At 62.5% G+C, this 114,608-nt stretch carries 101 protein-coding genes, 2 tRNA genes and 3 pseudogenes (2 of these 106 only partly in view); 38 read left to right on the top strand and 68 right to left on the bottom strand.

Going from position 1 to position 114,608, the window contains the following annotated elements; genetic code table 11:
* Positions 1–1,527, bottom strand: partial view of a response regulator gene (locus BLU35_RS02110; RefSeq protein ID WP_093232030.1) — the 5' portion only. Its footprint begins 198 nt before the window's first position; only the first 1,527 of its 1,725 coding nucleotides appear in the window; its start codon is at positions 1,525–1,527; its stop codon lies off the left edge, out of view.
* 378 nt (positions 1,528–1,905) lie between these two features.
* On the opposite strand from BLU35_RS02110, the gene mutL reads away from it, so the two are divergent.
* Positions 1,906–3,717 (top strand): DNA mismatch repair endonuclease MutL, encoded by a 1,812-nt coding sequence (gene mutL / locus BLU35_RS02105; protein WP_093232029.1) that lies wholly within the window; start codon positions 1,906–1,908, stop codon positions 3,715–3,717.
* Positions 3,718–3,806: 89 nt separating this feature from the next.
* Positions 3,807–4,040, top strand: coding sequence for a DUF2093 domain-containing protein (locus BLU35_RS02100; protein WP_093232028.1), 234 nt, complete (start codon positions 3,807–3,809; stop codon positions 4,038–4,040).
* A 26-nt stretch (positions 4,041–4,066) separates the two neighbouring features.
* On the opposite strand, the gene lpxK is transcribed toward BLU35_RS02100, so the two are convergent.
* From lpxK to BLU35_RS02070, 6 genes are all read right to left on the bottom strand, one after another.
* Positions 4,067–5,107, bottom strand: a complete 1,041-nt coding sequence (gene lpxK / locus BLU35_RS02095; protein WP_093232027.1) for a tetraacyldisaccharide 4'-kinase — start codon at positions 5,105–5,107, stop codon at positions 4,067–4,069.
* Between the two features lie 311 nt (positions 5,108–5,418).
* On the bottom strand, positions 5,419–6,123 hold the full coding sequence (locus BLU35_RS02090) for an HAD family hydrolase (protein WP_057250856.1): 705 nt from the start codon (positions 6,121–6,123) through the stop codon (positions 5,419–5,421).
* 25 nt (positions 6,124–6,148) lie between these two features.
* Positions 6,149–7,462 carry a lipid IV(A) 3-deoxy-D-manno-octulosonic acid transferase gene (waaA, locus tag BLU35_RS02085; protein WP_058320436.1) on the bottom strand — a complete coding sequence of 438 codons (1,314 nt, stop codon included), beginning with the start codon at positions 7,460–7,462 and terminating at the stop codon, positions 6,149–6,151.
* 91 nt (positions 7,463–7,553) lie between these two features.
* Positions 7,554–7,790 carry a DUF4170 domain-containing protein gene (locus BLU35_RS02080; protein WP_057250859.1) on the bottom strand — a complete coding sequence of 79 codons (237 nt, stop codon included), beginning with the start codon at positions 7,788–7,790 and terminating at the stop codon, positions 7,554–7,556.
* Between the two features lie 59 nt (positions 7,791–7,849).
* Complete coding sequence (locus BLU35_RS02075) at positions 7,850–8,665, bottom strand: 3'(2'),5'-bisphosphate nucleotidase CysQ (protein ID WP_093232026.1); 816 nt, start codon at positions 8,663–8,665, stop codon at positions 7,850–7,852.
* Between the two features lie 82 nt (positions 8,666–8,747).
* A complete protein-coding gene (locus BLU35_RS02070) occupies positions 8,748–10,094 on the bottom strand; it encodes a TldD/PmbA family protein (RefSeq protein WP_093232315.1) in 1,347 nt (448 codons plus the stop codon).
* A gap of 146 nt (positions 10,095–10,240) precedes the next feature.
* Between BLU35_RS02070 and BLU35_RS02065 the strand changes: the two genes are divergently transcribed.
* Positions 10,241–12,076 (top strand): monovalent cation:proton antiporter-2 (CPA2) family protein, encoded by a 1,836-nt coding sequence (locus BLU35_RS02065; protein WP_093232025.1) that lies wholly within the window; start codon positions 10,241–10,243, stop codon positions 12,074–12,076.
* Between the two features lie 36 nt (positions 12,077–12,112).
* Here the strand turns inward: BLU35_RS02065 and BLU35_RS02060 are convergent, their stop codons facing one another.
* The 3 genes from BLU35_RS02060 to BLU35_RS02050 all read right to left on the bottom strand — a co-directional run bounded on the left by BLU35_RS02060 (position 12,113) and on the right by BLU35_RS02050 (position 15,820).
* Positions 12,113–12,994 (bottom strand): patatin-like phospholipase family protein, encoded by an 882-nt coding sequence (locus BLU35_RS02060; protein WP_093232024.1) that lies wholly within the window; start codon positions 12,992–12,994, stop codon positions 12,113–12,115.
* Positions 12,995–13,078: 84 nt separating this feature from the next.
* On the bottom strand, positions 13,079–13,639 hold the full coding sequence (rsmD, locus tag BLU35_RS02055; RefSeq protein ID WP_058320438.1) for a 16S rRNA (guanine(966)-N(2))-methyltransferase RsmD: 561 nt from the start codon (positions 13,637–13,639) through the stop codon (positions 13,079–13,081).
* A 6-nt stretch (positions 13,640–13,645) separates the two neighbouring features.
* Positions 13,646–15,820: a pseudouridine synthase gene (locus BLU35_RS02050; protein ID WP_176907109.1), complete on the bottom strand. Its 2,175-nt coding sequence runs from the start codon at positions 15,818–15,820 to the stop codon at positions 13,646–13,648.
* 73 nt (positions 15,821–15,893) lie between these two features.
* On the opposite strand from BLU35_RS02050, the gene BLU35_RS02045 reads away from it, so the two are divergent.
* Entirely contained in the window at positions 15,894–16,343 is a 450-nt protein-coding gene (locus BLU35_RS02045; protein WP_093232023.1) for a nucleoside deaminase, read from the top strand.
* A 53-nt stretch (positions 16,344–16,396) separates the two neighbouring features.
* Here BLU35_RS02045 and BLU35_RS02040 read toward each other — a convergent pair whose 3' ends face one another.
* From BLU35_RS02040 to BLU35_RS02020, 5 genes are all read right to left on the bottom strand, one after another.
* Entirely contained in the window at positions 16,397–16,876 is a 480-nt protein-coding gene (locus tag BLU35_RS02040) for a GNAT family N-acetyltransferase (protein ID WP_093232022.1), read from the bottom strand.
* Positions 16,877–16,890: 14 nt separating this feature from the next.
* Positions 16,891–17,511, bottom strand: a complete 621-nt coding sequence (locus BLU35_RS02035; protein ID WP_093232021.1) for a hypothetical protein — start codon at positions 17,509–17,511, stop codon at positions 16,891–16,893.
* Between the two features lie 127 nt (positions 17,512–17,638).
* Complete coding sequence (gene ileS / locus BLU35_RS02030; RefSeq protein WP_093232313.1) at positions 17,639–20,548, bottom strand: isoleucine--tRNA ligase; 2,910 nt, start codon at positions 20,546–20,548, stop codon at positions 17,639–17,641.
* A gap of 244 nt (positions 20,549–20,792) precedes the next feature.
* The gene (locus tag BLU35_RS02025; protein WP_093232020.1) at positions 20,793–21,779 is read right to left on the bottom strand and encodes a bifunctional riboflavin kinase/FAD synthetase; all 987 of its coding nucleotides are present in this window, start codon (positions 21,777–21,779) and stop codon (positions 20,793–20,795) included.
* A gap of 13 nt (positions 21,780–21,792) precedes the next feature.
* The gene (locus BLU35_RS02020) at positions 21,793–22,641 is read right to left on the bottom strand and encodes a TIGR01459 family HAD-type hydrolase (RefSeq protein ID WP_093232019.1); all 849 of its coding nucleotides are present in this window, start codon (positions 22,639–22,641) and stop codon (positions 21,793–21,795) included.
* A gap of 434 nt (positions 22,642–23,075) precedes the next feature.
* Here BLU35_RS02020 and groES point away from each other — a divergent pair, with 434 nt between their 5' ends.
* The 3 genes from groES to BLU35_RS02005 all read left to right on the top strand — a co-directional run bounded on the left by groES (position 23,076) and on the right by BLU35_RS02005 (position 26,052).
* Positions 23,076–23,372, top strand: a complete 297-nt coding sequence (gene groES, locus BLU35_RS02015) for a co-chaperone GroES (protein ID WP_004675403.1) — start codon at positions 23,076–23,078, stop codon at positions 23,370–23,372.
* 62 nt (positions 23,373–23,434) lie between these two features.
* Complete coding sequence (gene groL, locus BLU35_RS02010; protein ID WP_057250876.1) at positions 23,435–25,075, top strand: chaperonin GroEL; 1,641 nt, start codon at positions 23,435–23,437, stop codon at positions 25,073–25,075.
* A 530-nt stretch (positions 25,076–25,605) separates the two neighbouring features.
* Complete coding sequence (locus BLU35_RS02005; RefSeq protein ID WP_093232018.1) at positions 25,606–26,052, top strand: hypothetical protein; 447 nt, start codon at positions 25,606–25,608, stop codon at positions 26,050–26,052.
* Between the two features lie 102 nt (positions 26,053–26,154).
* On the opposite strand, the gene BLU35_RS02000 is transcribed toward BLU35_RS02005, so the two are convergent.
* The 6 genes from BLU35_RS02000 to hisS all read right to left on the bottom strand — a co-directional run bounded on the left by BLU35_RS02000 (position 26,155) and on the right by hisS (position 34,691).
* Positions 26,155–28,953 (bottom strand): bifunctional diguanylate cyclase/phosphodiesterase, encoded by a 2,799-nt coding sequence (locus BLU35_RS02000; RefSeq protein WP_093232017.1) that lies wholly within the window; start codon positions 28,951–28,953, stop codon positions 26,155–26,157.
* A gap of 215 nt (positions 28,954–29,168) precedes the next feature.
* Positions 29,169–30,392: an NAD(P)/FAD-dependent oxidoreductase gene (locus BLU35_RS01995; protein WP_093232016.1), complete on the bottom strand. Its 1,224-nt coding sequence runs from the start codon at positions 30,390–30,392 to the stop codon at positions 29,169–29,171.
* 89 nt (positions 30,393–30,481) lie between these two features.
* Positions 30,482–31,189: a glutathione binding-like protein gene (locus BLU35_RS01990; protein WP_093232015.1), complete on the bottom strand. Its 708-nt coding sequence runs from the start codon at positions 31,187–31,189 to the stop codon at positions 30,482–30,484.
* Between the two features lie 150 nt (positions 31,190–31,339).
* Positions 31,340–32,035 carry an ATP phosphoribosyltransferase gene (hisG, locus tag BLU35_RS01985; protein ID WP_057250885.1) on the bottom strand — a complete coding sequence of 232 codons (696 nt, stop codon included), beginning with the start codon at positions 32,033–32,035 and terminating at the stop codon, positions 31,340–31,342.
* The gene (locus BLU35_RS01980) at positions 32,032–33,174 is read right to left on the bottom strand and encodes an ATP phosphoribosyltransferase regulatory subunit (RefSeq protein ID WP_093232014.1); all 1,143 of its coding nucleotides are present in this window, start codon (positions 33,172–33,174) and stop codon (positions 32,032–32,034) included. Before BLU35_RS01980 ends, hisG begins: the two co-directional genes overlap by 4 nt.
* 5 nt (positions 33,175–33,179) lie before the next feature.
* A complete protein-coding gene (hisS, locus tag BLU35_RS01975; RefSeq protein ID WP_093232013.1) occupies positions 33,180–34,691 on the bottom strand; it encodes a histidine--tRNA ligase in 1,512 nt (503 codons plus the stop codon).
* A gap of 430 nt (positions 34,692–35,121) precedes the next feature.
* Here hisS and BLU35_RS01970 point away from each other — a divergent pair, with 430 nt between their 5' ends.
* On the top strand, positions 35,122–35,550 hold the full coding sequence (locus BLU35_RS01970) for a hypothetical protein (protein WP_093232312.1): 429 nt from the start codon (positions 35,122–35,124) through the stop codon (positions 35,548–35,550).
* Between the two features lie 130 nt (positions 35,551–35,680).
* Here BLU35_RS01970 and BLU35_RS01965 read toward each other — a convergent pair whose 3' ends face one another.
* A complete protein-coding gene (locus BLU35_RS01965; RefSeq protein WP_058325435.1) occupies positions 35,681–36,325 on the bottom strand; it encodes a DNA-3-methyladenine glycosylase I in 645 nt (214 codons plus the stop codon).
* A gap of 254 nt (positions 36,326–36,579) precedes the next feature.
* Between BLU35_RS01965 and BLU35_RS01960 the strand changes: the two genes are divergently transcribed.
* Positions 36,580–37,350: a L,D-transpeptidase gene (locus BLU35_RS01960; protein WP_093232012.1), complete on the top strand. Its 771-nt coding sequence runs from the start codon at positions 36,580–36,582 to the stop codon at positions 37,348–37,350.
* Between the two features lie 180 nt (positions 37,351–37,530).
* Positions 37,531–38,226 (top strand): L,D-transpeptidase, encoded by a 696-nt coding sequence (locus BLU35_RS01955; protein WP_093232011.1) that lies wholly within the window; start codon positions 37,531–37,533, stop codon positions 38,224–38,226.
* A 64-nt stretch (positions 38,227–38,290) separates the two neighbouring features.
* Here the strand turns inward: BLU35_RS01955 and glcF are convergent, their stop codons facing one another.
* From glcF to BLU35_RS01935, 4 genes are all read right to left on the bottom strand, one after another.
* Positions 38,291–39,586: a glycolate oxidase subunit GlcF gene (glcF, locus tag BLU35_RS01950; RefSeq protein ID WP_093232010.1), complete on the bottom strand. Its 1,296-nt coding sequence runs from the start codon at positions 39,584–39,586 to the stop codon at positions 38,291–38,293.
* Between the two features lie 118 nt (positions 39,587–39,704).
* Positions 39,705–40,085, bottom strand: coding sequence for a DUF4870 family protein (locus BLU35_RS01945; protein WP_057250898.1), 381 nt, complete (start codon positions 40,083–40,085; stop codon positions 39,705–39,707).
* A gap of 30 nt (positions 40,086–40,115) precedes the next feature.
* The gene (glcE, locus tag BLU35_RS01940; RefSeq protein WP_093232009.1) at positions 40,116–41,327 is read right to left on the bottom strand and encodes a glycolate oxidase subunit GlcE; all 1,212 of its coding nucleotides are present in this window, start codon (positions 41,325–41,327) and stop codon (positions 40,116–40,118) included.
* Positions 41,324–42,763, bottom strand: coding sequence for an FAD-linked oxidase C-terminal domain-containing protein (locus tag BLU35_RS01935; RefSeq protein WP_093232008.1), 1,440 nt, complete (start codon positions 42,761–42,763; stop codon positions 41,324–41,326). Before BLU35_RS01935 ends, glcE begins: the two co-directional genes overlap by 4 nt.
* Before the next feature lie 106 nt (positions 42,764–42,869).
* On the opposite strand from BLU35_RS01935, the gene BLU35_RS01930 reads away from it, so the two are divergent.
* Positions 42,870–43,766: a LysR family transcriptional regulator gene (locus BLU35_RS01930; protein WP_058320452.1), complete on the top strand. Its 897-nt coding sequence runs from the start codon at positions 42,870–42,872 to the stop codon at positions 43,764–43,766.
* Between the two features lie 69 nt (positions 43,767–43,835).
* On the opposite strand, the gene BLU35_RS01925 is transcribed toward BLU35_RS01930, so the two are convergent.
* On the bottom strand, positions 43,836–45,110 hold the full coding sequence (locus BLU35_RS01925; protein ID WP_093232007.1) for a DUF3422 family protein: 1,275 nt from the start codon (positions 45,108–45,110) through the stop codon (positions 43,836–43,838).
* 274 nt (positions 45,111–45,384) lie between these two features.
* Here BLU35_RS01925 and BLU35_RS01920 point away from each other — a divergent pair, with 274 nt between their 5' ends.
* The 6 genes from BLU35_RS01920 to BLU35_RS01895 all read left to right on the top strand — a co-directional run bounded on the left by BLU35_RS01920 (position 45,385) and on the right by BLU35_RS01895 (position 51,847).
* Positions 45,385–46,173: a FadR/GntR family transcriptional regulator gene (locus BLU35_RS01920; protein ID WP_093232006.1), complete on the top strand. Its 789-nt coding sequence runs from the start codon at positions 45,385–45,387 to the stop codon at positions 46,171–46,173.
* A gap of 202 nt (positions 46,174–46,375) precedes the next feature.
* Positions 46,376–46,882: an NUDIX hydrolase gene (locus tag BLU35_RS01915; protein ID WP_093232005.1), complete on the top strand. Its 507-nt coding sequence runs from the start codon at positions 46,376–46,378 to the stop codon at positions 46,880–46,882.
* Between the two features lie 138 nt (positions 46,883–47,020).
* Positions 47,021–48,526: an inorganic phosphate transporter gene (locus BLU35_RS01910; protein ID WP_093232311.1), complete on the top strand. Its 1,506-nt coding sequence runs from the start codon at positions 47,021–47,023 to the stop codon at positions 48,524–48,526.
* A 10-nt stretch (positions 48,527–48,536) separates the two neighbouring features.
* The gene (locus BLU35_RS01905) at positions 48,537–49,274 is read left to right on the top strand and encodes a 16S rRNA (uracil(1498)-N(3))-methyltransferase (protein ID WP_093232004.1); all 738 of its coding nucleotides are present in this window, start codon (positions 48,537–48,539) and stop codon (positions 49,272–49,274) included.
* Between the two features lie 258 nt (positions 49,275–49,532).
* Complete coding sequence (locus BLU35_RS01900) at positions 49,533–50,906, top strand: glutamate--cysteine ligase (RefSeq protein WP_093232003.1); 1,374 nt, start codon at positions 49,533–49,535, stop codon at positions 50,904–50,906.
* A 113-nt stretch (positions 50,907–51,019) separates the two neighbouring features.
* Positions 51,020–51,847 carry a DUF937 domain-containing protein gene (locus BLU35_RS01895; RefSeq protein WP_093232002.1) on the top strand — a complete coding sequence of 276 codons (828 nt, stop codon included), beginning with the start codon at positions 51,020–51,022 and terminating at the stop codon, positions 51,845–51,847.
* A 346-nt stretch (positions 51,848–52,193) separates the two neighbouring features.
* On the opposite strand, the gene BLU35_RS01890 is transcribed toward BLU35_RS01895, so the two are convergent.
* The gene (locus BLU35_RS01890) at positions 52,194–52,490 is read right to left on the bottom strand and encodes a YjiS-like domain-containing protein (RefSeq protein ID WP_093232001.1); all 297 of its coding nucleotides are present in this window, start codon (positions 52,488–52,490) and stop codon (positions 52,194–52,196) included.
* A 206-nt stretch (positions 52,491–52,696) separates the two neighbouring features.
* Between BLU35_RS01890 and BLU35_RS01885 the strand changes: the two genes are divergently transcribed.
* Positions 52,697–53,647 (top strand): LysR substrate-binding domain-containing protein, encoded by a 951-nt coding sequence (locus BLU35_RS01885; RefSeq protein ID WP_034800917.1) that lies wholly within the window; start codon positions 52,697–52,699, stop codon positions 53,645–53,647.
* A gap of 94 nt (positions 53,648–53,741) precedes the next feature.
* Here BLU35_RS01885 and katA read toward each other — a convergent pair whose 3' ends face one another.
* Positions 53,742–55,226 carry a catalase KatA gene (gene katA / locus BLU35_RS01880; protein WP_058325430.1) on the bottom strand — a complete coding sequence of 495 codons (1,485 nt, stop codon included), beginning with the start codon at positions 55,224–55,226 and terminating at the stop codon, positions 53,742–53,744.
* Positions 55,227–55,413: 187 nt separating this feature from the next.
* On the opposite strand from katA, the gene BLU35_RS01875 reads away from it, so the two are divergent.
* On the top strand, positions 55,414–56,325 hold the full coding sequence (locus tag BLU35_RS01875) for a hydrogen peroxide-inducible genes activator (protein ID WP_093232000.1): 912 nt from the start codon (positions 55,414–55,416) through the stop codon (positions 56,323–56,325).
* 12 nt (positions 56,326–56,337) lie between these two features.
* Here BLU35_RS01875 and BLU35_RS01870 read toward each other — a convergent pair whose 3' ends face one another.
* The 5 genes and pseudogenes from BLU35_RS01870 to BLU35_RS01850 form a co-directional block, all read right to left on the bottom strand.
* Positions 56,338–57,213, bottom strand: coding sequence for a dienelactone hydrolase family protein (locus BLU35_RS01870; RefSeq protein WP_093231999.1), 876 nt, complete (start codon positions 57,211–57,213; stop codon positions 56,338–56,340).
* A 122-nt stretch (positions 57,214–57,335) separates the two neighbouring features.
* Entirely contained in the window at positions 57,336–58,364 is a 1,029-nt protein-coding gene (gene adhP / locus BLU35_RS01865; protein ID WP_093231998.1) for an alcohol dehydrogenase AdhP, read from the bottom strand.
* Between the two features lie 144 nt (positions 58,365–58,508).
* Positions 58,509–58,925, bottom strand: coding sequence for an MAPEG family protein (locus tag BLU35_RS01860; RefSeq protein ID WP_093231997.1), 417 nt, complete (start codon positions 58,923–58,925; stop codon positions 58,509–58,511).
* A 99-nt stretch (positions 58,926–59,024) separates the two neighbouring features.
* Entirely contained in the window at positions 59,025–60,527 is a 1,503-nt protein-coding gene (guaB, locus tag BLU35_RS01855) for an IMP dehydrogenase (RefSeq protein WP_093231996.1), read from the bottom strand.
* Between the two features lie 215 nt (positions 60,528–60,742).
* Positions 60,743–61,731: pseudogene (locus BLU35_RS01850) on the bottom strand (MBL fold metallo-hydrolase).
* Between the two features lie 189 nt (positions 61,732–61,920).
* On the opposite strand from BLU35_RS01850, the gene BLU35_RS01845 reads away from it, so the two are divergent.
* A complete protein-coding gene (locus BLU35_RS01845) occupies positions 61,921–63,330 on the top strand; it encodes a DHA2 family efflux MFS transporter permease subunit (RefSeq protein WP_093231995.1) in 1,410 nt (469 codons plus the stop codon).
* 61 nt (positions 63,331–63,391) lie between these two features.
* On the opposite strand, the gene BLU35_RS01840 is transcribed toward BLU35_RS01845, so the two are convergent.
* From BLU35_RS01840 to BLU35_RS01830, 3 genes are read right to left on the bottom strand one after another with little or no spacing between them, the layout of a single operon-like run.
* Complete coding sequence (locus BLU35_RS01840) at positions 63,392–63,772, bottom strand: VOC family protein (RefSeq protein ID WP_093231994.1); 381 nt, start codon at positions 63,770–63,772, stop codon at positions 63,392–63,394.
* 1 nt (position 63,773) lies between these two features.
* Positions 63,774–64,511, bottom strand: coding sequence for an RlmE family RNA methyltransferase (locus BLU35_RS01835; protein WP_093231993.1), 738 nt, complete (start codon positions 64,509–64,511; stop codon positions 63,774–63,776).
* On the bottom strand, positions 64,508–66,091 hold the full coding sequence (locus tag BLU35_RS01830; protein WP_093231992.1) for a Ppx/GppA phosphatase family protein: 1,584 nt from the start codon (positions 66,089–66,091) through the stop codon (positions 64,508–64,510). Before BLU35_RS01830 ends, BLU35_RS01835 begins: the two co-directional genes overlap by 4 nt.
* A 373-nt stretch (positions 66,092–66,464) precedes the next feature.
* On the opposite strand from BLU35_RS01830, the gene BLU35_RS01825 reads away from it, so the two are divergent.
* Positions 66,465–66,538: transfer RNA gene (locus BLU35_RS01825), tRNA-Gln, on the top strand.
* Between the two features lie 104 nt (positions 66,539–66,642).
* Here the strand turns inward: BLU35_RS01825 and ggt are convergent.
* Positions 66,643–68,247: a gamma-glutamyltransferase gene (gene ggt / locus BLU35_RS01820; RefSeq protein WP_093231991.1), complete on the bottom strand. Its 1,605-nt coding sequence runs from the start codon at positions 68,245–68,247 to the stop codon at positions 66,643–66,645.
* A 203-nt stretch (positions 68,248–68,450) separates the two neighbouring features.
* Between ggt and BLU35_RS01815 the strand changes: the two genes are divergently transcribed.
* Complete coding sequence (locus BLU35_RS01815) at positions 68,451–68,699, top strand: hypothetical protein (RefSeq protein ID WP_057250937.1); 249 nt, start codon at positions 68,451–68,453, stop codon at positions 68,697–68,699.
* Between the two features lie 46 nt (positions 68,700–68,745).
* Here the strand turns inward: BLU35_RS01815 and BLU35_RS01810 are convergent, their stop codons facing one another.
* A complete protein-coding gene (locus tag BLU35_RS01810; RefSeq protein WP_093231990.1) occupies positions 68,746–69,885 on the bottom strand; it encodes a fumarylacetoacetate hydrolase family protein in 1,140 nt (379 codons plus the stop codon).
* Between the two features lie 254 nt (positions 69,886–70,139).
* Between BLU35_RS01810 and BLU35_RS01805 the strand changes: the two genes are divergently transcribed.
* On the top strand, positions 70,140–70,610 hold the full coding sequence (locus BLU35_RS01805; protein ID WP_057251687.1) for a hypothetical protein: 471 nt from the start codon (positions 70,140–70,142) through the stop codon (positions 70,608–70,610).
* A 77-nt stretch (positions 70,611–70,687) separates the two neighbouring features.
* Here BLU35_RS01805 and BLU35_RS01800 read toward each other — a convergent pair whose 3' ends face one another.
* Positions 70,688–71,308, bottom strand: a complete 621-nt coding sequence (locus BLU35_RS01800; protein WP_093231989.1) for a TetR/AcrR family transcriptional regulator — start codon at positions 71,306–71,308, stop codon at positions 70,688–70,690.
* 92 nt (positions 71,309–71,400) lie between these two features.
* Between BLU35_RS01800 and BLU35_RS01795 the strand changes: the two genes are divergently transcribed.
* Positions 71,401–72,153 carry an SDR family NAD(P)-dependent oxidoreductase gene (locus BLU35_RS01795; protein WP_058320465.1) on the top strand — a complete coding sequence of 251 codons (753 nt, stop codon included), beginning with the start codon at positions 71,401–71,403 and terminating at the stop codon, positions 72,151–72,153.
* 145 nt (positions 72,154–72,298) lie between these two features.
* Here the strand turns inward: BLU35_RS01795 and BLU35_RS01790 are convergent, their stop codons facing one another.
* Together BLU35_RS01790 and BLU35_RS01785 are read right to left on the bottom strand one after the other, a co-directional pair.
* On the bottom strand, positions 72,299–73,552 hold the full coding sequence (locus BLU35_RS01790; protein WP_093231988.1) for an NAD(P)/FAD-dependent oxidoreductase: 1,254 nt from the start codon (positions 73,550–73,552) through the stop codon (positions 72,299–72,301).
* 291 nt (positions 73,553–73,843) lie between these two features.
* Positions 73,844–74,008, bottom strand: a complete 165-nt coding sequence (locus BLU35_RS01785) for a DUF1328 domain-containing protein (protein ID WP_065372751.1) — start codon at positions 74,006–74,008, stop codon at positions 73,844–73,846.
* 226 nt (positions 74,009–74,234) lie between these two features.
* Here BLU35_RS01785 and BLU35_RS01780 point away from each other — a divergent pair, with 226 nt between their 5' ends.
* Complete coding sequence (locus BLU35_RS01780; RefSeq protein ID WP_093231987.1) at positions 74,235–74,432, top strand: hypothetical protein; 198 nt, start codon at positions 74,235–74,237, stop codon at positions 74,430–74,432.
* A gap of 130 nt (positions 74,433–74,562) precedes the next feature.
* Here BLU35_RS01780 and BLU35_RS01775 read toward each other — a convergent pair whose 3' ends face one another.
* Positions 74,563–74,760 (bottom strand): CsbD family protein, encoded by a 198-nt coding sequence (locus BLU35_RS01775; protein ID WP_057250941.1) that lies wholly within the window; start codon positions 74,758–74,760, stop codon positions 74,563–74,565.
* A 48-nt stretch (positions 74,761–74,808) separates the two neighbouring features.
* Positions 74,809–75,132, bottom strand: coding sequence for a hypothetical protein (locus tag BLU35_RS01770; RefSeq protein WP_093231986.1), 324 nt, complete (start codon positions 75,130–75,132; stop codon positions 74,809–74,811).
* Positions 75,133–75,593: 461 nt separating this feature from the next.
* On the opposite strand from BLU35_RS01770, the gene BLU35_RS01765 reads away from it, so the two are divergent.
* On the top strand, positions 75,594–75,842 hold the full coding sequence (locus BLU35_RS01765) for a YMGG-like glycine zipper-containing protein (RefSeq protein ID WP_034800856.1): 249 nt from the start codon (positions 75,594–75,596) through the stop codon (positions 75,840–75,842).
* A 60-nt stretch (positions 75,843–75,902) separates the two neighbouring features.
* On the opposite strand, the gene BLU35_RS01760 is transcribed toward BLU35_RS01765, so the two are convergent.
* The gene (locus BLU35_RS01760) at positions 75,903–76,058 is read right to left on the bottom strand and encodes a NepR family anti-sigma factor (protein ID WP_286161425.1); all 156 of its coding nucleotides are present in this window, start codon (positions 76,056–76,058) and stop codon (positions 75,903–75,905) included.
* Between the two features lie 234 nt (positions 76,059–76,292).
* Between BLU35_RS01760 and BLU35_RS01755 the strand changes: the two genes are divergently transcribed.
* Positions 76,293–77,090: a response regulator gene (locus tag BLU35_RS01755; RefSeq protein WP_058320468.1), complete on the top strand. Its 798-nt coding sequence runs from the start codon at positions 76,293–76,295 to the stop codon at positions 77,088–77,090.
* A 10-nt stretch (positions 77,091–77,100) separates the two neighbouring features.
* Here the strand turns inward: BLU35_RS01755 and BLU35_RS01750 are convergent, their stop codons facing one another.
* The 8 genes from BLU35_RS01750 to BLU35_RS01715 form a co-directional block, all read right to left on the bottom strand.
* Complete coding sequence (locus tag BLU35_RS01750) at positions 77,101–78,231, bottom strand: AI-2E family transporter (protein WP_373419808.1); 1,131 nt, start codon at positions 78,229–78,231, stop codon at positions 77,101–77,103.
* A 134-nt stretch (positions 78,232–78,365) separates the two neighbouring features.
* On the bottom strand, positions 78,366–78,536 hold the full coding sequence (locus BLU35_RS35520; RefSeq protein ID WP_093231984.1) for a hypothetical protein: 171 nt from the start codon (positions 78,534–78,536) through the stop codon (positions 78,366–78,368).
* Positions 78,537–78,712: 176 nt separating this feature from the next.
* On the bottom strand, positions 78,713–79,057 hold the full coding sequence (locus tag BLU35_RS01740; RefSeq protein WP_057250950.1) for a RidA family protein: 345 nt from the start codon (positions 79,055–79,057) through the stop codon (positions 78,713–78,715).
* Positions 79,058–79,236: 179 nt separating this feature from the next.
* Positions 79,237–80,067, bottom strand: a complete 831-nt coding sequence (locus BLU35_RS01735; RefSeq protein WP_057250951.1) for an ABC transporter ATP-binding protein — start codon at positions 80,065–80,067, stop codon at positions 79,237–79,239.
* A complete protein-coding gene (locus tag BLU35_RS01730; protein WP_093231983.1) occupies positions 80,064–80,906 on the bottom strand; it encodes an ABC transporter ATP-binding protein in 843 nt (280 codons plus the stop codon). Before BLU35_RS01730 ends, BLU35_RS01735 begins: the two co-directional genes overlap by 4 nt.
* 2 nt (positions 80,907–80,908) lie before the next feature.
* Positions 80,909–81,817 carry an ABC transporter permease subunit gene (locus BLU35_RS01725; RefSeq protein WP_057250954.1) on the bottom strand — a complete coding sequence of 303 codons (909 nt, stop codon included), beginning with the start codon at positions 81,815–81,817 and terminating at the stop codon, positions 80,909–80,911.
* A gap of 10 nt (positions 81,818–81,827) precedes the next feature.
* The gene (locus BLU35_RS01720; protein ID WP_057250955.1) at positions 81,828–82,832 is read right to left on the bottom strand and encodes an ABC transporter permease subunit; all 1,005 of its coding nucleotides are present in this window, start codon (positions 82,830–82,832) and stop codon (positions 81,828–81,830) included.
* Between the two features lie 203 nt (positions 82,833–83,035).
* The gene (locus tag BLU35_RS01715; RefSeq protein ID WP_057250957.1) at positions 83,036–84,631 is read right to left on the bottom strand and encodes an ABC transporter substrate-binding protein; all 1,596 of its coding nucleotides are present in this window, start codon (positions 84,629–84,631) and stop codon (positions 83,036–83,038) included.
* Positions 84,632–85,280: 649 nt separating this feature from the next.
* On the opposite strand from BLU35_RS01715, the gene BLU35_RS01710 reads away from it, so the two are divergent.
* Positions 85,281–85,994: a helix-turn-helix transcriptional regulator gene (locus BLU35_RS01710; protein ID WP_057250959.1), complete on the top strand. Its 714-nt coding sequence runs from the start codon at positions 85,281–85,283 to the stop codon at positions 85,992–85,994.
* A 73-nt stretch (positions 85,995–86,067) separates the two neighbouring features.
* Positions 86,068–86,457, top strand: coding sequence for a response regulator (locus tag BLU35_RS01705; RefSeq protein WP_176907107.1), 390 nt, complete (start codon positions 86,068–86,070; stop codon positions 86,455–86,457).
* A gap of 135 nt (positions 86,458–86,592) precedes the next feature.
* Here BLU35_RS01705 and rirA read toward each other — a convergent pair whose 3' ends face one another.
* Positions 86,593–87,057, bottom strand: a complete 465-nt coding sequence (rirA, locus tag BLU35_RS01695; protein WP_057251106.1) for an iron-responsive transcriptional regulator RirA — start codon at positions 87,055–87,057, stop codon at positions 86,593–86,595.
* A gap of 215 nt (positions 87,058–87,272) precedes the next feature.
* Between rirA and BLU35_RS01690 the strand changes: the two genes are divergently transcribed.
* Positions 87,273–88,292, top strand: a complete 1,020-nt coding sequence (locus tag BLU35_RS01690) for a Fe(3+) ABC transporter substrate-binding protein (protein WP_502688133.1) — start codon at positions 87,273–87,275, stop codon at positions 88,290–88,292.
* Between the two features lie 105 nt (positions 88,293–88,397).
* On the opposite strand, the gene BLU35_RS01685 is transcribed toward BLU35_RS01690, so the two are convergent.
* The 3 genes from BLU35_RS01685 to BLU35_RS01675 form a co-directional block, all read right to left on the bottom strand.
* Positions 88,398–89,453, bottom strand: a complete 1,056-nt coding sequence (locus BLU35_RS01685) for a M48 family metallopeptidase (RefSeq protein WP_176907105.1) — start codon at positions 89,451–89,453, stop codon at positions 88,398–88,400.
* Entirely contained in the window at positions 89,443–90,549 is a 1,107-nt protein-coding gene (locus tag BLU35_RS01680) for a YjgN family protein (protein ID WP_093231979.1), read from the bottom strand. Before BLU35_RS01680 ends, BLU35_RS01685 begins: the two co-directional genes overlap by 11 nt.
* Positions 90,550–90,871: 322 nt before the next feature.
* Positions 90,872–92,368: a CoA-acylating methylmalonate-semialdehyde dehydrogenase gene (locus BLU35_RS01675; RefSeq protein ID WP_093231978.1), complete on the bottom strand. Its 1,497-nt coding sequence runs from the start codon at positions 92,366–92,368 to the stop codon at positions 90,872–90,874.
* A gap of 127 nt (positions 92,369–92,495) precedes the next feature.
* Between BLU35_RS01675 and BLU35_RS01670 the strand changes: the two genes are divergently transcribed.
* Positions 92,496–93,377 carry a LysR family transcriptional regulator gene (locus BLU35_RS01670; RefSeq protein WP_058325415.1) on the top strand — a complete coding sequence of 294 codons (882 nt, stop codon included), beginning with the start codon at positions 92,496–92,498 and terminating at the stop codon, positions 93,375–93,377.
* A gap of 286 nt (positions 93,378–93,663) precedes the next feature.
* Here BLU35_RS01670 and BLU35_RS01665 read toward each other — a convergent pair.
* The 3 genes and pseudogenes from BLU35_RS01665 to BLU35_RS01655 form a co-directional block, all read right to left on the bottom strand.
* Positions 93,664–95,128: pseudogene (locus tag BLU35_RS01665) on the bottom strand (sulfatase-like hydrolase/transferase); the annotation flags it as partial.
* Positions 95,129–95,416: a hypothetical protein gene (locus tag BLU35_RS36820; RefSeq protein WP_502688125.1), complete on the bottom strand. Its 288-nt coding sequence runs from the start codon at positions 95,414–95,416 to the stop codon at positions 95,129–95,131. It lies immediately after the preceding pseudogene.
* A 643-nt stretch (positions 95,417–96,059) separates the two neighbouring features.
* On the bottom strand, positions 96,060–96,401 hold the full coding sequence (locus tag BLU35_RS01655; RefSeq protein WP_057251108.1) for a hypothetical protein: 342 nt from the start codon (positions 96,399–96,401) through the stop codon (positions 96,060–96,062).
* 477 nt (positions 96,402–96,878) lie between these two features.
* Between BLU35_RS01655 and BLU35_RS01650 the strand changes: the two genes are divergently transcribed.
* The 3 genes and pseudogenes from BLU35_RS01650 to BLU35_RS34825 form a co-directional block, all read left to right on the top strand.
* On the top strand, positions 96,879–97,187 hold the full coding sequence (locus BLU35_RS01650; RefSeq protein ID WP_093232309.1) for a hypothetical protein: 309 nt from the start codon (positions 96,879–96,881) through the stop codon (positions 97,185–97,187).
* A gap of 577 nt (positions 97,188–97,764) precedes the next feature.
* Entirely contained in the window at positions 97,765–98,007 is a 243-nt protein-coding gene (locus BLU35_RS01640; protein ID WP_093231976.1) for a hypothetical protein, read from the top strand.
* Between the two features lie 319 nt (positions 98,008–98,326).
* A pseudogene (locus tag BLU35_RS34825) lies at positions 98,327–98,442 on the top strand (LysR family transcriptional regulator); the annotation flags it as partial.
* 74 nt (positions 98,443–98,516) lie between these two features.
* Here the strand turns inward: BLU35_RS34825 and BLU35_RS01635 are convergent.
* Together BLU35_RS01635 and BLU35_RS01630 are read right to left on the bottom strand one after the other, a co-directional pair.
* Positions 98,517–99,197 (bottom strand): peroxiredoxin-like family protein, encoded by a 681-nt coding sequence (locus tag BLU35_RS01635; protein ID WP_093231975.1) that lies wholly within the window; start codon positions 99,195–99,197, stop codon positions 98,517–98,519.
* Positions 99,198–99,467: 270 nt separating this feature from the next.
* Positions 99,468–101,231, bottom strand: a complete 1,764-nt coding sequence (locus BLU35_RS01630; RefSeq protein ID WP_057250979.1) for an adenylate/guanylate cyclase domain-containing protein — start codon at positions 101,229–101,231, stop codon at positions 99,468–99,470.
* A 255-nt stretch (positions 101,232–101,486) separates the two neighbouring features.
* Between BLU35_RS01630 and BLU35_RS01625 the strand changes: the two genes are divergently transcribed.
* On the top strand, positions 101,487–101,768 hold the full coding sequence (locus tag BLU35_RS01625; protein WP_058325411.1) for a hypothetical protein: 282 nt from the start codon (positions 101,487–101,489) through the stop codon (positions 101,766–101,768).
* A gap of 65 nt (positions 101,769–101,833) precedes the next feature.
* Here BLU35_RS01625 and BLU35_RS01620 read toward each other — a convergent pair.
* A tRNA-His gene (locus BLU35_RS01620) sits at positions 101,834–101,910 on the bottom strand.
* A gap of 192 nt (positions 101,911–102,102) precedes the next feature.
* Positions 102,103–102,552 (bottom strand): phasin, encoded by a 450-nt coding sequence (locus BLU35_RS01615; protein ID WP_057250983.1) that lies wholly within the window; start codon positions 102,550–102,552, stop codon positions 102,103–102,105.
* Between the two features lie 229 nt (positions 102,553–102,781).
* Between BLU35_RS01615 and BLU35_RS01610 the strand changes: the two genes are divergently transcribed.
* Together BLU35_RS01610 and BLU35_RS01605 are read left to right on the top strand one after the other, a co-directional pair.
* Entirely contained in the window at positions 102,782–106,438 is a 3,657-nt protein-coding gene (locus BLU35_RS01610) for an ATP-binding protein (protein ID WP_093231974.1), read from the top strand.
* Positions 106,439–106,638: 200 nt separating this feature from the next.
* Positions 106,639–108,213: an ABC transporter permease gene (locus BLU35_RS01605; RefSeq protein ID WP_286161438.1), complete on the top strand. Its 1,575-nt coding sequence runs from the start codon at positions 106,639–106,641 to the stop codon at positions 108,211–108,213.
* A gap of 300 nt (positions 108,214–108,513) precedes the next feature.
* On the opposite strand, the gene BLU35_RS01600 is transcribed toward BLU35_RS01605, so the two are convergent.
* Positions 108,514–110,466 carry an acetoacetate--CoA ligase gene (locus tag BLU35_RS01600; RefSeq protein WP_093231972.1) on the bottom strand — a complete coding sequence of 651 codons (1,953 nt, stop codon included), beginning with the start codon at positions 110,464–110,466 and terminating at the stop codon, positions 108,514–108,516.
* Between the two features lie 185 nt (positions 110,467–110,651).
* On the opposite strand from BLU35_RS01600, the gene BLU35_RS01595 reads away from it, so the two are divergent.
* Entirely contained in the window at positions 110,652–112,475 is a 1,824-nt protein-coding gene (locus BLU35_RS01595; RefSeq protein ID WP_093232308.1) for an AsmA family protein, read from the top strand.
* A gap of 87 nt (positions 112,476–112,562) precedes the next feature.
* On the opposite strand, the gene BLU35_RS01590 is transcribed toward BLU35_RS01595, so the two are convergent.
* The 3 genes in view from BLU35_RS01590 to BLU35_RS01580 are tightly spaced (at most 4 nt apart) and all read right to left on the bottom strand, a layout consistent with a single transcriptional unit that may run on beyond the window.
* Positions 112,563–113,381 (bottom strand): ABC transporter permease subunit, encoded by an 819-nt coding sequence (locus BLU35_RS01590; protein ID WP_057250991.1) that lies wholly within the window; start codon positions 113,379–113,381, stop codon positions 112,563–112,565.
* A 3-nt stretch (positions 113,382–113,384) separates the two neighbouring features.
* Complete coding sequence (locus BLU35_RS01585) at positions 113,385–114,296, bottom strand: ABC transporter permease subunit (protein WP_057250993.1); 912 nt, start codon at positions 114,294–114,296, stop codon at positions 113,385–113,387.
* A gap of 4 nt (positions 114,297–114,300) precedes the next feature.
* On the bottom strand, positions 114,301–114,608 hold the 3' end of the coding sequence (locus BLU35_RS01580; RefSeq protein WP_057250995.1) for an ABC transporter ATP-binding protein. 835 nt of this gene lie beyond the right edge of the window; 308 of the gene's 1,143 nt are visible here — the last part of the coding sequence; its start codon lies off the right edge, out of view — the gene reads right to left on this strand; it ends in the stop codon at positions 114,301–114,303.

The raw sequence follows: 114,608 nt of genomic DNA, 5'->3' as shown, positions 1-114,608 counted from the left end.
GACCGTGGCATCGAAGCCGTTCATGATCGGCATCGAGACGTCCATCAGCACGAGGGCCGGTTGCAGTTCGTGCCAGAGCTCGACGGCCTCGCGGCCGTTGGCGGCGATGCGATGCGAGACGCCGAGCCCCTCCAGGATTTGCGTGAACACGAACTGGTTGATCTGATTGTCTTCGGCAACGAGCACGTCGACCTGCGGCGTCGGCGGCGGTGCAGCAATCCCCTCGCCTTCAAACGACAACGACCAATCGGGCTGCAGCGTCGGAGACGCCGTAGTCCGATCGGAGCAGACGCGGAACACTTCGGCCAGCACCGCAGCGCCGTCCTGCTGCGCGGAAAGCGGAAGGACCGGGCAATGACGCCAGGCCGAAACGATCTGCTGCCTCTCGGAAAACGCCAGGTCGAGAAGCAGGACATCGAGCTTGATGCCGGCGTCCTCGACCGCATGTCCGAAGGCACGAAGCTCACCCGCATCGCGAACAGCGCAGGCGTCGAGCCCGGAGCCACGCAGACGCGCGACCAGCCGGTCTTCCATCGCCCGGTCGGCCGTGGCAACCAGGACACGAAGTCCGCGGGCCGGCAAGGTCTCGATCATCGATCCCGCTTCCACGAGTTGCTGGACGTTCAGCGCCCGGAACGGGTCGTAGAAATTCTGCGCGGCAGCGAAGATGCTGTAATCGCGGATCTGCAGGCCGACCTCGGCCGGAGGTTCATCGCTACTCTGATGCAAGTCGGCAATATCGGTCACGTCGTTCATACAAGTCACGACGAAATGACGGCCGGGCATGCCGACGCGGTACTTGCGCGTGAGCACCCAGAGATCGCTGCCATCGGCGCGCACGATGTGCTCGGCCTGCGAGTATGGCTTGCCGGTCTCGAGCACCATCCGGTCGGACTGCTCGAAACGTTCGGCGAGCTCGCTTTCGACCAGATCCCAGGCGGAACGGCCGAGAATGGCATCCTGCTGCAGATCATGGATCAGGCAGAAGGCCTTGTTGACGGCGATATAGTTGAGGTTGCGATCCTTGACGCAGATCGGATTAGGCTGGGCATCGAGGATCTGTTCGGTCAGCTCGACGCGCTCCAGGTCCGTCTGAAGCTGCTCGTCGCGCTTCTTCTGATCGGAAACGTCACTGATCGACAGGATGCCGATGCCGCTCGATAGCCGACGCTTGCGCATCGAAACCCAGCGGGTACGGCCGGCGCGCTCGACGCTTTCGTAACGTTCGCGCCAGTGCAGCGCCATATGCTCGGCAATCCAGTCCTCGCGATTGGTGCGGCGGCGGCTGCTTTCCGGAACGGTGCCCGGGCGAACGCCGGTGTCATAGACGGCGCCGAGAAAATCTCGCAGACGCGTGCCCGGCATCAGGATTTCCGACGGCACAGGGAAGAACTGCAGCATCGTCCGGCTGGCAAAGAGAATGGTGTCGTCCCGACTGCAGACAAGCACAGCGATGCCGAGCCCGTCGCAGCTCGACTCCAGAATGATCCGGTTGATGTCCGCGCCGTTCGACGCCCCATCGCTCATTGCGCTGTCCTCACTCGCCTACCGCATGCTTCAATCGTCCCCGATCTGAGGAAACATGCGGCCATTCACAGTGCTACAGCGACCTCAGCGCGCCTAGTAGGACGCGCGGCGCTGCGGCGGCGGTTCATTTCGGGACATGCTGGGAAGGCCTTGGCAGGCGTCTCTTCGAGCGGTGGGAGTACGGCGTCCAGCTACGCCGCAATGCTCAAAAGACAAAACCCGTGATCATTCAGGTTGTTGTGGAAAATCGCAGCAGAGTGTTAAGGGGCGATTAAACCGCCCGCTCATTTTTCCGCATCGAAGACCGCGTTCATTTGAGGCCGGGGACGAGGCGCCATTTCCCCTTTCGTTTCCTAAGCGAATCCGGGAAAATGGGACATGGCCATCAAGCAACTTTCAGAAACCCTCATCAACCAGATCGCCGCCGGCGAAGTCATCGAACGCCCCGCCAGCGCCGCCAAGGAGCTGATCGAGAACGCGCTCGACGCCGGCGCCACGCGCATCGAAATCGCGACCGCAGGCGGCGGCAAGACGCTCCTGCGCGTGACCGACAATGGCTCAGGCATGACGCCCAACGATCTCGAACTGGCGGTGCGCCGGCACTGTACGTCGAAGCTCGACGACAGCCTATTCGACATCCGCACGCTCGGCTTTCGGGGCGAGGCGCTGCCTTCGATCGGCTCGGTCGCTCGCCTCTCGATCACCACGCGCACGGCCGGCGCCAGCGAAGGCGCGGTCATCGCCGTCACCGGCGGCAAGACCGATCCGGTCCGCCCGTCGCCCGCCAACACCGGCACGGTCGTCGAGGTCCGCGACCTCTTCTTCGCGACGCCGGCGCGGCTGAAATTCATGAAGTCCGAGAAGGCGGAAGCGGCGGCGATCTCCGAGATCGTACGCCGCATGGCGATCGCCTTCCCTGCGGTTCGCTTCGTGCTCTCAGGCAGCGACCGCTCGACGCTGGAATTCCCGGCGACCGGCGACGATCGTCTGGCGCGCATGGCCCAGGTGCTCGGCAAGGATTTCCGCGACAACGCGATCGAAATCGATGCGACACGCGAAGATGTCGGGCTCACCGGCTTTGCCGGCGTGCCGACCTACAATCGCGGCAACTCGCTGCAGCAATATGTCTTCGTCAATGGCCGCCCGGTGCAGGACAAGCTGTTGCTGTCGGCGATCCGGGCCGCCTATTCCGAAACGATCCCGAGCGGCCGCTATCCGGTCGCGGTGCTGTCGATCGCGCTCGACCCGGCGCTCGTCGACGTCAACGTGCATCCGGCGAAATCCGATGTGCGCTTCCGCGACCCGGGCCTCATCCGCGGGCTGATCATCGGTGCCATCCGCGAGGCGCTGACGCGCGAAGGCGACCGGGCGGCAACCACCGGCGCCAGTGGTCTGATGCGGGCCTTCCGACCGGAGTCCTATCGGCCGCAGGCGCCGTGGACGCCGGAAACTTCGCCATCACGACCCATGCAATTCGAGACGGTGAACGGCCGCTTCTCCGAACAGCCGCAGGCGAGCTTCGCTGCCTTTGCGGCACCATCGGCACGGACTGGCGCCCCGTCCGAGCGTGAGGCAGCGGTCGCGCAACAGGAAACGCCGTCACCGCCATCCTTCCCGCTCGGCGCGGTCAGGGCGCAGCTCCATGAGAACTACATCGTCGCCCAGACGAATGACGGCCTCGTCATCGTCGACCAGCATGCCGCCCACGAGCGTCTGGTGTTCGAGACGATGCGCACGGCACTGCATTCACGGCCCGTCGCGGCGCAAGCTTTGCTGATCCCGGAAATCGTCGATCTGGCCGAAGACGATTGCGACCGGCTGATGGCGCATGCGGCGGAGTTCGCCCGCCTTGGCCTTGCCATCGAACGCTTCGGCCCGGGCGCGATCGCCGTGCGCGAGACGCCTGCCATGCTCGGCGAAATGGATGCCGTCGGCCTGGTGCGCCAGCTTGCCGACGAACTTGCCGAATGGGACACCGCCAACGGCCTGACAGGCCGGCTCGAATATCTTGCCGCGACGATGGCCTGCCATGGATCGGTGCGCTCCGGCCGACGCATGCGCACCGAGGAAATGAACGCTTTGCTGCGGCAGATGGAGGCGACGCCCGGCTCCGGCCAATGCAACCACGGGCGGCCGACCTATATCGAGCTCAAGCTTTCCGATATTGAACGGCTGTTCGGCCGAAGCTGATCGCGCGCGGCGGCGAAATGCGGCTGGCATTTTGCCGGATGGCGAGCTAGACCAGAGAACAGACCACAGAGATGCAATAGGCAACGAACATGATGAACCGGTTTGAAGGAAGCGCGTCGCGCGAGGCGAAAATCCGTTATCTCGACGGCGACTTTCAGATCATTCTCGCCGGCTCGCATGTGATCTGCGCGATGACCGGCAAGACCATTCCCGTCGACGAGCTGCGCTACTGGAGCGTCACCCGGCAGGAAGCCTATGTCGATGCGGAAGCCTCGCTCGAGGCGGAAAAGCGCGCCGGCGCGCTGCCGAACCAGCGCCGCTGAGGCTCAGCCCAGCTTCTCCGAAGTGATTACTTGCCCGCGCCTTCGCGCAGCTTTCGCGCGCGAGCGGCAGCAAGTGCTGTCTCGATAATCTTCTTGGGCGCCATAGGGTCGTCGAAGCGCACGTCGATCTCGATCACCCGGCTTGCCGAGGCCAGCTCGGCTGCGCGGCCATGACCGGGCTCGAGCCGGACCATGTCCTTGGCGGTCGTGACAAGCGTGCAGCCCAAAGCCGCCGCTCGGTCGAGCAGGTCGGCGATCTCGTCGTCGGAGAAATGGTGATGATCCGGAAAGCTGCGGGTTTCCTCGACGACAGCACCGGTCTCGCGCACCGTGCGATAGAATTTCTCCGGATCGGCGATACCGGCCCAGGCAAGGACCTTGGCGCCTTTCAGCGACCCGTCGTCGAGCCTCACCACATCGGCCTCGTAGATCTGCTTTCCGGCACGGGCTGCGCGGCGGATCAGGGCATCGGCCTCCGTGCCGCCGCCGATCTTCAGCAATGCCGTGGCGTGCCGAAGTTGATTGGGCAGCGGCGCCCGCACCGGGCCCGCCGGCACCAGATAGCCGTTGCCGATGCCACGGCGCGAGTCGATGACCAAAAGCGCAAAGTCGAAGGCCAGACGCGCGCTTTGGAAGCCGTCGTCCATGATGATGATATCGACACCTTCCTTCACCAGCCGGCGGGCGCCATCGACACGGCGGCGGCAGACGACGGTCAACGCCTCACGCGCCAGAAGCAGCGGCTCGTCACCGACGTCGCGGGCACGGTGATGCTCCGGATCGACGACGGTCGTCACGTCGAGCGAGCCGCCATAGCCGCGGCTCAGGAACCCGGGTTTCAACCCTTTCTGACGGATGACGCGGGCAAGCGCGATCGCGGTCGGCGTCTTGCCGGCACCGCCGACGGTGAAATTACCGATGCAGATGACCGGAACCGGAACCGAGGCTCGATGGGCTCGGTCCATGCGCAGGCCGGCAATCCGGCCATATACCCATGAAAACGGCCACAACGCGCGCGCACGCCAATCCGCCTTTGTCCACCAGAATGGTGGCGCTTCCGATACCATCTTCGTTCCGTGCCCCAGCCGGTGTCGTCCATCCGCTCCGGGAGGACATATGTCGTTCTTGCCGCCGGAAACCGACGGATCGCCCAAAAAACGTCAGAATGTGAAAAAACGCAAGCTATGGATACGATTGCAGCAACCTGGGCCGGCGGCCGCGCGGCAGAATGGCCTGCCGACAGACACGTGCTTCACGCTTTTCCCGGATTGGCGACTAGAGCATCCCGCTTTCAAGTGGAATCACGTGACAGCGGAAAGACGCTCTAGAAACAAAGTACTAGAGCGTCCTTAGTGCGTTCATCTGAACACACGGCGCTCTAGAGGACAGCCTCAAGTTCGGTGATGTCGGCAAGGCAATGGTCCGAGGCCGCCGCGAGCGACTGGCGCGAACCGGTCCCGGTCAGCACCGCGACCGTCATGCCGACGCCGGCACTGCGGCCCATGTGCATGTCGTGATTGTTGTCGCCGACGACGACGACCTGATGCGGCTCCAAGCCTGTTGCGGCACAAAAGCCGAGCACCATGCCAGGCTCCGGCTTGACGCCGTAGCCGCTGTCATAACCCGCTACATAATGCAGGTAACCATCGAAACCGAAGCGTTTGGCGGTCTCGCGGATCGATTTTTCGTTGTCGCTGGAGGCGACCCCAAGCCGATAGCCCTTGGCATGCAGACCGGCGAAGAATGTGCCAAGATCGGTGACCGGGACGGCATATTCCGCCGAGCGCGCGAACAGGCTGTCGAACAGGGTGGTGAGATCCGCCACGGTAAAGGGCGCGCCCGCCCCCACGAAACCGGTCGCGATCTCAACCGTGTTGCCCGCCGCAAGCAGGCTGTCAGGCAGTACATGGCCGGTGTCGGCGTCCATGCCGCCCGCTTTCAGCAATACGCGGGCCAATGCCTCATCACCCTTGGCCGCAAGCCGTGCCAGCTCATAGTTCACCGGCACCCAGCTCTTTGCGTAGTCGAGCAGGGTTCCGTCCTTGTCGAACAGGATGCCGGCTATGGCCTTGGGTGCGGTCATGATGAGGGATCGTCTCCTGTTTGTGTCAGCTTTCGGTCGGGGGATTGAGACGCGCCTTGACGATGAGCGGATTGATATAGGGCTCGAGCCCCTTCATCGTCGCCGACAGAGCGCCGCGCATCTCTTGCACGGTTTCGAGGCCGGCATCGATCATCGAGCGACGCATGTCGTCGTTGGCGAGCAGATAGTTGACGCCCTTCGCCAGCATCTCGACGTCGCGCACGATCTTGGCGCTGCCGTTCTTTGCAAGCGTCTGATAAGTCTCGCGAAAATTTTGCACATTGCCGCCGGACAGGATAGCGCAGCCGAGCATCGCCGGCTCCAGCGGGTTCTGGCCGCCTTCGGCAAAGAGCGAGCGGCCGACAAAGGCGACTTCGGTCAGGCGCAGATAGAGGCCCATTTCACCGATGGTGTCGCCGAGGAAGACATCGACATCCGGCGTCAGCGGATCACGCCGCGTGCGGCGCGCGACCTTCAGGCCCTTGGCCGTCAGCGCCGCCTCGATCGCATCACTGCGCTCGGGATGGCGCGGCACGATGATCGTCAGGAGGCCGGTCCGTTCCTTCAGCGCGCGGTGCACGACGCCGGCCGCGTTTTCCTCGCCGTCGAAGGTCGAGATCGCCGCCCAGGTCTTCCGCGTGCCGATCTGCTGCTCATACTCCTTCAGCGCCAGCGGATCATGCGGCGGCGCATCAGTGTCGACCTTCAGATTGCCGGAGACCATGACCGGCAGCGCGCCGAGCGTGCGGAAGCGCTCCGCATCGACGTCGGACTGTGCGATGACCAGCGCCAGGTTTTCAAAAAGCGCGTCGGCAAGCGCCGGCCGCCGCTTCCACCGGGCGAAGGTGCGATCGGACAGACGGCCGTTCACCAGAACCTGCGGAATATGGCGCCGGCCGAGCTCCAGGATGGTCATCGGCCAGATTTCGGACTCGGCGATGATCGCGAGATCCGGCTCCCAATAGTTCAGAAACCGGCTGACCGCCGGCTTGAAATCGAGCGGGACATACTGGTGGATGACGCCTGTTCCCAGGCGCTGGGCAACGACACGTGCCGAGGTCATCGTACCCGTCGTCAGCACGACATTGATGCCGCGCCTGCGGATTTCCTTGATCAATGGGATGACCGCATTGGTCTCGCCGACACTGGCGGCGTGAAACCAGACGAGCGGGCCTTGCGGCCGTGGTGCGCTCGCATGGCCGTAGCGCTCGCGACGGCGAGCCGGATCCTCCTTGCCCTTCGCCGCGCGAATGGCAAGGTAGGACCAAACCAGGGGATAGATGGCCGAGCCGATCCAGCGATAGCTGGAGAGCGCCAGGCGCGCGCGAAAGCTGCTCATGACGAGACACCTTCCCCAGCCGTCTCAGCGGCGAGAAACTTAGGGGCGACTGGCATGCGGGTTTGCGCCGCGCATCCCGACCTCATCGGCATCAGCCGTTTTCCGGGTCGAGCAGACGATGCATGTGGACGATGAAATAGCGCATGTGAGCGTTGTCGACGGTCATCTGCGCCTTGGATTTCCAGGCAACGAGAGCGCTATCGTAGTCCGGGTAGATGCCGACGATATCGAGCTTGTCCAGATCGCGGAAGTGGACGTCCGTCAGCGTGGTGAGTTCACCGCCAAAGACGAGGTGCAGACGTTGTTTCTTCTCGGATTCGTGAGCCATCGGAATTCCATTTTTCTTTTTGGGTATGGGCGTTGATTTGAGGCATTCGGCCCCAAAGGTCAATGGGGCTCCATCGACCGCGATGCGGCGATCAAGCCTGGCAAGAGCGGCTTTGCCGCTGCGCAGAGAACGCCGTGAACGACGCTGGAGCGATTGTAGGACAAGGGCTGCTCGTCGAGATCGACGAGCGCGCCACCGGCCCGGGCGAGAATGAGATCGGCCGCAGCCAGATCCCAATCATGGGAATTCTTCTTCACCAGCGTACCGTCGATCCGCCCGTCGGCAACCATGGCCAGCCGATAGGCAAGCGACGGCACATGCGGCACGCGTGTGACGGTGTTGCGATAGACGGCCGGAAGCTTGCCGACCGTATCTTCGGCAGCCGCCAGATGCAGCGTTTCCCCGGCCTTCGCCTCTCGCACCGAGATCGCCGTGCCGTTCTTCAGCGCGCTACCGCCGGCGACCGCCTCGAAGAGTTCGTCAAGCGCCGGAGCATAGAGGACGCCGGCGACGGGCTGCCCCCGGTGGACGACGGCAACACTGACGCACCAGAGATCCTTGCCGGCGATGAAGGCACGCGTGCCATCGATCGGATCGACGACGAAGACCGTTTCGCGGGTCAGGCGGCTGGAATCATCGTCGGTCTCTTCCGACAGCCAGCCGTAGTGGGGCCGCGCCGCAAGCAGCCGCGTCTTCAGCACATCGTTTGCCGCCAGATCCGCTTCGCTGACCGGCGAGCGGCCCTCGTTCTTCCAGCGGACGTCGGGCGATTTGCGAAAATAACCGAGCGCCGTTTCCCCGGCGACGACCGCGGCGGCGCGGATCAACTCGAGATCCGGCTTCCAGTCCGCGCCCGATGGTGCTGTGTCAAACATTCAAAACCCCGTCAGCCCGCCTCTCCTATAGCACGAGAGCCGGATCGGCGCGGGTCCCCGCGCCGGTTTGTCTTCGGCCTGTTTAGAGACCAGCGAGCGTCATGCCCTCGATGGCAAGCGTCGGTGCGGCAACGCCGAACTTGCGATCGATGTCGTCTGCCGGCGTCAATGCCATGAACATGTCCTTGAGATTGGACGCGATCGTCACCTCGGAGACGGCAAAGGTGAGTTCGCCGTTCTCGATCCAGAAGCCGGAGGCGCCGCGGCTGTATTCGCCGGTCACCATGTTGACGCCCTGGCCGATCAGTTCGGTCACGTAGAAGCCGTTGCCGACACCGCGGATCAGATCCTCACGCGAGATCGAACCCGGCTCGAGCGCCAGATTGGTCGAGGCCGGGTTGACCGTCGGGCCGCCGCGCACACCGCGGCCGTTGGTCTCCAGACCGAGTTCGGCCGCTGCCGAGGTCGACAGGAACCAATGGTTCAGCACACCGTCCTCGACTATCACGAGCTTTTCGCCGCTGACACCTTCGCCGTCGAAGGGACGCGAAGAAGAGCCGCGCACGATCAGCGGGTCGTCGGTCACAGAAAGACCCGCCTTCATCACCTGCTTGCCCATCCGGTCACGCAGGAAGCTCGTCTTGCGGGCGACGGCCGCACCGTTGATCGCGCCCGCCAGATGGCCGACGAAGCCGCGCGCCATGCGCGGATCGAAGACGACGGTGACGTTCTTGGCCGTCGGCACCTGGCGCGGATTGAGGCGCGCGACCGCACGTTCGCCCGCAAGGCGGCCGATCTCCTCGGCCGGCCGGAGATCACCGACATAGAGGCGGCTGTCGAAATCGTAGTCGCGCTCCATCTTCGTGCCTTCGCCGGCAATCGCGCTGACGGAGCAACCGAAACGGGTCGCCATGTAGGAGCCGGAGAAACCGTGCGAGGTAACGAGAACCAGACCGCCCATGCCGGCCGAAGCGCCGGCACCGCTGGAGTTGGTGACGCCTGAGACCGCAAGTGCTGCCTCTTCGGCAGCCAATGCCGCTTCCGTCAACGAATCCGTGGAAACGGCGGTGGGGTCGAAGAGGTCGAGGTCGGGATAGGAGCTTGCCAGCCGGTCCGCATCGGCGAGCGAGGCAAAGGGATCCTCCGGCGAAGCCTTGGCCATGGCGACGGCGCGTTCGGCGAGCAGCTTCAGATCAAAGCCCGGATTGGCCGAAACGCTGGCGACGCGTCGCCCGACGAATACTCGCAGCGAGAAATCGTCGCTTTCGGAGGCTTCCGTCGCTTCGACCTTGCCGAGGCGCACGGAGACGGAACGGGAGCGCCCGCGTACCACCACCGCATCCGCCGCATCGGCGCCGGCCTTGCGGGCGAGGTCCACGAGTTCGGAGGCGCGTTTTTCGAGGTCGGCAGAATCGATCGTGTCTGACATGATGTAGCCTTTCATTCCTGCCCCATTTATTGTGCAGTGACGCAGGCATCAAGGGCATCGGCCTGATTCCCGCCCATACACCGCAAATGACCGCTCTCGAAAGCTCCCTCATCGGGGCCGGGTGCCCAATAGTGAAAGCCGCAGGCATGGCAACGACACCGATCATCTATTCTCAGGCGCTGATGCTGCTCGGCGGCGCAGTGGTCGCCGCACCAATCTTCAAGCGGCTCGGCCTCGGCACTATCCTCGGCTATCTCTGCGCCGGCGTACTCATCGGTCCGGTCGCCCAAAGCATCACCGATGGCGAGCAGATCCTGCATGTCTCGGAGCTCGGCGTCGTGTTCCTGCTGTTCATCATCGGCCTCGAATTGAAACCGTCACGTCTCTGGCAGATGCGGCGCGATATCTTCGGCCTCGGCACGGCGCAAGTCGTGCTGACCGGCATCGTGCTCTCTTCGATGATCTATGCCCTCGGGCTTCTCGGCCAGGGCGGCAGCATCATCGCCGGCTTCGGCCTGGCCCTGTCGTCGACCGCCTTTGCCATGCAGATCCTCGACGAGGGCAACGACCGCAACACCCGCTACGGGCAGCGATCCTTCTCCATTCTCCTGCTGCAGGATCTCGCGATCGTGCCTCTGCTGGCGCTGATCCCGCTTATGGCGGCGCAAGCGCCTGAGGATACGACACCGCCGCTCGAGGATTTTGCGATCGCCACCACAGCGATCGTCGTGCTCTTTGCTGCCGGGCGCTACCTCGTGAACCCCCTGTTCCAGATCATCGGCCGCACGGGCGCCCGCGACGTCATGATCGCAGCGGCCCTGCTCGTCGTCATGGGCGCGGCGACCATGATGCAGCTTGCCGGCCTTTCCATGGCGATGGGTGCCTTCCTCGCGGGCGTGCTCTTGGCGGAATCCTCCTATCGCCATGAACTCGAAGCGGATATCGAACCGTTCCGCGGTATCCTGCAGGCTCTGTTCTTCATGGCCGTCGGTCTGTCGCTGGAGCTTGGCGTCATCGTCGAGCGCTACCAGCTGATCATCATCGCCGTGCCGCTCTTGATGGCGCTGAAGAGCCTGGTGCTCTACTGGCTCTGCCGGCTCACCGGATCCCACCACAACGACGCGGTGCGCATCAGCCTGCTGCTGCCGCAGGGCGGAGAATTCGGCTTCGTGCTGTTCACCGCGGCGGCAACCGCTGGCGTCTTCTCGGATGGCGACTCCTCGTTACTGGTTGCGATCGTGACGCTGTCGATGGCGCTGACGCCGCTTGCCTCCATGCTGGCCGCAAAGCTGATGCGCGAACAGGATGAGATGGACGAGGAGATCGAGGAAGATTTCGACGGCGCCAATGCCGACGTGCTGATGATCGGCTTCTCCCGCTTCGGCCAGATCGCCGCGCAAATCCTGCTCGCCGGCGGTCGCGACGTGACGATCATCGACCATTCGGCCGCGCGCGTGCGCCAGGCCGCGACCTTCGGCTTCCGCATCTATTTCGGCGACGGCAATCGTCTCGACGTGCTGCGCGCCGCCGGCATCGAACGGGCCAAGATCGTCGCCGTCTGCACCCAGAAGAAGGAAACGACCGACCACATCATCGACCTCGTGCAGTCCGAATACCCAAATGCACGCATCTACGCCCGCTCCTACGACCGCCTGCATACGCTGGAACTGCGCGCCAAAGGCGTCGACTACGAATTGCGCGAGACTTTCGAGTCCGGCCTGCTCTTCGGCCGCAAGACACTGGAGGCTTTGGGGGTCGGCGACGACGAGGCAATCGCCATCATGGACGACATCCGCAAGCGCGACGAGGCCCGGCTCGTGCTGCAGGAGGCCGAAGGCATCACAGCCGGTCGCGACATGCTGCATTCGCGTCCCGTCCGACCGGAGCCGCTGGTCAAGCCGAAGCGCGAGGTCGATCACTCTCAAGAGACGGGCGAACGGATCCTGCCAGGGCTTCCTGCCGACGAGCGCGAAAGCGCGTAGTCCCGCTGGGGCGAACCGACCCTCAGTCGTCGGCGCTCACTTGAGCTTCGGCGCCCGCATGCGCTCGTCGAGTGCCCGTTTCAGCTGGTCCTTGATGGCGACGGTTCCGTTCAGCACATCCTGGGCCCGCAGAAAATCCATCACCCGGTAGCGGCCGACATCGGGGCGCAGCAGGATATCCGGTGCACCTTCCTTGAGCTTCATCGCGATGATCGACTGCATCATCAACTGGCTCGCACCGAACAGGCTGTCGATGCGGCTCGGGATCGTCTTGCCGTCGCCGTCAGGACCACCGACGACATCGACGGCGATGACGATGTCCGCCAGCCCGCGCAGATGATCGAAGGGGATAGGATTGTAGATACCGCCGTCGATCATCACGCGCCCGCCGATCTTCACCGGGATGAAGATCGCAGGCAGGGCAGCGGAGGCAGCCAGCGCCTGCCACAGGTCACCCTTTTCGCAGATATGTTCTGTCTGGCCGTAATAGTCGGTGGCGACCACCTTGAGCGGAATGCCGAGATCCGAGAACTTCGGCGGAATGGCCTCGGGCAGAAAAGCCCTGAGAACGCGCTCGACATTGAATTGCCCGAAGCGAAAACCGTTCGCCATGGCTTCGGAAAGGCTCGACGGCCGCAACTGCCAGAGCCGATTGAGGACCTCGCGGCGATGGCCGATGGTCGAGAGCGTGTGGCCCCTGATCTCTTCGCCGCGCATGCCGGCCGCCATGCCGGCACCCATGATTGCGCCGATCGAAGAGCCGGCGATCGCCACCGGGCGAATGCCGAGCTCGTCCAGGGCTTCGATGACGTGAATATGCGCAAGCCCGCGCGCGCCGCCGCCGCCAAGCGCCAGGGCCACCGTCGGTTGGCTCTTCACCTGGGTCGGCCCCTTCGTCATCGAAAGATCCTGCTTCATCGGCATGCCCTCCGCTTCTGCATGATACGGAAACTTGCATGGTCGCGTCAGCGTATCGTCGCAAGGAAATCGAAAATATGACGGTCAGGCACCGCGAAAGCGGTAGAAGTGCATGCGGGTATCGCCGAAGACCCTGACGTCGAGGTTCTCAAACACGGCCGTTGGCGCGGGCTGAACATCCGCCCGCTCTTCGAGGATCACCAGTGCATCGGGGACGAGCCAGTTGCCGGCGGCGGCAGATTCCAGCGCCTTCTCGCCGAGACCCTTCGCGTAGGGCGGATCGGCGAAAACCAGATGAAACGGCTCCATGGTTCCGACGCCGCCGAGGCTGGTCGCATCACGGCGGAAGACCTTGGCTCGGCCCTGGAGGCCGAGCGTTTCGATGTTCGTCTGCAGAAGTCCCCTGCCCTCGACGCCCTGCTCGACGAAGAGTGCCTGCCGGCACCCGCGTGAGAGAGCCTCGAAGCCAACGGCGCCGGTGCCCGCAAAAAGGTCGAGCACCCGGGTGCCGTCGAGCGCCTCCGGATAGGAATGGCTCAGGATGTTGAACAGGCTTTCGCGCGTCCGGTCCGTGGTCGGACGGATATCGTTGGACTTGGGGGTCGCCAGGCTGCGCCCCCGAAACTCTCCACCGACGATACGCACCGCCGCTTAGTTTCCTCTGCCGCGCGGCTTGCCGCCGCCGGCCGGGCGTCCGCCACCACCGGAGCGTCCAGCGCCACCGGGGCGCCCACCGCCGGGTTTGCCGCCGCCGGGCTTGCCACCGCGCGGACCGCCAGTGCGTTCGCCAAAGGACTTTCCACCGGACGGCTTGCCCCCGAAGGACTTGCCGCGAGGCTTGTCGCCGAACGGACGGTCCCCGCCTTCACGGCGCGGCGGACGATCGCCCTCGGCGCGTGGGGCTCTTGGCTTGTCGGAATAGCTGCGCGGTCCACCTTCGGCGCGGGCAGGCCGATCACCGAACGGTCGGTCGCCACCTTCGCGGCGTGGCGGACGATCGCCCTCGGCACGCGGGGTCCTCGGCTTGTCGGAATAGCTGCGTGGACCACCCTCGGAGCGGGCAGGTCGATCACCACGCGGGCGGTCGCCACCTTCGCGGCGGGCAGGCCGGTCGCCATCGGCGCGCGGGAACCGCGGCTTGTCGGAGAAGCTGCGCGGCCCGCCTTCAGAACGAGCAGGACGGTCGCCGCCTTCACGGCGCGCAGGACGGTCACCGTGATCGCGCGACCTGCGGTCTCCCGCGTCGCCCGCCTTGCGCCGACCGAAGCCGCCATCCCGGCCCTCGTCCTTGCCGCGACGGGCAGGCTCGCTGGCGCTGATCCATTCGCCCTCTTCGTCGCGACGCTTGACCGGCGCGGCCGCAGCCGGACGATCGAAGTCCCTGTGCGAGCCGCCCTTGCGGTCCGGGTCGAACTTGCCGGATGTCTTCGTCGCAAAGCCATCCTTGCTGCGACCGTAGCGCTTGGTCTTCGGCGCGCCTTCCGGACGCTCGCGACGGGCGGGCTTCTCCGTGGTGTCGCCTTCAGCGGATTTCGGCTTCTTTTCGGCCAGCGGACGGGCGCCCGGCGCCATCCAGACATTGGCGGTGCGGGCGCGCTGCGCCGGTGCGCGCTTCGGCCGGTCCTCAAACTTGGCGTCACGGTCGTCGCGGGAGCCGCCCTTGCCACGAGGACCGTCCTTGCGGCCACCGTCACGGCGATCGTCGCGACGCGTGTCGAGCCGGGCCAGAGCACGCTCGCGCTTGTCCTCCGGCTTTTCCCAGCGGTTGGCACGTTCAGGCCGGCGCGTATCGGCGGTATCATCCTCCGGCGCGTCGCCGGCTACGGTCGCTGCCTGATCGTTGTAAAGCGGTGCGTCGAAGTTTGCCTTGGCATCCTCGATCAGGCGCGGCCCGAGCTGATCGCGGAGCGTCCGGCCACGGATTTCCTGGACATGTCCCTCCGGCAGTTCGCCGAGCTGGAAGGGTCCATAGGAAATGCGGATGAGGCGGTTGACGTCGAGACCGAGCGCGCCGAGAACGTTCTTGATCTCGCGGTTCTTGCCTTCGCGCAGCCCCATGGTGATCCAGACGTTCGAGCCCTGCACCCGGTCCAGCGTCGCCTCGATCGCGCCATAGAGCACGCCGTCGACGGCGATGCCGTCCTTCAGCCGATCGAGCGCTTCCTGATCGATCTCGCCGTGGGCGCGAACGCGGTAGCGGCGCAGCCAGCCGGTCGACGGTAGTTCGAGCACACGGGCAAGGCCACCATCGTTGGTCAAAAGCAGCAGGCCCTCGGTGTTGATGTCGAGGCGGCCGATCGACAGCACGCGCGGCAGCTCGTCGGGCAGGTTGTCGAATACGGTCGGGCGGCCTTCCGGATCGGCATTGGTGGTCACCAGGCCAGCCGGCTTGTGATAGAGCCAGAGGCGCGTGCGCTCGATGCCGCGGATCGGCTGGCCATCGACCTCGATCGCATCGGCAAGCGTCGCGTTGACGACCGGCGTATCGAGGATGACGCCGTTGAGCTTGATGCGGCCTTCCATGATCATGCGCTCGACGTCGCGGCGCGAGGCGACGCCGGCACGTGCCAGGATCTTGGAGATGCGCTGCGGTTCGTCAACGCCCGGAGCAGCCGCGTTCGGGCGCTCCCTGGCCGGACGCGAAGCGCCGGTCTTTGGTCCGAAGGACTTGGGGCCGTCAGCCTTCGGTCCGGAGGTCTTGGCGCCAAAAGTCTTCGGGCCTGCAGCCTTTTTCGGTGCTCCAGCCTTCTTGTCGGCGAAATGCGGTTTCTTGTCCCGGCCGGCGGACTTGCCGCCAGGCCGTGTGGGCTTGTCTTTGGATGTCATTTGTGTTGCCTGCCTTTTGCGGCTGTCCTATCAGGTCGCGGCCCGTGGGTTAAGAGAAATTATTGTTTGAGCGATGGCTGAGACGACACACTTCATGGATGTGGCCCTTGAGGAGGCCAGGAAGGCGGCAGAACGCGGCGAAGTGCCGATCGGCGCCGTCGTCGTTTTCGATGGCCAGATCGTCTCCCGCGCCGGCAATCGCACCCGTGAACTCAATGATGTGACTGCACATGCGGAGATTGTCGCCATCCGCGAGGCCGCTGCCGTCCTCAAGGACGAAAGGCTGACGGGCGCCGATCTCTACGTCACCCTCGAACCCTGCACCATGTGCGCCGCGGCGATTTCGTTCGCCCGCATCCGCCGCCTCTACTACGGCGCGGACGATCCGAAGGGCGGCGCGGTCGACAGCGGCGTGCGCTTCTTCGGTTCTCCCACCTGCCATCACGTGCCGGACGTCTATTCGGGCCTCGCCGAGCGCGAGGCTGCCGACCTTCTTAGGGATTTCTTCGCCGGCAAGCGGTGAAACCAATCCCCGACTCTCAACACCACCCCGTTTCAGATTTTCTTGAGGTCGCCTCAGTCGGCCGCGAAGCTTTCGAGGGCCGCGCCGGAGAGACGGTAGCGCGTCCATTCGGACATGGGCTCGGCACCGACCGCCTCGTAGACCCGTATCGCCGGCTCGTTCCAGTCGAGCACGCTCCATTCGAAGCGGCCGCAGCCTTCCTCGACGGCAATTTTCGCCAGATGCTTCAGCAGCATCTTTCCAGCGCCGGAGCCACGGCAATCCGGCGTGACGTAAAGGTCCTCAAGGTAGAGACCCTTGCGTGCCTGCCAGGTCGAATAGTTGTAGAACCACATGGCGAAGCCTGCGGGCTTGCCGTCCTTCTCGCAGATCACGGCGCGGGTAATGGAACCCGGACCAAAGAGCGAGGCCTGCAACATCTCGACCGTCGCCTCGACTGCGTCGGGCTCCTTCTCGTAGATGGCAAGTTCGGTGATGAAGCGCAGAATGGTCTGCGCGTCTTCCGGGCGAGCGTCGCGAATGCTGATCGTCATGGCTTATGCGCTGCTTAGAAGGGCCAATACCACTTGGAGCCGGAATTCTTGATCTGCGCCTCCTTCTTGCGGCGGCGCTCCTTGTCCTTCTCCGGCTCGCCGAGATCGGTCTCGGTACCATCCGGCAGGCGGCGGTAGTCAAGTGGAGGATCGCTGAGGAAGCGGCGCTTGTCGGAATAGGCGCCCATCTCGATCTTACGGGCTGCGCGATAAGCTTCCTGCTGCTCCTTGGCCGAGAGCCGGCGGCCGTTGGCGCTAGCCTTGGCGAGCGGGGAAACGTAGTTCGGGTTGTTCTTGTTGGCGTCGGCCTCTTCGCGCAGACGGTTGCGAACCTCTTCCGGAGACTCGACCCATTCCGGGTTCGCCTCACGGCTGGCAAGCGACTTCTGCGGCTCGACGAGAGCAGTCTGCTGCGCCGACGGCGGCAGAACGAGGCCGGGGCGCGGCTGATACTTGACCGGATCACGCTTCGGCGGGCCGAAGCTGGCGACGCTGCCGAGGTCGTCCATGAGCTGTTCGCCGGCGGTCTTGTCCGTGCCATAGGTCGGGCCGCCGATGCAGCCCGAAAGCACCAGGCCGCTCGTCAAAATGGCGGCCACGCTGGCAAACACTCGCAACTCTCGCGTCATTTCCATGAGATTCCTTCCAGCCGGCCACCGGTCAGCGCGGCCACTCAAGCGCCCATGGCGGAGAAATCCGCCAAATTTCGGGCAGGTTTTACCGGATGAACGCAACGAGTGCAATTCATCCGGTAACAATGCGTTAAGCCTTGAAACCAAGTTCGCGCAAGGCAGCGGCATCACGGGCCGACACGTCGGGGTAGGTCGGGTCGGAACCGACATCGGTCGTGATCCGCCAGGAGCGGGCGCATTTCTGGCCCTCGGCAAGCTTCGGCTCCACGCTCACCTTGGCCACGTCGGCAAGGCGGAACGCCTCCGCAGGGCCTTCCGCAGCTTCGATCACGATGCCCGAAGTGATGCAGATCTCCGCGAAGTCCTGGCCTTCCAGCGCCTTCAAAAGTTCCGGATCGGCGACATGGACGACCGGAGCCGCTTCCAGCGACGAGCCGATGCGCTTGTCCTTGCGCTCGATCTCGAGCGCACCGGTGACAACGGTGCGGACCGTGCGGATCTTGTCCCACTTGGCTTCGAGCGCATCGTTCTTCCATTCCGCCGGGATCGCCGGGAACTGTTCGAGATGCACCGAAACCGCATCGGGCTTCCGCGACAGCCAGGCTTCTTCCGTGGTGAACGGCAGCATCGGCGCCAGCCACAGGACGAGGCAATCGAAGAGCTTGCGGATGACGGCAAGCGCCGAACGGCGGCGCAGGCTCGACGGGGCGTCGCAGTAGAGCGCGTCCTTGCGCACGTCGAAATAGAAAGCCGAGAGCTCGACGTTCGAGAAATCGATCAACGCACGGGCGATCTTCTTGAAGTCGAAGGCATCGTAGCCTTCGCGCACAAGCTGATCGAGTTCCGCCAGCCGATGCAGCATCAGCTTTTCGAGTTCCGGCATGTCGGCATAGGCGATCTCTTCACCCTTGTCGTGGGCGAGCGTGCCGAGCATCCAGCGGACCGTGTTGCGCAGCTTGCGATAGGCGTCGATGTTGGTCTGGATGATCGTCTTGCCGAGACGCTGATCCTCCCAATAGTCCGTCGTCATCACCCACAGGCGCAGGATGTCGGCGCCGGCGTCCTTCATCACCTCCTGCGGGGTGACGGTATTGCCCTTGGACTTCGACATCTTCTCGCCCTTCTCATCCATGGTGAAGCCATGGGTGACAACGGCGTTGTAGGGCGCGCGGCCGCGCGTCGCGCAGGCCTCGAGCAGCGAGGAATGGAACCAGCCGCGATGCTGGTCCGAACCTTCGAGATAGACGTCGGCCGGCCACTTCAGGTCCGGACGGTCTTCGAGCGTGAAGGTGTGGGTCGAACCGGAATCGAACCAGACGTCGAGGATGTCCATCACCTGGTGCCACTTTTCGTGGTCGTGGTCGTTTCCGAGGAAGCGATCCTTGGCACCTTCGGCAAACCAAGCGTCCGCACCTTCCTGCTCGAAAGCGTCGAGGATGCGGGCGTTGACGGCCTCGTCGATCAGGATCTCACCCTGGTCGTCGGCAAAGATCGCGATCGGCACGCCCCAGGCACGCTGACGCGAGAGCACCCAGTCCGGACGCCCCTCGATCATCGCGCGCAGGCGGTTCTGGCCGGCGCCGGGAACGAAGCGGGTGTCGTCGATCGCTGAAAGTGCGCGCGAGCGGAGCGTCGTGCCGTCGCCGAACGCCTTGTCCATATAGACGAACCATTGCGGCGTGTTGCGGAAGATCACCGGCTTCTTGGAACGCCAGGAATGCGGATAGGAATGCTTCAGGCGTCCGCGGGCAAAGAGCGCGTGGCGGGCGATCAGCGCCTTGATGACGCGCTCGTTGGCATCGCCCTTCTTGCCCTTGTCATCGATGACGCGGCCGGCGCCACCTTCGGCATCCGGACCGAAGCCGTGGGCGTCGGCGGTGAAGTAGCCGGCATCGTCGACCGTGAACGGGATCGCCGAGGAGATACCGCGGGCTTCGAGCGCGCGGGCGCTGTCCATCCAGGCATCAAAGTCCTCGCGGCCATGACCGGGGGCGGTATGCACGAAGCCGGTGCCGGCATCGTCGGTGACATGGTCGCCATCGAGCAGCGGCACCTTGAAGGCGTAGCCGCCGCCGAGACCATGCAGCGGATGGGCGCAGGTGACCGACGACAGCTCGTCGGCTTCGAGGTCGCGAACGAAGTTGAAGGTGAGCTTGGCCTTGGCAGCGGACTCGTCCGCCAGGCGCTTGGCGAAGATCAGCTTCTCGCCCGGCTGCGGACCGAAGTCGTTCTCGGCGGTCGCCACTTCGTAGAGACCATAGGCATAACGCGACGAGAAGGCGATGGCGCGGTTGCCCGGGATGGTCCAGGGCGTGGTCGTCCAGATTACGACAAAGCTGCCGGCAAGGCTGTCCGGACCTTCGGTGACCGGGAACTTCACCCAGATCATGTCGCTTTCGACATCGGCATATTCGACTTCGGCTTCGGCAAGCGCGGTGCGCTCTACAACCGACCACATGACCGGCTTGGAGCCGCGGTAGAGCTGGCCGAGCTTGGCGATCTTCATCAGTTCGCCGGCGATGCGCGCTTCCGCATGGAAGTTCATCGTCGTGTAGGGATTGTCGAAATCGCCCTCGATGCCGAGGCGCTTGAACTCCTCGGCCTGGACCTGGATCCAGCCGGAGGCGAAGTCACGGCACTCCTTGCGGAATTCGTTGACCGGGACCTCGTCCTTGTTCTGGCCCTTCTCGCGGTACTTCTCCTCGATCTTCCACTCGATCGGCAGACCGTGGCAGTCCCAGCCGGGCACATAGTTGGCGTCAAAGCCGCGCATCTGGAACGAGCGGTTGATGACGTCCTTGAGGATCTTGTTCAGCGCATGGCCGATATGGATGTTGCCGTTGGCATAGGGCGGGCCGTCATGCAGCACGAACTTGTCGCGGCCGGCGGCCGATGCACGCAGCTTCTTGTAGAGGTCCATCTGCTGCCAGCGGACCACCGTTTCCGGCTCCTTCTGCGGCAGGCCGGCGCGCATCGGGAATTCCGTCTGCGGCAGATAAAGGGTCGAGGAGTAGTCGATCTTTTCAGCGGTGTCGGTCATGGTCTTTGCAATCGCTTCTTCGCGCGAGGGGCCGCGCATACGAAATGGGCTCGGTATCGAGAGATGACTGGGGCGTCGGAAACGCCGAAATCCCGGACCTTCCGGCTGACTAAAGCGCGCGGAAGGCCGGGCCAATAATTCGCTGATCGATGATCAATCGACGGTGCCGGGTCATGGTGGCCGGTTGTTTAAGGCGTTTTCGGGCTTTTGAAAAGGTCCGCCGCCACAGCAACGCCGAAATCTTTTATCGGGCGAAGTTGAGCTTGCGGTCGATGTCGCCGAGCGGCTGCACGCCGGCGAGCAACGCCCGCGCCTCTGCCTCGTCCTGACGGATCTGCGCCACCAGCGGATCAAGCCCGTCGAACTTCAGTTCGTCGCGCAGGTAGCCGAAGAAGGTGACCGCACAGATCTCGCCGTAGAGATCGCCCGAAAAGTCGAAGACGAAGGTTTCGAGCAAGGGCTCACCGTCGCTATCGACAGTCGGGCGGCGCCCGAAGCTCGCGACACCGTCATAGAGCGAACCGTCGGCCCGGCGGAAGCGCACGGCGTAGATGCCCGGCCTGAGTTCCACCTCGGGTGCAAGCCGCATATTGGCGGTGGGAAAGCCAAGTTCGCGGCCGAGCTTCTTGCCTCCGATCACTTCCGCCTCGACCAGATAGCGATAGCCGAGCATGCCGGCAGCTTGCGAGACATCCCCTTCGCCAAGCAGCGAGCGCACGTAACTGGACGAGATGACCGATGCGTTTTCGTCGCGGAAGGCATCGACGAGCGTCACGCCAAATCCGTTATCGCCGCCGGCCGCCATCAGGAAGGCGGGGCCGCCCTCGCGCCCCTTGCCGAAGTGAAAATCGAAACCGGTGACGACATGCGAGGCGTGCAGCCATTCGAGCAGGATACGGTGGATAAAATCCGATGCGGAAAGCTGCGAGAAGGTGCGGTCGAACGGATACTCGATGACGGCGCCGAAACCCATGCCTTCGAGAATGCGCGCCTTCAGCGGTGCCGGCGTCAGTCGGAAGACCGGGGTTTCCGGACGGAACACGGTTCTCGGATGCGGCTCGAAGGTCAGCACGAGCGCCGGCACACCGCGCGCATTGGCCTCCTCCAGCGCCCGTTTGAGCACCGACTGGTGACCACGGTGCACGCCGTCGAAGTTACCGATCGCGACGACGCCGCCGCGCAGATGCTGCGGAAGCGGATCACGGGTCTCGTTGCGATGAAAAACCGTCATCTCCGTCTTCCCGTCAGGCGAGCCGCGGCATCCAATATTTCGGCGACGCGCCTTCCTTCTTCAGGAAGGCGGCGAGCTTCGCCTCGTCGGTGCGGCTTTCGTTCATGTATTCCTGGGCGTGGATACCGGCACTGATATAGAGCAGATCGAAGCCGGCATCCTGGGCACCCTTGACGTCCGTCGGCATGCCGTCGCCAACGGCGATGACACGCGACAGGTCAAGCGCGCCGCGAACGGCCTTCGCCTCGGTCAGCGCCGCACGGTAGATGGCGATATAGGGCTTGCCGGCAATGCGCGCCTCGCCACCGAGCTCTTCATAGAGCTTGGCGATTGCGCCGGCACAGGGGATCAGCCTGTGGCCGCGCTCGACCACCAGATCCGGATTGGCACAGATGAACGGGATCTTGCGCTTGGCAAGCCCCGTCAGTGTCGCGCGGTAATGCTCCGGCGTTTCGGTTTCGTCGTCATAGAAGCCGGCACAAACGACCGTCTCAGCATCTTCCGACGAAACGATCTGCGTTCCCAGGCCTTCGAGCAGCGGCAGGTCGCGCTCGGCACCGATGAAGAAGATCTTTTTGGCGGCGGCGGCGATCAGCGCGCGGGTCACATCGCCCGAGGTCACGATCCGGTCGTAGGTTTCGTCCGGCACGCCGAGACCGCGGATCTGGATCTTCACACCCGGATGCGGACGCGGCGAGTTGGTGATCAGCACCACAGTCAGGCCGGCGGCACGCGCCTCGGCCAACGCCTCGCAAGCGGAGGCAAAGGCCTGCACGCCGTTATGAAGAACGCCCCAGACATCGCACAGCACCACGTCGTAGCGCGCAGCGATTTCCCGAAAACTGTTGATCCTTGCGGCCATTCTGGCTTCCTGCAAACACGGTTTCCGGCTTGCATGGCAAGGAAGGCAGGAGATTACAAGTCTCGGCGCCCGAAAAAGGCGCCCCCTCCCAAGGATTCCGGCGGTGTCGGGCGTCAAAGAAAAGTGCATTGCCGATGCCGCCCGCTTCGCCAAAGCACTTTGTAGCGGTTATCAACCGTCAAAATCCCGCCAATGCCATTCGTCGACGCGATCGCCTACATTTCGCCAAGAATGGGGCTAGGCTGCCTACGCCCTCGCCTGCTGCGCTCGCCCAAGGCTACTGCCGCCGGCAAAAAATCTAGGCGCCGATCCTTGACTCACCCCATACCCAGGCTTATCTCGGCATCGCTAGCACTCGATAAATGAGAGTGCTAACACCCATCCATCGGGTCGATCAGCGATCCGTAATGTCATTTGATCGAGGGATTAGACTAATGGCAAGCACCAACTTCCGCCCGCTGCACGACCGCGTCGTCGTTCGCCGCGTCGAGTCTGAAGAGAAGACCAAGGGCGGTATCATCATTCCGGACACCGCCAAGGAAAAGCCGCAGGAAGGCGAAATCGTCGCCGTCGGTTCGGGCGCCCGTGACGAAAGCGGCAAGGTTGTTGCTCTCGACGTCAAGGCTGGCGACCGCGTTCTGTTCGGCAAGTGGTCGGGCACCGAAGTCAAGATCAACGGCGAAGACCTTCTGATCATGAAGGAAGCCGACATCATGGGCATCATCGGCTGATCAGCCGTCGTCCACCCCTTTTTATGACAACCAATGGGCAATGAGCCCGGGAGTTTTCTCTAATGGCTGCAAAAGAAATCAAGTTCGGCCGCACCGCGCGCGAAAAGATGCTGCGTGGCGTCGACATCCTCGCTGACGCGGTAAAGGTCACGCTCGGCCCGAAGGGTCGTAACGTCATCATCGACAAGTCCTTCGGCGCTCCGCGCATCACCAAGGACGGCGTATCGGTCGCCAAGGAAATCGAACTCGAAGACAAGTTCGAAAACATGGGCGCCCAGATGGTCCGCGAAGTTGCTTCGAAGACCAACGACATCGCCGGCGACGGCACCACGACTGCAACCGTTCTTGCCCAGGCGATCGTTCGCGAAGGCGCCAAGGCCGTTGCTGCCGGCATGAACCCGATGGACCTGAAGCGTGGTATCGACCTCGCTGTCACCGAAGTCGTCAAGGATCTCCAAGCCAAGGCCAAGAAGATCAACACCTCGGAAGAAGTCGCACAGGTCGGCACGATTTCGGCCAACGGCGAGCGTCAGATCGGCCTCGACATTGCTGAAGCGATGCAGAAGGTCGGCAACGAAGGCGTCATCACGGTTGAAGAAGCCAAGACCGCCGAAACCGAACTCGAAGTCGTCGAAGGCATGCAGTTCGACCGCGGCTACCTCAGCCCCTACTTCGTCACCAACCCGGAAAAGATGGTCGCTGACCTCGACGACGTCTTCGTTCTCCTCCACGAGAAGAAGCTCTCGAACCTCCAGGCCATGCTCCCGGTTCTCGAAGCCGTCGTTCAGACCGGCAAGCCGCTCCTGATCATCGCTGAAGACGTCGAAGGCGAAGCTCTTGCAACGCTCGTCGTCAACAAGCTGCGTGGCGGCCTGAAGATCGCTGCCGTCAAGGCTCCGGGCTTCGGCGATCGCCGCAAGGCCATGCTCGAAGACATCGCCATCCTGACGGGCGGCACCGTGATCTCCGAAGACCTCGGCATCAAGCTCGAAAACGTCACGCTCGACATGCTCGGCCGTGCGAAGAAGGTTTCGATCTCCAAAGAAAACACGACGATCGTCGACGGCGCCGGCCAGAAGGCCGACATCGAAGGCCGCGTTGCCCAGATCAAGGCCCAGATCGAAGAAACCACCTCCGACTACGACCGCGAAAAGCTGCAGGAACGTCTTGCCAAGCTTGCTGGCGGCGTTGCCGTGATCCGCGTTGGCGGCTCGACGGAAGTCGAAGTGAAGGAAAAGAAGGACCGCATCGACGACGCTCTCAACGCGACGCGCGCTGCTGTTCAGGAAGGCATCGTACCGGGCGGCGGCGTTGCCCTGCTGCGTTCTTCCGTCAAGATCACCGTCAAGGGTGCCAACGACGACCAGGAAGCCGGCATCAACATCGTTCGTCGCGCTCTGCAGGCTCCGGCCCGCCAGATCGCAGAGAACGCTGGTGACGAAGCTTCGATCGTTGTCGGCAAGATCCTCGACAAGGACCAGGACAACTTCGGCTACAACGCCCAGACCGGCGAATATGGCGACATGATCGCCATGGGCATCATCGACCCGGTCAAGGTCGTTCGCACCGCCCTTCAGGACGCAGCTTCGGTTGCCGGCCTCCTCGTCACGACGGAAGCCATGATCGCCGAACTGCCGAAGAAGGATGCACCGGCCGGCATGCCGGGCGGCATGGGCGGCATGGGCGGCATGGACATGATGTGATAAGGCGACAGCCTTTTCGCATTAGCGATCCATCCGGATCGGAAGGGCGGCCCTCGGGTCGCCCTTTCTCGTTTTTTATCAATGCCGTTCGCGGCTGGGCGAACCCCCCGCCAATCTCTCCGCAGAAAAAAGCCGCCGGTTGTAGTCCGGCTTCAAAAAATCGTTGAAGTCGAAAAAAAACGAACTATAACAGCGCCCCAAGTGGGCGGAGATTCATGGGAGATCGGGTAGCGAACTCAATCGGGCGAACAATCGCCAAAGCTTTTTCGCACCAACCGAACATCCGAGACCTCTTCGAGAATATCACGAAAAGCATATAAGTATTTAATCGCAAATTTAGCCGACCTCTCCGACGAAATTACTTCGTAGGCGAGCTTCATTACTATCTCGCGACCCTTTCTAGTTGAACCAACACCTGCAGTAGGTGGCGTGTACTCTTGCATTGGTTGATGGTTGGGCGGAATTTGCACAATAGGACGTGTTTCCTGGGGCGTCGAACACGATGTCCAGGAATGCTGCTGGGGTAGACCGTGTTCAAGATCACGAGAGCAAATTCCGTTCCCCTCGGCACTCCGGGACAGCCGCACCTCCTGCCACATCATGAGTTCCTGCAACAGTTCTGCGCGGCGGAAGGCTGGTCGGGCGACTTGTCCACGGGGCTGTTCCGGCTTGGCGAGAAAGCTGCCGCCATCCATGGCCTGCGCGACGGCGAATGCGGCCTGCTCAACTTCGTGCGCTGCTACGACCCAGCCGACCGCAACCACGTGCTCGAGCTTTTCGAGCAGGCAGCGACAAGCTGCTCATCCTTCTGTTTTTCGACGACGATCGCACTCGAAGAGCACGGCCAGAAACAGCCGCTGTTCTGCATCGGCGAATCCTCAGGTCTCGAACAGCGCTATTCCGGCACGATAACGGGTGTCTTCTTCTTCCCGCGCTTCCTGGTGGAAGGCGCCGGCCGGACGTTGCTGCGGCAATAGCTCAAGCCTGACCGGGACGACAGTTCGCGCCGACAAGGCTTGAAATTCCGACCAGACATGGCGCTCGCCATGGACGCGATCGCGATGAAGACGGTCACCCGATCAGGCGGCAGCCGCCTCGGCGTCGCCGCTGAACAGGAGCGTTATCGGGGCCGGGCGGCCGAGCAGATAGCCCTGTGCCTCGTCGCAGCCTTCCGCCTGCAGGATATCGAGCTGCGTCTGCGTCTCGACGCCCTCGGCAAGGACCGGCACCGAAAGGCTCTGTCCGAGCGCCAGGATGGCGCGGACGATTGCCTTGGCCTGCGGGCTGCCCTCCACTTCCCACATGAAGCTCTTGTCGAGTTTGATCTTGTCGAAGGGGAAGGAGCGAAGCGTTTCAAGCGACGAGTACCCGGTGCCGAAATCGTCGATCGCGATCGTCACGCCGAGCTCCTTGATCTGACGCAGGGTCAGCAGCGCGCGCTCCTTGTCGTCGATGATCGTCGACTCCGTGATCTCAAGCTCCAACCGGTTCGGATTGAGCCCGGTCTCGGCAAGCACGTCCTGCACCAGGCTGACGATATCGCCATTGGCGAGTTGGACCGGCGACAGGTTGACGGCGATCTTGTGGTTGCTCTCCCAGCCAGCCGCCTCGCGGCAGGCTTCGCGCAGCACCCATTCGCCGATCGGCAGGATTGCACCGCACTCTTCGGCGAGTGGAATGAATTCGCTGGGCGGCACCATGCCGCGTTCGGGATGATGCCAGCGCAGGAGCACCTCGTAGCCGATGACGACGCCGGTCATCACCGACTTCTGCACCTGGTAGTGCAGAGCAAGCTGCTTCTTGTCGACGGAATCCCAGAGATCGTTGGCAAGCGCACGCCGCTGGCGGGCAGCCTCGTCCATCGAAACCTCGTAGAAGCAGACGGTCTGGTTGAGCGCAGCCTTCGCCCGGTACATCGCGAGATCTGCATTGTTGATCAGCGTATCGGCCGTTTCCGCATCCTGCGGATAGATGGCGACGCCCATGCTGCCGCCGGACTTCAGCTCGAAATCGCCGAAGCGCATTTCCTCGTGCAGGCTCTTCTCGATCCGCCGCAGGAAGTCGTTGAGTTCGGCCAGTTCCTCGAAGCGTTTGACCGCGGCGAACTCGTCGCCGCCGAGGCGCGCCACGAACTCGCCTTCCTGCAACAGGCCCTTCACGCGCTGGGCAATCGTCACCAGCACGAAATCGCCGGCGGCATGACCGTGCAGGTCGTTGACTTCCTTGAATTTGTTGAGGTCGATGCCGATGACGGCAACCTTGCGGTTGAACCAGGCGGCCGCATCCAGTTCCTCTTCGAGGTAGCTGCTGAACTGCAACCGGTTCGGCAGGCCCGTCAGGCTGTCGTGACGCGCAAGGAAGGTGATCTGTTCCTCGGTATCCAGGCGCTCGGTAATGTCTTCATAGGTGCTGACCCAGCCACCATCGGGCAGCGTGCGGTGCTTGGTCAGGATCGAGCGGCCGTTGGCGAGCTTCTCGACGATATCGCCACCGCCCTTGCCGACCATTTCGATCCGGTGTTTCTGATAGAGTTCCTCGGCCTTGGCTCGCGCAATTTCGGGCTCGGCGTAAATGCGGGCGAAGACGATATCGACGATCTCGCGGAAGGTCAGGCCTTTGCCGGCAAGCGTCTCGGAGAAGCCGAAGATCTCGCGGCAGCGTCGGTTCGACAGGAGCAGCCGGTCATCGCTATCGAACAGGCAGATACCCTGCGACATGTTCTCGAGCGCGACATCGAGGTTGTTGCTGACCTCAGCGATGCGATCGGCATCGGCCTTCGCCTTGGTGGTGTCCTTGACGATCTTGATGAAGCCGGCGTGCTTGCCCTGCTCGTCCAGGAACGGATCGATCACCACATGCGCCCAGAAGCGAGAGCCGTCCTTGCGATAGCGCCAACCCTCGTTCTCAAACTTGCCCTGGGCCACGGCAACCTCAAGCGCGCGGCGCGGCAGGCCATCGCGCTGATCGTCGTCCGAATAGAAGCAGGCGAAATTCTTGCCGATGATTTCCTCGGCGGCATAACCCTTGTTGGCCTCGGCGCCGGCATTCCAGCTCGCCACGCGGCCATCGACGTCGAGCATGTAGATCGCGTAGTCCTTCACGCTGCGGACGAAGCGCGTGAACTCCCGTTCGGTCGCGGCGGCGGAGAGCTCGGCATGATGGGCAAAGCCGGCGGCAACCAGCACCAAGGACAGAAGGAAGAAGGCGGTTCCGGCAATGACGAAGGCAAGCAGATGCGGCTGGATCATGCCTTCATAGGTCGGGGTGATGAGACCGACTTCGATCGTCACGGCGCCCATGGCGGTGAAATGCAGTGCGACGATGCCGAGCGTCATCAGGAGCGTCGCGATGATCTTCGCCTTCAGCGGCTTGCCCATACGGGCAATCGTGCCGAGTGCGCCGATGTCGAACAGCGAGCCGAGCACGATCGACGCGACAACGAGCGTGGCGTCCCAGCGCAGGTTGCCGGGAACATCGAGGGCGGCCATGCCGAGGAAATGCATGCAGGCAACACCGGCGCCGAGCACCAGGCCGCCGGCAATCCAGGCCAGCCGATCCTGCACCCAGGTCGCGATCAGCAGCGCTGTCGTGGTCAGCACGATCGCAACGGCCAACGACAGGGCCGTCAGATCCATCTGGTAGCCAAGGACGACCCCGGGGTCGTAGGCAAGCATGGCGATGAAGTGGGTGGCCCAGATGCCGAAGCCGCTGGCAATGCCTGCGGCCACCGCCCAGATCGTCCGCGCCTTGCCGGAAGATCCACGAGCGCGCTGCAACAGCGCCACCGCGCCGTAGCTGGACAGGAAGCATATGAGCGCCGCCAACGCGACCAGCTTCGGATTATGCTCCACCACCAGGCATGTAAGAACCTTGAACATCGCAATCGCCTAAATCAACAACCGCCGGGAAACGAGACCTTTCGCCTCCAGTTAAGCGGCCTGTGTTGACGGCAGGTGATTTAAGGAAATGATAAATCGTCGCTCCAGCGCACAATTGCGTGGCCAAACAGTAGTTTCGTCGTTAACGAAAATTGAAATCGAACCGCCTGCAAGTTGCAGCAAGTGAAAAGCGCGGCCAGGCGTGGTCCTGCCGCTCAGGGCTGGGATAGCAGCGCCTTGAGGTCCGATTGCGGATCGGCAATGACGGCCCGGTCGGGATTGATGCCGGTTTCAAGCAGCTTCTTGCCCGTCACATAGGCCTTGGCGTCATTGATCGCATCGACCGCCACGAAGCGTCCCTGCCTAAAGTACCAGACGGACACACTGCCCTCGCGCTGACCGGGCCTGACGATGGTTTCGTCATGACCGAGTCCAAAGCCGGCGATCTGCAGCTTGACGTCGTACTGGTCGGACCAGAACCAGGGCTTGGGTTCGTAGGGGTGTTCGCTACCGGCGAGGATTGCCGCAACGGCCTCGGCCTGCTCGACGGCGTTCTGTACCGATTCCAGCCGGATGCGCAGGTCCTCCCAGGGAAGCACGGCACAATCGCCCATAGCGAAAATCGCCGGGTCGGCAGTCCGTCCGAAGGCATCGACGACGATGCCGCCGGCGGTTTCGAGGCCGGCATCATGCGCCAGGCGGTCATTGGCGGTGACACCGATCCCGACAATGACGACGTCGACCGGCAATCTCGACCCATCGGAAAGTTCCGCTGCGGTCACCCGGCCGCTTTCGCCGATGAGACGATTGAGGCCGGTCCCCTCGCGGATATCGACGCCGCGGGCGTGGTGAATATCGCGCACCAGGCCGGATGTCGCCGATGAGGCAACGCGCTGCAGGATGCGGTCGGCCATCTCGATGACCGTGACCTCGAGCCCGCAGGTCCGGGCGACCGCCGCCGCTTCAAGGCCGATATAACCGCCGCCGACGACCAGGGCGCGACGGCCGGGCTTCATTTCCTCGGCAAGGCGATCCGCATCCCGGAAGTCGCGCACGACGAACACGCCGTCAAGATCCCCGCCGACGGAAGCCGGCAACCGGCGCGGCGTGGCGCCGGTCGCAAAGGCGAGCACCTCGTATTCGAGCGAGGTCCCGTCGCTGAGCGTCACGCGCTTGCCCGCACGGTCAAGGCCGGTCACGGTCGTCTCGAGCCGTATGTCGACATTGTGCTCGCCGTACCAGGCCTCCGGCCGATAGAGCAGCCGGTCGAGGCTCATCTCGCGCAGCAGGTATTTCTTGGAAAGCGGTGGGCGTTGATAGGGCAGGCTCGCTTCGGAGGCGATGATGGTGATCGGCCGCTCGTCCTTGAGGGCACGCAGCTTGGCAACCAGGGCAAAGGCGGCCTGACCGCCACCGACAACTACAAGCCTTCCCGACACGCTTCTCACCTGCTTCTTATTCGTCTGTACAGCAAGGCCTAGCCTCGCGCCCGAGCTTCGTCAACTCAGGCACAGGGCTGTCGTGAATGCTATTCCTTGCGCGGCACTTCCATGCCCTTTAGAGCCGCCGGGCGCGACAGACCGCGCTCGACCCAGGCCATTACGTTGGGAAAGCTCTTGTAATCCAGGACCTCGGCGCCGCCATAGAACCTGCGAGCGCCTTCGACCCAGGGGTAGGTGGCGATGTCGGCGATCGTGTGATCGTCACCCATCAGCCATTGCCGCCCCTCAAGGCGCGCTTCCAGCACACCGAGAAGGCGCTTCGATTCGTCACGGTAGCGCTCGACGGGATAGGAATTGTTGGCGACCTTGTCGGCGGCGAACTTGAAGAAGTGGCCGAACTGGCCGAGCATCGGGCCGATGCCACCCATCTGGAACATCACCCAGCAGATGGTCTCGTAGCGACCGGCCGCATCGGCCGGAAGCAGTTTTCCTGTCTTTTCCGCCAGATAGATCAGGATCGCGCCGGATTCGAACAGGCCGATCGGCTTGCCGTCCGGGCCATTGGGATCGATGATCGCCGGAATGCGGCCATTCGGATTGAGCGAGACGAACTCCGGCGATTTCTGCTCGTTGGCATCGAAGGCAACCCGGTGAGGCTCGTAGGCGAGACCCAGCTCTTCGAGTGCGATCGAGACCTTCACGCCATTCGGCGTCGGCAGCGAATAAAGCTGGATGATATCGGGGTTTTTCGCCGGCCAGCGCTTGGTGATCGGATAGGCGGAAAGATCGGCCATGAAGGTCTCCTGGAAACGAAGCGGCAAGGGCGCCCTCTGCACGCCTTACATAGGAGCGGAGGGCGCGCTTTGTGAGGGCCCTACTTTAATTTTTGCAGTCCACGGGGCCAGCGAGATAGCCGTAGGCTCCGCCCTGCCCCGTTCGCAGCGTCAAAGCACGCCGCGAACCGCCGCAATAACCCGTGCCACGACCGGATCGCCGGCATGCGCCGATTTACGCGCCCGCACCAGGCAGGCCTCGGAACGCAGGATCACGCCGTCCGTCAGGATCTTCAGATGGTTCGCCTTCAGCGTCGAGCCGGTCGAGGTGATATCGACGATGATGTCGGCCGAGCCGGACGCCGGCGCGCCTTCGGTCGCACCGAGGCTTTCAACGATGCGATAGAGTTGGATGCCGTGGCTTCCCGAGAAGTGGTTCTGCGTCAGCCGCCAGTACTTTGTCGCGATCGCCAGGCGGCGGCCATGGCGGGCACGGAAGTCGGCGGCAACGTCGCCGAGATCGGCCATGGTGTCGACGTCGTACCAGATCTCCGGCACTGCGACGACGACATCGGCATGACCGAAGCCGAGACGGGCGCAGAACTCGACGCGGGCATCGGCATTGGCGAGCCCCTCGCGCACCAGGTCTTCGCCGGTGACGCCGAAATCGATCGAGCCATTGCCAAGTTCGCGGGAAATCTCCGAGGCCGACAGGAACGCGATCTCCACATCATCAGAACCTTCGACCCGGCCGCGATAGGAGCGATCGTTGCCGACGGCGACGATCTTCATTCCGGCCCGCTCAAAGATCGCCGAGGCGTCATCCTTCATCCGCCCCTTGGACGGCAGCGCGATGGTGATGGTCATTGAACGCCTCCCTGGGAGGTAATCGCCTTTTCGATGCGGTCGAGCCAGAGCGAGAAACCGACAGCGGGAATGTGTTCGCGGGCGCCGAGCAGCGTCAGCAGCCGGTCAAAGCGACCTCCGCCGGCCAGAACTGCCTGAATGCCGGCGACTTCGACCTCGAAGACGAGGCCTGTGTAATAGTCGAGCGGACGACCGAAGGCCGCGCGGTAGCGGATCGCGCCGATGTCGGCACCGGCCGCGGAAAGTGCTGCGACACGGGCATCGAAGCGGGCGAGCGCCTCATCGAGCTTGAGGCCGGACTTCTGCGCGAAGGCGAAGAGTGCCGCCGGAGCATCGGCGAGCGGAACGTCGAGCGCCAGGAACGCGCCAACCTGGTCCAGCGTCTTGCGATCGAGCTGCGTGTTCGCCAGCTCCATCTTTTCCTTCAGCCGCCGGGCGATGTCCTGCGGCGAGCGGCTGGCATTGGTGGAGTAGCCGGTCGATTCCATCGTTTCGGCGATATGGGCGATGAGGCGGGCTTCATTCTCAAGCAATCCGTCCATCGACAGGCGCACGACCTCGGGACCGAAGACACCGACCGTCCGCGGATGAGCGAGTTCGGTGAGCAGCTTCTGCAGGTGCTTCTGGTCGCCAAAGGCATGGATCAGCCGCTTCTGCCAGCCGGCCGGCAGGCCGCAGGCGCCGACGACGGCTTCGAACACCGCCTGGTCACCGAGCGTCACGTTGAGACCCCGGCCCGGCAAGCGGTTGGCAACGACACGCATCGCGTCACCGACAATGCGTGCATCGGCTGTGGCGATATCCGTATCGCCGAGATCCTCGATGCCGGCCTGGTAAAATTCGTTGCCGCCCTCGCGGCGCTGGCGGAAGACCTCGCCGAGATAGGCGTAGCGCTTCGGCGTGCCGGTCACCGCCTCGATGTGGCGCAGGCAGACGGGAATGGTGAATTCCGGGCGCAGGCAGAGGCTCTCGCCGGTCTCGCTCTCGGTCATGAAGATACGGCGGCGCAGATCCTCGCCAGCCATGGCGAGGAAGGGTTCGGCCGGCTGGATCACCGGTGTGTCGACACGCAGCGTGCCAAGGCTTTCAAAGTCGGCAAGCAGATCGTCGGCGAAGGCAGGCAGATTGATGAGGGCCATGACCGTCAGCCCCTTGCCCGATCCTCGGCCTGCGCCGCCAGCATTTCGCGTACCTTTTCGACCAGCTCGGCCACAGGCACGGAAACCTGGGCCACGCGCGCCTCGCGCCAGGCCGCATTGTCCTCGATCTCGCCCGACAGGCGCTTGCCCTCGATCAGATCCTTGATCTGCACGAGACCGGCGGCGCGTTCGTCGCCACCCTGGATGATCGCCAGCGGCGAGCCGCGGCGGTCGGCATATTTCAGCTGATCGCCAAAATTCTTCTTGTTGCCCTGGTACATCTCAGCGCGGATGCCGGCGTGGCGCAGCTGCTGCACGAAACGCTGGTAGTGTCCCATGCTTTCGATGTCGCGGTCCATGACACAGACGACGACCGGGGCGAGCACTTCCGACGCGCCGAGCTTGCCGAGGTTCTTCAGCGCCGTCATCAGACGGGAAACGCCGATCGAGAAACCGGTGGCCGGCACCGGCTGGCCCATGAAGCGCGACACGAGGCCATCATAGCGGCCGCCGCCGCCGACCGAACCGAAGACGACCTTCTCGCCCTTCTCGTTGGTGACGGCAAACTGCAGCTCGGCCTCGAAGACCGGCCCGGTGTAATATTCGAGACCGCGCACGACCGAAGGGTCGATCTTGATGCGATCGGCCTCGTAGCCGGCGCTCAGCACCAGGCTGCGGATCGTGTTCAGTTCCTCAACGCCTTCACCGCCCTTCGACGTTCCCGCAACGAGGGCCGCGAGATCGGCGGCACTTTCGGCGTAGTCCTTGATGCCGACGAAGAAGAGCACCTTGTCGATCTGCTCGGCACTCAGGCCCGCGCCCTTGGTGAAGTCGCCGCTCTCATCCTTGCGGCCTTCGCCGAGCAGGAGCCGCACGCCTTCGGTGCCGAACTTGTCGAGCTTGTCAATGGCGCGCAGAACCGTCAGGCGCGCGTTCGCCTTGTCGTCGCCGCCGAGACCGATCGCCTCCATGACGCCGTCGAGCACCTTGCGGTTATTGACGCGGATCACGTAGTCGCCGCGCGCGATGCCGAGGGCTTCCATGGTGTCGGCCATCATCATGCACATTTCGGCATCCGCTTGGACACCGGCGGCACCGACCGTATCGGCGTCGAACTGCATGAACTGGCGGAAGCGGCCCGGGCCCGGCTTCTCGTTGCGGAAGACGTAACCGGCACGGTAGGTGCGGAACGGAAGCTGGATCTCATTGAAGTTTTCGGCAACGTGACGGGCGAGCGGCGCCGTCAGGTCGTAGCGCAGCGACATCCACTGGTCGTCGTCGTCCGTCAGCGAGAAGACGCCTTCGTTGGGCCGGTCGCTATCCGGCAGGAACTTGCCGAGCGCATCGGTATATTCGAACAGCGGCGTTTCGACCGGATCGAAACCATAATGCTCGTAGACCGCCCGGATCTTGCCGATCATTTCGTCGGTCGCACGGATATCGGCGGCGGAGCGATCGACAAAGCCGCGCGGCAGGCGCGCCTTGAGCTTCTGCGGTTTCTTCTGTTTCTCGGTCATGGGAGCATTCCGGACTGTCAGCGTGTTGGCTGCTTTCCCTATCGGATCAAGTGGGGGGCGGCAAGGGTTTGCACCGCGCAAAGCGCGCGTTGCGCCGGTCGCAGCAAGCGATGCGGTGTACTCGGCGCGAGACGAAGCTGGAGCCGGCTGTCTCGACCTATCGATCGGATCGGGTAGACTTCAACCATAAGGCGCATTAAATCGCCAACAATCACTAAAAGTTTATCACCCGATCGATCGCCGACGTTTCGATCATGAAGATCATCGGCTAATTTCGGTCCGGAGCATTTACCCGCAGGTCATTCCGGATGCAATGAGAGCATCGGACCCAATACCCCAACGGCAAAATGGAACGGCGAACCATTTCATCGGGAATGGCGGATTTCTGCGGAGACGTCTCGCGGTCGGCGCGAAGAGAGGGATGGGCATCATGTTGAGATTCATGACACCTGGCTGCGGGGCGATCCGGCCCGGACATCTGGGCGCACATCACAATTGGATGTGGGGCCTCGACGAGGGGACCTACCTCATGGAAGCCTGGCGCTGCGATCTCGCGACCGGCATTTTCCAGCTCGGCCAACAGACCGCCGCCTTGCTCGGCATCTCCGTTCCTTCCTGCGGCATCATCGATCTGGTGCGCGCCTATGACCGCAAGGATCGCCCAACCGTGCTCAACATTCTCGAACAGGCGACCGCCTCGTCATCCTCGTTCTGCTTTACCGCCATGGTGCGCGCGCCGACCTCGCAAGCGGCGCAGCTCTTCTGCGTCGGTCGGTCCTTGCTGGACATGCCGAACGGCGAGGATCTGCTGCAAGGCGTCTTCGCCTTTCCGCGCGAGCGCGTGATGCTCTGCGCTTGAGGGCAAAGCTTGAAACCGCGGACACTATTCCCTGGGTTGAAGCAGCTCTATGAGGCGCCTCGATGGCGCTCCCTCAAGCAAAGCCTTCACCGGGAAACTCCCACCCCCAAACTGATGACGCGCGCATCAATCAGGCCACGCGAGCCCTGGGTCTTGCGAGCTTGCCACGCAGTTCCTCGACAACCACGCGGCAATGGCAGCCTTCAATGTGATCGTTGACGAGACCCATGGCCTGCATGAAGGCGTAGATCGTCGTCGGGCCGACGAAGGTCCAGCCGCGCTTCTTCAGGTCCTTGGAAATCCGCGTCGAGGTCGGGGTCGTAGGATTGGCAACGATCGCCTCGTAGGTCACCTGTTTCGGGCGCTCTTCCGCGGCGGGTTCATAGGACCAGAAATAGCCCGCGAGCGAACCGAACTCCTGCCTGAGCTCCTGGGCGCGGCGCGCATTGTTGATGGTCGAGACAATCTTGCCGCGGTGGCGCACGATGCCCGTGTCTGCCAGGCAGCGCTCGATATCCGTCTCATCGAATGTCGCGACCTTATCGAAATCGAAACCGGAAAAGGCCGCGCGGAACGCCTCGCGCTTGCGCAGGATCGTCAGCCATGACAGGCCGGACTGGAACCCTTCGAGGCAGATCTTCTCGAACAGGCGGCGATCGTCGGTGACCGGACGGCCCCATTCGTCGTCATGATAGCGACGGTAGTCGTCGAGATTGCCCTGCCAGGCGCAGCGCTGAAGTCCGTCCTCGCCGATCACTATGCCCTTGACCGTCATCGCTTTCCTCGCTCCATCCCGTTCATTTCCCTGCCTTTACCATTTGCAAACCAGATTCCTAAAGCGGCGGATAACCCTACCCAAAGCTTTATCGGCGCCTTCGCCTTTTAATGAAGCGCCGTTTACCATTCGGTGGCCCCCCGGTGACACGATCGCGCCATTGCCAAGGCGCATACCCCCCCGCTCGAGCGTCCGGTTCTTCGGCTGTCTGCGCCCCCTTGATGAATTTCGGCGAAAGGTAGCGAGTCCGTCCGATGTTGAAAAAATCCCTTCTTTTAGCAGTCTCCCTGCTGACCCTCGTCGCCGCTCCCGCCGTGGCGCAGGATCGGTATCAGAACCGGCCTCCGGTGGTCGTCAGCCCCGACCTCACCGCCCCCTGGGTAATGCAGCTCGGCGGGCAGCAGGCCCGCACGCGGCAGGTCATCTACCGGCAGCAGATTCCGGCAGCCACCCGAAAACAGTATTATCAGGGACAGGTCGCACAGCCGCAGGTCAAGCGCCGCACCATCAACCCGCTGATCCAGCCGGCCAACGCCATGCGCGCCCAGCGGCCGGTCAAGTCAAAATTCGACCCGCAATACCTGCCGCAGACGGTCGCCTATGAGAGCAAGGAAAAGCCGGGCACGATCGTCATCGATACGAACAACCGCTTTCTCTATCTGGTGACTGGCAACGGCGAGGCACGGCGCTATGGCGTCGGCGTCGGCAAGCCGGGGTTCGAATGGGCAGGCGCCCACAAGGTCACCCGCAAGGCGGAGTGGCCGAGCTGGACGCCGCCGCAGGAGATGATCAGCCGCGAGGCCTCCAAGGGCCACTACCTGCCGGCGCGCATGGACGGCGGCCCGGAAAACCCGCTTGGCGCGCGCGCCATGTATCTCGGCTCGACGCTCTATCGAATCCACGGCACCAATGCGCCCTGGACGATTGGCTATGCCGTTTCCTCCGGCTGCATCCGCATGCGCAATGAAGACGTCGTCGACCTTTACGAGCGCGTGAAGGTGGGCACGAAGGTTATCGTCATATAATTAGAGCATAGCATAGAATATTCCCTCCCCCTCGCACGTTTTGCTATTGCCTATGCGTGATTTTCAGGCAACAGCAGCATGAACAGATATAAGTTCGGCGGTCCGCCGGCTGTATGGCAGGCTTGAACTTCGGCGCATTTTGCTTAGCCTGCCTGCAACGAGGGTTAGAGGGAATCGTATATGAAGCGTCATGCCAGCAAAGTGGTCGCGATCGCCATCGCGACCAGCACTATTCTTGCCGCCGCCAGCGCCTCGGCTTTCACGCCGACGCCGGCCACAGGCCCTAAGGTCAAATCATCAGACGTTGTACTCGTGGCCACGCCGAAGAAGCCGGCAAAGCAATACTGGCGCACCAAGGTTCGCTTCCGCACCGACGAAGCCCCCGGCACGATCATCGTCGATACCAACAACAAGTATCTTTACTACATCGACGGCCCGAACCGCGCGACGCGCTACGGCATCGGTGTCGGCCGCGACGGCTTCGGCTGGTCGGGTGTCGTGAAGGTTGGCCGCAAGGCCGAATGGCCGACCTGGACACCGCCGGCGGAGATGCGCCAGCGCGAGGCTGCCAAGGGCCGCATCCTGCCGGTCACCCAGGAAGGCGGCATCGACAACCCGCTCGGCGCCCGCGCCATGTATCTCTACAAGGGCGGCCGCGACACGATCTTCCGGATCCATGGCACCAACCAGCCCTGGACCATCGGCCAGAACATGTCATCCGGATGCATCCGCATGATGAACGACGACGTGGAACACCTCTACGACCGGGCCGACATCGGCACCAAGGTCATCGTCATCGGTCCCGGCAGCAAAGCCGGCGACACCTATTTCGACGATCGCGGCGTCGACATCTTCCGCCAGATCTTCGGCGGCTGACGGTCATCGACCATGCACAGTTTGAAAGGCCGGTTCCTCACGGAGCCGGCCTTTTGCCTGTCCATCAGAGCCCCTTGGGCTTTGCTCCACCATAGGCCCAGTCGAGCAGTTCGACCGTATGCAGGATGGGGATCGCAGTGCCGCTGGCGATCTGGGTAATGCAGCCGATATTGCCGGTCGCGATCGCATCCGGCTTCGTCGCCTCGATGTTCTTGACCTTGCGCGCCTTCAGTTTTGCCGAGATTTCCGGCTGCAGGATGTTGTAGGTGCCGGCCGAACCGCAGCAGAGGTGGCCTTCGGCCGGATCGCGGACGACGAAGCCAGCACGCTTCAAAAGCTGCTTCGGCGCCACGGTGATCTTCTGGCCATGCTGCATGGAGCAGGCGGAATGATAGGCAAGCGTCATGCCCCTCGCATCCTGTTCCGGCAGGTCTAGCGTAGACAGGTACTCGGTGATGTCTTTTGCCAGCGCCGAGACACGTGCCGCCTTTTCTGCATACTCAGGATCGAGCCGCAGCATGTGGCCGTAGTCCTTGATCGTCGTTCCGCAGCCCGAAGCGGTGATGACGATGGCATCGAGCCCGCCCTCGTCTGCGACCTTCAGCCAGGCGTCGACGTTGCGGCGCGCCGCCTCAAGCGCCTGATTCTCGCGCCCCATGTGGTGCACCAGGGCGCCGCAACAGCCTTCGCCGGCCGAAACAACCACCTCGACACCAAAGCGCGTCAAAAGACGGATCGTCGCCTCGTTGATCTCCGGCTTTAGCACCGGCTGCGCGCATCCGGACAGGAGAGCGACACGACCGACACGTTTTCCCTGCGCCTTGTGGACGCCGGGCACGGCGGAAGTGGAGGGCTGCGGCACGGCGCTTGGCGCGAGATCGAGCATGACGCCGAAGGTCTTCAGCAACGGCATGCGCTTCATCATCCCTGCGAAGGGCCGGGCAAGGCCGACCGCCTTCAGCGACAGGCGGAAGCGCGCGGGATAGGGCAGCACCGCCGCCAGCACGGAACGCGCCAATCTATCCCTAAACGGGCGCCGATAGGTGTTTTCGATGTGGACGCGCGCATGGTCGACCAGATGCATGTAGTCGACGCCGGAGGGACAGGTGGTTGCGCAGGCGAGACAGGAGAGACAGCGGTCAATGTGGGTGACCGTTTCCTTGTCGGCCGCCCTGCCGTTTTCCAGCATGTCCTTGATGAGATAGATGCGCCCGCGCGGACTATCGAGTTCGTCGCCGAGCGTCACATAGGTCGGACAGGTGGCGGTGCAGAAGCCGCAGTGCACGCATTTGCGCAGGATGGCCTCGGATTCGGCCACATGCGGGTCGGCAAGCTGCGCGGGGGTAAAATTGGTCTGCAAACGCGAACTCCACTTTCCGGTTCCGCGGTAACGGGCACTTGCGACGTGCTTCGGTCACCGCGGCATTCTCATTTCAGCATCCTTCGACCGGATCCGGTTTCAGGGTTTGCGCCGTGGTCTACACCATCCAGCTTTCGGGATTGGTGATCGGCTCCTGGCGCGCGGCCCGTTGCAGGCCGACGACGCAGCGCACGACGATCCAGACGGCGGTGGCGATGAAACCGAGAACGCCGATCAACAGCACCGTCAGCAGCAACGATATTACGCCGAACAACAGGGCGATCCAAAAGGTCCGGATCGCCCATTCATAGTGCGTCTGGACCCACGGCGCACCCTTGCCGCGATTGAGATAGGCCATCACCACGCCGATGATCGGAGTGATCCCCACCGCAAAGCCCACGAGATAAAGGACATAGATCACCTGGACATTGATCTTGCCCGGCTCCAGCCAGCGATCAGTCTCGCGGGAAAACGGTGTCTGCGGACCATTATCGCTCATCAACTCCTCCCATGTTGCACCGCCGTCGCCTCAGGAGACCGCAGCCATGCGGCCCGGATTGAAGATCCGGTGCGGATCGAACTTCGCGCGGACGCGCTCGCTCAATTGTGCCACGGCCAAGGGTTGTGGTTCAAACGATGGTATGGCGGCACGATAACCTTCTTCGGCCCTGACGAGGGTCGCGTGGCCGCCACCGAGAACCTTGATATAGCGGCGCACGAGTTCCGCTTCGGGGTCGGCCTCCATGCGCAGCCAGACGAGACCGCCCTGCCAGTCATAGAAGGCATCGACGCCGGTCTGCAGCCTGAGCGCCGCCACCAATTGATGGCCGAGCGACGGGGCGATGGAGACACGCCAGAGCGGCTTCCTGGTGCCGTCGGCATAGGGATTGACGTCGCGGATCTCGGCCCAGAGCCTCGATGTCCTGATTGCATCGAGACGGGTCACCGCGCCGAAGCGACCGACCGCGTTCGTCAGTTTTTCAGCCCGGAGCGCAACCGATGCCTCCAGTCCTTCGAGCCGCAGTACCGTCGCGGCGCCGTCCGGAAGCCCGCCATCCAGGAACCGCCCGCGCACGCTTTCCGGCAGATGTGCGGCACCCGAAACTTCCACCGTCTGCGCCATCGCCTCGGCCATGACCGCCGCGGCTTCGGCATCGTTGAGCTCGGAAACCACAATGGTCTCGGACGCCGGCGGCAACGGCAGGACGCGGAAGGTGACTTCGGTGAGGATGCCGAGCGTGCCGTGCGAGCCGGCCAAAAGCTTGACCAGATCCAGGCCGGTGACGTTCTTCATCACCCGTCCGCCGGCCTTGATTGCCTCCCCCTCACCGTTGACGAAGCGAACGCCGAGCAGGCTGTCGCGGGCGGCACCGGCGACATAGCGCCGGGGGCCGGAGGCGTTGGCGGCAAAGACCCCGCCGATCGTCGGCTCTCCCGACGAGGCGAAAATCGGCCGATGGTCCATCGGTTCGAAGGCTAGCATCTGCCGGTTGTCCGCCAGTGCCTCTTCGATCGCGCGCAGCGGCGTCCCCGAAAGCGCGGTGATCGTCATCTCGGCCGGATTGTAGCTGACGATGCCGGACAAGCGGCGCGTCGACAGTACCCGGTCGGCACGCACGGGATTGCCAAGACCCGCGCGCGTGTTGCCGCCGATCAACGCGAGCGAAGCCCTATCGGCCGCCATCGCGCGAACGACGGTCGCTATCCCCTCTTCGCTTGCCGGTTCGAAATGCACGATCATGCGGCGGGACGCCCTTCGAGCGGGAAGACCTTGGACGGGTTCAGGATCCATTGCGGATCGAAGGCGGCCCGTGCCGCCATCTGCTGGTCGAGGTCGATCCGGTTGTACTGGTGTAGCATGAGGTCCCGCTTTTCGATGCCCACGCCGTGCTCGCCCGTCAGGCAACCGCCGGCGTCAACACAGAGCTTGAGGATATCGTTGCCGGCGGCTTCGGCGCGCGCCGCATCCTCCGGGTCGTTGATGTTGTAGAGGATCAGCGGATGCATGTTGCCGTCGCCGGCGTGGAAGACATTGGCGACGCGCAGGCCGTAGCTCGCAACGATCTCACCGGTGCGACGCAGCACATGCGAAAGCTGGCTGAGCGGCACCGTACCGTCCATGCAGATATAATCGGCGATGCGGCCGGTGGCGCCGAAGGCGGATTTCCGGCCTTTCCAGATCGCAGCCGCTTCCATGGCCGACTGGCACTCTTTGATCGTCGCCACCCCATGACGGCGCGCGACCGCAACGATACCGGCAAGCGTCGCATCCATTTCCGGCTCGGAGCCTTCGACTTCGACGATCAACAGCGCTTCGACATCGAGCGGATAGCCGGCATGGGCGAAGGCTTCGCAGATCTCGATCGCCGGCTTGTCCATGAACTCGATCGCGACGGGGATGATACCGGAGCCGATGACATCGGCGACGCAAGCGCCGGCCGCTTCGGAAGAGGCAAAGCCGAAGAGCACGGGACGGGCACCCTCCGGCTTGGCGATCAACCGCACCGTCGCTTCGGTGACGATGCCGAGCTGCCCCTCGGAACCGCAGACGAGGCCGAGCAGATCGTAGCCCACCGAATCCAGCGCCTTGCCGCCGAGCTCGATAACCGTGCCATCGAACAGCACCATCTTCACGCCGAGCAGATTGTTGGTGGTAACGCCATATTTCAGGCAATGGGCGCCGCCGGAATTCATGCCGATGTTACCGCCGATCGTGCAGGCAAGCTGCGAACTCGGGTCCGGCGCATAGAAGAAACCGTCGGCGGAAACCGCCTCGGAAATATTGAGATTGGTGACGCCTGCCTGAACCGTCGCGGCGCGATTGAAGAGGTCGATATCAAGTATGCGCGACATCTTCGAAAGGCCGATGACGACCGCATCCTCCTGCGGGATGGCACCGCCCGAAAGCGAGGTTCCGGCGCCGCGCGGCACGACCGGGATGCCATAGCGGCTGCAATATTTGAGAAGGGCTGCGACCTGCTGGGTCGTCTCCGGCAGCGCGACGGCAAGCGGCATGCGACGATAGGCGATAAAGGCATCTGTCTCGAAGGGCTTCAGCCCGCGCTCGTCGCTGATCAGGCAGCCCTCGGGCAACAGGTCGGCGAGGTCGGCGACGATCTCGCGGCGCCGGGCGATAACAGCCTGTTTCGGTTGCAAAAAACCGATCGTCTCCGCCATCAGTTTCTCCCGCCGCATGTAAATTGGTCTATTTTCTTTACCACTAGGCTAGAGTCCCTGCAAATGCTATTGAGCTTTTCCGTTTTGGAAACAATGGCAACGATTGATGACGAATTTAGGCGATCTTGAGATTTTTGCACGGGTCGTTTCCACCGGCAGTATGTCGGCAGCGGGGCGGGCGCTGGGGTTTTCCCCAGCTGTGATCTCCAAGCGCATCAAGAGGCTCGAAGATCGCCTCGGAACGCGGCTTCTGCAGCGCACGACACGCCAGATCTCTCTGACCGAAGCCGGCCAGGGGTTCTACGATCGCGTACTCGGCATTCTCTCGGGCATCGAGGAGGCCGAGGCCTATGCCTCCGGACGCTCGTCGCATGCGCTCGGCGTGCTCAGAATCTCAGCGCCCACCTCCTTCGGCCGGATGCACATCGCGCCGCACCTGACGAAGTTCATGAAGGACCATCCGGACCTGAAACTGCACATCGTGCTGACGGACGAATTCACGGATATCGTCGCGGACGGCTTCGACATGGCGGTCAGGATCGGCGAATTGGTGGATTCGTCCCTGGTCGCACGGAAACTTGCGCCCGTCCGCCGGCTGCTCTGCGCCTCGCCGGAATACATTGCCCGCAATGGTGCGCCGACGGAAATTGGCGACCTCGCAGACCATCTCTGCCTGCCGGCGCACAACAACGACAACTGGAAGCTTGAAGGGCCGGAAGGCGCGCTGGTCTGGCACCCGGAGGGGCCGCTCGTGACCAATTCCTCCGAGATCGTGCGCGCCGCCGTCATCGCCGGCGCGGGGATTGCGCTGCGCTCCACCTGGGATATCGGCCCGGAATTGCGCAGCGGCCAGCTGGTACAGGTGCTGCCGCAATGGGAAGGCTCCAAGCAACTGACCCTCTCGGCCGTCTATCCGAGCCGCCAGTTCCTGCCGGCCAAGGTGCGCCTTTTCATCGACTACCTGGCCGGGCTTTACGGGCCGATCCCCTACTGGGAACAGTAGTTTCCAAGACGGGCTATTTGTTTTTCGCAATTCCGGACGCAAAACGCTGCACACTTTTGCTGGAATTGCTTACTTGTGCTCACCTTCCTCGTGATGGCGGCGGATGCGGCGCACGATCAGCCAGACGCCGGCAACGGCGAAGGGAACGGCAAGGCCAGTCAAGAGGCCCGGATCGATCGGCAGCTCGTGGCTGACTGCCTTGGCGAGATAGCCGAACAGGCCAACGACGTAGTAGGAAATGGCGGCGACCGACAGGCCTTCGACGGTCTGCTGCAGGCGTAGCTGCAGCTTGGCGCGCCGGTCCATCGAGTTCAAAAGCGCGCTGTTCTGCCGTTCGAGCTCGACATCGACCCAGCTTCTGAGAAGAGCGGTCGCGCGGGCGAGCTTGCGCGACAGGTTGGCCTGGCGCTCCTCGACCGACTGGCAGGTGCGCATCGCCGGCGCGAGGCGTCGTTCGAGGAAGGTGCCGATGGTCTCGTAGCCCGGAAGCGGCGTCTCGGAGAGCGTGCGAATGCGCTCCTGCACGATGCCGTAATAGGCGCGGCTGGCGCCGAAGCGATAGAGGCTGAGCGCGGCACCCGCCTCGAGGTCGGCGGCAAGCCGGGTAATCTCGGCCAGCATGTCGTCGGCCTCCTCGCGCACATTTTCCTTCATGCGCTGGGTGATTCCGGTCAAGCCATCCTCGGTCCGGCGGATCTCCGGCGACAGCGACTGGGCGAGCGGCAGGCCCATCATCGCCAGTGTCCGGTAGGTCTCGATATCGAGCAGGCGCTGAATGAGCGCGCCGGTGCCCGCCTCGGTCATGCCACGGTCGATGACCAGGATCTGCGTCAGGCCGTCACCGTTCTGGCGGAAGTCGGTGACGATTACCGCTTGGCCGTTCTTGGTTTCGCTGTAGCAGAGGCTCGTCGGATCGAAGAGCCCGATCGCATCACGGGTTTCGGGCGTGTCCGGCCGGATCTCCAGGCGGATACCCGAGATCAGCGAGCCCGGCGGCGAAAAGCCGTCGCCGAAGGGATGGATCGGCACCTCGCCGCCGAACCGCTCCGGCGGCGGCGCATCCCAGAAGTAGGTGGAGAATTCGGTGTGGCGCTCCCAGCGCAGCGTGCCCTGCCCCCAGGGCATCGCATGATGGTTCGCGTCCCGCCCCGGCGGTGCGATGCCGCGTGCGCGCGACAGCTCCGACAACACGGCATGATCGACGATCGAGCCGCCATCCGTCAGGAAGGCGAGCTGAAAGATCACCCGCGGCGTGGTGACCAGCGCATAGGGGCGCGAATGAACCTCGCCCAAGGCCAAGGCGCGCATCGGCGCTACCGGAAATGCAAAACTACCCTTTGCCATGAAGCGCTCTTGTCCCCCTCACGCGTTCATCACGACTCTCTTATCAATCGAACGAGCAAAAGAAAAAGGACGCATTGCCGCAGTTTGACTTTTGTCAGCCGCACAAAGTGGACAAGCAAATTGACCACTTGCCGCCGGCTGCCTAGATTGCGGCGCAGAGCGGTGCGAGCAACCTAGGCGCGGATTTCCGTCCCCTCCCGCTCTAACCTATGAGAATCACGATCATTTTGGGGCCGAAAAGACCGAAATTCATCGTGATCCGGGAGACCAAGACGTGACCGACGACCAGATCGACCTCTTCGCCCGCATCAGCCACAGCCGCACGGCGGACGAAGTCGTACATCAGATCGAGCTCCTGATCCTCGAAGGCGTGCTGCGCGACGGGGATCGGCTGCCGGGCGAAAGAGAGCTTTCCAAACGCTTCGACGTATCGAGGCCGATCCTGCGCGAGGCGCTCAAGGAACTCGAAGGACGCGGCCTGGTCGAAAGCCACCATGGCGGCGGCACCTTCGTCGCCGATGTCGTAGGGAAGATTTTCTCCAAGCCGCTGATCGACCTGATTGCCCGTCATCACAAGGCGACCCAGGATTATCTCGAATACCGGCGCGAGCTGGAGGGCCTGACCGCAGAACTGGCCGCCACCCGCGCCACGGATTTCGACCGGGACATCCTGACCAGGATCATCGAGCGCATGCGTGCGGCGCACGCCGCCGGCGACTTCGACGCGGAGCTCGAGGCCGATATCGAGCTGCACCAGGCAATCGGTGAGAGCGCCCACAACATCATCCTGATGCATACGCTGCGCGCCTGTTATCGGCTGCTTCAGCAGGGCATCTTCTTTCACCGCAACTCGGTTTTCGGTGCGCCGGGCGCCCGCGATCGGCTGCTTGGCCAGCACGAGGCGATCTACGACGCGATCATGGCGCGAGATCCGGCGAATGCAAAGGCGGCGTCGCAGAACCATATCGACTTCGTTGCCGCCGCAACCCGCGAAGCGGAGCGCACCGGTGAATGGAACCGTATCGCCCGCCTGCGCTTGCAGCAGCGCGACCGCGCGAACTGACGGAGCAGACCTACGCCCAGCGCGATTGGCAAACCGACGCGGAAACACCATATCCTGTCGTATCTGGACAACAGTTCAGCGGAAAGCTGGACTGCATATCCGGCTGCCCGCTGGCCGCGACATTTACACGCAACAGGACGCTGCCATACTGGCTTTAACAGAAAACAAGAACACTGATTCGTCGAGAGGAGCGCAGACGACCTTGAACTTCTTGAACAGACTCGCATCCGATGTCCAACTGATGTTGCGCCGCCCGGCGCGCATGCAATATGCCGCGCTCTGCTATCGGATCCGCAAGAAGACCAAGGCCCTCGAAATTCTCATGATCACCAGCCGCGACACCGGCCGCTGGGTCATTCCCAAGGGATGGCCGATGCAAGGCAAGCGCGCCCACGAGGTGGCCGAGCGCGAGGCCTACGAAGAGGCCGGCGTCAAAGGGCACGTGCAGAAGTCGACGATCGGATTCTATCTCTACCAGAAGCGCATGGACCATGGCCTGAAGATTTCGGTCAAGGTGCAGGTCCACGCGCTGGAAGTCGACGACCTCGCAAAGCACTTCCCCGAGGAAGGCCGCCGGCAGCTCGAATGGGTCGACTACAAGGAGGCCGCTTCACGGGTGGCCGAGCCATCGTTGAAGGACCTCATCCTCGCCTTTGGCGAACGCATGGCGGCGCCGCCTGCGTCGATGCCGAAGGCTGCGAACGGCTAGCCTTCCGGGCCATCCCCCCGGGCACGCAATGCCCCTGAATGCGGGTTCCCGACGCACGCGGCACCGATGTCCATCAAATCCACTTGAATGCTTGTTGCAGTGGCCTTAGTGGCCATGGTGGCAATGGAGTTCCAGGCAGTGGCACAGCCGCGCATACGCCTCGCAAAACAGACGATCGACAAAGACCTCGACAAGCTGAGCCTTGCCGAAGAGGCGTCGCAGCATGTCCGCCGCAGCCTGGCGGCGCCGGCGCTCGCCGGCCTCTTTCTGCTCCTCAGCATGGCCTTTGCCGCGAGTTTCGTGACCCATTCCGCGAGCGCGCCGATCATCATCGCCGCGGCAGCGATCGCCGGCTACATGGCCATGAACATCGGCGCCAACGACGTGACCAACAACGTTGGTGCGGCCGTCGGCGCCAAAGCGATGTCGATGGCGACGGCGCTCATCATCGCTGCCATCTTCGAGATCGCCGGCGCGATGCTTGCCGGGCGCGAGGTCGCGCTGACGATCGAAGCAGGCATCGTCTACGGCGAAGATGTGCTCGGCCCGCAAGCGATCATCTGGATCATGATGTCGGCACTCGCTTCGGCTGCGGCCTGGATCAATATCGCCACCTATTCAGGGGCGCCTGTATCCACCACACACTCGATCATCGGCGGCATCGTCGGCGCCGGCATTGCCGCGGCCGGTTTTTCCGGCGTGCAATGGTGGTCGCTTGCCGGCATCACGCTCAGCTGGTCGGTCTCGCCGCTGCTGGGAGGCACGATCGCCGCAGCATTCCTCGCCTTCCTCAAGGAATTCATCATCTACCGCGAGGACAAGATCGCCGCTGCAAGGCGATGGATGCCTGTTATCCTCGGTGTCACGGCCGGCTGCTTTACGGCCTATCTTGCAGTGATCGCGCTGGTTCAAGTGGCGGCGATTACCATGCCGGTGGGCCTTGCTGCCGGCGTGGTCGCGGGTATCGCGGTCTATCTGCAGGCCAAGCCCTGGATCGTCAGGCAATCGGAAGGCCTGGACAACCGAAACCAGTCGTTGCGGCGGCTCTTCCGGTTGCCATTGATCGTGGCGGCGGCACTGCTCTCCTTCGCCCACGGCGCCAACGACGTCTCCAACGCGATCGGCCCGTTGGCTGCGATCGTCTCGGCGCTCGACGGCGTGATCACGACGGACAAATCGCCGGCGCCCCTTTGGGAACTGGCGATCGGCGCGCTCGGCATTTCGATCGGTCTTCTCCTCTATGGCCCGAAGCTTATCCGCGTCGTCGGTCAGGAAATTACCAAGCTCAATCCGATGCGCGCCTTCTGCGTTGCGCTCGCCACCGCGGTCACGGTGCTTTTGGCATCGGCGCTCGGACTGCCGATCAGTTCGACCCACACGGCCGTTGGTGCCGTCTTCGGCGTCGGCTTCTTCCGTGAATGGTACATCCGCAATTCCAAGCGTCGCCTACAATATGTCCGACAGCGCACAGGGCAGGCCGACTTCATGGAAACGGAAGAAACCAACTTCGCCGAAGTCCGGCGCCGGCGCCTTGTACGCCGTTCGCATTTCCTGACGATCGTCGGCGCCTGGGTCATCACCGTTCCCGCCTCGGCCGCGCTATCGGCCGTCCTCTACCTCATCCTCTCCAGCATTTTCATGTGAAGGCCCCGATATGCGCGCCAATTTTCGCATGCAGCGACTGTTCGTCGAACATACCCTCAATGCGGGCTCCGCCCACGAGGCGACCAAGGAGCAGTTCAACTACCTGGTCAACGTTCTTCGCTATGAGGAAGGCTCCTCGATCCTCGTCTTCAACGGACGTGACGGCGAGTGGCGTGCGGAACTCTCCTTCGCCAGCAAGAAGAAGCTGGTGCTGACCGCAGTCGAGCAGACGCGCCCGCAGCCAGAACCTTGCGATCTTGTCTATCTTTTCGCGCCGCTGAAGGTCGGCAGGCTCGACTATCTCGTGCAGAAGGCCGTCGAAATGGGCGCAGGCGCGCTGCAGCCGGTCATGACGCAGCATGTGCAGGGCAAGCTCGGCAGCATCGAGCGCGTGCGCGCCAACGTCATCGAGGCGGCCGAACAATGCGGCGTGCTCGGCATTCCCGATGTCGAGGAGCCGCGACGACTGGAGGACGTGCTGGCCACCTGGCCCACCGACCGACGCATCATCTTCTGCGACGAAGGCAGCGACAGCCAGAACCCGTTGCCAATTCTCGCCGCCGTCAAAGAGAAGAAACTCGCCTTGCTGATCGGTCCGGAAGGCGGTTTCTCCGAGACAGAGCGAACGTTGCTGCGCAGCCTCGATTTCGTCAGCAGCATTCCGCTTGGACCGCGGATCCTCAGGGCCGACACCGCCGCTGTCGCAGCCATGGCGGTCATCCAGGCGACTGTCGGCGACTGGCGATAGCCGGTCGCTCCGCGGCAAACGGGATGCCGCTCTTTCTCCTAGAAGGTGGCTCTTAGAAGAAGGGAACCTCTCAACACAAGGCATGGTTGGGTCGACGATACCCAGTTCCACGGAGCTTGCTCCAGCGCAAGCAATCGTCCTACTTTTTTTGATGAGATCTTGAAAGAAATTGACTTGCACCGCACCTGAATACGGTTCAAGCAGCCTTCATCAACTCCCGCTATCCAGTGGGAGCCGCCCAAACAAAAGAAGACGCTCATGGCCCGAGATACCACCGACCAGACGCCGGTAACCTCTGTCGCTGACCTGACCGCCTATCTGGCAGAAGGTTCGAAACCGGAGGAGCGGTTCCGGATCGGCACGGAGCACGAAAAGTTCGCCTTCTTTAAGGCGGACAACAGCCCCGTCCCCTATTTCGGCGAGGCCAGCATCCAGGCGCTTCTGAATGGAATGGCCGCAAAGAGCGGCTGGGAACCGATCGTCGACCAAGGCAACATCATCGGCCTTGCTGAGCAGTCGGGCAATGGCGCGATCTCGCTGGAGCCGGGCGGCCAGTTCGAGCTTTCCGGAGCGCCGCTCGAAAACCTGCACCAGACCTGCAAGGAATCGAACCAGCATTTGGCGGTTCTGCGCGAAGTCGCCGAACCGCTCGGCATCCGTTTCCTCGGCATCGGCGGCAGCCCGAAGTGGACCTTCGCCGAGACACCGCGCATGCCGAAATCGCGTTATGGCATCATGAGCCGCTACATGCCCAAGGTCGGCACCAGGGGCCTCGACATGATGTACCGCACCTGCACGATCCAGGTGAATCTCGACTTTTCCTCCGAAGAGGACATGCGCCGCAAGATGCAGGTGTCCTTGAAGCTGCAGCCGCTTTCGACGGCGCTGTTTGCGAGCTCGCCCTTTACCGACGGCAAGCCGAACGGGCTGCTCTCCTGGCGCGGCGATATCTGGCGCGACACCGACAACCAGCGCGCCGGCCTGCTGCCCTCCGCCTTCCGTCCGGATTTCGGCTTTGCCGACTATGTCGAATGGGCACTCGACGTGCCGATGTATTTCGTCGTGCGCGACGGCCACTATCACGACTGCACCCACGTCACCTTCCGCCAGTTTATGGGCGGCGCGCTGAAGGGTGAGATCGCCGACTGGCAGCCGAACATGGGCGACTGGACCAACCACCTTTCGACGCTGTTCCCCGACGTTCGGCTGAAGCGCTTCCTCGAAATGCGCGGCGCCGACGGCGGCCCGTGGCGGCGGATCTGTGCGCTGCCGGCCTTCTGGGTCGGTCTGCTCTACGATCGCGAAGCGCTCGATGCCGCCGAGACTCTGACGCGTGACTGGACCTTCGAGGAGGTGAGCGCGATGCGCGACGCCGTGCCCGTACAGGCGCTCGCGACTAAATTCCGCACAGGCAACCTCTACGACATTGCCCGTGAGGTCATCGCCATTTCGCGCGGCGGCCTGAAGCGCCGCAACCGGCTGAACGGCGACGGCGTCGACGAAAGCCAGTTCCTCGCGCCGCTCGACGAGGTGCTCGCCAAGAAGGCGACGCTCGCCGAAGATCTGCTGGCACTCTACAATGGTCGCTGGAACGGCTCGGTCGATCCGGTTTTCGCCGAATACCAATATTGAGGCGCCCGCCAGGTGCTCTCAAAAAGCGGTTTCCAGCCCCCGATTTCCCGTTATAGTGCAAGGATATGCGTCGCTTACAGCGCCGCGCGTCGAGATGCCGAAGGGGAACTGGGATGGCACCGCTTTTTGACATGTTCGCACAGGCCCAGAATGGTAAGGCCATCGAACTGATGGCTCAACAATTCGGCCTCGCCCAGGAGCAGATGACGAAGGCGACGGCAGCGTTGCTGCCCGCCTTCTCGGCCGCCTTCAAGCGCAACACCGCCAATCCATATGATTTCGGCGCGTTGCTCACGGCGCTCGGCAGCGGCAACTACGCCAAATACTTCGAAGACATGAGCCAGGCCTTCACGCCACAGGGCATGGTCGACGGCAACGGTGTTCTCGGACAGCTGTTCGGATCGAAGGAAATGTCGCGCGCGATCGCCGCGCAGGCCGCGCAGGTCACCGGCATCAGCCAGGAGATCTACAAGCAGATGCTGCCGGTCATGGCCGATACGCTGATGGGCGGACTGTTCAAGCAGACGACCGGGCAATTCGCCGCCGCAAGCGACGCCTTCGCCAACAACCCGATGGCAGCGGCGATGCGCCAGTGGATGGAAGCGGCCGGCTTTGCCAAGAAGCCGGAGCCGCAGCCGAACCCCTTCGACAACCCCTTCACGCAGGCGATGCAGGGCTTCTTCGGCATGGCCAAGAAGGAAGAGAAGGCCAAGACCTCAGACGTCTTTGCCGACAACCCCTTCGTCAAGGCGTTTCAGGATATGATGCAGGCGGGCGCCACCGGCGCGCAGAAGCCGGCACCGGACAATCCGGCCCTTGCCCAGTTCTCCCAGGTGATGAACAGCATGTTCGACACCGGGCTGGAAATGCAGAAAGAATACCAGAAGAACGTCGAGGCCCTGTTCGACGTCTACAAGACCGGCCCCGGCACCAAGAGCTGAAACGCCCCTTCCCTGGCCATGCCTCCCCCTTGGACGGCGCAACCTTCTGCGCCTGGGAGAGTGCGCGCAACCTTGCGCAAATCTCAAAAGAAAAAGGCCCGGTACATGTCTTGGTCATGTACCGGGCCAAGCGGCAGGGTCTATTGGCTCTACCCTGCGGGGAACGTTTGGGCGCGCGACCTCTAACGATCAGCAGCGCCGAACTCTGAAATTCGCAGCATGATCCGCGGCGGCGGCTGGCTTTCGCGGATCATGCTCGACTGGCACACCCTAAGCGGCGGGATGCGCCGTGAAGCGGGCCGAGGGTGCGGTTTCCCGCTTTCATCCCGCTCCAACTCGTCAACGGTCAGTCGTGGCGGATCCCCTTGTAGAAGAGGCTCGCCCGGTTTCGCGAAGCGCGCGTCAGGTAACTCGCCGGATTGTCGAAGAAGGGCGAGGTGATCGCCTCGCGCACGTCTTCTCGCTTTAGCCCCATATCGAGGAGCTGGCGGTCATCCATGTCATTCAGACGGCCGATCGCATATCGGTTTCGGAGCTGGTGCCATGCGGACGTGAGCATATCTGTCACGCCGACGGCGCGGGAGGCATGGGACTGCTTTCCTGCAACGAGGTCGAGATCGAGGACGTGCTGTGTCGTGCGCATGACAATTCTCCTTTCAGGCACGAAGAGGCCCATCCCCTGCGGGGGAGGTCAAACGCAGGGGCGGGCCAAAGGGTTTGGGAATCGCCGGCGAAATTGCCGGCCGGGATCGATGAATTTGCCCCTAACTGATCGCAAATCCTTATTGATCAGTCCAACGAATGTTTTTAATGATATTCATCAAACAATTTTATGGATGCATCACGGCCATGTCCGCACCGCTCGATATCGACCAGCTCCAGACCTTTGTCGCGATCGCCGACACGGGCAGTTTCACCAAGGCGGCCGACCGGGTCTTCAAGACTCAGTCCGCCGTGTCGATGCAGATGCGCCGCCTGGAAGAACGCATCGGCAAGGCGCTGTTCATGAAGGATGGCCGCGGCAACCGGCTGACGGTCGAAGGCGACCGGCTGCTCAATTTCGCCCGCCGGATGATCCGCCTCAACAATGAAGCGATCGCTTCCTTCGACGACAACCGCCTTGAAGGAACGCTCCGCATCGGCACGCCCGACGACTACGCCGATCGTTACATGCCGGAGATCATCATGCGGTTTGCCAAGACGCATCCGAATGTCGAGCTCTATATCATCTGCGAACCTTCGGTGGATCTCGCCGAGAAGATGGCGAAGGGCGACCTCGACATCGCGCTCGTCACGCACAATCCGCGTGCACGCGCCTCGGATGTCGTGCGGACCGAACCGCTCTGCTGGGTGAGCTCGATCAACCATCCGCTCCCGGAAAACGCGCCGATCCCGCTCGCCGTCGGCCGGCGCGACTGCCTCTGGCGGCAGGCTGCCTGCGCGGCACTCGACGCGACCGGCCGCGAATACCAGATCCTGTTCACAAGCTGGTCGTCGACGGTCGTCGCCGCGGCCGTGCTTGCCGGCATGGCCGTCTCGGTCCTGCCGGAATCGGCGCTCCGCCCCGGCATGAAGGTGCTGACGCTCGCCGACGGCTTCCCGGCGCTGGCACCGGTGCAGATCGGCATCATGAAGCGGCCGGGCCTTTCGCCCTCGCTCTCCAACGCGATCAGCAACCACATCACCGCCTGCCTCGACAACATCACGCCGATCAGCGCCAATGACGACCTCGAAGCCGACATTAAGGGCTTCCCGCGCTATCCGCGCCTGCGGCAGAGCCACATGCTGCCGGGCTGGTAAGAGCCGGTAGAAACCAAAAAAGGGCCACGCACCGACAGGTACGTGGCCTTTTTCTTTTCCGAAGACTGGCGCCCGCTTCGAGCGCCCGTCCAGCTCACTCCGCAGCCGTGCCGATCGCCTCGGCCTCATAACGATGCGCTGCACGAAGAGCCACACGTACGCCGGCCTCATAGTCCGGATGGACAAGCTTGAAATGGGCAAGCTGACGCTCGACGATCATCCCCGGCACCCCGCCCATGGCGGCCGCGATATTGGAGAACAGCCGCGCCTTCTGTCCCGCATCGAACAGGTTGAAGAGCGCCCGCGGCTGGCTGTAGTCGTCGTTGCCTTCACGGTGGTCGTAGCGGGCCATATCGCCGCTGATGCGCAGCGGAGGCTCCATTGCGGACGGCTGCTCGACCGGGCCGTTGAACGAGTTCGGCTCGTAATAGGCATCCGGATTGCCGGTCTGGATGCCGCCGAACGTGTTCATCTGGCCATCACGGTGATAGTGATGCACCGGGCATTTCGGTCGGTTGACCGGGATGTGCTCGTAGTGTGTGCCGAGCCGATAGCGGTGGGCATCGGCATAGGAGAAGAGCCGCGCCTGCAGCATCTTGTCCGGCGAGAAGCCGATGCCGGGCACGATGTTCGACGGCGAGAAGGCGGCGTTCTCGACCTCGGCGAAATAGTTCTCCGGGTTGCGGTTGAGCTCCAGAACGCCGACCTCGATCGGCGGATAGTCCGCATGCGTCCAGACCTTGGTGACGTCGAAGGGATTGTAGGGTGTCTTCTCCGCGTCGAGTTCCGGCATGATCTGCACCTGCAGCGTCCAGCGCGGATAGTTGCCCTCCTCGATCGCGCCATAGAGCGCTTCCTGATAGCTTTCGCGCGTCCGGCCGATCACCTCGGCGGCTTCCGCATTGGTGTAGAACTTGTGACCGTGCTGGGTCTTGAAGTGGAACTTCACCCAATAGCGCTCGCCGGCGTCGTTCCAGAAGGAGAAGGTGTGGGAGCCGTAGCCGTTCATGTGCAACGGCGATACCGGACATCCGCGGTCCGACATCAGGATCGTCACCTGGTGCAGGCTTTCCGGCGAAAGCGACCAAAAATCCCACATGGCGGTCGCCGAACGCAGGTTGGTCTTCGGGTGGCGCTTCTGTGTGTGGATGAAATCCGGGAACTTGTAGGCATCGCGGACGAAGAAGATCGGCGTGTTGTTGCCGACGAGATCCCAATTGCCCTCGGGCGTATAGAATTTCAGCGCGAAGCCGCGCACGTCGCGTTCGGCGTCGGCAGCACCCAGTTCACCGGCAACAGTCGAGAAGCGCGCCAGCATCGGGGTCTCAGCGCCCGGCTGCAGAACCTTGGCCTTGGTGTATCTGGAGATATCGCCTGTGATCTTCAGCGTCCCATAGGCGCCCCAGCCCTTGGCGTGCACCGCGCGCTCGGGAATGCGCTCGCGGTTTTGATGCGACAGCTTTTCGATAAGCTGGTAGTCCTGCATCATGACGCCGCCACGCGGACCGGCCGTCAGCGAATTCTGGTTGTCGGGCACCGGCGCTCCGGCACTCGTCGTCAATATGGGTCGATCTGACATCGCGTCCTCCTGTCATAGGTTCGCGCCCGGGGATCGGACAAGATCTGCCCGACAGCAGCCTGAGGGGCTGCCAGCCGCAATTCGCGCGGCGCTCAAAGCCCGGACGCCTTGGCCAGACAAGTTTTCCCACAGGGCTTCGATAATCTCCAATTGCATAAAAATTAAAAATTGATAGGATTTTCTTATCATGCTTACACTTCGACAGATGCGCTATTTCGAGGCTCTTGCCTCCGCTCGCCACTTCGGCAAGGCCGCCGAACTGGTCCATGTCAGCCAGCCGGCGCTCTCCGCCCAGATCATGGAAATGGAAAACCACCTGGGGGTGAAGCTGGTGGAGCGCAGCCGCAGCGGCGTTTTCCTCACTCGCAAGGGTGAAGAGGTGCTGGCCCGCACCCGCACCATCCTCGCCGACGTGGACATGCTGGAACAGAGCGCACGCGCCAGCTCCGGCACGCTCGAAGGGCGGATCCGCATCGGCGTCATCCCGACGCTTGCGCCCTATCTCGTGCCGCGGCTGGTGCCGCATCTGCGCCGCGTCTATCCGGCGATCGAGATCGAGTTGAAGGAATCGGTGACATCGAGGCTGGTCGCCGATCTCGGCGAGGGTCTGCTCGACGCCGTCGTCGCGGCCCTGCCGATCGAAACCGACGGGCTGTCGACGAAACCGCTCTTTTCCGACCGCTTCTACATGGCGATGGCGGACGACGAGCGAAACATCCTGATGTCGCCGCTGACCGAAGATCAGGTGGATGTCGAACAGTTGCTCCTGCTCGAAGAAGGCCATTGCCTGCGCGACCAGGCGCTCGCCGTCTGCAGCACCGCCGGCAAGCGCCGCCTTGTCTCGTTCGGCGCGACCTCGATGACGACGCTCCTGCAGATGGTTGCCAATGGCATGGGCATGACGCTGATCCCTGAAATCGCCATCGCGACCGAGGCCGCACGCAATTCGATCCGCATCGTGCCCTTCGCCGCACCCGAGCCGGCCCGCGAGATCGGCCTCGTCTGGCGGCGCAGCAGTCCGCGCGAGCGCGACATGGAAGCGCTCGCAAGGGCAATCAGCGACTGCGCCGACGATATTATCCGGGCGGCTGCCGCCTGAGTTAAGACGGGCTCAGGCGAGCTTGGCCTTCAGGAATTCCACCGTCCGGCCCCAGGCGAGATCGGCGGCAGCCTTGTCGTAGCGGGCGGCCGAGGTGTCGTTGTTGAAGGCATGGTTGACGCCGTCATAGACATAGATCGTCGCGTCCTTGCCGTCGTCTTTCAGCGCCTTTTGATAGGCGTCGATGCCGGCATTGATGCGTTCGTCGAGCCCGGCATAGTGCAGCAGCAGCGCGGCTTTGATATTCGGCACATCCTCCGCCTTGGGCTGCGCGCCGTAATAGGCGACGCCGGCCTTGAGATCGGGCGAGCCGACCGCGAGCCGGTTGACAAGACCGCCTCCCCAGCAGAAGCCGATGGCACCAACCTTCCCCGTCGATTGCTGGTGCCCTTCCAGGAAGGCCACGGTCGCAACTGCGTTCGCCGTCGTTGCTGCCGCATCCAGCGCGCCGATCATCTCGCGTGCCTTGTCCTCGTCCGTCGGCGTTCCACCCGACGGCGACAGGAAGTCCGGTGCAAGCGCCAGGAAGCCTTCGAGCGCCATCCGTCGCGCAACGTCGCGGATATGCGGATTGAGCCCGCGGTTCTCGTGAATGACGATCACCGCCGGCAGTTTTCCGCTCACCTCAGCCGGGCGAACGAGGTAACCCTTCATGTCGCCGCCAGGCCCAGGGTAAGAGATATCCTCGCCGGTGATACGGGTATCGGTCGCCGCAACGATTTCCGCCTTGGCGCCGTTGGCAGTAAGCAGTGGTGCGATCGCCGCGGCCGCAGCCGCGGAACCGGCCAGTCCGGTGAGCTTTTCCATGAAACGGCGGCGATCGAGGGTCAGATGCGTGTATTCGTCATAGGCGTCAATCATCGCCTGTGTGATTGTCGGTTCCTGCATGTCAGCCTCCTTCGGTTCGTTGTCCCGCGGCGGCAGACAGAACCGCCCGCGACAGAATAAGTCGGCGGGCGGTCGCGAACATACAAACTTGCGTTACTTCTGCGTGTTTCGTTTTTGGCCGATCAGCCGTTGAGATCGAGCACGATCCGGCCGTCGATCTTGCCTTCCTCCATACGCTTGAAGATCGCATTGATGTTCTCGATCTTGTCCCAGGTGAAGTGCGAGGCGACCTTGCCTTCGCCGGCAAACTCCAGCGACTCCTCGAGATCCTGGCGCGTGCCGACGATCGAGCCGCGGATGGTGATGCGCTTCAGCACCGTATCGAAGATCGGCAGGCACATCTGGCCGGGCGGTAGGCCGACGAGCGCCATGGTCCCCTTGGAGCGCAGCATGTTGAACGCCTGCTCCATCGCCTTGGGTGCCACGGCCGTCACCAGTGCGCCATGCACGCCGCCGGTCGCCTTCTGAACCTGCTCGACCGCGTCCTTGTCACGCGCATCGACGACGAGGTCAGCACCGAGTTTTCGTGCAAGCGCCAACTTGTCCGGGAAGATATCGACGGCGGCGACATGCATGCCCATTGCCTTGGCATATTGCACCGCCATGTGGCCGAGCCCGCCGATGCCGGAAATCAGCGCCCATTCGCCAGGACGCACCTCGGTTTCCTTCAGGCCCTTATAGACGGTGACGCCGGCGCAGAGGATCGGTGCGGCCGGTCCGAATTCAAGCTTTGCCGGCAGGCGCCCGACAAAGTCCGGATCGGCAAGGCCGTATTGGGCAAAGGTGCCGTTGACGGAGTAGCCGGTGTTCTGCTGGCTGCCGCAGAGCGTTTCCCAGCCGGTGCGGCAGGGCGTGCAACCGCCGCAGGCCGTGTGCAGCCACGGCACGCCGACGCGGTCGCCCTCCTTCAGGTGTGTGACGCCGCTGCCAAGCTTGGCGACATAACCGACGCCTTCGTGTCCAGGGATAAACGGCGGCTTCGGCTTTACCGGCCAATCGCCGTTGGCGGCATGCAGATCCGTATGGCAGACGCCGGTCGCTTCGTATTTGATCAGCAACTGGCCGGGGCCCGGCTCCGGTATTGGCACATTCTCGATTACCAGCGGCTTGCCGAATTCGCGTACCACGGCGGCTTTCATCGTTGCGGTCATCTCGTCCTCCGATGCGTTGTCGTCCAACGTCGGAAAGACTACCCGCAAAGGCGGCATCGGGTACTTGATACGCATCAAGGCGCGAGGATCGTTCGCGCAGACTGTCTCAGATTTGCGCCAATTCGCTTGGGGTGCGAACCGGGATCAGCTCATCGCCATCCAGACGGCAAGCCACACCCACATGGCAAAAAGCGTCGCGACGCCCCCCATGAACAGCGGACGGCGATAGCGGATGCGGTTGCTGGTGACATGCACGAAGGCGTGCACATAGCGCAGGACGACGAAAAGCCAGGCAAGGGCGAGGGAGACGATGTTGTCGGCCTCGGTGATGTAGAGCAGCACGCAGCAGACGTAGAAGAGAACCGGCAGCTCGAACTGGTTGGCAATGCTGTTCTTCACCACCAGGCTTTCGCCCGGCTCGTCGCGGTTCTCGCGAAACTGAGCCGCATGCACCTTGCCGGCGCGCACCAGCCTCATCCGACGGAAGGATAGGAGAGCGTAAAGGCAGAAGACGAGAAAGACATGGACCACGATCGGCCAGAAGATCTCGAAACCCGTCATGCACTGCTCCCTGAAAAAAGGCTTATTCTGAAAAACACTTAATCTGAAAAGGCGAAGGGCGCCGCGAGAAGACGCGGCGCCCTTCGAATGCAATCGCGATCAGTGCGCGCCCGGATAGTTCGGGCTTTCGCGGGTGATCGTCACGTCGTGGGCGTGGCTTTCGCGAAGGCCGGCGCCGGAGATGCGTACGAACTGCGCACGCTCCTGGTATTCCCTGATGGTCGGACCACCGACATAGCCCATGGACGCCTTGAGTCCGCCGGCGAGCTGGTGGAGCACGCCTGCAACCGGGCCCTTGTAGGGAACCTGGCCTTCGATGCCTTCCGGAACCAGCTTCAGCGTGTCGCGTACTTCCGCCTGGAAGTAGCGGTCCGCCGAGCCGCGAGCCATGGCGCCGACAGAACCCATGCCGCGATAGGCCTTGAAGGAACGGCCCTGGTAGAGGAACACTTCGCCCGGGCTTTCATCGGTACCGGCAAGCAGCGAGCCGATCATGACAGCCGAAGCACCGGCAGCGATCGCCTTGGCGAGGTCGCCGGAGAACTTGATTCCGCCGTCGGCGATGACGGGAATGCCGGCAGCCTGGGCGGCTTCGACAGCACCCATGATCGCGGCCAGTTGCGGAACGCCGACGCCGGCGACGATGCGCGTGGTGCAGATCGAGCCCGGGCCAATACCGACCTTGACCGCATCCGCGCCGGCATCGATCAGCGCCTTGGTGCCGGCGGCGGTGGCGACGTTGCCGGCCATGATGCGAACCGAGTTCGAGAGCTTCTTGACGCGGGCGACGGCATCGAGCACGCGCTGCGAATGGCCGTGGGCGGTGTCGACGACGATCAGGTCGACGCCGGCGTCGATCAACCGCTCGGCGCGCTCAAAGCCGTCATCGCCGACCGAGATGGCGGCGGCGGCGCGAAGGCGGCCCTGCGCGTCCTTGGAGGCGTTCGGGTTGAGCTGCGCCTTCTCGATGTCCTTGACGGTGATCAGGCCGACGCAGCGGCCGTCGGCGTCGACGACCAGAAGCTTCTCGATGCGGTGCGCGTGAAGGAGGCGCTTGGCTTCCTGCTGGTCGACGCTTTCCTTGACCGTGACCAGGTTCTCATGGGTCATCAGCTCGTGGATCTTCTGGTTCGGGTCGGAAGCGAAGCGGACGTCACGGTTGGTGAGGATGCCGACGAGACGACCCTGCTTCTGGCCACCGGCGCCGCCGTTCTCGACGACCGGGATGCCGGAAATGCCGTGCTGCTTCATGAGGCCCAGCGCATCGGCGAGCTTGGCGTCGGGGCCGATGGTCACCGGATTGACGACCATGCCGCTTTCGAATTTCTTGACCTGGCGAACCTCTTCGGCCTGCTCGGCCGGCGTCAGGTTGCGGTGGATGACACCAATGCCGCCGGCCTGTGCCATGGCGATCGCGAGGCGCCCTTCGGTCACCGTGTCCATCGCCGAAGACAGGATCGGCAGGTTGAGGTCAATGTCCTGGGCAATGGTGGTTGCGATATTGGTCTGACCCGGCATGACTTCGGAATGTCCGGGCAGGAGCAGAACGTCGTCGAAGGTCAAAGCCTCCAGACCAGTTGCCGTTTCGATGATGCGCGCCATGGCCAATTCCCTTCAATAAACGAAAACCCCCGGGGACGGGCTGCGATTTGTCCACCGGGCGACTTCAAAGCGTGTCTTGGAAGTTGGCGAGGGCTCGTAACACGGATATGTCAGGATGAAAATAGCCAAAGCCGGGAAATGTCCCGCCTTCGGCCGATATTTGTTGCAGAGCAGCAATTTCGCGAGATGCAGCCCCTCACCCGGCTCGATACCGATCAGATATCGAGCTGATAGCTGACGGGAACGAAGCGGTAGCCTTCGCCCTGTTTCTCGACGAAGCCGACGGCCGGGAACGGCATGTGGTAGCCGATGAAGGGCAGCCGGTCGCTGGCGATCATGTCGAAAACCCTGCGGCGCGTTTCGGCCGCCTTGGCCTTGTCCATGTCGAAGCGCACTTCCCAATCGGGGCGCTGCAGCGACAGCACATAGTGGTTGGCGGTATCGGCCGTCAGCATCATGCCCTTGCCGTCGGAATCGAGACGGAACACCATGTGACCCGGCGAATGACCGAAGGCGGCGACGGCCGAGATACCGGGCACGATCTCGGCGCCGTCGCCGATGAAAGTCGTCTTCTCCGCCAGCGGCACTATCTTCTCCAGCACCGCCTTGTGCCCATTTTCCGCCGGCGTGCCTGCCCGTGCCGGGTCCTTCCAGAAGGCATATTCGGCTTCACCCATCACGTAGCGGGCATTGGCGAATGCCGGCTTGCCGGCCTCCATGAGGCCGCCGATGTGATCGCCGTGCATATGAGTCACCACCACGACCGAAATCTGCTCCGGCGCATAGCCGGCGGCACGGATGCCTTCGGCCAGGCGGCCCATACCGGCCTGGCGGCCGCCCTCGCCCCTGCCGGTATCGAAGAGCACGACATCCGTTCCGGTATCGACGAGAACCGGCGAGAAACTGTTGACCAGCGCTTCGGTCGGCAGAAAGTTCTGTTGCAGCAGTTCCGCAACCGCCTACTGTGGCTGGTTGGTGCCATAGATCTCATGCGGTTTCTCGGTGACGCGCGTGCCGTCATTGACGACGACGAGCTTGAAAACGCCAAGCTTGAGAGATCGGATCGGGGGATGGCTAGCGTTCATGTCGGTCTTTTCCGCCTTTTCCTCAGCCACCGCAACGCCCGTCATCAACGATGGCGCAGCCAGCACCCCAGCGTTCCCGCCCCCATCAAGGTCCGGCGCTTCATCGACACCTCACTCATGGTCCATCCCACTTCGTTGCCCTGTTGGATCCCGTTGCCCCATGGACAACTGGGCCAGAACTAGCGTCTTGACAGCGAAGGCCAGCCGGGATCACAGGCTTTTGATCCGCAATCACCGGTTTCGCCCCGACAAAAGCCATCACCGGCATTAGCTTCTCACTATCGCTGGCCGTCTTCGAAGCACATTCCATGAACCGTATCGTCCCGATGATCCTTGCCGTCGCTCTCTTCATGGAGCAGATGGATTCGACCGTGATTTCCACGTCGCTGCCGGCCATCGCCCGCGACATCGGCGTCGGGCCGATCACGCTCAAGCTGGCGCTGACCGCCTATATGGTGTCGCTTGCGATCTTCATTCCGCTTAGCGGCTGGATGGCGGACCGCTTCGGCGCCAAGAAGATTTTCCGCGCGGCGATCCTCGTCTTCATCGCCGGTTCCATTTTCTGCGCCATCTCCAACAGCCTTGTCGCCTTCGTTTTCTCGCGCTTCCTGCAGGGCATGGGCGGGGCGATGATGACGCCGGTCGCCCGCCTGGTGCTGGTGCGCGGCACGCCGCGCAGCGAACTCGTCTCGGCCATGGCGCTTTTGACGATCCCGGCTCTGGTCGGGCCGCTCGCCGGACCGCCGCTCGGCGGCTTCATCACCACCTATTTCTCCTGGCACTGGATCTTCCTGATCAACGTGCCTGTCGGCATCGCCGGCTACATCCTCTCGGGCATCTATCTGCCCAAAATGGAGCCGCGCGATCCTCCACCGGTCGACGCTCTCGGTTTCCTGCTCGGCGGCATCGCCGCCTCCGGCATCGTCTTCGGCCTGTCGGTGATCAGCCTGCCGGCCCTACCGCCGATCGTCGGTATCGCTTCGGTGGTCGTCGGCGCGGTCGCGACCCTGCTCTACATCCGTCACGCCCGGCGCCATCCGGCACCGGTTCTCGACCTCAACCTCTTCAAGGACAGCGCCTTTCGCGCCGCCTCGATCGGCGGCACGATCTTTCGCATCTCGGTCGGCGCGGTGCCTTTCCTGATGCCCTTGATGCTGCAGGTGGGCTTCGGGCTCAACCCGTTCCAGTCCGGCCTCATCACCTTCATCGGCGCAGTCGGAGCCATCACCACCAAGTTCTACGCGCGGCGCGTGCTTGCCTTCGCCGGCTTCCGTAGGACATTGATCCTCGCCGCAATCCTCGCCGCGATCACCACCTTCGCCAATGGCTTCTTCACGCCGGCGACGCCCTATCTGGTGATGATCACCATCCTGCTGATTGCAGGCTTCGCCCGTTCCTTCTTCTTTACCAGCGTCAACGCGCTTTCCTTCGCCGATATCGACGATGCGGACGCCAGCAAGGCGACCTCGATGAGTGCGGTGCTGCAGCAGATCAGCCTGGCGCTCGGCGTCGCCGTTGCCGGCGCGATCCTGGAAATCGAGACGAAACTCAGCGGCGGCCCGCTGCAGCTCGACGATTTCCACACCGCCTTCATGATCATCGCCGGCGCCAACCTGATCGCGGCGATCCCGTTCCTGACCATGGCGAAGAACGCCGGCGCCTCGGTTTCCGGGCACCGGCTACCAGTGCGCGAAGTCGAGTCGGCCGCCGGGAAGTAAGGATATTTCAGGGAAACGCGCGGCGATTTTCCGTCCGAAAGGACGGCGCCAACAGCGAGAGCTATTCAGGGCGCTCGCACACGGCGGCGAGCTTGTTGCCGTCGAGATCGCGAACCCAGGTGCCGTAGAAGTTCGCGTGGAACGGGCGAAGCCCCGGTGCGCCCTCATCGATACCGCCATTGGCAAGGGCTGCCGCGTGGAAGGCATCGACGGCTGAGCGCGTCTTGGCGTCAAGCGCGATGCTCACGCCGTTGCCATAGGTGGCGGGCGCGCGATTGAAGGGCGTCACCACCCAGAAGCGGATGCGGTCGCCCGCAGCACCGTAACCGATCTCGGTCTCGTCCTGCCGTTGGCGGTGATAGCCGAGCGCCGGCAACACCGCGTCATAGAACGCGCCGGCGCGTTCCAGATCGTTTGTGCCGACGGTCACGTAGAGCAGCATGCTATTCCGCCGCCTCGTCTTCGGTTTCCGTTTCGTTTCCGGCCTTCTGGCGCCCCTTGAAGCCCTTGGCGAGCAGGAACATTTCGACCGATTCGGACCGCGACGATGCCGGCTTCACATGGATGACCTGGCGGAAATTCTGCTTGAGCATATTGAGCAGTTCGCGCTCCGTGCCGCCCTGGAAGGTCTTCGCCAGGAAATGCCCACCTTCGGCAAGCACGTCGACGGCGAAATAGGCCGCGACTTCGCAGAGATGCATGGTGCGCAGGTGGTCGGTCTGGCGGTGTCCGGTCGTCGGTGCCGCCATGTCCGAAATCACCAGATCCGGCGTACCGCCGATCGCTTCCTTGAGCTTTTCCGGCGCTTCAGGGTCGAGGAAGTCCATCTGCAGAATACGCACGCCCGGGATCGGGTCCACTTCGAGGAAGTCGATCGCCGCAACGCGGGGATCGGCATCGGTCGAATTGGTGACCTTGGCGGCGATCTGCGTCCAGCTTCCGGGGGCGGCACCGAGGTCGATGATGCGGCGAGCGCCGTTCAGGATCTTGTGCTTCTCGTCGATCTCCAAAAGCTTGAACGCCGCACGGGCGCGATAGCCCTCGAGCTGGGCGCGCTGCACATAGGGATCGTTGATGTGGCGCTCCAGCCAGCGGCGGGAGGATGCCTTGAGCTTGCCCTTCTTGACCTTCTGGCCAAGCTTGCGGCCGCTGCGGTTGCCGCCAACAGGGGGTTTCGTCATGCCTTGTTTCCTTCCTGGCTGCCGGCGTTGGCGCCGCGCTGGTGACGGCGCGGCCGCGAGCGGCGCCAGGCTCCGTCGTCCGCCATCATATCGGTGAGCAGCCCTTCGCGCAGGCCGCGATCGGCGACACGCATGCGCGTCGACGGCCAGCGGCGGCGGATCGCTTCGAGGATCGCACAGCCGGCCAGCACCAGGTCGGCACGATCCGGACCGATGCAGGGATTGGCGGCACGCGCATTGAAATCCCAGGAGAGCAGGCGCGCCTGCATGGCCGAGACTTCGTCATCGGTGAGCCACAGGCCATCGACGCGGCGGCGATCGTAGCGCGGCAGGTCGAGATGCACGCCGGCAAGTGTCGTGACCGTGCCGGATGTGCCGATCAGGTGGAAGCCGCTGCCGGAGGCGCCGTTTGCCAGCGCCTCGACCGGTGGGCTGTCGAAGCGGGAGAGCATGCCCTCCACCTCCTGCACCATTGCCTCGAAGCTTGCCGGCGTCACGTGCTGGCCGCCATGGCGCTCGGAGAGCGTGACGACGCCGACCGGCAGCGAGGTCCAGTGGGTGATGTGATTGGCAAGCCGGTTCGACCTGGAATCGCCGATGCGGATGACGGCGATCTCGGACGAGCCGCCGCCGATATCGAAGAGCACGACCGAACGGGTCTCGCGATCGACGAGCGACGAGCAGCCGGAGACGGCAAGCCGCGCTTCGGTTTCGCGGTTGATGATCTCGAGATCAAGGCCGGTCTCCCGCGCCACCCGCTCAAGGAAGCTTTCGCCGTTTTCGGCGGCGCGCGCGGCTTCCGTCGCGATCAGGCGGCTGCGGCGAATCGTGCGGGCACCGAGCTTCGAGGCGCAGATCTTCAACGCTTCGACCGCGCGCTCCATCGCCTCGTCCGACAATCGGCCGCTGGCGCCGAGCCCCTCGCCCAGGCGAACGATGCGAGAAAAGGCGTCGACCACCCGGAACTGGCCGGGGCGCGTCGGCTGGGCGATCAAAAGCCGGCAATTGTTGGTGCCGAGGTCGAGCGCGGCATAGAGCGGCGCCGGCGGTTCGCTGGCGGCAACATAGGGCGCGCGCGGTTGATCGGCGCGCTGGCCCGGCCGCTGCTGTGACGCCGTCTGCCCGTTGGAGGCGGAGGGCCCCGATCGCGCATTGCCGCTGTCGGCAGCCCTTTGCTGCGCTGGCTGGCGCTCGCCGCTCGTCAGCGGACGACCCTGGAGCCCACGGCGATGCCGCGCCTTCTTGCTGCGCTTGTGGCCCTTGCGCTCGCCGAGCGACGACTCAACGAGTTGCGCGCTGCCGCCCTGCGTCGCGGACGCGACTGCGGCCTGTTGTTTTGCGGATTTCGAACGACGACGCCGTTTGCGCTTGCGCGCCGGTTCCGCCTCGTTCTCTCCTGTGGGACGCCCTGCCATGCCGGCAGTGCCGGGCTGGCTGGCAATTGCAGACGGCGAAGCAGACGACTTGCGTCGTTTCCGCTTGCCCTTGCCGTTGCGCGGACCGAGCTTCGATCCATCACTGCGGCCTGCTGCCGACGCCCCGGATTCGGACGGCTTTTCGCCGTGATCGGGGTCTTTCACTTGTCTCAACCATGGCACCGCGCAAGCCCTAGGGCCGCTCAAGGCGCTCTCTCGATTTTCGTTGGCGCGACTGTACCAGCGCCAGCCCCATTCGCCAAACTGTTTTTGACTGCGCCGCCAAGGGCTAAGCCCGCATACCGCCAACATTGTAGACGGCGATCCCGATCAGCCTCTTTTGTTCGGCACGCTCACCTATGCCGTTCGCCCACAAATGCGCGGCACCACGACGTACCGTCGGCACCGGCAAATCGGTGCAAAAGATCCGGCCGCCACATCGAGATCGCATTTTTTTGCCAAAAGGTATTTGCATTGGTCGCGCTTTTGTTTATAAGCCCGCCACACCGACGCGACGGGCAGCGCCCGCCAGCGACCTTGGGGAATAGGTTAACGGTAGACCAGCGGACTCTGACTCCGTTAGTCCTGGTTCGAATCCAGGTTCCCCAGCCAAACTCTTCCTGCAATTGAACCAAATTTACGGCGAAACGAGTGCCCGCGGCCCAGCGGCATCGCGCCTTGCCGCACGCGATCTTCCGAACTGCTGGCTGCCAAGCTTAGAAAGCCAGGGCGCAGCCGTCCTTGCGCGGGTCCGAGCCCGCCTGCAGCACACCGTTGACCGAATCGATCATAATCGCCTGGCCGCCGCCGTGCGGCATCTCGGCCATCTTGATCTCGTGGCCGAATGCGGCGAGCCCTTTCAGCACGTCCTCGCGGATGCCGCGTTCAGCCTCGAAGCGGCCCATCTGGTGGAAACCGCGGGCGCAGTCGATCGCCTCCTGCACGTTCATGCCGAAATCGACGATGTTGGTCAGCACGTGGCTCTGCCCAACCGGTTGGAAGCCGCCGCCCATCACCCCGAAGGAGAGCCACGGCTTGCCATCCTTCATCGCCATCGCCGGGATGATCGTGTGCAGCGGGCGTTTGCGCGGTCCCACGCAATTGGGGTGCGCAGGATCAACGCGAAAGCCGACACCGCGGTTTTGCAGCAGAACGCCGGTCTTCGGGCTGCTGATGCCCGTGCCGTAAGGCCAGAACAGCGAATTGATGAAGGAACAGGCGTTGCCCTTTTCGTCGACGACGCTGATGTAGACCGTGTCGCGATAGGTGGTGGCACCGGCTGGACCAACCACCGGCATGGCCTTCTTCAGGTCGATGCGGTCGCGCAGCTCGTCGGCAAAGGCGGCCGAAAGCAGCTTTTGTACCGGCACATCGGCAAAGTCGGGGTCGGCGACATACCTGTCACGCGCCTGGAAGGCCAGCCTCGTCGCCTCGGCTTCGATATGGAAACGCTCGACGCCGACCGGATCGTATTTCTTCAGATCGAAGCCGCTCAGGATATTGAGTATCAGCAAGGTGGTAATGCCGACTCCGCTTGGCGGGATTTCCAGAAGTTCTATGCCGCGATAGGTCGTAGAAATCGGATCGACCCAGAAGGCCTCCTGCGTGGCGAAATCGTCGAGCGCGTGCATGCCGCCGAGGCTGCGCAGGTAGCCCACCATGTCCTCGGCGACCCAGCCTGAATAGAAACCATCGCGGCCCTTGGCGGCGATCTCCCGCAGGACTTTCGCGTGCTCGGGCTGGCGGAAGACCTCACCGGTCCGCAGGGCGCGACCGTCCTTCAACCACATGCGGGCGCTGTTGGGGTCCGCCTTCAGCTTGTCTTCGTTGCGGTTCCAATCGACGGCGACCCTTTCGGTGACCGCAAATCCCTCCTCCGCGTGGCGGATGGCGGGCTGCAGCAGTTCACCGAGCGGCATGGAACCGAAACGCCGGTTCAGCTTGCACCAAGCATCGACCGCGCCGGGGATGGTGACGGCGTGCACCGAGGCGAGCGGGATCTCGTTCAGTCCCTGTTTCAGCAGGTGTTCTGCGGTAAGGCCCTCGGGCGCACGGCCCGAACCGTTGAGGCCATAGACCCGACCGCCATCGGCGAGATTGGTGCCGGCGGGGGCGAAGAGAACGAAATTGTCGCCGCCGATGCCGGTCGAGCCCGGCTCGACCACGCATTGCACGGCGCAGGCGGCAATCGCGGCGTCGGCGGCATTGCCGCCGCGACGCAGAATCTCGATGGCGGCGAGCGTGGCAAGGGCGTGCGACGTGGCGGCGGCGCCATGCCGGCCCATGACGACGGAGCGGCCAGGCAGGTGCAGGTCACGCATGGAACGGGAACTCCCGGGAACAAGGACAACTCAGGCTCGCGAGCCTATGCGCCTGCCGGGCGGATGGAAAGGCCGACGTTGAAGCGCCGGAGACTGGTGCGGCGCATGAGGCGATTGGCGGGAGAACACTTCCGGGCTGCCCAAAGCTCCGCAGCAGGCGCATAATAGCTCACTTGCAAGCGATCACAGGCGGAGGACGGCCCATGTTCGATGCTGGCAGAAAGACGGACGCCGAATATGCGATCGAGTATATCCAGGAAAATCCGGAAGCCGGTCTTTGTTGCGAGGATCGGCGCTGGTGGATTACGCCAAACGCGAACGAAACCGATCGGCAGATCCTGTTTCTCGACGCCGCAGAGGCAGAACGGCTGAAGGACGATGCGCGGCTTCAAGTCGTGCCCGACATCGCCCACCCCGGCCGCGCTCTCTGGGTCATGCGGAAGATGACATAGCCGCCCGAGACCGGAATAGGTCGGGCAACGGAAGCGGCCGGTCGCGCTAAAGCAGGCCGCGTCCCGCGAGGTTGCGCATCAGCGCCGCAGCACCGAAATTCCAGGGCGCGCATTCCGTCGAAAGCCTGACGGTGTTGGTCAGCCGGCCGAGTTCGGCATTGGCAATCGTCACCACGTCGCCAAGCTTGTGGGTAAAACCCTGGCCGGGTTCGTCGCGGTCTTCGACAGGGGCAAAGAGCGTGCCCATGAACAGCATGACGCCATCGGGATATTGGTGGTGCGGACCGATGGTCTGGGCGACGAGATCGAGCGGATCGCGGCTGATCTCCGCCATCGAGCTTCGGCCGGTGAGCCGGTAGCCGTCCTCCCCTTCGACAAGCAGGGTGAGCTCGGCCTTGCGGACATCGTCGATCGTGTAGGTTTCGTCGAACAGGCGAATGAAGGGGCCGATGGCGCAGGAGGCATTGTTGTCCTTAGCCTTGCCGAGAAGCAGCGCGGAGCGGCCCTCAATGTCGCGCAGGTTGACGTCGTTGCCGAGTGTTGCGCCCTTGACCTGGCCTCTGGAGCAGACCGCGAGCACGATCTCCGGCTCCGGATTGTTCCAGCGCGAGGCAGGGTGCAGACCGACAGCGGCACCAGGGCCGACCGCCGAGAGCACCTGGGCCTTGGTGAAGACTTCGGCATCCGGGCCGATGCCCACTTCCAGATATTGCGACCAGACGCCCTCCTCCTGGAGCGCTGCCTTGACGCGGGCTGCTTCCGCCGAGCCGGGCTTCAGGTTGCGCAGGCTGTCACCGATGACGGCGGTGACGCGGCTGCGGATCGCTTCGGCGCGGGACGCATCGCCCGCCGCCCTCTCCTCGATGACGCGCTCGATCATCGAGCGCGCGAAGGTGACGCCACAGGCCTTCACTGCCTGCAGGTCCGAGGGCGCGATGAGATGGAGGGTCGATGCATCCGCTTTCCGCGCGAGACACTCTTCAAGCGAGGCAAGCCGCTCGCCGGCTACGGAGCGCACATGCGCGACCGGATTCGGGAGCTCAAGCAGGTCGCGCATCGTCGGCGTTGCCTTCGAGGTGATGTCGAACAGAGCGCCGTCGCGGATCGTGACAAGCGACGGCCCGCCGAGATCGGGACGCCAGACGCGGCCGACAAAAGTGCCCTTGCCAAACGCTGTATCGGTCATGCCGCCCATCCTCCGTGCGCACTCTATTTCTTGCAGCCGAGAAGGGAGATGTAAAGCCGACGGCAGCGCGCAAGCGTCCCTTGGGTTGTAGCGTCCGGAACATTGCATATTTTCACGCGTTTACGGTTATGCCACGCGCCCTCCGGGCGCCCTTGTCGCTTCGCGACGGCGCGAAATCCGCTGCCTACGGCTGCCCGGAAGGTTCAGGAGCAGTCGCCTGAGGCCAGGAGGACGCCAAGAAAAGGATGAACGCAATGAACCAGCACGAAGAGTTCAAGGAAAAGCCGGTGATCGATCCGGTGACAGGGCAGCCTCTGCCGCAGACGCAAGCGCAGATGAGCGATGTGCCTCCGGCCCGGTCGGGGCGCAGCAACTGGCCGATCGTCATCATCCTGCTCGCCGGTCTGGTGTTGGCGCTGATCGCCTGGCTGCCGGCTGAACTGAGCCGGGATACCGCCGATACCGCGGCACCGCCGCCGACTACGGACCAGCCGGCAACGGGTCAGGCAACTCCGGACACGACGGCACCGGGTACCGCGACACCAGGCACGACGGGTCGGGTTACTCCGCCGGCCGATAGCAGCACGGCGCCCTCTGGTGAAACGACGACCCAGCCGGCGCCCGAAGCGACGCCGCAGCAAGGCACCCCGACGCCCGAAACGCAGGGTTCGACCCCGAACTCGACGCCGGGCACAACTCCCGGCATGACCCAGCCGGCACAGTAACGGCTGACCGACGGCCTTGGCTGGAGGGCTCACCCTCCGGCCATTGACGCTTTAAGACAAGCGCTCAGTTCGGCCGCTCAGTTCGGCTTGATCGATGCCGCGACCATGGCGTCCCAGCCGGCGGCGGCGCAGTCGGCGATCGCCAGCAAGGTTTCCCGTGTTGCCCCGTCGCGGGCTTCGATCGACATTCCATGCTGGAGCGAGGCGACATAGGCCGCGATTGCCGCGCACGGCGTGCCCTCAGGCAGATCGCCGTCCGCAACGCCGCGCTCAAGCCGCCGCTCCAGTGCGACCTGCTTCTCAAGCCGGCGCGCCTTCAACGCCTCACAGACCTTCGCATCCCCGCCCGCCATCTGCGGCGCCGAAAGCACGACCATGCAGCCGCGCGGCTCCGCGCCGCGGGTGAAATTGTCAGCGGTCCGTCTCAAGAGGTCATGGACCGCCGCCTTGGCCGTTGGGGCCGTTTCCAGCTCATCCCAGATGCCGGCGCCGTCCGTCCGGCCATAGAGATCGACGGCCTCGATGAAGAGCTGTGCCTTGCTGCCGAAGGCGGCGTAGAGGCTCGGCGGTTTCAGCCCCATCGCCTGGGTCAGATCGGTTAGCGACGTGTTGTCGTAGCCCTTGTCCCAGAAGAGCCGCATGGCGCTCGCGAGCGCCTCCTCTCGGGAAAAATTGCGTGGACGGCCACGGCTCGACATCGGAACGGCTCCTTTCTGTATCGATCAATACATAAATCGCTTGACAGCGACTGGCAAGTCGTCTCTCCATATATGTATCGATCACTACAGATATGGAGAGACCAGTGACGAGCTTAAAAAACAAGGTGGCTCTGGTGACGGGCGGCAGTCGCGGCATCGGCGCGGCGATCGCAAAACGTCTGGCGGATGAAGGCGCAACCGTCGCGGTGACCTACAGCCAGTCCAAGGCAAAGGCTGAGGCACTGGTGGCGGAGATCACCAAGGGCGGCGGCAGGGCGCTGGCGATTCTGGCGGACAACCGCGATCCGGGCGCGGTCGAGGCTGCTGTCGGCGCGGTTGCCGAGAAGCACGGCCGCATCGACATCCTCGTCAACAATGCCGGCGTGTTCGATGCCGGAACAGTGACGGAGGTGACTGCCGAGGATTTCGACCGGACGATCGACGTCAATGTGAAGGCGGTGTTCCTTGCAACGCGTGCTGCAGCGGCGCACATGCCCGAGGGCGGACGCGTCATCTCGATCGGCAGCAACCTTGCCGCCCGCGTTCCGTGGCCGGGGATGAGCCTCTATGTGCTGAGCAAATCCGCGCTCGTCGGCTTTACCAAGGCGGTGGCGCGGGACCTCGGGCCGAGGGGCATTACCGTCAACATCGTCCATCCCGGTTCGACCGATACCGACATGAACCCCGCCGATGGTGAGCACGCCGGTCCGCAGCGCGGGCTGATGGCCATTCCCCGCTTCAACGACGCCACAGACGTGGCGGGTCTCGTCACCTGGCTTGCGGGCCCCGATAGCCGCGGCGTCACCGGCGCCGAATTCACCATCGACGGCGGCACCAACGCCTAGACCGGCTTGTCAAAAGCAAACAAGGCCGGAAGCATTACTCCGGCCTTGTTCAAACATTGCCGGGCAGCCTCCCGCACGTGGCTTATTCTCCTTGAAATGGTGCAATTCCGGGAGAAAACCGCTTCGCACTTTTCCTGGACTTGCTTTAGACGAGGAAACGCTCCGGCCGGTAGGGCGCGATGTCGATGACCGTCTTTTCCCCGGTCATGGCTTCGGCGAGCGCGCGGCCGGTGACTGGCCCGAGCGTCATGCCGTGATGCGCATGGCCGAAGGCAAACCACAGGCCTTCGTGGCGCGGCGCCCTGCCGATAACGGGCATCATATCCGGCGTGCAGGGGCGCGCGCCCATCCACGGCTCTTCGTCGCGACGTTCGGCAAGCGGGAAGAATTCGCGCGCCACCCGTTCGGCGCGGGTCAATTGTACCGGCGTCTTCGGCGCATCGCGCCAGGCGAATTCGGCGCCGGTCGTCAGACGGATGCCGCGCAGCATCGGCGCCAGGAAATAGCCTTTCTCGGCATCAAGCACCCAGTTGTTGAGCTGCGCGCCCTCCTGCATGCCATAGTGCATGTGGTAGCCGCGCTTGACCGCGAGCGGGATATGGTAGCCGAGCTTGCGAGTGACCGTGTCGGCCCAAGGACCGAGCGCCACGACGACTTCGCGGGTCTCGAGCGGGCCCTCCGGTGTCGCGACGCGCCAACCGGGACCTTCGAGGATATGTTCAGTCGTGGCTGCGTCGCCGGAAACGAGGCGCCCGCCCAGCGATTGGAAATAGGCGAGATAAGCCTTGTTGAGACTGTGCGGGTCGCGGATCGACCAGGGATCGCTCCAGCGCAGACCGCCGACGAGATCAGCCTTGATGGACGGTTCGATCGTCTTCAGTTCGCTTGAAGACAGTTTCTGGTGATTGACGCCGAAGCCAGCCGAAAGCTTCTCCGCCTCCTTGTAGGCCGAATCGCGCTGCTTCTCGGTGCGGAAAACCTTCATCCAGCCGTCTTTACGGATGAGTTCGCCCGCGCCTGACGCCGCGATCAGGTCCTGGTGTTCGCTGATCGAATGCTCGATCAGCGGCGCATAGAGATGGGCGATGCGTTGGTGCTGGGTAAAGCCCGAATGCCACCAGTACCGCGCCAGGAACGGCACCAGCCCCGGCAAGGCCCGGAAATGATAGGACGCGTCGATCGTGTTGTTCAGCGCGTAACGGAAGAGCGCGCCGAAATCATGCGGGAAGCCATAGGGAAACACACCCTCGCGCTGGATCAGCCCCGCATTGCCGTAGGAGGTTTCCTCGCCGGCGCCGCGACGGTCGAGAAGCACCACCGACTTGCCGCGCCGCGCCAGATGGATGGCGGTGGAGATACCGACGATGCCGGCGCCGAGAACCACTACGTCAGTCTTCATTTGCAGCTGCCCCGTTTTCCGATCAAGATAAGCTGCGGCTTTGCTCGAGCCACGGCGCCAACGTCATTTCTTCTTCAGCGAGCGGCTGGAGAGGATGATCTGCTCGACGAGCAGTTCTAGCGATTTCATGATCTTCGGTATCCTCAAGGCAAAAGCGGCGGTATCGGCATCAATAGCCAAGCGGGCCTGCAAGGGCAAGCAAGGCGAGCCGACGGAGCGGACCTGCGGATGCAAGAAGGGCGACGTTGCCGCCGCCCATGTCCAACTACCTTGCGTTTGCGACCGCTCCCGTCAGCCTCGACGCACCAGGCCCGCGACCAGCGAAATCACCAGGAAGACGAGGAAGAGGAAGAAAAGGACCTGCGCGATACCCGCCGAGGTACCCGCAACGCCACCGAAACCAAGTACACCCGCTATGATTGCCACAACGAGGAAGACAAGCGCATAGTATAACATCGCAATTCTCCTTGCCAGGATTACTGCAAAGCAAACGCCACAACTATCACTTTGTTCCAAATATCTTATGAAATGCGCTCTGAGAAAATCTTCATTCCCACGGACATTAACAATTCATTTACCATGATAGACAAAAGAGTCCCAAATCGAGACGGTTTGTACCGCAAATGCCCGGAACATTCGAGATACTCTGACGTTCCTCCTCCATGGAATATCCAGGGTCGAAATGAAGATGCCGATAGCACATATCTGGAAAACGGCCGTTGCAGCGGGTCGGGAGAGAAAAGAGCTCCAGGCTGGCAATCTTCACATCGGTAAGACGATGCGCGATCTTTACGTCAATAGCAGCGAAGATCAGAGTGCGAAACTCGAACATCTTCTTGAAGAACTTCGCCGGCGCGAACGGATGGCACAGAAGAAATAACCAAGCTTCCGCAAGACAATTGAAAAGCCGCCGCGGCCAGGGCCGGGCGGTTTTTCTTATGTCATCGCCTGTCTTCTTCTGTTTGCAACTTTACGCGCCTCTGGTTGCCGAGCTTGTGTCGACCCTTTTCCTAGCGCCGTGACATCCACTCGTCGATCTGACGCTCCGCCTCGTCGCGTGCGACCCCGTAGCGGGCCTGAATACGCCCCGCAAGCTCCTGCCGACGACCATCGATAACGTCGAGATCATCGTTGGTGAGCTTGCCCCATTGCGCCTGCACCTTGCCTTTCAGTTCATGCCATTTGCCTTCGACGATATCCCAATTCATTGCTTTGCCTTTCGGTTGGTGGGGCCGCCACAAGGACGGCGAGTGAACTCAGTTGCGGGTCTTCGCATTGCTGTCGTGGCGTGCGGCGACGGCGTAACTGCCGTCATCGACCTGCACCTTGACCTGCAAGCGGCCCGCAGGAGTGACGTGCCATTCGATGGTCGCGTCCTCGACAAACAGAGCCGGATCAACCTCGGCGCAGGCGCCATAGGCGTGGTTGAAGGCCCCGGCGGCCGCCTCGATCGCCGGCGAAAGCAGTTCGCGGCATTCGTCTACGGTTTCGAACGCCTCGGTCGGCGCCGGCACCTCGCGGCAGGCGTCCGTGGCCTGCATGCAGCCGACCAGGACCATGATGGCAGCTATGTGTTCCATGGGCATGCTCCCCAACGTCAAACTTGAGAACGGCAAACGGGGACGACTGCCCTCCTGTTCCACCGGACGAGATCTAATTTTTGTTGGAACCTTTGCCCACGTAGCGCGTTCGCCGCGCCCATGCCTCGCGCTTCAGATGCGCATGGATGCCGTCCCGGCAACCGTCGCTGCCGGCGAGAGATGCTATGCCCGACCGGCGGCTATGGAACAAAACGCAGCAGTCGTCGTTTTCGCAACGATAACAAGTGCTGCGACTGCGGCCGAGCGATGGAGGAGATGCTGGGAGGCAAGGACACACCACACGTAGCTCGCCCATTGCGAGCAAGTCAAAGCTGGCCAATGACGCGGCACCGGGTGCGACAGATGCCTCATTGTCGTCATTCTGTTCGTCATCAGTCCCGACAAATCAATTTCGAGTACCCGATTCTATGTTCAACAGAGCAACCGGATAGGAACGCGTCATGAAGAAGATACTGATCGTAGCAAGCCTCATTCTCCCGCTGGCCGCCTGCACGCAAACAGAAAAGGGTGCGGCAATCGGCGCAACCGGTGGTGCCATTGTTGGCGGCGCAGCAACGGGCAATGTCAGAGGTGCTGCCGTGGGCGCAGCGATCGGCGGCGTTGCCGGTGCACTCATCGGGAATGCCAACGAACCGGGTCGCTGCATCTATCGCGACCGCTACGGCCGCCGCTATGAGGCCGCCTGCTGATCGGCACGAACAATGGAGAAACGGGCCTTGGCCCGTTTCTTCCGTTAAGGCGGGTTAGGCTCAAGGCCCGCGCTCAGCCGCCGCCGCTTCCGCTTTTTCCAGCTTTTCAAGCAGATCGACGAAGAGGTCAGGAACCGGCTCCTGTTCCAACGCTTGATAGAGCGCCTTCAATCTGGCGCCGATCGGCCCGTGGGCATCCGAATTTTCCGCGGCCACACCCGGTCCTCCGCCCTGCCCTTCCCGTCTTTCGGTCCCGTCGTCCATGTTCTGAATCTACCGCCGCTTGCGGCCTTCCCGTTGTTTTCCACCCATCCGCACAGAAGACCGCCTGGCGAGTGTGCCGGATTTGCTCTAGGCCGAAAAACGTGTTCAAAACCATTCACGTATTCCGCCAGATGTCCCCTATCCTCAGAAAACAAACGAATCGTATTGCACCTAAGGAAGTCGTTGATGTCCCTTTCGACCCGGATCGCGCCACACCTGCCCTTCCTGCGCCGCTACGCCCGCGCCGTCACAGGTTCGCAGGCCGCGGGTGACGGATATGTGGCCGCCGTTCTCGAAGCCCTCATCGAGGACATCGGCCTCTTCCCGGATACGTCGAACGATCGAATCAGCCTCTACAAACTATTCTGCTCGCAGTTCGAGAAGATTTCGATCGATCTGACGGAAAACGCCTCGCCCTTTGCCTGGGAACAACAGGCGGCCGCGAACCTGTCGCTGATCGCGCCTGCGCCGCGCCAAGCCTTCCTGCTCGTCTCGGTCGAAGGCTTCTCGATCGCCGATGCGGCGGAGATCATGGGTCTGAGCCAGGGCGAATTTTCGAAGCTCTTGACGGTTGCCTCGGAAGACATCTCACGCCAGGTCGCAACCGATGTGCTGATCATCGAGGACGAGCCGCTGATCGCGCTCGACATCGAAGACATGGTGACAAGCCTCGGCCACAGGGTCACGGGCATCGCCCGCACCCATACGGAGGCGCTGGATCTCTATCGCAAGACATCCCCGAGGATGGTGCTCGCCGACATCCAGCTCGCCGATGGCAGCTCGGGCATCGATGCCGTCAACGAAATCCTCACGCAGGCGACGGTGCCGGTGATCTTCATCACCGCCTTCCCCGAGCGACTGCTCACTGGCAAGCGGCCGGAACCGGCCTTCCTCGTGACCAAGCCGTTCAATCCGGACATGGTGAAGGCTCTAATCAGCCAGGCGTTGTTCTTCGACGAGCACGCCCGCTCGGCTCGGCGCTGATCTTTCCCCTTCAGCCAGGCAGTTGCCGTTCCGGCGGCTGCTCACGGATTTCTTCGACGATTGCAAGGACGATGAGAGAAAGCGGCAGCGCCAGCATGGCGCCGACCGCGCCCCACATCCAGGTCCAGAAGACGATCGCAATGAACACCAGAAACGGATTCACCTCGAGTTCACTGCCGAGGATGGCCGGAATGGCGAGATTTTCCATGGCCAGGTGAACGACGAAGAAAGCCACGGCCGGCGCCAGCGCCAGCCACAGCACCTCGTGCGTCATCAGCCCGCCGACGACAAGGCTCAGCGTCATCACCGTCACGCCGAGATAGGGAATGAAGCTTGAGACAAAAGCAAACAGGCCCCAGAGCGGCGGCATGGCGAGGCCACCGACGAGTGCGATGACCATCGTCACAGTTCCGAGTGCCAGATAGATCAGGCTGGCGATGGAGAAGTACCGCGCCAGTGCATCTTCAATGGCATTCATGATGCGGATGGCGCTGAGGCGCTGCTCGCGGCCGGCAAAGGCGAGAATGATGGCTTTGCGCAGTTCCAGCCGGCCAAGCAGAAACAAACCGAGCGCTGCGAGAAAGATCAAAGTCTGTACGAGGGCCGGTGTCAGTCCCCCGACGGTGGCAGCGAGCATCGGGCCGGCGTTCTTCATAACGGTATCGGCAATCGCATCGTTCCCTACGCTCCGCGCGACCGCCAGCCGCAACCACTCAAACCGGTCGACAAAGGGCATGATGCGCGCCACGACGCCCTCGGCAAGCTTCGGCGCTTCGGAGGCGAGTGCCGTCAGCGGGCCGAGCAATGCGTTGACGAGGAAGGACAGACCGATCACGAAAATCATCGCCAGCAGCAGGCCGCCGAAGATCGGCGGCAAACCATAGCGCGCCAGTGCGTCAGCCGTGCGCCCGAGAACGATACCGACAACGATCGCGAGCGTGATGGGCAGCAGGATCGTCTCCATGGTGTAGATGGCAGCGGACCCGGCAATGACGAAGAGGCCGACGATGCTCCAGGCAACCATCAGATCGATACCGTCACGCCGCGGCGCGGTCGACGGCGCCGCCGTCGCAACGGCCGCCTCCTCTTCGACAATGCGTCTTGCGCGCTTGTACTCGTGTGAAGCACCGGCTCGCCGCAAGGTTTCCAAGATCACGCCTCGCTGTCCTTCAGGCACGGACGCGCGACTGGCGTCCGGTCTTGCGGGCAGGACATCGAACTGCCCCGCCGCAGGCTTCGCCTCAGATTGCGGCACGCCGCCTGGATCGCGCTCGATCAATGACGTTCCGGTGGAAAGATATGCAGGGTCAGCGAGAGCAGACCGAGGCCGAGAATGATGACGAGCAAGGTGTTAGCGACACCCGCAGCGGTGTCCGGAATGAGACCGAAAGCGATCAGGACGCCCGCGAAAAGAAGGACACAGACCCGTGGTAGCCAATAGAGCATAGACAGTCCTCCCAAAGGTTGGCCCGGTTTTTTGGCCAGATTCTTGGTTCGGACGATAACGTGCGGGCTCGCCGATTGGTTCCCTGCGCGACCCAAGCGGCGCCACGAAAAACGCCGCCGGACAGGAGGTCCGACGGCGCTGTAAGCGTGATGCGGAAAAGTCCGTGCCGCAGGGCTTAGGCGGCAGCGACGACGATGACCTCGACGAGGTATTCCGGGGTCGCAAGCTTGGCTTCGCCGGTAGCGCGCGCGGGGGTATGGCCCTGCGGAGCCCAGGCATCCCAGACGGAGTTCATCTTCGGGAAATCGGCCATGTCGGCAAGCCAGATGGTGGCCGAGAGGATGCGGGTCTTGTCGGTGCCGGCGAGCGCCAGAAGACGGTCGACTTCGGCAAGCGCCTGCTTCGTCTGCGTCACGACATCGTCACCGGCGTTGCCGACCTGGCCGGCGAGGTAAACGGTGTTGTTGTAGACCACGGCCTGGCTCATACGGGGGCCGGTTTCGAAACGCTTGATTTCCATGATCGTGTTCCTGAGGTTGGGCCGAACGGTCGTCCGGCCGAAAAGCGGCTGCCCGCCGCCCAGAGGCGAGAAGTGAAGGCGGCGCGACACCTCTACACCATCGTGTCTTGAAGTCAAAGAAGCCGGGCAGTGGCTGCCCGGCTTCTCTTGTTTCCTCGGCGAAAATCAGCGGTGATGGATCAGGCCGCCTGCTTCTTCTTCGCCAATCGTGCCTTGATGCTCTCCACGTCCGCACGCGGCGTCGCGGCAAACAGCGTCCTGGTATAGCTGTGTTTCGGATCGGCGAAGACCTCGTCACGGCTGCCATATTCGACGGCTTCGCCGAAATACATCACCATGACGTCGTCGGCGATGTAACGCACGACCGAGAGGTCATGGCTGATGAAGACGTAGGTCAGCTTGAGCTCGTCCTGCAGATCGGCGAGCAGGTTCAAGACCTGTGCCTGAACCGAAAGGTCGAGCGCCGATACCGGCTCGTCGAGCACCAGCAGCTTCGGGTTCAACATCAGCGCGCGCGCAATGGCGATACGCTGGCGCTGGCCACCGGAGAACATGTGCGGGTAGCGGTTGAAGTGCAGGTCGGTGAGACCGACCTTCTTCAACATCGTCATCGCCCGATCGCGACGCTCGTCGGCGGGCGTATCGGTATTGATGACCAGCGGCTCCATCAGGATGTCGCCGATCTTCTGACGCGGGTTGAGCGAGCCGTAAGGGTTCTGGAAGACGATCTGCACCTTGCGGCGCATCTCCGGCGTCATGTCGCCCTTGGCGATGTCGATCTTCTTGCCTTCGATCAACAGCTCGCCCGAGGTCGCCGGGTCGATCAGAGTGAGGATGCGGCCAAGCGTGGACTTGCCGCAACCACTCTCGCCGACGATCGCCAGCGTCTTGCCCTGTTCGACGCTGAAGCTCACGCCCTTCAAGGCATGAACGGTCTTTGCCTTCTTTATAAGGCCGCCGGGGATATGGTAGTCGCGCACCAGGTTGCGCGCTTCGAGGATCACGCTCATTGGGCCGCTCCTTCATCGACGAAGAGTTCGGAGATCGTCGGCAGACGATCGCCGGTCGCATTGTCCGGCAGAGCCGCCAGAAGTGCGCGGGTATAGTTGCTCTTCGGATTTTCGAAGAGCGTCAGCACGTCGGCCTCTTCCATCTTGCGACCCTTGTACTGAACGACCACCCGGTCGGCGGTCTCCGCGACCACGCCCATGTTGTGCGTGATCATGATCAGGCCCATCTTGTGCTCGGCCTGCAGCTTCATCAGCAGGTCGAGGATCTGCTTCTGGATCGTCACGTCGAGCGCAGTGGTCGGCTCGTCGGCGATCAGAAGCTTCGGGTTGCAGGCGATCGCGATCGCGATCATCACACGCTGGCACTGGCCGCCTGACATCTGATGCGGGAAGTGACCGAGCCGCTCGGCCGGATCGGGAATGCCGACCGCCTCGAACAGTTCGATCGCGCGCTTGCGGCGGGCGGCCTTGTCGAGACCCATGTGGATGCGCAGCACTTCCTCGATCTGGAAGCCGACGGTGAAGCACGGGTTGAGGCTGGCGATCGGCTCCTGGAAGATCATGGCAATATCCTTGCCGACGATCTTGCGTCGCTCGTTCGCCGACATGCCCAAGAGGTCGCGGCCGTTGAAGGTGAGCTTGTCGGCCGTGACCTTCGCCGTCCAGGGCAGAAGCCCCATGGCCGCCAGCATCGACACGGACTTGCCCGAGCCGCTCTCGCCGACGATCGCCAGAACCTCGCGTTCGTGGACCTTCATGGAGACGCCGTTGACGGCGCGGAAGGGACCGGCGGCCGTCTGGAATTCGACGACCAGGTTTTCGATTTCGAGAAGCGCCATGATCAGGACCTCTTCAGCTTGGGATCGAGAGCATCGCGCAGGCCGTCACCCATCAGGTTGATTGCCAGCACCGTAATCAGGATCGCGATACCCGGAAGCGTGACCACCCACCAGTGGCTGCTGATGAACTCGCGGGCTTCGGCGAGCATCGTGCCCCATTCCGGTGTCGGCGGCTGGGCGCCCATGCCGAGGAAGCCGAGGGCCGCAGCGTCGAGAATGGCGCTCGAGAAGGAGAGCGTCGCCTGGACGATCAGCGGCGCCATGCAGTTGGGCAGGATCGTCTTGAACATCAGGCGGCCATGTCCGGCGCCGGCGACCTTGGCGGCAACCACATAGTCACGGGTCTTTTCGCTCATGACGGCGGCGCGCGTCAGGCGCACGAAGTGCGGCTGGAAGACGAGCGCGATCGCGATCATGGCGTTGACGAGGCCCGGGCCGAGAACCGCGACAAGCACGAGGGCGAGCAGCAGCGACGGGAAGGCGAGGATGATGTCCATCACGCGCATGATGACGGTATCGACCCAGCCGCGGAAGTAGCCGGCGATGACGCCGAGAGCGATGCCCCCAACCAGCGACAGCGTCGTCACGATGACGCCGACGAACAGCGAGAAGCGCGTGCCGTAGATCAGACGGGACAGCATGTCGCGGCCGACGGCGTCGGTACCGAGCAGGTAGCCGGCGCGGCCGCCCTCCTGCCAGACCGGCGGAACCAGAACCGCATCACGGTACTGCGCCACCGGATCATGGGGCGCGATCCACGGCGCAAAGACCGCCAGCAGAACGAGGAGCAGGAAGAACACGAGGCCGATGACGGCGCCGCGGTTCTCGGAGAAATAATACCAGAACTCGGCCAGTCGCGCCCGGCGGGACGGATCGGTCGAAACGGCGCTTGTTGCAGCAGCTTGAGACATGACGCCCTCCTTAGTGCCGGATACGCGGATTGATCAGACCGTAGAGCAGGTCGACGATGAGATTGACCACCATGATCACCGCAGCGATGACCAGCAGGCCCCCCTGGATGACGGCGTAGTCACGACGCGACACCGAATCCACCATCCACTTGCCGATACCCGGCCACGAGAAGATCGTCTCCGTCAGGATCGCGCCGGCGAGCATGACGCCCACCTGCAGACCGATGGTGGTGACCACCGGGATCAACGCGTTGCGCAGCGCATGGACGCCAACGACGCGGAAGGTCGAAAGGCCCTTGGCGCGCGCCGTGCGGACGTAATCTTCAGAGAGGACTTCAAGCATCGCCGAGCGCGTCTGGCGCGCGATGACCGCAAGCGGAATGGTGCCAAGCACGATCGTCGGCAGGATCAGGTGGCTGACCGCCGACTTGAAGGCGCCGGCCTGGCCGGACAACAGCGAGTCGATCAGCATGAAACCGGTAACCGGCGGGAAGAAGTACATCAGCGAGATACGGCCCGAGACCGGCGTCCACTGCAGCATGCCGGAGACCAGCATGATGAGCAGCAGGCCCCACCAGAAGATCGGCATGGAGAAGCCGACGAGTGCGGTGCCCATCATCGCCTGGTCGATGGCCGAGCCGCGCTTGATCGCCGCAATCACGCCGGCCGGAATGCCGAGGATGATCGCAAACAGGATCGCGCAGAGCGAAAGCTCGACGGTGGCCGGGAACAGCTCGAAGAACTGGTCGATGACCGGCTTCTTGGTCACGATCGAAGTACCGAAATCCCCGTGGAGCACGCCCCAGAGATAGTCGAGGTACTGAACCACGATCGGCCGGTCGAAACCGAGCGCATGTGAAATTTCAGCATGCCGCTCCGGCGACATGACGCGCTCGCCCGAAAGCAGCGCCACCGGATCGCCCGGAAGCAGGCGAATGAAGGAGAAGGCGATGATGGAGACCCCGACGAAGGTCGGTATCAGGACAGCCAATCGCCCCAAGAGAAATCGGAACATGTTAAACCCCGCGCCATGTTGCCGCGGCATTGTATCCCGCCGCTGGCACCACTGCATGCTTTCCCACTTAACGGCGAAGCATACAGCAAGTCGAAATGCCACAGCGACCTTTTGCGCTCCAGGAGGAACTCGGGTCGCTATAGTGGATGCAAAGAGGGGCGCTTGCCCTTGGCAAACGCCCCCTTAAGGATCAGTTAACTAAATTACTCGGTGATGTCCACGCCGTCGAAGGCAAAATCGCCGAGCGGGCTCTGAACGAAGCCCTCGACATTCTTGCGCATCGGCACGACGGAGAGCGAGTGGTCGATCGTCGCCCACGGCGCCTCGCGCTTGAAGACGGCCTGGGCCTCTTCGTAGAGCTTGGTGCGCTCGGCGATATCCGAGGTTTCCTTCGCCTTCTTCACGAGGGTGTCGAATTCCTGGTTGCACCACTGCGCACGGTTGTTGCCGCCGACAGCATTGCAGCCGAGAAGCGTGTCGAGGAAGTTGTCCGGGTCGCCGTTGTCGCCGGTCCAGCCGAGGATGACGGCACCGTCACGATCCTTCGCCTTGGACTTGTCGAGGTATTCGGCCCATTCGTAAGAGACGATCTCGACCTTGACGCCGACCTTGGCGAAGTCCGACTGCATCAGTTCAGCTGCGCGGCGAGCGTTCAGCATGTACGGACGCGAAACCGGCATTGCCCAGAGCTTCATCGACAGGTCCTTGACGCCTGCGTCCTCGAGCATCTTCTTGGCTGCTTCCGGCTCGTAGGTGTCGTCTTCAAGCTTGTCGTTGTAGGACCACATCGTCGGCGGGATCGGGTTGACGGCCGGCTGGGCAGCGCCCTGGAAGACGGCGTCGACGATTGCCTGCTTGTTGATCGCCTTGTTCAGCGCCTTGCGCACTTCCGGCTTGTCGAACGGAGCCTGGGTCGTGTTGTAGGCGAGGTAGGCGACGTTGAGGCCGGCCTGTTCCATGACCTTCAGGTTCGGGTCAGCCTTCATCTTTTCGACGTCGGCAGCGTTCGGATACGGCATCAGGTGGCATTCGCCGGCCTGGAGCTTCTGGAAGCGAACCGAAGCGTCGGTGGTGATTGCGAAGACGAGGTCGTCGATCTTCTGCTTGCCGCCCCAGTAGTCCGGGTTCGCCTTGTAGCGGATGACAGCATCCTGCTGGTACGCGACGAAAGCGAACGGACCGGTGCCGAGCGGCATCTGGTTCATCTGCTCCATCTTGCCGTCAGCCTGCAGCTTGTCGGCATATTCCTTCGACAGGATCGAAGCGAACGGCATCGCGATATTGGCGAGGAACGGAGCTTCCTTGCGCGTCAGGGTGAACTTGACGGTCAGGTCGTCAACCTTTTCGACCGACTTGATGACTTCCGGGAAGCCCATGCCGGCTGCGTATTCCCACGAAGCGCCGGTGATGTACTTGTTCCACGGATTGTCGGCCTTCAGCTGGCGCTCGTAGGAGAACACCACGTCGTCGGCGGTCAGCTCGCGGGTCGGCGTGAAGAACTCGGTCGTCTGGAACTTGACGCCCGGACGCAGCTTGAACGTGTATACGAGACCGTCGTCGGAAATCGTCCAGCTCTCGGCAAGGCCCGGCTCGACTTCGGTCGTGCCCTTCTTGAACTCGAGCAGGCGGTTGTAGACCGTGTGTGCCGCCGCGTCGAACGTCGTGCCGGCGGTATACAGGCCCGGGTCAAAACCCTCAGGCGAACCTTCCGAGCAATAGACGAACGTCTTCGACCAGGCAGAGCCGGCCATCAGCGTGGCAAGCGCCGTCGCTGCAAACAGAGTAGTGAGCTTTTTCATGAGCTTTGCTTCCCAGATTTGTTTTTGTTCTCGTGTTTTCCTGACGCGGAATGCCGTTGCCCCCCGGTCAAGGCCGGATGGAACGACATTTGGCGTCGCATTGCAATAAGTCGCCGCATAAATTTGTCTATGCGAAAAATTCGCCCGCAGGTAGAGCCGGGATCTCTGTCCACTGTTTTAGAATCGACTGACGAATCAATGCAGCGCGACACCTTCGAACCAAGGCTTCCCGGCTGTTTCCGCAGGGTTTACATCGCGCCTTGTTCGTCCCTCCACCGGGGCTAGTCTCGCCCCGGATGCCCGCCTTTATTCTAGCGCGAACGGCGGGCCTGCGGAATACACGATCATCCGCCTCACGAGAGTGAGATTCGGTACCGCCAGGTTTCCGTCAATCCCAAGATACTATGGTAGAAATCACCAACAGGATTGTGCAATAGAATGTATACAAAACTCGGGGGAGACAATCGACGTGCCCAGACGTCCTTGGGAGGGACCGGCAGCCGCCTTTTACAGTTTGCCGTCTTTCGGCAGGTTTGCCGAGCGACGGGCATGATGCTTGCTGCCAGCAATGCCGGCGCCGATCTTTGCCGGTTGATCGCTCCGGCGCGCCGGATAGACTGCCGCGCGACGACAAGGGGATAGCCATTCCGTGGCGGCTTTGCTGGAAAATCACAGGCGATACGATCTTCGCGACGAACTTGAGAAAGCGCTGAACCGCGTAGACTTCTTCCGCATCTTCCACACGATGGCGCTCAGGTTCGGCTTCAGCCATTTCGGCATTCTTCAGCTCGGCAACGAGAACGACGCGTGCATGCTGTCCACCCGCCTGGTGCTGCATGATCTTCCCTCCGGGCTTGCCGAGGAATACGACAAGCGCCACCGCTTCGGTGACTCCCTCTTCTACAAGACGCTGCACCGGTCGGCGATTTCCTCCGTCTGGCGGACGGACGACCCGGGCTGCGACACCAGCCAGAATTTGCTCGTGCAGCTCGGTTTCGAGCTGCTGCTCAGCGTGCCCGTGCATGCGGCTGCCACCGGCGCGCGCTACGCCGTTCTCTTTCTCGGTGATGGCGATGACATCGGCCGCACCGAGCATGTCGAAGTCGCCTATGACGCGGTCTCAGCCTTCGACTACTTCTATCGCATCGCGCTGGCCAACAAGACCGGCATGGGCCTGACGCCGCGGGAAACCGAAATCCTCAAGTGGATCTCGCACGGGAAGACGGCAAGCGAGATCGCTCTCATCGTTTCCGTGTCGGAGCACACCGTGAATTCTCACACCGCAACGATCCTGAAGAAGCTTGATGTCGTCAACCGCACCCAGATGGTGGCGAAGGCGATCCGAGAACAGATCATCCAGTGACAGCCGATGCGTGGTATCCCATTGCACCACGCCCAACGAACAGGACGCCTGCAAATCAGCAAGGGTATCGGTCATGACGCGAAAAGCTCACATCCTGCTCGTTGACGACGATCCGACTGAAAACCTGATTCTGCGCGCCTTGATCCGCAAGGTGAGCAATATCGAGATCGAGCTGCATTACTGCCAGACGATGGAGGGCGCGCTGGAATTCCTGCGCTCGGGCAAGCCGGTGTCGATGATCCTTCTGGACAACCGACTTCAGCCGCAGCTCGATTTCCGCGAGACCGTGCCGGCGCTTCGCCACCAGGGTTACATCGGGCCGATCGGGGTGATTTCGGCGTCGCTCGCCGATCCCTACTTTCAGAATCTGGAGGAGTATGGTGCCGACTTCCGCATCGATAAGGCGGAAATCGACCCGACCGCGATCGATTTCATATTGCGGGAATATCTGCCGCACGGGTGAAACCCAGCGAAGCTCCGCTACAGCGCCGCGCGTCCTATCAGACGCGCAAAGGTCGCTGTACCACTTTGATTTGCTGCATGTCTTTGTCCTTAAAACGAGGTCGATTCAAGGTGACATGCAGGAGGCAAGGGATCGTCAGGCAGCAGTCGTCTGCGGACGCTTCGTCTCTTCGAGGCCGAGCAGGAAGTTGATCTGCGGACGCGCCTTGACGAGGTCGTCGATCGTGTAGCCCTGCAGTACCTCGAAGAAGGCGTTGAGCGCCTTGCGCAGTGCCGAATTGAGGCCGCAGCTATCGACGAGCGGACAGTCGATCTCACCCGCCTCGAAACATTCCGCCATGGCGAAGCTGTCTTCCGTGACCTTGACGACATCGAACAGGGTGATGGCCGATGCGGGCTTCGGCAGGCGCACGCCGCCATTGCGGCCGCGGACGGTCTCGACAAGGCCGGCCTTGGTCAGCGGCTGCAGGATCTTGAAGAGAAACAACTCGGAAACGCCATAGGCCCTGGCGATTTCGGGAATGCGGCTGAGCTTTTCTCCGTTGGCGGCGCAGTACATCAACATGCGAACCGCGTAGTTCGTTTGTTTCGTCAGACGCATCATTCACTCCGGCATTCGAGAGGTTCACGAGTTCATCATATAGGACGGATCGTAGTTTGGAACAATTCCAAAAAGCTCGAAAATTCACTTCTTGTTGAGTGTTAACCGTTTCCCGATTGACTGTTCTGGGCGCTGAGGTCAAGAAAGATGAGCATTTTTGTTAACTTAGCTCAAACAAGAAAATGGAGGAAGCGATGTCCGTTTCAAGAGCAGCGATGGGCGTTTTGTCCCTGACGGCAACCCTGCTTACGACGAGCGCCGCCTGGGCCGACGGTGAGGTCAATATCTACTCTTACCGGCAGCCCGATCTGATCAAGCCGCTGCTCGACGCCTTCACCAAGGAAACCGGCATCACCACCAACGTGCTCTTCCTCGACAAGGGTCTGGTCGAGCGCATCCAGGCCGAAGGTGCCAATTCGCCGGCCGACGTGATCCTAACGGTCGACATCAGCCGCCTGACCGAAGCCAAGGACGCAGGCGTCACCCAGTCGGTCGTCAACGAGACGATCAGCAAGGACATCCCGGCACATTTCCGCGATCCTGACGGCAACTGGTTCGGCCTCACCACGCGCGGCCGCGTCGTCTACGCTTCCAAGGACCGCGTCGCCCAGGACGACATCACCTATGAAGAACTTGCCGATCCGAAGTGGAAGGGCAAGGTCTGCACCCGCGACGGCCAGCACTCCTACAACATCGGCCTGTTCGCCTCGATGATCGCCCACCATGGCGAAGCCGAAACCGAGAAGTGGCTGACGGGCCTCAAGAACAATCTCGCCAAAAAGCCCGACGGCGGCGACCGCGACCAGGCCAAAGCGATTCTCGCCGGCGAATGCGACCTCGCACTCGGCAACACCTACTATGTCGGTCTGATGCTGACCAACGAGAAGGAGCCGGAACAGAAGGATTGGGCTGCCGCCATCAAGGTGCTCTTCCCGAACGCCAAGGACCGCGGCACGCACGTCAACATCTCGGGCATGGCACTCGCCAAGAACGCCCCGAACAAGGACAACGCGCTGAAGCTGATGGAATTCCTGTCGGAAGGCGAAGCCCAGAAGATCTACGCCGAGCAGGTCTACGAATATCCGGTGCTGCCGGGTGCCGAGCCCTCCGACGTGGTCAAGTCCTTCGGCACGATCAAGCCCGACGAGCTGCCGTTGGCCGACATTGCCGCCAACCGCAAGAAGGCATCGGAACTGGTCGACAAGGTCGGCTACAACGACGGTCCGCAGGACTGATCAAAACCATCGCATGAATTGGAGGCAGCGGGCCGTGTGCCCGCTGTTTTCGTTTTGATGACAGCATCGCGCCTTATGTGGCGACGCGGCTCGACGGGCAGAGGCCTACTGACCCTGCGCCCTCAGTTCGCCGGCATAATCGAGGATCGCCTTGCGCCGTTCCGGCGTGCCGGGATGGGTCGCCAAGATGCTGGTATCGGAACTGTCGCCAAGCTCCTTTTCGAGCAGGTCGAAGAACCGTGCGATCGCCGTTGGGTCACGCTTGGCCTTCAGCATTAGTTCCACCGAATGCCGATCCGCCGCCCCTTCCGCGCTACGCGAATAGGAGAGCGTAAGGAGGCCAGCGCCCTGCACCAGAATGTCTTCAGCACCGGACCCCATGTCGCCGCCGATCATCATGATCAGCCCGGCGACGCCGGCGGCACGGTAGATCTGCCGCAGGCTATGCTCGAGCTCGACGTGACCGATCTCGTGCGCCAGCACACCGACGATCATTTCGGTATCGTCGCCGGCAAGCTCGATCAGCTCATCGGTGACAATCAGCGTGCCGTCGGGTAGCGCGAAGGCATTCGGGCCGATGGTGCCACCCTTGCGGAAGTTGAGGCTATATCCGCCCTCGCCGCGATCGGACTGGCGCGCGATCGCGTTGAACCCGTCACGGATCTTGTTCTGCCGCTCAGCTGCAAGCGCCGACGTGTCGAGCAGCGTTCGATCCATTGTTTCCAAGGTGCTTGCCGACATGATCTTCGGCACGATCGGCGGCGTCACCAGCACGGCGACTTCGACGAGCGCCGGCACGGCATAACGATAGATGGCCACGCCGCAGAGCACGGTCGCCAAAACGACCGCGATCAGGCGCGGGTGGAAACGCTCCCACTCGTGGACGAGACTGGTTTTTCCCTTCCGTTTGAGGAAGCGATCCATGGCGTCGTTGTCGGTCGTCTCGAACAGCGAACCGTCGGGAAACTCGACACGACGCGGAATGGCGCCGACAGGCGCGGAAATGTCGACGGCGGCAAGCACGCCGCCTGCAAGTTCGACACCGTCCTCACCCAAGGCCTTGACGCCGCCGCCATCTTCGATCAGCCGCGAGGGCACCGACCGGCTGGAACCGGCCGGATGCCACTCGCCAACCGCAATCTCTGTGACACTAGAAGCCAAAGTCGAAGCCTTCGAAATCCATGAACTCCGAACCAACGGCCGAACCTTCCTGGGCGATCTTGTCGAACATCTCGCCGACATTACCTTCGAAATGTACACCCGTATGTTCATTGACATAGCGCGTCATGCGCACCGCAGCCCAGGGACGCATCAGGCCCAGTGTGAGGAGGGTGACGATCACGTTGGTGATCGTGATCCAGGCGTAACGGCCCCGCGACAGATCGCTCGTCAGCTGATGCTTGCCGTCGAAGGTCGTTGCCGACCAGGCGACGTTGCGAACGCCAGCACGATAGAACAGCGTCGCGACCCCGAAGATCGAGAAGAACGCGATGTAGCCGATGACGAACAATGCAATCATCGAAACCTGCAATTCCGGGGTGGCCACATAGGAACCGTCGAACAGCGTCATGATCACGGCCAGGTTGAGGAAACCGATAAAGGCGATGATCAGCAGGCCAGCAACGATGATGGCCGCCGACAGGAACCAGGACTTGTAGATCGCACCGACCGATGGATCGGTCGTAAATGCCCTTTGTCCGTAACGCAGGTTGCTGCCGATGTAGCGGTAGGACCAGCGGCTGGCGAGCGGCACCAGGATTCCGAGCGTCAGAACCGAGATGACCGGACCGACGATAAAGGCGAGGAACGCACCGCCGACGCCGCCGACGAAATCGAACCGCACATTGCGATAGCTGGTGACGCGGGCGCTGAAACGCAGGCCCCTGACGACCAGCCACGGCACGAAGACCACCAGCAGCAGCGCAAGGATGATGCCGGCGATCGGCACGAAGGTCAGCATGACGTTGTAGAAAATCAGGTAGGCGAACACGATCACCCGGCCGATCAGGATCTGCTCGCCCTTCGCATGATATTCGAAGGCGCGCCCGAGCAGCACAGTATTGCCATAGAAATAGCGGTTGCGGCGGACTTTTGCCCACGCGGAATAGATGCCGAGCGTGATGATCGTCAGCAGCACGTTGACGATCCAGATGCCAAAATACTCTTTTCCGCTACCGCTGAACGACAGGCGGTGGAAATTGTCCGGTACCCTCTGCGTCGACGTCCCTTGCATCGACGCCGTTTCGGCCACGACCATGATAAAACCTCTCTCAATGAAATCAGCTTGCGGCCGCCCGCTAACAGACAGGCGCCGCGTTGCGACAGGATGACGTCATTTGTGAACCCAGCGAACTGTGGCTATCCCCCCCGGATGAGCCTTCCATGCAAAAGAACGATCGAAATGCCTGCAATATTCGACCGAGGCGCGAATCAATTTTCAGCGCCTCGGGGATATCAAATTAGTTGCAGCGCAGCATGGCATGCAACAGGAAAGGAGCTCCCGAGGGAGGTCCCCGGCGCGCAACAAAAAAGGGCCTCCCGAAGGAGGCCCTGGAGGCGGGAGGATCTTTGTCCCGTCGTTACTTCATCGTCGGCATGACGAACTCGGCACCATCCTTGATGCCCGAGGGCCAGCGCTCGGTGATGGTCTTCGTGCGGGTCCAGAACTTGATCGAGTCCGGGCCATGCTGGTTCAGGTCGCCGAAGGACGAGGACTTCCAGCCGCCAAAGGAGTGGTAGGCGAGCGGAACCGGGATCGGGACGTTGACGCCAACCATGCCGATGTTGATGCGCGAGGCGAAGTCGCGGGCCGCATCGCCGTCACGGGTGTAGATCGCGACGCCGTTGCCATATTCGTGCTTCATCGGCAGGTCGAGGGCTTCCTCGTAGTTCTTGGCGCGAACGACCGAGAGAACCGGTCCGAAGATTTCCGTCTTGTAGATGTCCATGTCCGGGGTGACATGGTCGAACAGGCAGCCGCCGATGAAGTGGCCGTTTTCATAGCCCTGCAGCTTGAAGTCGCGGCCGTCGACCACGAGCTCAGCACCCTGCTCGACACCGCTGTCGATCAGGCTTCTGATGCGCTGTTCGGCTTCCTTGGTGACAACGGGGCCCATGTCGGCCTTTTCGTCGGTGTAGGGGCCGATGCGCAGGCTTTCGACCATCGGGGTCAGCTTCTGGATCAGGCGGTTGGCGGTTTCTTCACCGACCGGGACGGCAACCGAGATCGCCATGCAGCGCTCGCCGGCCGAGCCGTAGCCGGCGCCCATCAGCGCATTGGCGGCCTGGTCGAGATCGGCGTCGGGCATGATGATCATGTGGTTCTTGGCGCCGCCGAAGCACTGGGCGCGCTTACCGTTCATCGCTGCCGTGCCATAGACGTAGCGGGCAATCGGGGTCGAGCCGACGAAGGTAACGGCGGCAATATCCGGATGGGTCAGGATCGCGTCGACGGCGCCCTTGTCGCCGTTGACGACGTTGAGGACACCTGCCGGCAGGCCGGCTTCAATCATCAGTTCTGCGAGGCGCATCGGAACGGACGGGTCACGCTCGGACGGCTTCAGGATGAAGGCGTTGCCGCAGGCGATCGCCGGGGCGAACATCCACATCGGGATCATCGCCGGGAAGTTGAACGGCGTGATGCCGGCGCCGATGCCGACGGCCTGGCGGATCGAGTACATGTCGATGCCGGGGCCTGCACCTTCGGTAAATTCGCTCTTCTGCAGATGCGGAATACCGATGACGAATTCGCAGACTTCGAGGCCGCGGACGAGGTCACCTTTGGCGTCTTCAACGGTCTTGCCGTGTTCGCGCGAGAGGATCTCGGCGAGTTCGTTCATATGCGTGTTCAGGAGCTCGACGAACTTCATGAAGACGCGGGCACGGCGCTGCGGGTTGGTGGCCGCCCATTTCGGCTGCGCCGCCTTGGCGCTTTCGACCGCTGCCGCAAGCTCCGCGTCGCTTGCGAGCGCCACCGTGCCCTGCACTTCGCCGGTTGCCGGGTTGAAGATGTTGGCAACGCGACCGCTCTTGCCGGCGACGCGCTTGCCATCGATGAAATGACCGAGTTCGTACATGGTTGGTTCCTCCAGACCTTGATTGTGGCGGCATGATCGCACTACGATTTCAACAAAGCAATTTCCGATATTCAGCAACCGTTGTGCAAAAACTAAAGTCCATGGTGTTGAGACGAGGTATCCGCCTATGAATTGGGACGATGTGAGAATGTTTCTAGCCGTGGCGCGCACCGGGCAGATCCTGGCGGCATCGAAGCGGCTCGGCGTCAACCATGCCACGCTCAGCCGCCGGGTGACGGCGCTTGAGGAGACCTTGAAGACGCGGCTTCTGGTGCGCCGTCCGAACGGTTGCGAGCTGACCGCCGAAGGGGAAATCTTCCTGACGGCAGCCGAGCGGATGGAGACGGAGATGCTGGCGGCGCAATCGCAGATCGGCCGGATCGACACGGCGATCGCCGGCACGGTGCGCATCGGCGCGCCCGACGGCTTCGGCGTCTCGTTCCTGGCGCCGCGCCTCGGGCGGCTGACGGCCCGCTATCCGGAACTGAAGCTGCAACTGGTGCCGGTGCCACGCTCCTTCTCGCTGTCGCAGCGCGAGGCCGATATCGCAATTACCATCGAGCGACCGGAACAGGGGCGTCTCGTCTCGTCAAAACTCACCGACTACACGCTCGGCCTCTATGCCTCATCGGACTATCTCGAAAAACACGGCACACCGCAGACGATCGACGATCTGAGGGAACATCGCCGCATCGGCTATGTCGAGGACCTGATCTTCACGCCATCTCTGAATTTCTCCGCCGAGATCATGCGAAGCTGGGACGCCTCGTTCGAGATCTCCAGCGCCACCGGCCAGACGGAAGCCGTGCGCTCCAGCGCCGGCATCGGCATCCTGCACAACTATATCGCCCGCCACACGCCGGAGCTCAAACGCATCCTGCCGGAAACGACGATCCGCCGCGCCTATTGGACCACCTATCACGAAAGCGCCCGGGACCTCGTGCGCGTGCGCACGGTGGTCACCTTCCTGCAGGAATTGGTAACGGCGGAACATCAGATCTTCGTCTGAGACCGGACCGGGCCAGGATGCACGAGAGACGGCGCGTCCGCGGGGCGCACGAGCACGATCAACGGGGAGCGGCGCACCGAGGCGCTTCAAACGAGAAAGAGAAGAAATAAGGAGAATGGTACGGTTGCCAGAAGCCGTTTTTTTGTCCCACATTTTTCGAAGTGCCTGAGTTTGCTTGCTTTTCAGAATTCCTGCGGGCCCACCATGCGTCACATCGCATCGTAAACTCTGAAGTCTGAAACTGCGGGCTCTGGGACGCAAATCCCCAAAGCCCGCAAATTAAGGTTTACGGCTGCAGATTGACGGTAAGCTTTGCGATTTCACCGTTAAAGGCGAACGGGACCTGATAATCAGTTTCATCTACACCTGTGCGAGTATCGACGCCCACATCGAAAGTCTCATCCCAAGGCATGAGCGCCGGGATCGTGTGTGGTATTTTCGCGTTCGCGACCTCCTTGCCGTCCACCTTCAGGACGCCAGTGCCGCCCTTGCCCATGCCGGGTCCGTCAGATTTGAAATCGAACACCAGCATGTGCTTGCCGGATGAAAGGGTGTCCTGCCCCTCCCAACGGAAGCGCTCCATATTGACGAAGTTGTACAGAAATACGGGTTTGCTCTTGAGGAGATAGAACCCGTATCCACCGAAGCGCCCCCTGTGGTGACGAGCATACCTTCGCCGCCGTTTTCGGGAACGGTTACCTCTGCGGTGATCGTGTAGGATTTGTTGATGACGTTGGGTGCATTGCTTGTCGGAATACCTGGCATCACGCCGGCGTAGCTGAACTCCTTCCGTCCGGCGGTGGCGCTCGGCCGTGGCGTCTCAAGGCGTTCCAGGATCGAGTTGTCCAATGGGAAGACGTCGTACTTCGCCGCTTCCATCAGAAACAGTTCCTGCATCTGGTGCAATTTTTCCGGCATTTTTGCAGCAAGGTCGTTGTTCTGGGAATAGTCCTCAGTGAGGTTGTACAGTTCCCATTTATAGCCATCGACGACGTCCGGCATCGCCGTCGTGCCCATCAACCACGGCGCTGCTGGTGGTGTCGTGCAGGCATACCAGCCATCGCTGTAGATGCCGCGACTGCCGAACATTTCAAAGTATTGCGTTTTGCGGGCAGATGAGGCTTGGGCATTGTCCCATGTATAGGCCATACTCACGCCTTCGATCGGTTTCTGCGCAACGCCATCGACCATAACTGGGGCGGTTATGCCTGTTGCTTCGAGGATCGTAGGAACGATATCGATCATGTGGTGGAACTGAGTGCGAACTCCACCGGCTTCCTTGATCCGTGCGGGCCAGGACATCGCCATGCCCTGACGCGTGCCGCCGAAGTGCGAAGCAACCTGCTTCGTCCACTTGAACGGCGTGTCAAACGTCCATGACTAGCAACTGACATATGCGGATAGGTTTGGTTGGAGCCCCATTTATCATAGAACGCCATCTGCTCTGCGACCGGCATCTGCATGCCTTCGATCGTGATCAGTTCGTTCGGGGTTCCGAGCACGCTTCCTTCGGCGCTGGTGCCGTTGTCACCTTCAATGTAGATGACGAGGGTGTTGTCGAGCTTACCCAGATCATCGACGGCCTGAATAACCCGCCCGATCTCATGGTCCGAGTAGGCCACGTAGGCAGCAAACACCTCAGCCTGGTGCGCGAACAGCTTCTTGCTCTCTTCGTCGAGAGAATCCCATTTCGGGAGGCTCTCTGGCCATTCGGTTAGCTGCGTGTTGGCGGGAATGACGCCGAGCTTTTTCTAAGTGCCCGCAACGCCGTATCCAGCGTCATCGGTCATGATCAGAAGGATGTTCGGGGCGCCCTTTCGGGGGACGATCTGCGGTGGCCAATAGGGTTTTGAGGCTTTCGCGTCGAGGCCGATTTCTCCACCGAACGCCGCCGGCGGGTTCGGCAGATATCGACCGTCGATCGTCGTTGTTGCGCTGGGCGAACCCAATTTACCCGTGGTTTCCTGCGCATTGGCATTGAAATTCGAAGCTGCCGTCAAACTCAAGGTGGCAAGAAAGAGCGTTCCAAGTCTTAGCATGTCGCTTCTCCTGCGGTGAAATGAAGAGAATTACAGAATGCTAAAATTACGCAAGGTTGTAACGGTTACGAAGCCGGTTCGCCTGCCCTGCGGACTGGGTGTCAACGTGGGACAATCCGAGGGAAACGCATAACGTTGCGTGGGGACGACACTGCGATATGTTCTTTAGATTTCAAACGCTTATCAGCTGCATCGGCATCATCTGCGGTGCAAACTACCATGCAAAATCTCACCCCCTCCGCCCCGCCGATGAGAACACTCCAAGGCGATGCTGACGCGATCATTCGCACGCTGCTCGCCGACCGCACGCACCTGCGCTGACAGCTAGCGCTCGCCGAGACCTCGACGCGCACCAGCTTAGCTCGAGGATGGCGTCCTCGCGGCGACAGGCAAACCGTACGTAGCACATGAGCGACCTGTCAGGGCTCCATACGGAACCAAGGCCCATGTGCCATCCACACGACTAAAAGATGCTTCCAAACAGCGCGGAATAGACAATCACGGCTATCGCGAGCGTAAACCCAAGCGCGACGAACAGTCGGGTGAAATCGTACGTATAGAATCGAGCGAGAGTAAAGTTCCTCACGGCGACCTCCTAATTTTCATTTTGGTTGCGATGCCAGTGCACGGCGTCCACAGCAACTCAGGACAATGAGCGACTGCAATTCGTACCGACCTTGCCTACGAGACCTGCCGGAACTTGGATATCGGTCATAATTGCGGCTACGAATTCATCGCGTTTCGCACGATTGTCGAAGCCTTTGATTGCAGCGAGGTCCGTGCTTCTGGCAGTAGCCATTCGTCCTGCTGCGCTTGAACAGATGCCCGCAAATGCATCCACCTGAGCGGTTTCCGCCGCCCGCGTGCTGGCAGTCGTGGTCGTAAGCCATCCAGCATTGAAACCGACAATCGGCGCCGCGAAAAGCCCAATGCCTAAACCAATGGCGTAGGGTCTTGTCCATTCAAAAATTCGATCGAGTGTCATGACTTTGCTCCCTCTAATCAGGTGATTATCGGGATCGTTACAGGCCCGCGCTCGGACCATGAGCCAATGGCAATCCAGATTTTCCAGTTTGCGCTTTAAAAACGTCAATGTAAACAACCAATAATCGATGTTAATGTGAAATATTCGATATTTAATTATTGATAATAATATTTATAGAAATACATAATTCTTGATCTTTCTCTGGATTTATATATATCAAATGGCGTCGAATTCTCCAGATTTTTTTCATGAGTCCGTCTAATACTCCCAAAATATCTTGGTAAAGCCTCAATCATCGGATACAGATGAAACGTCGTTCTTAGGCCAGCTTGGCTTTTTGCTTCGTCAGAGGCTCCAGACCCGCCAAACTCACCAATCATCGATCCTTGACGGCAGTTGTTCGCGCTGCATTGGCGCCAGACCAGCCCGATTTGGCTGAACCTTGCGAACGGCGTTCGCCATAAGAAAGGGGGCAGTATGTTTACCCGTACGAAATACCGAACCGTCCATTTCGATGAACCGTTCTGGATGCCAGGCCTCTGCGAGATGGTGGCCCCGGGCGACTACGAAGTTGATGAGGACGAGGAGTTGATTGAAGGCATCTCCTGGCTGGCTTATCGCCGCGTGGCGACCCTCATCAAGCTGCCGGCGACGGTCGAGAACGAATACCAAATGCGACTTGTTGCCATCGATCCTGAGGAGCTTGAAGGCCTCATCGCAGTGGACCGCGACAGGCACGCAATCTCCCTCTCGCCCAAATCGGAGAGACAGCAATTCGATGGGTAACGGCGTTTGCCGCTTGGCTCGTCAGTTAGCCCCAAAAGTCGAACGAAGATGTCGGCCTATGCGACCGAAACCTATCGCCCTCATCACAGAAGTAAGGATGCATCGGTGCTGTTCAGACGATTTTCTTCAGGAAGCCATCCAGAGAGACAGACGGCTTTGAACATTGGAACACACACCGAAACCGAGGTTAGGGACGCGATATGAAAAATAGCGACGAAGAACACGCACTCGCCATTAGTGTATGGGAATCGGAAGGCGGGGCGCCCAACAGATCCATGAGGCTCTATCAATACGGACGCCGCGTCGAATGCGACAGGTCGTACACGATCTACCATGTGTTCACGGGCGTGCCGGCAAAGATCGGTTCATGGACGATGACGGGGCTCAGCCAAAAGAATGCGGCGCGGGCTCTGCGTACTCTCAACACGCCCTAAAGCATGTCGCGCAAAAAGTGCGCAGCGGTTTGGCGATAGCGACACGCGTGAAATCAAACCGTCGAAGCGCGTTGCACGAGGCCGTTTAAACGCGACGCGCCCCGGGGCACCCGCAGATGTTCAACAATTGAAAGAGAGGCTCTATGCAGGGGTACTCCGATGATATCGTCCCGGCATTGAGTGAGACCGAAATTGGCGTGCTCCGGCGCGTATTTGACGCGGCTTGTGCTGAGTGCGGAATATCGCGGCAGGGCCAACAAATTCAGCGGCTGGCGCAATTTCTCATGACCGAGTTCCGCCTCTACCCACTGGAAGAAGAGGCGCTGCTGACAGCCGCACGGGCATTCTATTGCAAACAGAAACGTAAGCCCGGCAGCTCGGAATAATGTCGCCTATTTCGCGGGAAGGCGCTTGTTTCCAATTAATTAAATAACACCTTGGGCCCACCCCTCGGAGGAGAAGTACAAACTGCCGAACATGGCCAGAGCACGGCTATAGTCGATCACAAACAAAATAAGAAATGAAGAAAACCATGAGATCGTACATTGGAAGCTTCGGATATCAATTCAGATTCGTTGACTTCATGATCCGGTCATCGCTTGCGATTTCCCTTGGGGTCATAATCTACATCACATTCTATGGAATTTTCTGGTGAAAGCTCGTCACAAAAGGTCCACCGCTCATCGCGCCGCTTGGCTGACGCCCATCCGCCGCGCCTACTGACCTCCTATCACGAAAGCGCCCGCGAGTTCGTGCGCGTGCGCACAGTCGTGGCTTTCCTGCAGGAACTGGTGACGGCGGAACATCAGATCTTCGTCTGACACGCCTGAATCGGAGAAATCCGCCACAATCGCGCGTCGGCAACCCGGCGGCCTCGTCGAGCGAATTTTCGCTATCAATGTGCGACTTGTGAAGCGGCCGCCATCAGTTCCTTGGGATTGAGCGCCTGGCACATATTTTGACCCTGGTCCTCAACTTCTGTAAAGCTCCAGCGCACCACACCTTCTCGATCGAGCAGAAAATGGCCGACAAGCTGCATATGACCGGGTGTCCTCACCTGCTGATCGGCGTCTGTGATTTCGTACCCATCCTTTTCGCTCAGAAGGTCACCGGCGGCCGCCGGGTCCATCGGTTCAGGCAATTCCCCCGGCCGATCGACCCGCATCGTCTTGACCAGGTCCATTCCGACCTTGTGTGGCCAGTCGGTTTCATCCTCCGTGAACTCGAGGAGGGGTAAGCCGAAGGCGCGGTGTGACGCCCGCTCCGGGTCGGATGCAGCAAGAAGGCCGGGTATCGGATGATAGCGGAAATAGAGCCGCGCGCGTTCGACCGGGGTGTTCACCACCGCCAGAGAGTCCACGCCTTTTTCGCGCAAAGCCGGGTTTAACTGTGCCATTGCCGCAACATGGCGACGGCAGAAGGGACATAGCAGGCCCCGATACAACCCGACCAACAATGGGCGACGGCCGCGAAAATCATCAAGGGCGATCTTGCCCTCGCGTGAGATCGCATCCAGCACAAAGTTCGGAGCCTGGTCGCCCAGTCGTAACGGATGGTCCTGATATTGTGGAGACATGGTCAACCTCCTCGTCCGAAGGACCAATAAAGAAGAGGCCGCACAGCATCGCACGGCCTGACCTCTCGTCTTAGCGTATAGCCAGGATCAACCTGAGAATGGTCCCACATTGGCTCGCGAGCAAGCAGTAAACGGTGAATCGTGCCACGGGACGCTACCCCGGCAAGGCCGCATGGACTTCCTGACACGCGCCCCTCCCCTCGTTAATGAGCGATGGTCCAGAAGCGATGGATCAGAGCGTCTCAGAACGCATGCTGTCCGGTGTCGCATCTAAAGGGAAATGCCGGCTTCCCGTAGTCCATCCACCAGGCGGCCGAGCACGGCAGGGTCCCGATAGGGCAAGGCCCGTTTGAGGTGGTCGATGGAGAAATTCGGGTTGACCTCGAACACCTCGTGCCAATAGCGCCGAGCCTCCTCGTGACGCCCGGTGCGACCGTAGAGGCAGGCGAGATAGAAGCGCGTCATGTCGGATCGCGGCGCCAGCGCCAGCCGGCGCATGAAGGCGATCTCGGCCTCGTCGAAACGGCCGAGGTTCAGCAAGGTCCGCCCAAGGAAATGCAGCGACAGGTCGAACTGCGGATCAAGCCGATGCGCCCGCGTATAGAACGGCAGCGCGTCTTCGAACTGGCTCTGAAAATCCCGGATCGTGCCGAGGGCGGTATGGCCACCGGCGGAATTGGGATCGAGCTTGATCATCCGTTGGGCGGCGCTTTCGGCCTCATCGAAACGCCGCATCCAGCAGAGCGCGATTGAAAGCGCGTGATAGCCATGCGGCTCGTTGTCGTCGGTATCAACAGCCTTCTGCGCCAGTTCCAAGGCACGCTCCAGATTGTCCACCGTCCCGCCGTTCCATCGGTTGATGAAATCGGTCAAGGCGATGATCGAGAGGGACGCGTAGGCGGCTGCCAAACCCGGATCGATGGCGATAGCGCGCTCGAGCATGCTGCGCGCCTCCGCTGACGACACGGCATCGAACCGCAGAATGGCCTGACGGGACCGGACGAGCAGATCATAGGATTCCGGATCGACCTTACCGCGGCTTTCGCGTCGCTCTTCCTCGCCGGCCGTCAGCTTCACCTTGAGCGCCGTGACGATGGTGCGGGTCACTTCGTCCTGAACCTCGAAAATGTCTTCGATGCCGCGGTCGTAGCGCTCGGCCCAGAGATGACCGCCCGTCGTGCCGTCGATCATCTGGGCGTTGATGCGGATGCGGTTGGCGGCGCGGCGCACGCTGCCTTCAAGAACATAGCGCACACCAAGTTCCTGGCTCACCTTGCGGATATCCGGCGACTTGCCCTTGTAGGCAAAGGAGGAATTGCGGGCGATGACGAAGAGGCCGGAAACCTTCGAGAGATCGGTGATGATGTCCTCGGTGATGCCGTCGGCGAAATAACCCTGCTCCGGATCGCCGGACATGTTGTCGAACGGCAGCACGGCGATCGAGGGCCGAGCCGGTAGCTGCGGCGGAGTTTCGGCGACGACCTCGACAGAAGCGCCCGCGTACTCGTCCGGCGACCAGCTCCAGATGTGCACCGGGCGTTCGATGTTCTTGACCTCGTGGTGACCGCTGTCGGTGAAGTGGAGGTCGATGCGGCCGTGCATATATTCATGAACACCATCCGAGATGGCGACGCCGCCGGGTCTGGCGAGCGCCTCGATCCGGGCCGCGACATTCACGCCATCACCATAGAGATCGCTGTCGGCGACCATGATATCGCCCATATTGACGCCGACGCGAAGCACGATCGCCTGATCCGCCGGGACATCCCTGTTTGCGGCCATCATTTCCCGCTGAAGTGCTGCGGCGCATTCGACGGCATTGACGGCGCTGGAGAATTCGACGAGCACGCCGTCCCCTGTCGTCTTGAAGACCCGGCCCTGGTGGGTGGCGACGAGCGGCTCCAGCACCTCTTTCCACCGCGCCATGAGCCGCGTGTAGGTGCTCGTCTCGTCACGCTCCATCAGCCGGCTGTAGCCGACGACGTCAGCAGCCAGGATGGCGGCGAGTCTGCGCTTGATGGATTCGTTGGCCATGGATTGCGGCGCCTTCCGAGAATCCTTTCTCAAAATTTTACCGGCGGATGGCCCCAATGTCTATTCAGTCTGCGGTCGGTCTGCGGCTTGCCTGTTCACGCCTGAGACCCGCCATAGGCAGTTGGCCCAACTGGACCGTCTCTCATCCACCTCGGGCGGCAGCCATGCAGCCGATTAGCCCGATCTGGGTAGCGCAGCGGCAGGAACAGAGAGTTGTCTTCCTGCGTTTCTGCTCCATCGGAAAAACCCTGTGCGATGGCTCAGGGCGACCGCGATGAACAGGCGGCCCGCCCCAGAAGCGGTTCGCATACGGAATTGAGGAAGGAGGATGGAACGATGCTTGTCGCTGTTACGGGCCGGCCAATCCTGCCGGGTGAATTCATCAAGATCGAAGACGTCTTCAGGGATGCGATACGAGAGAGAAATCTTCCGCGCCGCTCATCGGAGGCTAAGGAGCTGGCAGTCCGGCTGTTCGAGCTTTACCAGAATGGCGTCGATGACGTGGTGGCGCTGAGAGCGATGGCCAAGCTGTTCTGAGCGCGCGATGTTTGCGGCGATGGCTGCTACGCAAGCGCTTCAATATCAATGAGATAAGAAGGAAATGGTACGGTTGGTGGGAATCGAACCTACGACCTCAGGTGCCACAAACCTGCGCTCTAACCAACTGAGCTACAACCGCACTGCTCGCGACATGTGTGTCGCTTGGCGGCTCACATACGGAGACTTCCGTCGCTTTGCAAGCCTTAACTTGAGATTATCCTGCAAAAAGACCGGATGGCAACCCATCCGGTCTTTTTGGATTTCGGCGCGCCCGGCAGATCCGGTGGCGACAAGGTCTGTCGCTCCCCGCCAGGCAGCACAGTCGGTCGGCTTAGACCTTCTTGAAGGAGGACATTGCCTTTTCGGCAGCTTCCTTGCCCGGCTTTGCGACGTTCTCGGCAACCTTCTTGGTCGCTTCCTGCATCGACTTGGCCTGCTCGACGGCAAGCTCGGCCTGCTTGCGGACAAAGCTCGTCTGCAGTTCGACAAACTCGGAGAGCGACTTCACGCCGAGCAGCGCTTCCATGTGCGAGAGCGAGTTTTCCGCATTGGTGCGCAGCGCGTCGATCGCCTTGAGGCCGATTTCGACGGTGCCGGTCTGAGCGCTTTCAAGCGTGGCTTCGACGGTCTTCGTCGCCTCTTCGGCGGCGGTCTTCATCTTGGCATAGGCTTCCTTCGACTGGGCGGCACCCTTTTCCGCGAAATCGCGGAAGCTGTCGGTGATCTTCGCCGGGTCGAACGAGGAAAGGGAAAATACGTCGTCGGTCTTCTTGGTAGCCATGAAAGCGCTCCTTGGTGTCAGGCCCTCTTCTGAGGCGCCGTTGCTTGATGCGCACTATATAGTCGATCTCCTTGTGCATTGCAATAAAATTGTGCAGCGCACAAAAGCCCGGGCATTAACCTTTCGCGGTGAAAGCCGGGACGAAGCTTCGGGCCTCGCTGGACCCCCGCGGATCCGCCGGGTATTAATAGAGTGTTAACCCGTAAGCGATCCGTCAATAGGCCCGTTCATGCCCGCGAGACAGTATCCTTTCATCGACATCGCCGTGCATGCGCGGGTGCGAGAGCATTTCGCCCGTGGCGATGCGGCGATCCTGTTTTCGCGGGACTTCGCACGCATCCTCTGGGCAAACGATCAGGGCGCCGCGTTCTTCGGTGCCGGATCGATCTATGACTTCATCGATGCAGGACCGGAACAGAACGATCTTTCGCTGCGCCAGTTGCGCGCCGCAGCCGCGCAACTCGTGCGCGTCGGCGATCGCCGCCAGCTTTCGATCCGCAAGTACTCAGGCTTTCGCGGCACGCCGCTCAATGTCGCCGTCGAAATGATCCGCGTTCGGCCGGACGAGGATGCCGTGCTCTTCACCGCGCCGCATGCAGGCGCACCGCTTTCGATCGAAGATCGGGCCGCACGCATGATCGCCGGCCTGGACGGCCCCGACACCCACATGGCCGTGCTCGACAGCGAGGGCGCCGTTGTCGCGCATTCCTCGGGTTTTCCCGACCTCGGCATGTCGGACGAGACGCGCAAGCAACTCGTCGTCGCGGTCTCGCGCGACCACGACTGGCTGATCAAACGGCCGGTCGCCACCCGCAAGGGCCATCTGCCGGCAGCCGTCGGCAAGATCGCCGACGATCCGTCGCTGCACCTGCTCTTTGCCGTCGAGACCATTCTCGGCACTCTCGACCCCGAGGAACACTCTCCTGCAGCCGAGCAAGCGCCGGTGTTGCCGCCCGTCCAGGATCAGGGTCCGGACGAAAGCGAGATTGCGACCGACGCCGAATTGGCAACCGACGAAATGGGCGACGAACCGGCCGCAAGCCTGGCGCCGCTCGAGCCGTTGGAAACGGCTGACGAACCCGACGCATCGGACGTCGAACAGCAGATCGACAACGGTGTCGAGGTCACGGATGAAGTGGGCGTCCTGGCGGACGCTGTCATCGAGCCGGAGCCGTCCAGTACCGCCGACGAGACGACAATTGCACCGTCCGCGGACGAACCCGACGCAGAGGACCTGAGCGTCGAGACCACTGAAATCGCTGCCGAAGCGGCTGTCGTCGAGGCAGCCGAAGACGAAACGGCCGAAATCACCGAAGTGGACAAGGCTGCCGGGGAGCCGGCGGAGTTCGTCTTCACGCCCGGCGGTCGTGCGGTGCGTTTCGTCTGGAAAATCGATGCCGAGGGCCGCTTCAGCGAAATCTCCGAGGAATTCGCAACCGCGGTCGGCCCGCGCGCGGCCGACGTGATTGGCGCAAGCTTCACCGAAGTCGCGGTACGCTACGACCTCGACCGCGACCACAAGATCGGCACGCTGCTGCAGCGACGCGACACCTGGTCCGGCAAGACGATTTTCTGGCCCATTCAAGGCACGAGCCTCAAGGTTCCGGTCGATCTTGCGGCTTTACCCACCTATTCCCGCTCGCGCGAATTCGACGGCTTCCGCGGTTTCGGCATCGTGCGCCTGGCCGATGCCGTCGAGGACAAGAACGCCAACGGCCTGGCGCTCGGCCTCACCGAGGCGGAGACGGACGAGCCCCTGCCAGAACGGGCCGAGAGCGAAAGTCCAGCCGGCGAGGCTGAGGCCGAAGGCCGGGTTGCGGCCGGACCGCAGGCCGAAGAACAACCGTCGCCCGCACCTGAACCTGCGACAGAGACTATCACGGGCGAAGGCAGCGCTGCCGAACCCGAAGACCTGCCGCTTTTCTCGGTCGTGCCGGAAGCAACGGAACTTCCACCTGAAGAGGAAAGCCTTGTCGAAGAGCCCACGCCCCCCTCGAATCCCTTCCAGGACGAGCGCCCGGTGCTGCGCGTCGTCGAGACACCAGGCCGGCGAACCTCCGACAAGGTCGTCGAGCTTGAGCAGCACCGCGCGGCGAACGGGCTGACACGCGGCGAACAGGCGGCCTTTCGCGAGATCGCCCGGCAACTGGGCGAGAATTTCGGCAAGCCGCCTGAAGAGGAAGACGCCGCGTCGGAAAGCGGCAAAACAGTCAGCGCGGCAACAGACGGGCCCCTCCTTGCGGGTGAGAACGACGACACCGCTTCGCTGCAGCCCCCGTCGGACGAGCCGGAAATTGAGGACGCAGCACCTGTCGCGGCAAGCGGAAGCGAAACCGAGCTTGACGCAGAGACACGCGACGCCGCCAGCGAGACCGACGTCCAGCAGCAAACGGCCGACATCGGTCTTAGCGGCGAGATCCTCGACAGCCTGCCGATCGGCATGCTCGTCCATCGCGGCGAGCAATTGCTGCATGCCAATCCGGAGTTCCTGCGGCTCACGGCCTATAGCGATCTCGGCGCGTTCGCACAGGAAGGCGGCATAGACGCGCTGTTTGCCAACGGCGAAGAGGCGATCGACGGCGAACCCGACGGCACGATGACGCTGATCCGCAAGGACGGCCAATTGCGGCCGGTCATCGCGCGTCTGCACTCGATCTGCTGGGGCGGCAACAGCGCGCTGATGCTGGCACTGACGCCGGCAAGCGCGCCGAGCGCCCAGCCGGCCAAGAGTGACGAGGCGGTGGCAGGCAGCGAACAGGTCGACCGCCTGAAGACGGAAATCGACGAGCTTAAATCCATTCTGGAAACGGCCACCGATGGCGTGGTCGTTCTCGGCCATGACGGCGATATCCGCTCGGTGAACCGTTCGGCGAGCGCGCTCTTCAACTATGACGAGGGCGAGATCCGCGGCAAACCCTTCGCGGCGCTCTTTGCCCATGAAAGCCAGAAGGCCGTGATCGACTACCTGCACGGTCTTTCCGGCCACGGCGTCGCAAGCGTGCTGAACGACGGCCGCGAGGTGATCGGGCGGGAGGCCAATGGCGGCTTCATCCCTCTGTTCATGACCATCGGAAGGCTTTCGGCATCGAACGGCTTCTGCGCCGTGATCCGCGACATCACCCAGTGGAAGCGGACGGAAGAAGAGCTCCGGAACGCCAAGCGCGCGGCAGAAACGGCAAACGCCCACAAGACCGAGTTCCTAGCCCGCGTCAGCCACGAGATCCGCACGCCGCTCAACGCGATCATCGGCTTCTCCGACATGATGGCGAGTGAGCATTTCGGCCCGGTCGGCCACCCGCGCTATATCGAATATGCCGGCGATATCGGCCGCTCCGGCCGCCATGTGCTCGATATCGTCAATGATCTCCTGGATATCTCGAAGATCGAAGCCGGAGAGATGGAACTCGACTTCGGCGCCGTCGAGATCAACGAGGCGGTTTCCGAGGCCGTGTCTCTCGTCCAGCCGCAGGCCAACAGCCAGCGTGTCATCATCCGCACCTCGCTTTCGGCAGCCGTGCCGAACGTCGTCGCCGATGGCCGTTCGATCAAGCAGATCGCGCTCAATATCCTGGCCAATGCCATCCGCTTCACGCCCTCAGGCGGTCAGATCGTCGTGTCGACCTCCTACGAGGCGAACGGCAGCGTCATCCTGCGGATCCGCGACACCGGCGTCGGCATGACGCGCAACGAGCTGGACCAGGCGATGAAGCCATTCCGACAGGTGACGACCGGCGCACGCAAGCGCGGCGACGGCACCGGGCTCGGCCTGCCGCTGACGAAGGCCATGGCCGAAGCGAATCGGGCGCACTTCTCGATCACCTCCGCGCCGAACGAAGGCACGCTGGTGGAAATCTCCTTCCCGTCACAACGCGTCTTGGCGAACTGAGACCGGATGTTATAAGGAAATGTTGACTCACGGTGGCCAGTTTGCTGGCCGCCGGTTAGCTATTCCTGCCGTCACGCTTCGGAATCGATCGATTGCAGTCCATCACTCAGAGAACAAAGCGGCGTCTTGCACGTGCAGGAACCGGTCTTTCCCATCCTCTCCTGGCGACCTGGGCCGGCCTGACGTCGGTGATCGTGCTGATGCCGATCATCGCGATCGCATGGCTCGCCGTTTCGGGCGGGGGCGACAACTGGCCGCATCTCATGGAAAACGTCATTCCGCGCGCGACCGGGCGAACGCTGCTCCTCGTTTCGCTGACCGGTGCCACCACGGCAATCATCGGCATCCTGACCGCCTGGCTGGTGGCAAGCTGCGAGTTTCCGCTTCGCCGATTTCTCTCCGCCGCCCTGGTGCTGCCGCTCGCCATCCCCGCCTATCTTGCGGCCTATGCCTTCGGTGAGCTCTTCACCTTCACTGGGCCGGTGCAGAGCCTGATCCGCTTGATCTTCGGCTTCAAGACGAGCCGCGACTATTGGTTTCCGGATATCCGCTCGCTCGGCGGCGCGGTGCTAGTGCTGAGCTCGGTGCTCTATCCTTACATCTACCTCGCCTGCCGCTCGATGTTCCTGATGCAGGGACGGGCGGCTGCGGACGTCGCGCGCACGCTCGGCGCTGGTCCGCTGAAAGTGTTCTTCCGCATCCAGATCCCGATGGCTCGCCCGGCGATCATGATCGGTCTGACGCTGGTGGCGATGGAGACCTTGAACGATATCGGTGCCGTCGAATTCCTCGGCGTGCAGACGCTGACCTTCTCGATCTTCGATACCTGGCTGAACCGCGGTAGTCTTGCGGGCGCCGCCCAGATCGCCTGCATCATGCTGGTCTTCGTCATCGGCCTGATGATGATTGAACGGGCCGCACGCCGTCGCCAGCGTTTTTCCAGCCAGAAGACGACCTCAGCCGTCCACGACGCCGTCCGGCTGTCGTTGACCGGCTGGAAGAAATGGGCGGCAATGTTCGCCTGCCTGCTGCCCGTCCTCTCGGGTTTCGCCGTGCCGTTTTTCGTCCTCGGCAATTTCGCCCTGAAGCGGATCGACCAGTTCGTGGAGCCTCGCCTTCTGAATGCTCTCTTCCACAGCATCCTGGTTTCGGGCGCGACGGCGATGGCCACGGTGCTGCTCGGCTTCGTGCTGGCCTATGCGGCGCGCACCGGGCACTCCCGCGTCTCCGACACGGCCGGCCGGCTCGCCTCCTTCGGCTACGGTGTGCCCGGCACGGTGCTGGCGATCGGCGTGCTCTTTCCGCTGGCTGCTCTCGACAATGCGGTCGACGCCGGCATGCGGGAAACCTTCGGCATCTCCACCGGCCTGATGATGACCGGCACCGGCTTTGCGATCATCTATGCCTGCAGCGTGCGTTTCCTCACCATGGCGGAAGGCACGCTCGAAGCCGGCTTCCAGAAGCTCTCTCCGCATCTCGACATGGCCGCGCGCGCGCTCGGGCGCACTGGCGGACAGACCCTGCGCACCGTGTTGCTGCCGATGATGCGCCCAGCCGTTCTGACTGCAGCCCTGCTCGTCTTCATCGAAACGATGAAGGAGCTTTCCGCCACGATCATGCTGCGGCCCTTCAACTTCAACACGCTCGCCACCCTCGTCTACGAGGACGCCTCGCAGGCGAAGGTGGAGGATGCTTCGGTCGCCGCCATGATCATCGTCATCGCCGGCATGATCCCGGTCATTGCCGTGTCGCGGTCTCTCGAAGGCCGATCCTGATAGGTATCGGGAAGCCCGCCCTGCGAGTTTCTGACGGCAGCAACGGCATAAAAAAAAGGTGGCTGGGAGGCCACCTCGATAATCGAATGCTAAACCAACAAGTGCTCGAGAAGGGATGACATCATGTCTGCGGCGGCATCGCTGCCGAGCGCCGACTTACATCGACCGGCCTCAAGTTGACATGACCATGCGCCCCCAATTCTTAACAAGACCTTACCAGGCGGCTCCGCAATTTTAGTGATTTTTCAGCAAGTCTGAAGGCGTGGTTAATTCGGGGAGCGCCAACAAGTTAACGCGCCCTCAATTTTTAAGGGCCTCGAGCCCGGCAAAAAGGTCGAGCGCCTCGGGGTTGGCGAGCGCCTCCTTGTTCTTCACCGGACGGCCGTGCACGACGTCACGAACGGCAAGCTCGACGATCTTGCCCGACTTGGTGCGGGGGATGTCGGCGACCGCGATCACCTTCGCCGGCACGTGGCGCGGCGACGCGCCGATGCGGATGCGGTTCTTGATCGCCTTGGTCAGATCGTCGGTGAGCGCGATACCAGATGCGAGGCGAACGAAGAGAACGACGCGTACGTCGTCTTCCCAATCCTGCCCGATGCAGAGGGCTTCTGCGACCTCCTCCATCTGCTCGACCTGATTGTAGATCTCCGCAGTGCCGATGCGCACGCCGCCGGGGTTCAAAGTCGCGTCGGAGCGGCCGTGAATGACGATGCCGCCATGTTCGGTCCATTCGGCAAAGTCGCCATGGCACCAGATATTGTCGAAGCGCTCGAAATAGGCGGCGCGATACTTGGCACCCTCCGGGTCGTTCCAGAACATCACCGGCATCGACGGGAACGCCTTGGTGCAGACGAGCTCGCCCTTTTCACCGCGCACGGATTGCCCCTCGTCGTTCCAAACGTCGACCGCCAATCCGAGGCCGGGCCCCTGAATCTCGCCGCGCCAGACCGGCTTCAAGGGATTGCCGAGCACGAAACAGGAGACGATATCGGTGCCGCCGGAGATCGAGGCGAGCTGGACGTCCGACTTGATGCCTTCGTAGACGAAGGAGAAGCCTTCCGGCGACAAGGGCGAACCGGTGGAGGTGAGCAGCCTCAGGGTGGAGAGATCATGGGTCTTGGCCGGCACGAAGCCGCCCTTGCGGACCGCATCGATGTACTTGGCCGAGGTGCCGAACACGGCGAACTTCTCGGCGGCGGCATAGTCGAAGAGCACGTTGCCGTCGGGATAGAAGGGCGAGCCGTCGAAGAGGCAAAGCGTGGCGCCGACCGCCAGGCCCGAGACCAGCCAGTTCCACATCATCCAGCCGCAGGTGGTGAAGTAGAAGAGGTTTTCGCCGCGGCGCAGGCCGCAATGGAATCGGTGCTCCTTCAGGTGCTGCAGCAAGGTGCCGCCGGCCGAATGAACGATGCACTTCGGAACACCCGTCGTGCCCGACGAAAACAGCACATAGAGCGGATGGCTGAACGGAAGCCGTTCGAACGTCAGCGTCTTCGCCTCGAACGGCGCGATGAAATCTCCGAGAGTCTTGCCGCCCGCGATCGAGGCCGCAAGCGCTGCGCTGTCGCCGGCATAGGGTATGATCAGCGCCGGCACTGCAAGGCTCGCGGAGACCGCGCGCACCTTCGCGTCGACGTCCTGGCGCTTGCCGTTATACCAGTAGCCGTCGCAGGCGATGAACAGCTTCGGCGCGATCTGGCCGAACCGATCGAGAACGCCCTGCTCGCCGAAATCGGGAGAGCAGGACGACCAGATCGCCCCGATCGAGGCGGTCGCCAACATCAGCGCGATGGTTTCCGGCATGTTCGGCATCATCGCCGCGACGCGATCGCCCGGGCCGATGCCCTGCGCTTTCAGCGCCTGCTGTAGTCGCGACACCAAAGCACGCAGATCATTCCACGACAGGCGGTAGTCGACCTTGTCCTCACCGCGGAAGACAAGCGCATCGCCATCGCCGGTTTCGCGAAGCAGGTTCTCCGCGAAGTTCAGTTTCGCTTCGGGGAAGAAACGGGCATCGAGCATCCGGTCGCCATTGACGAGGGCAGTCGCGCCACGCTCCCCGACGACGTTGCAATGCTCCCAGACTGCGGTCCAGAAGTCACCACGCTCGGCCACCGACCATGCATGGAACGCGTCATAATCCGCAAAGGTTCTGCCGAAGCGTTCGCTGCACCAGGCGATGAATTCAGCCATTGGGCTATGCGCACGGATCTCTGGACTCGGAACCCACAATGGCTGCTCTGCTTGCATGCTTTCCTCCACTCCTACTCCATGCTCTCTATACCATGCTGCATCGCAAAATAAACAGTACCTGCAGTCGTCTCGGCATCGCGCCGGCGACATTTACCTGTCTGTTTCCTGTCCGTCGCATTTGATTTCTGAAGACCGAAGGCCTATCCAACATGCGAGATCCAAGCGATGGCGACCGGGCAGACATGACACGGAATTTCCTGCATAAGATGCGCGACGCACGCCTGCGGTCGCGGCTCAGCCGTCACCACTTCCTGTGGGCCGCAGCGATCGGAGTGGGGCTTGCTGTCGCCTACAATGCCGCACTGCCTCTGCTGATTTCGACCGCCGACGTGCGCCCGACGGTGGAGCACATGCTCGACGCCTGGTCAGGTGGGAAAAGCCGGATAACAGGCAATCCCGAGATCCGCTTCTGGCCGGAACCGACCCTCACGCTGCGCTCCGCGACGATCGAGACGGCAGATGGCACATCGCGCAAGCTCGTGCATATTGGCAGCATAACCGCGTCCTTCAGCCTGCTTTCAGCCATCGATGGCGACCCGGACCTCGAGGACATCCGCTTGATCGAGCCGGTCGTCACGCTGGAAAGGCGGACGGATGGCACGCTCAACTGGCAACGTCCACACTGGTTGACTGTGCCGGAGCGATCGACCTCCGGCGACGATACGCCCTTCGGTGACGTCACGGTCGAAAACGGACGCCTGCAGGTCATCGATCTCATTACCAATCAGACCCGTGAATTTTCCGGCATCTCCGGAACGGTCAAGTGGCCGTCCTTCTCCGAGCCTCTGGGCGCCCAGTTCTCGGGCAGCATTGGTGGACAGCTGGTAACCTGGACGCTCGACTGCAACGAACCGCTGGCGCTTCTTGCCGGCCGCGATACGACGCTCAGGACATCGCTGACCTCAACGCCATTGAACCTCTCTTTCGAAGGCGTCGGCAGTCTCTCACAAACACCGATCAGTTCGGGCCGGCTCCAGCTTTCGACCGCATCCCTGCAAACGCTGGCGGCCTGGTTCGAGGGCAAAGCCGAGCGTGCCCTGCCCGACAGCAGTTTCAACCTCAGCGCCAATGTCACGACAGGTGATAGCTCCCTGAAGCTCGACGATCTGCAGTTTGCTCTGGGCGGCGCCAACGCGACCGGTGTTCTCGACGTCTCCACGCCAGCCAACGATACGCCCCGTATTGAGGGCACGCTCGCCTTCGACCGCATCGGCCTCAACGGTTTGCAACCCCTCATCGATCAATTGCCGGTGGAGCCTGACGACATCGCCAAGCAGCTCGGTGACGCTTTCGCGCGGACCTGGCGTGCCGATGTCCGCCTGTCGGCGCAGGAGGCATTGGTCGGCCCGCTGCGGCTTGTGGATGTGGCGGCCGGCATCATCATCGACCATGGGCGCGCTTCCATCGACATCGCCGACAGCACCTATGCCAATGGCCGGCTCAGTGGCCGGATCGCAGTCTCGGAAGCGGGGTTGGCAAAGGGCGGCAAACTCGAACTTGTCCTGAAAAATGCCGACCTCGCCGCAGCGCTCGCGGACTTCGGGTTTACCGGCCCGATCCCGTCCGGCCGCGGCAACGTCAACTTCGACCTGGTGACCGAGCATCCGTTCTGGACTGAGCAGGCGGCCGAGGCTTCGGGCCGCATCAGGCTCTCGCTCGCCAACGGCACCCTCTCCAGTTTCGACGCAAACGCCTTCGCGGACCTGGTCAGGGCGGGAGAGTTCTTCTCGCTGGCTCAGGCGAGCGATGGCAGCTTCGCTTTCCAGACGGCCGACATCGAAGCCAGTTTCGGCCAGGGGTCGGCGCGGCTGAACCAGGCGCTTTTCACCGGCAAAACCGGCAGCCTCTCGGTCAATGGCGTCATTCCCTATCGCACCGGCAGCCTGGCACTCGCCGGCACGTTCATCGACACACTCAATGCCGGACAAAGGCTGCGCTTCTTCGTCGGCGGGTCCTGGCCGAATGCGGTGATCTCGCCCCTGTCGGTCCTCGGCGAACCCAACTGAAAACGGCCGGCGTCACGGACGCCGGCCGCTGGTTGCTGTTCACAACGGACAAAGCCGGTTCACGCCCAAGCGCGGAGCAGCTCCCGCTCAGGATTGCGCAAAGGCGGCCCGCTCGTCGCGCTCGCGCTGTGCCTCACGCTGCTTGGTGACGATGGAGGCAACGACGACCCCGATTGCGACAATGCCGATGAGAATGGTGCAGATCGCATTGATTTCCGGCGTCACCCCGAGCCGCACCTGGCTGTAGATCTTCATCGGCAGCGTCGTGGCGCCCGGTCCCGTCGTGAAGCTCGAAATCACCAGATCATCCAGCGACAGCGTGAAGGCCAGCACCCAGCCGGAAAACACTGCCGGCGCAATAACCGGCAGCGTGATCGCAAAGAAGGTGCGGACCGGCGTGGCGCCGAGATCGAGCGCTGCCTCTTCGATCGACTGGTCGAAGCTTAAGAGCCGCGACTGCACGACCACGGCGACGAAGCACATGGTGAAGGTGATATGCGCCAGCGTGATCGTCCAGAAGCCGCGGTCAAGGCCGATGGCGACGAAGAGCAGCAGGAGCGACAGACCGGTGATCACCTCGGGCATGACGAGCGGCGCATAGACCATGCCGGAAAACAGCATGCGGCCGCGAAAACGCGTGTAGCGAACGAGCGCCAGCGCCGCCAGCGTCCCGAGCACCGTTGCACAGGTCGCCGAGATCAGCGCGACGCGGATCGTCACCCAGGCGGCATCGAGCAGCGCCTGATTGTGCCAGAGCTGCGTGTACCATTTGGTCGAAAAGCCCGCCCAGACCGTGACGAGCTTCGACTCGTTGAACGAGAAGATCACCAGAAGCACGATCGGCAGGTAGAGGAAGCCGAAGCCGAGCACGATCGAGGCGATGTTGAAGCGAGACCAGGTGCCCATCTCCTACTTCCCCTCGCTGTCAGCTTTGGCCTGCGCGTTCTGGAAATAGACGATCGGCAGCACCAGGATCAGAAGCAGAATCGTCGCCACTGCCGAGGATACCGGCCAGTCGCGGTTGGCGTTGAACTCGTTCCAGAGGGTCTTGCCGATCATCAGCGTTTCCGAGCCGCCGAGCAGGTCGGGGATAACGAATTCGCCGACGGCCGGGATGAAGACGAGCAGGCAGCCGGCGACGACGCCCGCGAGCGAGAGCGGGAAGGTCACGCGCCAGAAGGCCGTAAACGGCGTGCAGCCGAGGTCGAGTGCCGCTTCGGTCAGCGTGTGGTCCATCTTCTCGAGCGACGAATAGATCGGCAGCACCATGAAGGGCAGATAGGAATAGACGATGCCGATATAGATCGCCCAGTTGGTGTTGAGGATGATCAACGGCTGGTCGATGACGTTGATGCTCATCAGGAACTGATTGAGCAGACCCTCGGGCTTCAGGATCGCGATCCAGGCGTAGACGCGGATCAGGAAGCTCGTCCAGAACGGCAGGATCACCAGCATCAAGAGCGTCGGCCGAATGGTCTTCGGTGCCTTCGCCATGCCGTAGGCGACCGGATAGGCGATTAGCAGCGTCAGGACAGTCGAAACCGCCGCGATGATGACGCTCGATACATAGGCGTTGAAGTAGAGGACGTCTTCCGTCAGCCAGACATAGTTGTCGAACGAGAACTCCCGCGCCTTTTCCAGGATTCCGGACAGGCCACCAAAGAGATCGAAGACCGGCGTATAGGGCGGCATCGCCACTGCCGTCTGCGACAGCGAAATGCGGAAGACGATGAAGAAGGGGATAAGGAAGAAAAACAGCAGCCAGGCATAGGGGATGATGATGACGAGGCGGCTGAAGAGAGCGGATGCGACGCGTGTCATGGTCTCAATCCTTCAGAACGACGCCGGCGTCTTCGCCGAAGGAAATCCAGACCTCCTGGTCGTAACCGAGCGGATCCTCAACCGCGCGCACCGCATTCAGCGACGACGCCTTGATCACGCGTCCGTCCTTCAGGCGCACGTGGAAGACGGTCATGTCGCCGAGATAGCCGATATCCCAGATCTCCCCCTGGACGGCGTTGACGGGCGCGTGTGCCGGCGGCTGGCGGCTGACACGGATCTTTTCCGGGCGGACGGCGACGGCGGACTTGCCGCCTGTAGCCGGTCTTTCGGGCGACGCCATGCGGATGGGGA

Origin of the sequence: Sinorhizobium sp. NFACC03 (assembly GCF_900103435.1) — a bacterium.
Taxonomy (GTDB): domain Bacteria; phylum Pseudomonadota; class Alphaproteobacteria; order Rhizobiales; family Rhizobiaceae; genus Ensifer.
Note: the sequence above shows the minus strand (reverse complement) of the source record. Positions and strands in the feature narration are given on the sequence as shown.

Coding starts and splice junctions, on each gene's coding strand:
- mutL (WP_093232029.1), top strand. CDS start 1,906: ATGGCCATCAAGCAACTTTCAGAAACCCTCATCAACCAGATCGCCGCC.
- BLU35_RS02100 (WP_093232028.1), top strand. CDS start 3,807: ATGATGAACCGGTTTGAAGGAAGCGCGTCGCGCGAGGCGAAAATCCGT.
- lpxK (WP_093232027.1), bottom strand. CDS start 5,107: ATGGTATCGGAAGCGCCACCATTCTGGTGGACAAAGGCGGATTGGCGT.
- BLU35_RS02090 (WP_057250856.1), bottom strand. CDS start 6,123: ATGACCGCACCCAAGGCCATAGCCGGCATCCTGTTCGACAAGGACGGA.
- waaA (WP_058320436.1), bottom strand. CDS start 7,462: ATGAGCAGCTTTCGCGCGCGCCTGGCGCTCTCCAGCTATCGCTGGATC.
- BLU35_RS02080 (WP_057250859.1), bottom strand. CDS start 7,790: ATGGCTCACGAATCCGAGAAGAAACAACGTCTGCACCTCGTCTTTGGC.
- BLU35_RS02075 (WP_093232026.1), bottom strand. CDS start 8,665: ATGTTTGACACAGCACCATCGGGCGCGGACTGGAAGCCGGATCTCGAG.
- BLU35_RS02070 (WP_093232315.1), bottom strand. CDS start 10,094: ATGTCAGACACGATCGATTCTGCCGACCTCGAAAAACGCGCCTCCGAA.
- BLU35_RS02065 (WP_093232025.1), top strand. CDS start 10,241: ATGGCAACGACACCGATCATCTATTCTCAGGCGCTGATGCTGCTCGGC.
- BLU35_RS02060 (WP_093232024.1), bottom strand. CDS start 12,994: ATGAAGCAGGATCTTTCGATGACGAAGGGGCCGACCCAGGTGAAGAGC.
- BLU35_RS02050 (WP_176907109.1), bottom strand. CDS start 15,820: ATGACATCCAAAGACAAGCCCACACGGCCTGGCGGCAAGTCCGCCGGC.
- BLU35_RS02045 (WP_093232023.1), top strand. CDS start 15,894: ATGGCTGAGACGACACACTTCATGGATGTGGCCCTTGAGGAGGCCAGG.
- BLU35_RS02040 (WP_093232022.1), bottom strand. CDS start 16,876: ATGACGATCAGCATTCGCGACGCTCGCCCGGAAGACGCGCAGACCATT.
- BLU35_RS02035 (WP_093232021.1), bottom strand. CDS start 17,511: ATGGAAATGACGCGAGAGTTGCGAGTGTTTGCCAGCGTGGCCGCCATT.
- ileS (WP_093232313.1), bottom strand. CDS start 20,548: ATGACCGACACCGCTGAAAAGATCGACTACTCCTCGACCCTTTATCTG.
- BLU35_RS02025 (WP_093232020.1), bottom strand. CDS start 21,779: ATGACGGTTTTTCATCGCAACGAGACCCGTGATCCGCTTCCGCAGCAT.
- BLU35_RS02020 (WP_093232019.1), bottom strand. CDS start 22,641: ATGGCCGCAAGGATCAACAGTTTTCGGGAAATCGCTGCGCGCTACGAC.
- groES (WP_004675403.1), top strand. CDS start 23,076: ATGGCAAGCACCAACTTCCGCCCGCTGCACGACCGCGTCGTCGTTCGC.
- groL (WP_057250876.1), top strand. CDS start 23,435: ATGGCTGCAAAAGAAATCAAGTTCGGCCGCACCGCGCGCGAAAAGATG.
- BLU35_RS02000 (WP_093232017.1), bottom strand. CDS start 28,953: ATGTTCAAGGTTCTTACATGCCTGGTGGTGGAGCATAATCCGAAGCTG.
- BLU35_RS01990 (WP_093232015.1), bottom strand. CDS start 31,189: ATGGCCGATCTTTCCGCCTATCCGATCACCAAGCGCTGGCCGGCGAAA.
- hisG (WP_057250885.1), bottom strand. CDS start 32,035: ATGACCATCACCATCGCGCTGCCGTCCAAGGGGCGGATGAAGGATGAC.
- BLU35_RS01980 (WP_093232014.1), bottom strand. CDS start 33,174: ATGGCCCTCATCAATCTGCCTGCCTTCGCCGACGATCTGCTTGCCGAC.
- hisS (WP_093232013.1), bottom strand. CDS start 34,691: ATGACCGAGAAACAGAAGAAACCGCAGAAGCTCAAGGCGCGCCTGCCG.
- BLU35_RS01970 (WP_093232312.1), top strand. CDS start 35,122: ATGTTGAGATTCATGACACCTGGCTGCGGGGCGATCCGGCCCGGACAT.
- BLU35_RS01965 (WP_058325435.1), bottom strand. CDS start 36,325: ATGACGGTCAAGGGCATAGTGATCGGCGAGGACGGACTTCAGCGCTGC.
- BLU35_RS01960 (WP_093232012.1), top strand. CDS start 36,580: ATGTTGAAAAAATCCCTTCTTTTAGCAGTCTCCCTGCTGACCCTCGTC.
- BLU35_RS01955 (WP_093232011.1), top strand. CDS start 37,531: ATGAAGCGTCATGCCAGCAAAGTGGTCGCGATCGCCATCGCGACCAGC.
- BLU35_RS01945 (WP_057250898.1), bottom strand. CDS start 40,085: ATGAGCGATAATGGTCCGCAGACACCGTTTTCCCGCGAGACTGATCGC.
- glcE (WP_093232009.1), bottom strand. CDS start 41,327: ATGATCGTGCATTTCGAACCGGCAAGCGAAGAGGGGATAGCGACCGTC.
- BLU35_RS01935 (WP_093232008.1), bottom strand. CDS start 42,763: ATGGCGGAGACGATCGGTTTTTTGCAACCGAAACAGGCTGTTATCGCC.
- BLU35_RS01930 (WP_058320452.1), top strand. CDS start 42,870: ATGACGAATTTAGGCGATCTTGAGATTTTTGCACGGGTCGTTTCCACC.
- BLU35_RS01925 (WP_093232007.1), bottom strand. CDS start 45,110: ATGGCAAAGGGTAGTTTTGCATTTCCGGTAGCGCCGATGCGCGCCTTG.
- BLU35_RS01905 (WP_093232004.1), top strand. CDS start 48,537: ATGCGCGCCAATTTTCGCATGCAGCGACTGTTCGTCGAACATACCCTC.
- BLU35_RS01900 (WP_093232003.1), top strand. CDS start 49,533: ATGGCCCGAGATACCACCGACCAGACGCCGGTAACCTCTGTCGCTGAC.
- BLU35_RS01895 (WP_093232002.1), top strand. CDS start 51,020: ATGGCACCGCTTTTTGACATGTTCGCACAGGCCCAGAATGGTAAGGCC.
- BLU35_RS01890 (WP_093232001.1), bottom strand. CDS start 52,490: ATGCGCACGACACAGCACGTCCTCGATCTCGACCTCGTTGCAGGAAAG.
- BLU35_RS01885 (WP_034800917.1), top strand. CDS start 52,697: ATGTCCGCACCGCTCGATATCGACCAGCTCCAGACCTTTGTCGCGATC.
- katA (WP_058325430.1), bottom strand. CDS start 55,226: ATGTCAGATCGACCCATATTGACGACGAGTGCCGGAGCGCCGGTGCCC.
- BLU35_RS01875 (WP_093232000.1), top strand. CDS start 55,414: ATGCTTACACTTCGACAGATGCGCTATTTCGAGGCTCTTGCCTCCGCT.
- BLU35_RS01870 (WP_093231999.1), bottom strand. CDS start 57,213: ATGCAGGAACCGACAATCACACAGGCGATGATTGACGCCTATGACGAA.
- adhP (WP_093231998.1), bottom strand. CDS start 58,364: ATGACCGCAACGATGAAAGCCGCCGTGGTACGCGAATTCGGCAAGCCG.
- BLU35_RS01860 (WP_093231997.1), bottom strand. CDS start 58,925: ATGACGGGTTTCGAGATCTTCTGGCCGATCGTGGTCCATGTCTTTCTC.
- guaB (WP_093231996.1), bottom strand. CDS start 60,527: ATGGCGCGCATCATCGAAACGGCAACTGGTCTGGAGGCTTTGACCTTC.
- BLU35_RS01845 (WP_093231995.1), top strand. CDS start 61,921: ATGAACCGTATCGTCCCGATGATCCTTGCCGTCGCTCTCTTCATGGAG.
- BLU35_RS01840 (WP_093231994.1), bottom strand. CDS start 63,772: ATGCTGCTCTACGTGACCGTCGGCACAAACGATCTGGAACGCGCCGGC.
- BLU35_RS01835 (WP_093231993.1), bottom strand. CDS start 64,511: ATGACGAAACCCCCTGTTGGCGGCAACCGCAGCGGCCGCAAGCTTGGC.
- ggt (WP_093231991.1), bottom strand. CDS start 68,247: ATGCGTGACCTGCACCTGCCTGGCCGCTCCGTCGTCATGGGCCGGCAT.
- BLU35_RS01815 (WP_057250937.1), top strand. CDS start 68,451: ATGTTCGATGCTGGCAGAAAGACGGACGCCGAATATGCGATCGAGTAT.
- BLU35_RS01810 (WP_093231990.1), bottom strand. CDS start 69,885: ATGACCGATACAGCGTTTGGCAAGGGCACTTTTGTCGGCCGCGTCTGG.
- BLU35_RS01805 (WP_057251687.1), top strand. CDS start 70,140: ATGAACCAGCACGAAGAGTTCAAGGAAAAGCCGGTGATCGATCCGGTG.
- BLU35_RS01800 (WP_093231989.1), bottom strand. CDS start 71,308: ATGTCGAGCCGTGGCCGTCCACGCAATTTTTCCCGAGAGGAGGCGCTC.
- BLU35_RS01795 (WP_058320465.1), top strand. CDS start 71,401: ATGGAGAGACCAGTGACGAGCTTAAAAAACAAGGTGGCTCTGGTGACG.
- BLU35_RS01790 (WP_093231988.1), bottom strand. CDS start 73,552: ATGAAGACTGACGTAGTGGTTCTCGGCGCCGGCATCGTCGGTATCTCC.
- BLU35_RS01785 (WP_065372751.1), bottom strand. CDS start 74,008: ATGTTATACTATGCGCTTGTCTTCCTCGTTGTGGCAATCATAGCGGGT.
- BLU35_RS01780 (WP_093231987.1), top strand. CDS start 74,235: ATGAAGATGCCGATAGCACATATCTGGAAAACGGCCGTTGCAGCGGGT.
- BLU35_RS01775 (WP_057250941.1), bottom strand. CDS start 74,760: ATGAATTGGGATATCGTCGAAGGCAAATGGCATGAACTGAAAGGCAAG.
- BLU35_RS01770 (WP_093231986.1), bottom strand. CDS start 75,132: ATGGAACACATAGCTGCCATCATGGTCCTGGTCGGCTGCATGCAGGCC.
- BLU35_RS01765 (WP_034800856.1), top strand. CDS start 75,594: ATGAAGAAGATACTGATCGTAGCAAGCCTCATTCTCCCGCTGGCCGCC.
- BLU35_RS01755 (WP_058320468.1), top strand. CDS start 76,293: ATGTCCCTTTCGACCCGGATCGCGCCACACCTGCCCTTCCTGCGCCGC.
- BLU35_RS35520 (WP_093231984.1), bottom strand. CDS start 78,536: ATGCTCTATTGGCTACCACGGGTCTGTGTCCTTCTTTTCGCGGGCGTC.
- BLU35_RS01740 (WP_057250950.1), bottom strand. CDS start 79,057: ATGGAAATCAAGCGTTTCGAAACCGGCCCCCGTATGAGCCAGGCCGTG.
- BLU35_RS01735 (WP_057250951.1), bottom strand. CDS start 80,067: ATGAGCGTGATCCTCGAAGCGCGCAACCTGGTGCGCGACTACCATATC.
- BLU35_RS01730 (WP_093231983.1), bottom strand. CDS start 80,906: ATGGCGCTTCTCGAAATCGAAAACCTGGTCGTCGAATTCCAGACGGCC.
- BLU35_RS01725 (WP_057250954.1), bottom strand. CDS start 81,817: ATGTCTCAAGCTGCTGCAACAAGCGCCGTTTCGACCGATCCGTCCCGC.
- BLU35_RS01720 (WP_057250955.1), bottom strand. CDS start 82,832: ATGTTCCGATTTCTCTTGGGGCGATTGGCTGTCCTGATACCGACCTTC.
- BLU35_RS01715 (WP_057250957.1), bottom strand. CDS start 84,631: ATGAAAAAGCTCACTACTCTGTTTGCAGCGACGGCGCTTGCCACGCTG.
- BLU35_RS01705 (WP_176907107.1), top strand. CDS start 86,068: ATGACGCGAAAAGCTCACATCCTGCTCGTTGACGACGATCCGACTGAA.
- rirA (WP_057251106.1), bottom strand. CDS start 87,057: ATGCGTCTGACGAAACAAACGAACTACGCGGTTCGCATGTTGATGTAC.
- BLU35_RS01690 (WP_502688133.1), top strand. CDS start 87,273: ATGGGCGTTTTGTCCCTGACGGCAACCCTGCTTACGACGAGCGCCGCC.
- BLU35_RS01680 (WP_093231979.1), bottom strand. CDS start 90,549: ATGGTCGTGGCCGAAACGGCGTCGATGCAAGGGACGTCGACGCAGAGG.
- BLU35_RS01675 (WP_093231978.1), bottom strand. CDS start 92,368: ATGTACGAACTCGGTCATTTCATCGATGGCAAGCGCGTCGCCGGCAAG.
- BLU35_RS01670 (WP_058325415.1), top strand. CDS start 92,496: ATGAATTGGGACGATGTGAGAATGTTTCTAGCCGTGGCGCGCACCGGG.
- BLU35_RS36820 (WP_502688125.1), bottom strand. CDS start 95,416: ATGCTAAGACTTGGAACGCTCTTTCTTGCCACCTTGAGTTTGACGGCA.
- BLU35_RS01655 (WP_057251108.1), bottom strand. CDS start 96,401: ATGACACTCGATCGAATTTTTGAATGGACAAGACCCTACGCCATTGGT.
- BLU35_RS01650 (WP_093232309.1), top strand. CDS start 96,879: ATGTTTACCCGTACGAAATACCGAACCGTCCATTTCGATGAACCGTTC.
- BLU35_RS01640 (WP_093231976.1), top strand. CDS start 97,765: ATGCAGGGGTACTCCGATGATATCGTCCCGGCATTGAGTGAGACCGAA.
- BLU35_RS01635 (WP_093231975.1), bottom strand. CDS start 99,197: ATGTCTCCACAATATCAGGACCATCCGTTACGACTGGGCGACCAGGCT.
- BLU35_RS01630 (WP_057250979.1), bottom strand. CDS start 101,231: ATGGCCAACGAATCCATCAAGCGCAGACTCGCCGCCATCCTGGCTGCT.
- BLU35_RS01625 (WP_058325411.1), top strand. CDS start 101,487: ATGGCTCAGGGCGACCGCGATGAACAGGCGGCCCGCCCCAGAAGCGGT.
- BLU35_RS01615 (WP_057250983.1), bottom strand. CDS start 102,552: ATGGCTACCAAGAAGACCGACGACGTATTTTCCCTTTCCTCGTTCGAC.
- BLU35_RS01610 (WP_093231974.1), top strand. CDS start 102,782: ATGCCCGCGAGACAGTATCCTTTCATCGACATCGCCGTGCATGCGCGG.
- BLU35_RS01605 (WP_286161438.1), top strand. CDS start 106,639: ATGCCGATCATCGCGATCGCATGGCTCGCCGTTTCGGGCGGGGGCGAC.
- BLU35_RS01600 (WP_093231972.1), bottom strand. CDS start 110,466: ATGCAAGCAGAGCAGCCATTGTGGGTTCCGAGTCCAGAGATCCGTGCG.
- BLU35_RS01595 (WP_093232308.1), top strand. CDS start 110,652: ATGACACGGAATTTCCTGCATAAGATGCGCGACGCACGCCTGCGGTCG.
- BLU35_RS01590 (WP_057250991.1), bottom strand. CDS start 113,381: ATGGGCACCTGGTCTCGCTTCAACATCGCCTCGATCGTGCTCGGCTTC.
- BLU35_RS01585 (WP_057250993.1), bottom strand. CDS start 114,296: ATGACACGCGTCGCATCCGCTCTCTTCAGCCGCCTCGTCATCATCATC.